97 protein-coding genes and 3 pseudogenes (2 of these 100 cut by a window edge) are annotated in these 115,343 nt (G+C 64.1%); 48 read left to right on the top strand and 52 right to left on the bottom strand.

Annotation, left to right across the window (positions count from 1 at the left end; all coding sequences use genetic code 11):
• The 4 genes from NP825_RS19625 to NP825_RS19610 form a co-directional block, all read right to left on the bottom strand.
• Window positions 1-373: the 5' portion of a DMP19 family protein gene (locus NP825_RS19625; RefSeq protein WP_257546811.1), read on the bottom strand. The gene continues 284 nt to the left of window position 1, outside the view; the window shows 373 of its 657 coding nt (coding positions 1-373); its start codon is at window positions 371-373; the stop codon falls past the left edge of the window.
• Between the two features lie 152 nt (window positions 374-525).
• Window positions 526-909, bottom strand: a complete 384-nt coding sequence (locus tag NP825_RS19620) for a DUF4189 domain-containing protein (RefSeq protein ID WP_257546809.1) — start codon at window positions 907-909, stop codon at window positions 526-528.
• 74 nt (window positions 910-983) lie between these two features.
• Entirely contained in the window at window positions 984-1,334 is a 351-nt protein-coding gene (locus tag NP825_RS19615) for a hypothetical protein (RefSeq protein WP_257546807.1), read from the bottom strand.
• Window positions 1,335-1,432: 98 nt separating this feature from the next.
• A complete protein-coding gene (locus NP825_RS19610) occupies window positions 1,433-1,798 on the bottom strand; it encodes a response regulator transcription factor (RefSeq protein ID WP_257546805.1) in 366 nt (121 codons plus the stop codon).
• A 389-nt stretch (window positions 1,799-2,187) separates the two neighbouring features.
• Here NP825_RS19610 and NP825_RS19605 point away from each other — a divergent pair, with 389 nt between their 5' ends.
• The 3 genes from NP825_RS19605 to NP825_RS19595 all read left to right on the top strand — a co-directional run bounded on the left by NP825_RS19605 (window position 2,188) and on the right by NP825_RS19595 (window position 4,721).
• Window positions 2,188-2,952, top strand: a complete 765-nt coding sequence (locus NP825_RS19605; RefSeq protein WP_257546802.1) for a LytTR family DNA-binding domain-containing protein — start codon at window positions 2,188-2,190, stop codon at window positions 2,950-2,952.
• Between the two features lie 247 nt (window positions 2,953-3,199).
• On the top strand, window positions 3,200-4,117 hold the full coding sequence (locus NP825_RS19600) for an alpha/beta fold hydrolase (protein WP_257546800.1): 918 nt from the start codon (window positions 3,200-3,202) through the stop codon (window positions 4,115-4,117).
• Window positions 4,118-4,364: 247 nt separating this feature from the next.
• Window positions 4,365-4,721 carry a hypothetical protein gene (locus NP825_RS19595; RefSeq protein ID WP_257546798.1) on the top strand — a complete coding sequence of 119 codons (357 nt, stop codon included), beginning with the start codon at window positions 4,365-4,367 and terminating at the stop codon, window positions 4,719-4,721.
• Here the strand turns inward: NP825_RS19595 and NP825_RS19590 are convergent.
• The 3 genes from NP825_RS19590 to NP825_RS19580 all read right to left on the bottom strand — a co-directional run bounded on the left by NP825_RS19590 (window position 4,704) and on the right by NP825_RS19580 (window position 6,349).
• A complete protein-coding gene (locus NP825_RS19590; RefSeq protein WP_257546796.1) occupies window positions 4,704-5,153 on the bottom strand; it encodes a LuxR family transcriptional regulator in 450 nt (149 codons plus the stop codon). The two genes, NP825_RS19595 and NP825_RS19590, sit on opposite strands and share 18 nt — an antisense overlap.
• Before the next feature lie 108 nt (window positions 5,154-5,261).
• On the bottom strand, window positions 5,262-5,933 hold the full coding sequence (locus NP825_RS19585; RefSeq protein ID WP_257546794.1) for a DUF4386 domain-containing protein: 672 nt from the start codon (window positions 5,931-5,933) through the stop codon (window positions 5,262-5,264).
• Window positions 5,930-6,349, bottom strand: coding sequence for a DUF6326 family protein (locus NP825_RS19580; RefSeq protein ID WP_257546792.1), 420 nt, complete (start codon window positions 6,347-6,349; stop codon window positions 5,930-5,932). Before NP825_RS19580 ends, NP825_RS19585 begins: the two co-directional genes overlap by 4 nt.
• Before the next feature lie 18 nt (window positions 6,350-6,367).
• On the opposite strand from NP825_RS19580, the gene NP825_RS19575 reads away from it, so the two are divergent.
• Complete coding sequence (locus NP825_RS19575) at window positions 6,368-7,540, top strand: helix-turn-helix domain-containing protein (protein WP_257546790.1); 1,173 nt, start codon at window positions 6,368-6,370, stop codon at window positions 7,538-7,540.
• A 57-nt stretch (window positions 7,541-7,597) separates the two neighbouring features.
• On the opposite strand, the gene NP825_RS19570 is transcribed toward NP825_RS19575, so the two are convergent.
• On the bottom strand, window positions 7,598-8,725 hold the full coding sequence (locus tag NP825_RS19570; protein WP_257546787.1) for a hypothetical protein: 1,128 nt from the start codon (window positions 8,723-8,725) through the stop codon (window positions 7,598-7,600).
• Window positions 8,726-8,754: 29 nt separating this feature from the next.
• The gene (locus tag NP825_RS19565; protein ID WP_257546785.1) at window positions 8,755-9,216 is read right to left on the bottom strand and encodes a hypothetical protein; all 462 of its coding nucleotides are present in this window, start codon (window positions 9,214-9,216) and stop codon (window positions 8,755-8,757) included.
• A gap of 233 nt (window positions 9,217-9,449) precedes the next feature.
• Between NP825_RS19565 and NP825_RS19560 the strand changes: the two genes are divergently transcribed.
• Entirely contained in the window at window positions 9,450-9,941 is a 492-nt protein-coding gene (locus NP825_RS19560; RefSeq protein WP_257546783.1) for an ankyrin repeat domain-containing protein, read from the top strand.
• 140 nt (window positions 9,942-10,081) lie between these two features.
• Window positions 10,082-10,492, top strand: coding sequence for a hypothetical protein (locus NP825_RS19555; protein ID WP_257546781.1), 411 nt, complete (start codon window positions 10,082-10,084; stop codon window positions 10,490-10,492).
• Window positions 10,493-10,538: 46 nt separating this feature from the next.
• On the opposite strand, the gene NP825_RS19550 is transcribed toward NP825_RS19555, so the two are convergent.
• The 6 genes from NP825_RS19550 to NP825_RS19525 form a co-directional block, all read right to left on the bottom strand.
• Entirely contained in the window at window positions 10,539-10,907 is a 369-nt protein-coding gene (locus NP825_RS19550; protein WP_257546779.1) for a hypothetical protein, read from the bottom strand.
• 140 nt (window positions 10,908-11,047) lie between these two features.
• A complete protein-coding gene (locus tag NP825_RS19545; protein WP_257551555.1) occupies window positions 11,048-12,133 on the bottom strand; it encodes a DUF1176 domain-containing protein in 1,086 nt (361 codons plus the stop codon).
• Window positions 12,134-12,246: 113 nt separating this feature from the next.
• Entirely contained in the window at window positions 12,247-12,849 is a 603-nt protein-coding gene (locus NP825_RS19540; protein ID WP_257546777.1) for a hypothetical protein, read from the bottom strand.
• 14 nt (window positions 12,850-12,863) lie between these two features.
• The gene (locus tag NP825_RS19535) at window positions 12,864-13,991 is read right to left on the bottom strand and encodes a sensor histidine kinase (RefSeq protein WP_257546775.1); all 1,128 of its coding nucleotides are present in this window, start codon (window positions 13,989-13,991) and stop codon (window positions 12,864-12,866) included.
• Between the two features lie 39 nt (window positions 13,992-14,030).
• Window positions 14,031-14,540, bottom strand: a complete 510-nt coding sequence (locus tag NP825_RS19530; RefSeq protein WP_257546772.1) for a DUF4189 domain-containing protein — start codon at window positions 14,538-14,540, stop codon at window positions 14,031-14,033.
• Window positions 14,541-14,657: 117 nt separating this feature from the next.
• Window positions 14,658-15,161, bottom strand: a complete 504-nt coding sequence (locus tag NP825_RS19525; RefSeq protein ID WP_257546770.1) for a DUF4189 domain-containing protein — start codon at window positions 15,159-15,161, stop codon at window positions 14,658-14,660.
• Between the two features lie 203 nt (window positions 15,162-15,364).
• Here NP825_RS19525 and NP825_RS19520 point away from each other — a divergent pair, with 203 nt between their 5' ends.
• Entirely contained in the window at window positions 15,365-15,835 is a 471-nt protein-coding gene (locus tag NP825_RS19520; protein WP_257546768.1) for a DUF4189 domain-containing protein, read from the top strand.
• A 46-nt stretch (window positions 15,836-15,881) separates the two neighbouring features.
• Here NP825_RS19520 and NP825_RS19515 read toward each other — a convergent pair whose 3' ends face one another.
• On the bottom strand, window positions 15,882-16,565 hold the full coding sequence (locus NP825_RS19515; protein WP_257546766.1) for a hypothetical protein: 684 nt from the start codon (window positions 16,563-16,565) through the stop codon (window positions 15,882-15,884).
• A 147-nt stretch (window positions 16,566-16,712) separates the two neighbouring features.
• Between NP825_RS19515 and NP825_RS19510 the strand changes: the two genes are divergently transcribed.
• The 4 genes from NP825_RS19510 (at window position 16,713) to NP825_RS19495 (ending at window position 19,718) form a co-directional block, all read left to right on the top strand.
• The gene (locus NP825_RS19510) at window positions 16,713-17,732 is read left to right on the top strand and encodes an SHOCT domain-containing protein (RefSeq protein WP_257546764.1); all 1,020 of its coding nucleotides are present in this window, start codon (window positions 16,713-16,715) and stop codon (window positions 17,730-17,732) included.
• Window positions 17,726-18,445: a tetratricopeptide repeat protein gene (locus NP825_RS19505; RefSeq protein ID WP_257546762.1), complete on the top strand. Its 720-nt coding sequence runs from the start codon at window positions 17,726-17,728 to the stop codon at window positions 18,443-18,445. The genes NP825_RS19510 and NP825_RS19505 overlap by 7 nt, the downstream gene beginning before the upstream one ends.
• 26 nt (window positions 18,446-18,471) lie before the next feature.
• Complete coding sequence (locus tag NP825_RS19500; protein ID WP_257546760.1) at window positions 18,472-18,807, top strand: hypothetical protein; 336 nt, start codon at window positions 18,472-18,474, stop codon at window positions 18,805-18,807.
• 83 nt (window positions 18,808-18,890) lie between these two features.
• Window positions 18,891-19,718 carry a hypothetical protein gene (locus NP825_RS19495; protein ID WP_257546758.1) on the top strand — a complete coding sequence of 276 codons (828 nt, stop codon included), beginning with the start codon at window positions 18,891-18,893 and terminating at the stop codon, window positions 19,716-19,718.
• Window positions 19,719-19,777: 59 nt separating this feature from the next.
• Here NP825_RS19495 and NP825_RS19490 read toward each other — a convergent pair whose 3' ends face one another.
• Window positions 19,778-20,818 carry a hypothetical protein gene (locus NP825_RS19490; protein WP_257546756.1) on the bottom strand — a complete coding sequence of 347 codons (1,041 nt, stop codon included), beginning with the start codon at window positions 20,816-20,818 and terminating at the stop codon, window positions 19,778-19,780.
• 293 nt (window positions 20,819-21,111) lie between these two features.
• Here NP825_RS19490 and NP825_RS19485 point away from each other — a divergent pair, with 293 nt between their 5' ends.
• The 3 genes from NP825_RS19485 to NP825_RS19475 all read left to right on the top strand — a co-directional run bounded on the left by NP825_RS19485 (window position 21,112) and on the right by NP825_RS19475 (window position 23,610).
• Window positions 21,112-21,615, top strand: a complete 504-nt coding sequence (locus tag NP825_RS19485) for a hypothetical protein (RefSeq protein ID WP_257546754.1) — start codon at window positions 21,112-21,114, stop codon at window positions 21,613-21,615.
• Window positions 21,616-21,702: 87 nt separating this feature from the next.
• Window positions 21,703-22,200, top strand: a complete 498-nt coding sequence (locus tag NP825_RS19480) for a DUF4189 domain-containing protein (RefSeq protein ID WP_257546752.1) — start codon at window positions 21,703-21,705, stop codon at window positions 22,198-22,200.
• A gap of 105 nt (window positions 22,201-22,305) precedes the next feature.
• Complete coding sequence (locus NP825_RS19475) at window positions 22,306-23,610, top strand: hypothetical protein (protein ID WP_257546750.1); 1,305 nt, start codon at window positions 22,306-22,308, stop codon at window positions 23,608-23,610.
• 14 nt (window positions 23,611-23,624) lie between these two features.
• Here the strand turns inward: NP825_RS19475 and NP825_RS19470 are convergent, their stop codons facing one another.
• Window positions 23,625-24,110, bottom strand: a complete 486-nt coding sequence (locus tag NP825_RS19470; RefSeq protein WP_257546748.1) for a hypothetical protein — start codon at window positions 24,108-24,110, stop codon at window positions 23,625-23,627.
• A gap of 214 nt (window positions 24,111-24,324) precedes the next feature.
• Here NP825_RS19470 and NP825_RS19465 point away from each other — a divergent pair, with 214 nt between their 5' ends.
• Window positions 24,325-25,215: a LysR family transcriptional regulator gene (locus NP825_RS19465; RefSeq protein WP_257546746.1), complete on the top strand. Its 891-nt coding sequence runs from the start codon at window positions 24,325-24,327 to the stop codon at window positions 25,213-25,215.
• Here NP825_RS19465 and NP825_RS19460 read toward each other — a convergent pair.
• Both NP825_RS19460 and NP825_RS19455 read right to left on the bottom strand, forming a co-directional pair.
• Window positions 25,203-25,430 carry a DUF2274 domain-containing protein gene (locus NP825_RS19460; protein WP_257546744.1) on the bottom strand — a complete coding sequence of 76 codons (228 nt, stop codon included), beginning with the start codon at window positions 25,428-25,430 and terminating at the stop codon, window positions 25,203-25,205. The two genes, NP825_RS19465 and NP825_RS19460, sit on opposite strands and share 13 nt — an antisense overlap.
• Window positions 25,427-26,626 carry a TrbI/VirB10 family protein gene (locus NP825_RS19455; RefSeq protein WP_257546742.1) on the bottom strand — a complete coding sequence of 400 codons (1,200 nt, stop codon included), beginning with the start codon at window positions 26,624-26,626 and terminating at the stop codon, window positions 25,427-25,429. The genes NP825_RS19460 and NP825_RS19455 overlap by 4 nt, the downstream gene beginning before the upstream one ends.
• A gap of 68 nt (window positions 26,627-26,694) precedes the next feature.
• Here NP825_RS19455 and NP825_RS19450 point away from each other — a divergent pair, with 68 nt between their 5' ends.
• Entirely contained in the window at window positions 26,695-27,258 is a 564-nt protein-coding gene (locus tag NP825_RS19450; RefSeq protein ID WP_374046510.1) for an IS110 family transposase, read from the top strand.
• A 9-nt stretch (window positions 27,259-27,267) separates the two neighbouring features.
• On the opposite strand, the gene NP825_RS19445 is transcribed toward NP825_RS19450, so the two are convergent.
• Together NP825_RS19445 and NP825_RS19440 are read right to left on the bottom strand one after the other, a co-directional pair.
• On the bottom strand, window positions 27,268-28,743 hold the full coding sequence (locus NP825_RS19445) for an MFS transporter (RefSeq protein ID WP_257546740.1): 1,476 nt from the start codon (window positions 28,741-28,743) through the stop codon (window positions 27,268-27,270).
• 122 nt (window positions 28,744-28,865) lie between these two features.
• Window positions 28,866-29,900, bottom strand: a complete 1,035-nt coding sequence (locus tag NP825_RS19440; RefSeq protein WP_257546738.1) for a LacI family DNA-binding transcriptional regulator — start codon at window positions 29,898-29,900, stop codon at window positions 28,866-28,868.
• A 291-nt stretch (window positions 29,901-30,191) separates the two neighbouring features.
• Here NP825_RS19440 and NP825_RS19435 point away from each other — a divergent pair, with 291 nt between their 5' ends.
• From NP825_RS19435 to NP825_RS19400, 8 genes are all read left to right on the top strand, one after another.
• On the top strand, window positions 30,192-33,044 hold the full coding sequence (locus tag NP825_RS19435) for a TonB-dependent receptor (protein ID WP_137869759.1): 2,853 nt from the start codon (window positions 30,192-30,194) through the stop codon (window positions 33,042-33,044).
• An 84-nt stretch (window positions 33,045-33,128) separates the two neighbouring features.
• Window positions 33,129-34,625 carry a tryptophan halogenase family protein gene (locus NP825_RS19430; RefSeq protein WP_257546733.1) on the top strand — a complete coding sequence of 499 codons (1,497 nt, stop codon included), beginning with the start codon at window positions 33,129-33,131 and terminating at the stop codon, window positions 34,623-34,625.
• Window positions 34,622-36,424 carry an alpha-amylase family glycosyl hydrolase gene (locus NP825_RS19425; protein ID WP_249340270.1) on the top strand — a complete coding sequence of 601 codons (1,803 nt, stop codon included), beginning with the start codon at window positions 34,622-34,624 and terminating at the stop codon, window positions 36,422-36,424. Before NP825_RS19430 ends, NP825_RS19425 begins: the two co-directional genes overlap by 4 nt.
• Before the next feature lie 12 nt (window positions 36,425-36,436).
• The gene (locus NP825_RS19420) at window positions 36,437-38,083 is read left to right on the top strand and encodes an alpha-glucosidase (protein WP_137869761.1); all 1,647 of its coding nucleotides are present in this window, start codon (window positions 36,437-36,439) and stop codon (window positions 38,081-38,083) included.
• Entirely contained in the window at window positions 38,083-40,125 is a 2,043-nt protein-coding gene (locus NP825_RS19415) for a glycoside hydrolase family 97 protein (RefSeq protein WP_257546725.1), read from the top strand. The genes NP825_RS19420 and NP825_RS19415 overlap by 1 nt, the downstream gene beginning before the upstream one ends.
• Window positions 40,122-41,039 carry an alpha/beta hydrolase gene (locus tag NP825_RS19410; protein WP_058457390.1) on the top strand — a complete coding sequence of 306 codons (918 nt, stop codon included), beginning with the start codon at window positions 40,122-40,124 and terminating at the stop codon, window positions 41,037-41,039. The genes NP825_RS19415 and NP825_RS19410 overlap by 4 nt, the downstream gene beginning before the upstream one ends.
• Window positions 41,036-42,562 (top strand): tryptophan halogenase family protein, encoded by a 1,527-nt coding sequence (locus NP825_RS19405; protein ID WP_257546721.1) that lies wholly within the window; start codon window positions 41,036-41,038, stop codon window positions 42,560-42,562. The genes NP825_RS19410 and NP825_RS19405 overlap by 4 nt, the downstream gene beginning before the upstream one ends.
• Complete coding sequence (locus NP825_RS19400) at window positions 42,559-43,923, top strand: cation:proton antiporter (RefSeq protein ID WP_257546718.1); 1,365 nt, start codon at window positions 42,559-42,561, stop codon at window positions 43,921-43,923. The genes NP825_RS19405 and NP825_RS19400 overlap by 4 nt, the downstream gene beginning before the upstream one ends.
• Before the next feature lie 728 nt (window positions 43,924-44,651).
• On the opposite strand, the gene NP825_RS19395 is transcribed toward NP825_RS19400, so the two are convergent.
• The 4 genes from NP825_RS19395 to NP825_RS19380 form a co-directional block, all read right to left on the bottom strand.
• The gene (locus tag NP825_RS19395; protein ID WP_257546699.1) at window positions 44,652-45,842 is read right to left on the bottom strand and encodes an IS91 family transposase; all 1,191 of its coding nucleotides are present in this window, start codon (window positions 45,840-45,842) and stop codon (window positions 44,652-44,654) included.
• 5 nt (window positions 45,843-45,847) lie between these two features.
• Window positions 45,848-46,756, bottom strand: a complete 909-nt coding sequence (locus NP825_RS19390) for a site-specific integrase (RefSeq protein WP_257546696.1) — start codon at window positions 46,754-46,756, stop codon at window positions 45,848-45,850.
• A gap of 144 nt (window positions 46,757-46,900) precedes the next feature.
• Complete coding sequence (locus NP825_RS19385) at window positions 46,901-48,220, bottom strand: PAS domain-containing sensor histidine kinase (protein ID WP_257546716.1); 1,320 nt, start codon at window positions 48,218-48,220, stop codon at window positions 46,901-46,903.
• Window positions 48,210-48,749, bottom strand: a complete 540-nt coding sequence (locus NP825_RS19380) for a response regulator transcription factor (RefSeq protein WP_257546714.1) — start codon at window positions 48,747-48,749, stop codon at window positions 48,210-48,212. Before NP825_RS19380 ends, NP825_RS19385 begins: the two co-directional genes overlap by 11 nt.
• 214 nt (window positions 48,750-48,963) lie before the next feature.
• On the opposite strand from NP825_RS19380, the gene NP825_RS19375 reads away from it, so the two are divergent.
• From NP825_RS19375 to NP825_RS19350, 6 genes are all read left to right on the top strand, one after another.
• Complete coding sequence (locus NP825_RS19375; protein WP_257546712.1) at window positions 48,964-50,211, top strand: efflux RND transporter periplasmic adaptor subunit; 1,248 nt, start codon at window positions 48,964-48,966, stop codon at window positions 50,209-50,211.
• 9 nt (window positions 50,212-50,220) lie between these two features.
• Window positions 50,221-50,901 carry an ABC transporter ATP-binding protein gene (locus NP825_RS19370; RefSeq protein ID WP_257546710.1) on the top strand — a complete coding sequence of 227 codons (681 nt, stop codon included), beginning with the start codon at window positions 50,221-50,223 and terminating at the stop codon, window positions 50,899-50,901.
• 2 nt (window positions 50,902-50,903) lie between these two features.
• On the top strand, window positions 50,904-53,324 hold the full coding sequence (locus NP825_RS19365; RefSeq protein ID WP_257546708.1) for an ABC transporter permease: 2,421 nt from the start codon (window positions 50,904-50,906) through the stop codon (window positions 53,322-53,324).
• Between the two features lie 84 nt (window positions 53,325-53,408).
• On the top strand, window positions 53,409-54,446 hold the full coding sequence (locus NP825_RS19360; RefSeq protein ID WP_257546706.1) for a hypothetical protein: 1,038 nt from the start codon (window positions 53,409-53,411) through the stop codon (window positions 54,444-54,446).
• Window positions 54,447-54,475: 29 nt separating this feature from the next.
• Window positions 54,476-55,012 carry a DUF4189 domain-containing protein gene (locus NP825_RS19355; protein WP_257546703.1) on the top strand — a complete coding sequence of 179 codons (537 nt, stop codon included), beginning with the start codon at window positions 54,476-54,478 and terminating at the stop codon, window positions 55,010-55,012.
• Between the two features lie 282 nt (window positions 55,013-55,294).
• Window positions 55,295-55,747, top strand: coding sequence for a hypothetical protein (locus tag NP825_RS19350; RefSeq protein WP_257546701.1), 453 nt, complete (start codon window positions 55,295-55,297; stop codon window positions 55,745-55,747).
• Between the two features lie 440 nt (window positions 55,748-56,187).
• Here NP825_RS19350 and NP825_RS19345 read toward each other — a convergent pair whose 3' ends face one another.
• From NP825_RS19345 to NP825_RS19325, 5 genes are all read right to left on the bottom strand, one after another.
• Window positions 56,188-57,378: an IS91 family transposase gene (locus tag NP825_RS19345; protein WP_257546699.1), complete on the bottom strand. Its 1,191-nt coding sequence runs from the start codon at window positions 57,376-57,378 to the stop codon at window positions 56,188-56,190.
• Window positions 57,379-57,383: 5 nt separating this feature from the next.
• Window positions 57,384-58,292 (bottom strand): site-specific integrase, encoded by a 909-nt coding sequence (locus NP825_RS19340; protein WP_257546696.1) that lies wholly within the window; start codon window positions 58,290-58,292, stop codon window positions 57,384-57,386.
• A gap of 180 nt (window positions 58,293-58,472) precedes the next feature.
• The gene (locus tag NP825_RS19335) at window positions 58,473-59,951 is read right to left on the bottom strand and encodes an AMP-binding protein (protein WP_257546694.1); all 1,479 of its coding nucleotides are present in this window, start codon (window positions 59,949-59,951) and stop codon (window positions 58,473-58,475) included.
• Window positions 59,951-61,366, bottom strand: a complete 1,416-nt coding sequence (locus NP825_RS19330; protein ID WP_257546692.1) for an amidase — start codon at window positions 61,364-61,366, stop codon at window positions 59,951-59,953. Before NP825_RS19330 ends, NP825_RS19335 begins: the two co-directional genes overlap by 1 nt.
• Window positions 61,363-62,988, bottom strand: coding sequence for an MFS transporter (locus NP825_RS19325; protein ID WP_257546690.1), 1,626 nt, complete (start codon window positions 62,986-62,988; stop codon window positions 61,363-61,365). Before NP825_RS19325 ends, NP825_RS19330 begins: the two co-directional genes overlap by 4 nt.
• On the opposite strand from NP825_RS19325, the gene NP825_RS19320 reads away from it, so the two are divergent.
• From NP825_RS19320 to NP825_RS19310, 3 genes are all read left to right on the top strand, one after another.
• On the top strand, window positions 62,941-63,813 hold the full coding sequence (locus NP825_RS19320; protein WP_257546688.1) for an alpha/beta hydrolase: 873 nt from the start codon (window positions 62,941-62,943) through the stop codon (window positions 63,811-63,813). The two genes, NP825_RS19325 and NP825_RS19320, sit on opposite strands and share 48 nt — an antisense overlap.
• Window positions 63,814-63,846: 33 nt before the next feature.
• On the top strand, window positions 63,847-66,156 hold the full coding sequence (locus NP825_RS19315; RefSeq protein ID WP_257546685.1) for a TonB-dependent receptor: 2,310 nt from the start codon (window positions 63,847-63,849) through the stop codon (window positions 66,154-66,156).
• Window positions 66,157-66,270: 114 nt separating this feature from the next.
• Window positions 66,271-66,897, top strand: a complete 627-nt coding sequence (locus NP825_RS19310; RefSeq protein WP_257546683.1) for a TetR/AcrR family transcriptional regulator — start codon at window positions 66,271-66,273, stop codon at window positions 66,895-66,897.
• A gap of 381 nt (window positions 66,898-67,278) precedes the next feature.
• Here NP825_RS19310 and NP825_RS19305 read toward each other — a convergent pair whose 3' ends face one another.
• From NP825_RS19305 to NP825_RS19250, 12 genes are all read right to left on the bottom strand, one after another.
• Window positions 67,279-67,746: a hypothetical protein gene (locus tag NP825_RS19305; protein WP_257546681.1), complete on the bottom strand. Its 468-nt coding sequence runs from the start codon at window positions 67,744-67,746 to the stop codon at window positions 67,279-67,281.
• Complete coding sequence (locus NP825_RS19300; RefSeq protein ID WP_257546679.1) at window positions 67,746-68,975, bottom strand: molybdopterin molybdotransferase MoeA; 1,230 nt, start codon at window positions 68,973-68,975, stop codon at window positions 67,746-67,748. The genes NP825_RS19305 and NP825_RS19300 overlap by 1 nt, the downstream gene beginning before the upstream one ends.
• Window positions 68,968-69,753 (bottom strand): uroporphyrinogen-III C-methyltransferase, encoded by a 786-nt coding sequence (gene cobA, locus NP825_RS19295; RefSeq protein ID WP_257546677.1) that lies wholly within the window; start codon window positions 69,751-69,753, stop codon window positions 68,968-68,970. Before cobA ends, NP825_RS19300 begins: the two co-directional genes overlap by 8 nt.
• Entirely contained in the window at window positions 69,743-72,340 is a 2,598-nt protein-coding gene (locus NP825_RS19290; RefSeq protein ID WP_257546675.1) for a nitrate reductase, read from the bottom strand. The genes cobA and NP825_RS19290 overlap by 11 nt, the downstream gene beginning before the upstream one ends.
• A complete protein-coding gene (nirD, locus tag NP825_RS19285) occupies window positions 72,340-72,681 on the bottom strand; it encodes a nitrite reductase small subunit NirD (protein WP_257546672.1) in 342 nt (113 codons plus the stop codon). Before nirD ends, NP825_RS19290 begins: the two co-directional genes overlap by 1 nt.
• Complete coding sequence (nirB, locus tag NP825_RS19280) at window positions 72,678-75,155, bottom strand: nitrite reductase large subunit NirB (protein WP_257546670.1); 2,478 nt, start codon at window positions 75,153-75,155, stop codon at window positions 72,678-72,680. Before nirB ends, nirD begins: the two co-directional genes overlap by 4 nt.
• On the bottom strand, window positions 75,155-76,369 hold the full coding sequence (locus tag NP825_RS19275; RefSeq protein WP_257546668.1) for an alginate export family protein: 1,215 nt from the start codon (window positions 76,367-76,369) through the stop codon (window positions 75,155-75,157). Before NP825_RS19275 ends, nirB begins: the two co-directional genes overlap by 1 nt.
• A 2-nt stretch (window positions 76,370-76,371) precedes the next feature.
• A complete protein-coding gene (locus NP825_RS19270) occupies window positions 76,372-77,604 on the bottom strand; it encodes a NarK/NasA family nitrate transporter (RefSeq protein WP_257546666.1) in 1,233 nt (410 codons plus the stop codon).
• Between the two features lie 249 nt (window positions 77,605-77,853).
• Window positions 77,854-79,065, bottom strand: coding sequence for a CmpA/NrtA family ABC transporter substrate-binding protein (locus NP825_RS19265; RefSeq protein WP_257546664.1), 1,212 nt, complete (start codon window positions 79,063-79,065; stop codon window positions 77,854-77,856).
• Window positions 79,062-79,643 (bottom strand): ANTAR domain-containing response regulator, encoded by a 582-nt coding sequence (locus tag NP825_RS19260; protein ID WP_058457382.1) that lies wholly within the window; start codon window positions 79,641-79,643, stop codon window positions 79,062-79,064. The genes NP825_RS19265 and NP825_RS19260 overlap by 4 nt, the downstream gene beginning before the upstream one ends.
• Before the next feature lie 123 nt (window positions 79,644-79,766).
• Window positions 79,767-81,398 carry a Na+/H+ antiporter gene (locus NP825_RS19255; protein ID WP_257551553.1) on the bottom strand — a complete coding sequence of 544 codons (1,632 nt, stop codon included), beginning with the start codon at window positions 81,396-81,398 and terminating at the stop codon, window positions 79,767-79,769.
• Window positions 81,399-81,461: 63 nt separating this feature from the next.
• A complete protein-coding gene (locus tag NP825_RS19250) occupies window positions 81,462-81,965 on the bottom strand; it encodes a DUF983 domain-containing protein (protein ID WP_306999039.1) in 504 nt (167 codons plus the stop codon).
• 71 nt (window positions 81,966-82,036) lie between these two features.
• On the opposite strand from NP825_RS19250, the gene NP825_RS19245 reads away from it, so the two are divergent.
• From NP825_RS19245 to NP825_RS19220, 6 genes are all read left to right on the top strand, one after another.
• Complete coding sequence (locus NP825_RS19245; protein ID WP_257546656.1) at window positions 82,037-82,357, top strand: helix-turn-helix domain-containing protein; 321 nt, start codon at window positions 82,037-82,039, stop codon at window positions 82,355-82,357.
• Entirely contained in the window at window positions 82,354-84,015 is a 1,662-nt protein-coding gene (locus NP825_RS19240) for a SulP family inorganic anion transporter (RefSeq protein ID WP_257546654.1), read from the top strand. Before NP825_RS19245 ends, NP825_RS19240 begins: the two co-directional genes overlap by 4 nt.
• 96 nt (window positions 84,016-84,111) lie before the next feature.
• On the top strand, window positions 84,112-84,417 hold the full coding sequence (locus NP825_RS19235; RefSeq protein WP_257546651.1) for an alkylphosphonate utilization protein: 306 nt from the start codon (window positions 84,112-84,114) through the stop codon (window positions 84,415-84,417).
• Between the two features lie 531 nt (window positions 84,418-84,948).
• The gene (locus NP825_RS19230; protein ID WP_257546649.1) at window positions 84,949-85,314 is read left to right on the top strand and encodes a hypothetical protein; all 366 of its coding nucleotides are present in this window, start codon (window positions 84,949-84,951) and stop codon (window positions 85,312-85,314) included.
• A gap of 52 nt (window positions 85,315-85,366) precedes the next feature.
• Window positions 85,367-86,730 (top strand): IS3 family transposase gene (locus NP825_RS19225; RefSeq protein ID WP_257546647.1). Its coding sequence is split into 2 segments (ribosomal slippage): window positions 85,367-85,714 and window positions 85,717-86,730, totalling 1,362 coding nucleotides; the frame shifts between segments, so codons are not numbered across the junction.
• Between the two features lie 80 nt (window positions 86,731-86,810).
• On the top strand, window positions 86,811-87,302 hold the full coding sequence (locus NP825_RS19220; RefSeq protein ID WP_257546645.1) for an Lrp/AsnC family transcriptional regulator: 492 nt from the start codon (window positions 86,811-86,813) through the stop codon (window positions 87,300-87,302).
• A 263-nt stretch (window positions 87,303-87,565) separates the two neighbouring features.
• On the opposite strand, the pseudogene NP825_RS19215 reads toward NP825_RS19220, so the two are convergent.
• Window positions 87,566-88,309: pseudogene (locus tag NP825_RS19215) on the bottom strand (MFS transporter); the annotation flags it as partial.
• 57 nt (window positions 88,310-88,366) lie between these two features.
• On the opposite strand from NP825_RS19215, the gene NP825_RS19210 reads away from it, so the two are divergent.
• Window positions 88,367-89,206 (top strand): LysR family substrate-binding domain-containing protein, encoded by an 840-nt coding sequence (locus NP825_RS19210; protein WP_257546643.1) that lies wholly within the window; start codon window positions 88,367-88,369, stop codon window positions 89,204-89,206.
• Window positions 89,207-89,212: 6 nt separating this feature from the next.
• On the opposite strand, the pseudogene NP825_RS19205 reads toward NP825_RS19210, so the two are convergent.
• From NP825_RS19205 to NP825_RS19200, 3 genes and pseudogenes are all read right to left on the bottom strand, one after another.
• A pseudogene (locus tag NP825_RS19205) lies at window positions 89,213-89,398 on the bottom strand (Fe-Mn family superoxide dismutase); the annotation flags it as partial.
• A gap of 26 nt (window positions 89,399-89,424) precedes the next feature.
• A pseudogene (locus NP825_RS23675) lies at window positions 89,425-89,634 on the bottom strand (glutathione S-transferase N-terminal domain-containing protein); the annotation flags it as partial.
• 306 nt (window positions 89,635-89,940) lie between these two features.
• A complete protein-coding gene (locus NP825_RS19200) occupies window positions 89,941-91,278 on the bottom strand; it encodes a site-specific integrase (protein ID WP_257546640.1) in 1,338 nt (445 codons plus the stop codon).
• 415 nt (window positions 91,279-91,693) lie between these two features.
• On the opposite strand from NP825_RS19200, the gene NP825_RS19195 reads away from it, so the two are divergent.
• Entirely contained in the window at window positions 91,694-91,984 is a 291-nt protein-coding gene (locus NP825_RS19195; protein ID WP_257546638.1) for an SDR family oxidoreductase, read from the top strand.
• Window positions 91,985-91,992: 8 nt separating this feature from the next.
• Here the strand turns inward: NP825_RS19195 and NP825_RS19190 are convergent, their stop codons facing one another.
• The gene (locus NP825_RS19190; RefSeq protein ID WP_257546636.1) at window positions 91,993-92,652 is read right to left on the bottom strand and encodes a TetR/AcrR family transcriptional regulator; all 660 of its coding nucleotides are present in this window, start codon (window positions 92,650-92,652) and stop codon (window positions 91,993-91,995) included.
• A gap of 262 nt (window positions 92,653-92,914) precedes the next feature.
• Between NP825_RS19190 and NP825_RS19185 the strand changes: the two genes are divergently transcribed.
• Window positions 92,915-94,942 (top strand): TonB-dependent receptor domain-containing protein, encoded by a 2,028-nt coding sequence (locus NP825_RS19185; protein WP_257546633.1) that lies wholly within the window; start codon window positions 92,915-92,917, stop codon window positions 94,940-94,942.
• A 2-nt stretch (window positions 94,943-94,944) separates the two neighbouring features.
• Here NP825_RS19185 and NP825_RS19180 read toward each other — a convergent pair whose 3' ends face one another.
• The gene (locus NP825_RS19180; protein WP_257546631.1) at window positions 94,945-96,174 is read right to left on the bottom strand and encodes a histidine-type phosphatase; all 1,230 of its coding nucleotides are present in this window, start codon (window positions 96,172-96,174) and stop codon (window positions 94,945-94,947) included.
• A gap of 152 nt (window positions 96,175-96,326) precedes the next feature.
• Here NP825_RS19180 and NP825_RS19175 point away from each other — a divergent pair, with 152 nt between their 5' ends.
• The 6 genes from NP825_RS19175 to NP825_RS19150 all read left to right on the top strand — a co-directional run bounded on the left by NP825_RS19175 (window position 96,327) and on the right by NP825_RS19150 (window position 107,312).
• Window positions 96,327-96,641 (top strand): PepSY domain-containing protein, encoded by a 315-nt coding sequence (locus NP825_RS19175; protein WP_257546629.1) that lies wholly within the window; start codon window positions 96,327-96,329, stop codon window positions 96,639-96,641.
• Window positions 96,641-97,306: a response regulator transcription factor gene (locus NP825_RS19170; protein WP_257546626.1), complete on the top strand. Its 666-nt coding sequence runs from the start codon at window positions 96,641-96,643 to the stop codon at window positions 97,304-97,306. Before NP825_RS19175 ends, NP825_RS19170 begins: the two co-directional genes overlap by 1 nt.
• Window positions 97,303-98,640: a sensor histidine kinase gene (locus tag NP825_RS19165; protein ID WP_257546624.1), complete on the top strand. Its 1,338-nt coding sequence runs from the start codon at window positions 97,303-97,305 to the stop codon at window positions 98,638-98,640. Before NP825_RS19170 ends, NP825_RS19165 begins: the two co-directional genes overlap by 4 nt.
• 169 nt (window positions 98,641-98,809) lie before the next feature.
• On the top strand, window positions 98,810-101,362 hold the full coding sequence (locus NP825_RS19160) for a TonB-dependent receptor (protein WP_257546622.1): 2,553 nt from the start codon (window positions 98,810-98,812) through the stop codon (window positions 101,360-101,362).
• Between the two features lie 344 nt (window positions 101,363-101,706).
• A complete protein-coding gene (locus NP825_RS19155; protein ID WP_257546620.1) occupies window positions 101,707-104,847 on the top strand; it encodes an autotransporter domain-containing protein in 3,141 nt (1,046 codons plus the stop codon).
• 77 nt (window positions 104,848-104,924) lie between these two features.
• Entirely contained in the window at window positions 104,925-107,312 is a 2,388-nt protein-coding gene (locus NP825_RS19150) for a serine/threonine-protein kinase (protein ID WP_257546618.1), read from the top strand.
• Between the two features lie 10 nt (window positions 107,313-107,322).
• On the opposite strand, the gene NP825_RS19145 is transcribed toward NP825_RS19150, so the two are convergent.
• From NP825_RS19145 to NP825_RS19135, 3 genes are all read right to left on the bottom strand, one after another.
• Window positions 107,323-107,835, bottom strand: a complete 513-nt coding sequence (locus NP825_RS19145; protein ID WP_257546616.1) for an ECF-type sigma factor — start codon at window positions 107,833-107,835, stop codon at window positions 107,323-107,325.
• A 173-nt stretch (window positions 107,836-108,008) separates the two neighbouring features.
• Complete coding sequence (locus NP825_RS19140; protein ID WP_257546614.1) at window positions 108,009-109,859, bottom strand: alpha/beta fold hydrolase; 1,851 nt, start codon at window positions 109,857-109,859, stop codon at window positions 108,009-108,011.
• A 401-nt stretch (window positions 109,860-110,260) separates the two neighbouring features.
• Window positions 110,261-115,343: the 3' portion of an MBG domain-containing protein gene (locus NP825_RS19135; protein WP_257546612.1), read on the bottom strand. It continues 1,937 nt past the right edge of the window; the window shows 5,083 of its 7,020 coding nt (coding positions 1,938-7,020); its start codon lies off the right edge, out of view — the gene reads right to left on this strand; the stop codon is at window positions 110,261-110,263.

Genomic DNA, 115,343 nt, shown 5'->3' with positions numbered 1-115,343 from the left:
TGAAGTCATCATCGAAGAAGCGGTCATCCAGGCGTTTAAGCGCCTCAGGCCAGAGCTCCCATTCCGCCAGCTTGTCGCGTTCCTCTGGATTGGCATCGCTCCAGTCGCGGCATTCCGTCAGCAATCGCCCGAGTTCCGGCATGGCCAGCATCTCGCTGCCGCGCAGCGCGTGATCCACATTGGCGTCCAGCATTCCACCGGAATTGCCTATAAATTGGCAGTGTCCGCCATTGCACACCTGCGAGTAATAATAGTCCAGCGCATAGAGGTCGAAAAAATCACGCGGCAGCGCGCTGCGTGCGATGCCTCCGCGGACGATATCAGTCACATAGATCGCAAAAGCGCCCATGATTCCCGAAATGTCGTCGTTCACATCGCCCGATGCGAGAATGACGGGGAAAGGGTTCACGGATACCTCGCTGCTGGAGCACGCGCCGAACCTAGGTGGGGCGTTCTTCTTCGCTTTTCGCAGCGCTCGGCGCCTTATCGGCTAAACTCATACTGTGCACCGCGTGCCGGCGCAGGTCAGTTGAATGACGATGGGGTGCTGCACGCGGCGTACTGGATCTGGCAGTGCCGTGCCGTCTCGCTGCAACTGCGCAGCGCCAACCTGCTGGCTGCTGCAAGACTCGCCGCATAGGCGATGCCGACCTGTCGATCATCGCCCGTTGCATAGGCGGCGCATTGGTTTCGATAAGTAAGACGGATACGACACTCGCCAGCTCCGCCGCTTTCCTCGCACTGTCGCATCGCGCCTGATACGGCAGCATCTTCGCTCGCCCTGCCGCGTGTGGCGCCGAATCCGTCACCACCAAGTGCGATCGCCCCCCAGCGTGTTTCGTTTTGTTCGGATGCCGCCGCGCCTGACGCCGACATACCTGCAAGCAAGATCAATGGGATCCATTTCATATCGACATTCTAAGGCAGAAAACATGGCGCGGGGGCAACCGGCATCGCGTACCAGTGCATCGGAATGATGCTGATTATTTCGCCTTGGAAGCTTTCATCCTTCGTCTGTGGACGACAAGATAGCTGCCGCTCAAGAGCAGCCAGATCATCCCGAACGCGAATGCGCTCGACTTGCTGCGGCAAGTGATCACCGTCATGGTGGCCGAACCCGCACCATCTTCGGTGTCCGGGAGTTCGTGCGGTGACACGGAACCAGGCAGGCATTCGTTCACGGAAAATGCCGGGCCACCTCTGCCAGTAGGGGCAACGCCCGCCGCGGGATCGGTCAAATCCGACGGCGTCCAGCCCCTGAGGTCAGGGACCAGAAAGGCGAGCCCGGCGAGCACCAAGAGGCAGAATGCCGACCAAGTGACCCACAACTTCATTTCGTTCTCTGGCTCCGCATTCGTCGATGTACCGGTTCTGCGCCCCCTGCTGACAAGCCGGCATAGAAACGCAATTCTGCCCTCCCACGACCTTATTGCTAGACTTGCGCAGTTTCTATGTCGGAAGAGGGTTGATGTTTGAACAGAGCCAGTGCTGCCACCGCTTCCTGACGGTTCGATACGTCAAGCAGGCGCATGATCTGCGAAATGTGGTTGCGAATGGTGAAGTGGGACAAAGCGAGCTTGCGACCGATCTCCTTGTTCGAAAGACCCGTTGCCAACAGATCGAGAATCTCTTGCTGCCTTGGGGTCAGCTCGCGGCACCGTTCGGGCGGACTGCACCAACCGCCGATCTCCGTCATTGCAGCAGAAGCGTCAATGAACGTGACATCAAATCGATGTCCATCGGGCAGCACAGCTCGGATTTCGGGAAGAGCCGAGCGCAGGGCGTCCAGAAAGCTCACATCAGCGCCCTCCACCGTCAATTTCAGGGTGATTTGACCCGATGGTATTTTTGTCCGCGACACAGGTACGGCCTTGAGGCCGCACTGTTGCGGGCCACACCTGCGCAGCCGATGTGGTCGATGCTGGACGTTTCGGAGAGATCTTCTGAAAGTGGATTCCCTTATATTCATGCAGCGAACGTAAATCCCGCGCAGCGCAGTTCGTATGCATGAAATGACGAGCGGCATCACGAAGGTGGCTCAATGGCCAAACAAATCTACGAATGGCTATTTCTGGCAGACGAAAGGCTGACGGGATCTATTGAAAACGGGGAAGTGGCTTTGAGAAATTGCCGAAACACAAGCAGAGTTCGCGGGATCGTCCCGCCCTTGAGCGCCATATGACGGGAATGTCCGTTCTGGTTGTCGATGACGAGCCTCTCGCCCGCCGAAGGCTAGTCCGCCTGCTCGCCAAGATGGACTGGGTGGAGCGAATTGAGGAAGCAGGCAATGTAGAGCAGGCCTGCCAGCAAGCTGAAGAGCAACGGCCCGACATCCTTCTGCTAGACATACAAATGCCAGGAGGCACCGGCTTCGAAGTGCTGGAACGCCTCGCCGAGACTCCACCGGCTGTAGTGTTCGTCACGGCATTTGATCACCATGCCTTGCGCGCATTCGAAACCAATGCCGTCGATTACGTCACCAAGCCAATCGAGCCCGGACGCTTTGCAACGGCGATGGCGCGCGCACGGGATTCCGTGAAGTCGAGTTCGCAGACAGATCGGATCGCGGAGTTGCAGGAAACCGTAGCGTCGCTGAAGCAAGCCCTGAACAGCAACGAAAGACGGTCGCGCGACTTCTGGGTCAAGGCGCATGGCGAGTTTCTCCGGCTCGCGCCAGAAAACATTCTGTGGTTCGAAGCTGAGCGGGATTACGTCCGGCTTCACGTTCAGGATGCCGGCTATCTCTATCAGGCTAATCTGGCCTCGCTTGAACGCCGCCTGGATATCGACGAGTTTATGCGAATCCATCGCAGTGCTATCGTCCGGGTCGCTGCAATAGTTCGCGTGAAACCGGCACCCTTCGGAGCGTTAATCGTCGTGCTTTCCGATGGCACCGAGGTGCGCGTTGGTCGCACATATACTTCGACCGTTCGTGCCCGGCTAATTGGTTGAGAACCGAAGCGTACCAGCCGGAAGTCTGGTCGTTCAGCCATTCCGAATGCCAATCCATCAAAGCGTTCCAGACTCGATCTCGCCCCTCTCCGCCGTGACAGACAGCGATTGACGGGTTCGCCGCGAAAAACATCGCCGATTTCCAAACTGGCAAGACGGAGCAGTCATAGTCGCGCCTCTAGACTGCTGAGTGCACGATGAGCACGCTGACTCGGGAGAATATCGTGGCAGGCTTGAAAGATCCGAGATGCTGAAATGGTTGGCGTCTCGTCTGGACACGATGGGTGCCGACAGGAAAGCGGACAGCGTCCGTAACGCGTGGGCGGCCCGGTCGCGCAGCGACATCCGCTTCGCCAAAGCGAGTGGCGTGACGTTCCGATATCGGGAGGCTGGAGAAGGACGTCCGATCATCTTTGCAGCCGATCCGCCGATCACGCTCGAAGCCTATGATCAACTACTGCGAGTTTATAGTAAGGACTTCCGGATTATCGTATTCGAGCTGCCGGCGATGGGCTTTTCTGTTCCTGGATTCTGGCAGGACTTTCGTTTCCTTCAAGCCAATGACTCGCTTGCGGCGTTCGTTGATCTGATCGCGGGGGAACCGGCCTTGCTCGCTTTCTCTTGCGTGGCGGGCCTTGGCGCGCTCGACATTGCCGCCCGGTATCCCGCGCTCGTATCGCACCTGATCCAGATCCAGACGCCGAGTTGGGCTGAAGAAATACGCTGGAAGAAGGCGCGCGATCCGAAGAATGTGCTGGCGAAGCCATTTCTCGGACAGATCGCGATGAGAAGGCTGGCGCGTTCAAGAGCTCCGCGCTGGCTTGAGCTCGCCGTTGGACGGGAGGACTGTGTGCCGAGGTTCTGCGCTTGCGCAACCGATGCGCTCGACCATGGCGCCGCTTGGGCGATGGCGACCGCGTTTCAGAACTATCTGCCGGACAAGGAACCATCGCTGGCGCGCGTGGCACAGCCGACCTTGGCCATTTGGGGTAACAGCGACGGCTCGCATCGTCATACCGACCGGCAATCAAGTCTTTGGTTATGCGATCATCCAGCCAGCCGAATCGTGGAGCATGACGACCTCGGGCATTTCCCCGAGTTGGAGGATGTCGAGCTGATCCACGCCGAGATTCTGCGGTTCGTTGCCGACAATCCAGCTCAATAGGGCACGTGGCCTCACAAGCTGTGGCAAGAAACATTGCCGATTTCCAAACCGGCAAGACTGACCTGCCACGTTGCGCTTCATAACGCCTATTGCGTGCAGAAGCTTGCGTTAGCGCTGGCAGTACGCGGCTAATTCATCGCGTTTGAAGACATTGAGGACAACCAACATCATGCATAACGAACAAGTCCCTACCTTTCCGCCCATTGCGACATGGCGAATTCATTGCATTCGTCTCGTGTTCCTACTGATGGCCAGTTTCATGGGATACTTCGTGTGGCGCAATCTCCTGTTCGCATCTGCGGACGTGCCGGTTCCCCAAACTCTTTCGCGATCGATGCTGGCCGCTCTGGCGCTCTTGAGCTTGCTTGGGGTCCGCTATCCCGTCCAGATGTTGCCTCTCATGATTTACGAAGTCACCTGGAAGACCATCTGGCTCGTATTGATTGCATTCCGCGCCTGGCTGGCGGGCAAATGGACGTCCGATATCGAGAGTCTTTTCAACGACTGTATCGGGATCGTTTTGGCCTATATCTTCATGCCGTGGCGCTATGTTTGGGCGCGCTATGTGGTGCAGCCCATGGAACCGCTACGCCAAGCAAAGTAGGTGTGCGCGCAGGAACTCGCCGAGTTCCTGCCGGCACGAAAGCCCCAAGATCAACAATACCTGCGACAGGTGATTGCGGACGGTGAAATGGGAAATGCCGAGTTCGCGGCCGATGTCCTTGTTCGAAAGGCCGCGGATGGCGCCTAGTGCAATCTCGAACTGCCGCTGAGTCAGTCGATCCCGCAAGGTGGCGGCCCTTGGGAGGTCGAGCAACCATGGGCCACCCGGGTCTTTCTCGCTGGCGGGACCCTCGATTTCGATGCAGGTGGATGCCAGCTCCTTGATACGCGAAATCGCGTGCTCATCATCCGCTACCAGAACGAAGAGTCTTGATTTCCGTTCGGATCGGCATCTTGACGAGTCCGATCGGTACTGGTCGGATTTTGAGCTTCCTGCCTCCTCGAATTGGCCCGACTTGCCGATGGCGTTCATAAGCCAGACTCGCGAAAGCAAGGCGTGGACGGATGTCCGGTACAATTCAGGTCGGCATGGGAGCGCGCCGACTTTGGTGCTGAAGAGGCAAATTCCAGCATCGGCAATCTACGCCTCGACCTTGCGTATCCCGAAAACCAGCAGCCAGAGCGCCAGGGCAAGTTCACCCAGCAGGGTCGGCATCGTAAAATTTTGCGGAAGGCGTACCGCCCATTCCGGCGCTCCGAGCCACGCTAGGCTATTGATGACGTTGCACGCGCCAGCCGCAGCCACCATGATGCCCACCGCCATTGGGATGACGCGCTCACGCCAGATCAGCCAGCTCAGCAGCAAACAATACGCGCCGAAGAAGACGAGGCTGATCTTGTAGCCATCGCCATGGACACGAAGGAGCAGATACGCCGTTTCAGCGAGTGATGAGGTAGGCTGAGCCAGATCGCGTAGCCGCAAAACCATCGCTAAAAGCAGCGTGTCGCACGCGAGAACCGCGATGCCGATCAGGCTGAAAGCCGCGGCTGTCGCGCGAAGGTATGGCGAGCCTTTGCGGAAAAGGCCGTAAAGGAGAATGGTGACAACGATGTAGCAGGCCAGCATCGCAAGATCCGCAATGAGACCGAAGCGGAACAGCGTCTCGGATGCGAATACGGCCTGCGCGGTCGCGACGGCATCGCCGCGCACAAACAGCGCGCCTCGCACGAACACTTCCGCATAGACCCCGCAGACGATCGTTCCGAGATATGTCAGGCCTGCGAGCCGGGCATGTTTGGCGTCCGTCATCATTTCCCATCTCCTTCGATTGTCGCCCAGGCCCAGGCTACAAGCACGATCGAAGCGGTCAGGAGCATCTCGATGATGGCCAGAGTGATGTAAAACGGCTTCGCGCCAGGCATGCTGATCGCAATGATGGCCGTGTAGAGAACCCCGAATGTGATGTTGCTCCACCGACATACGACTGCGGGGACAAGCAATGTGGCCGCGATGAGCAGGCTGGGAACCGCCATCATCATGGAAACGGCGACGAGTATTCCGGGAGTGGCCGGACCAAGCGGCCCCATGCTTCCCTGCGCTACCGACGCCAGCTTGTTCGGGACGTAAAGCCCGAAATAGTCACCATATACGTAGCAGAACATTGTCGCCGTCCAGAGGGCGGACAACTTGAGCCGTGTCGGGACGGGACTGTCTTGAAATCTCTTCATGTATGGGGGCATATTTCGTTGAGCGGCACCAACCCATGGATCGAACGACACGCCGGCGTGTCGTTCGATCCATGGGTTGGCATTCGCGCTGTTCGGTTTGTCGATTCATCAGGTGCCATCGTCGATGGCAGTATTGACAGGCCCGGTCCGGCCGATTTGGAAATCGGCCATAGTTTTTTCGGAAATTTGCGGGGCAACGTCTTCATGGGATCGATTTTGCAGTTTGGCGTAAGCCCACGGGATCCGAACCCGGCCAATGTCGATCCGTCAGTCGTCTACGGCGCTGCATTCATGTGTGCGTCGCTCGCATTCTGCCTCAAGTCACTCCTTGCCTCCCGACTGGGTGCGACCACCGATTTTTTCGCCATCATCGGAAATGCAACATGCGGATGGTCATGGCTGGCAACCCGGTCGCTCTTCCGGCGCGAGGCCGGGCGCCAGGGTCTTTGGCCGCTTGGAGCCGTGCTGCTCGTCATGACAGCCTCTGCGACGACATCGTTCATTCCAGTGGACGCAATGCCGCTTCGCATTCTGGATAATCTGGCCAGACTTGGCAGCTCGGCCATGTTGTTGCTGGCCGTGGCCGAACCGTTGCTGGATCTGCGGGCCCAGGGCGACCGGGTGGAGCGGAAGTTCCGCATCCTGTATGCGGCAGGTTACGTCGCGATTTTGGGCGTAGCGGTCCTCGCGGTGGACGGAGCCCCGCCAGATTCGTTTGCATCCCAATTCAGCGTCCTCATCAAGGCTATCTGTGCAATCGCAGCGGTTTGCGGGTACGGATTGGCGCTGAACCACCGCAGGCAACATCCGCTCGAAACTGTCCAGACCCGCCCGAACCGCAAGCAGATTACCCCGGACCCCAAGCTGGGCGAGCAACTGATCAAACTCATGGGCGAGAACCATTTGTACGTGGAAGCGGACCTGCGCGTCGCTGATTTGGCGAGGCTGGCAGGAGAACCGGAATACAAGGTCACCCAATGCATCACGGGCACGCTGGGATTTCCGAATTTCAACCAGATGGTGAACAGCTATCGCATTGAGGAGGCAAAGCGGCGCCTGGTTGACCCGGCCCTTTCCCACCTGCCGATCCTGACGATAGCGCTGGACTGCGGATTTGGCTCAATCGGCCCGTTCAACAGAGCCTTCAAGGCCGACACCGGCATGACACCCCAGGAATTTCGTCGCCAGTGACACGCCCATTGCGGGCCGAGGCGGTAGTCGTCCACCCGTTGAAGGATGGTGACCCGTTCAGATTTTATGCGCGTTGCCCTTTGACAGTCGCCCGGGGATCGTCGGTCGGCCCGGTATCGACAGCCTTGCCTGATCGCCATCGATCGACAGGAACAAACAATCATTATCCCGAAAATTCAGACGGCGCTCGACGACGCACAATTTGCCTTCGCGTTGCACCAGCCACTTGATCGGAACCGCCGCGCCCCCGCCCCGTTTGGCCCGGCCCGAACCATCGCGCATGAAGTAGATGATGCTGTCCGTGCTGGCCTGCCGGTCTGCCGCTTTCAGCAACAAGCTGTGGTTTACCAACGCATCGGCGGTCTTGCGTGCGGCCGCTTCGGCCTGGTGCGACAAGTTCCGGGCATCACCCGGCAGCAAACGGGCATTCAGGGGGCCTGCCCGGAGGTGATGAAACGTCACCAGATCGCCGGCGATCGCGATGCCAGCACAAAATTCCTCCTTCCACCCGCCGCCGCTCAGACAGAAGCGATCATCGCTGTCACGGAAAGACCAGCGTTCATCCGGCTGAAGCACCCAGTTATCGAAATCCGGCTGTTCATTATGGGCGCGTCTGGCCGTTCCATCAGCCATGAAATAGTGCGCGCGGTATTCCCGCCCGCCGCCTTCGGGAATGAACACGGCCGTATTGCCGATCAGCCTACGAATGGCCGCCTTGCCGCTGACCGGCGGCGCTGATGGCCTTGCAGGGTCAAGCCGCCAGGGGTCGCCTTCCAGCATCCGACCGGGCCAAGCCGGTCCGCCCGCCGGAGTCAATGTCGCCAGCGAGCCTTCAAGCGCGAGTTTGCCGCAATCGCCATTCCAGGCCTTGCGCCCCGGATCCGTAATGCAGAACTTGCCGTCCGAGAAACTCGCCCAGCGGATGGCGCGAGCCGTGCCAGCATCATCGGGCCTGCGGGTAATCGCCCATCCGGTGCCGTCCAGATCCACGAACACGCCCGTTTCGGCGCCCGGCTGATCGGCCCTGGCATAGACCAGCGTGTTGCCGATCAGGGCGCGAACAGCATCGTGTCCGGCCAGCGCGTGCCAATCTTCCTGGGCGTTCGCGGCATAACTGGCGATTAGCGAAACACCCAACAAAGCCGCACCGACCATGGCGGAAAAGCGAGTGCGAAAAATGGTCACTATCGACTACCTCGAAGGTCGCTGCGATCCTATATAGCCGGGAGTGTTGAGACAGACACCGACTGCGCCTTGCCGCGCCTGAACCAGACATAGATGGTGTAGGACTTGTTCCGACCACACATGACGTCGGTCGATTGCAGGTAGCCTGCGGTCTCATCTTCACTATCGGCCCAGTATCGCGTTGCCAGTCCCGTGCTGGCTAGGACGTTGCGTGCGGCGCTGGCCTGATCTTCATCCCGGTGCAGGCCGAACGGCCCGGCACCGCGCGTGCCGGAGCGGAGATTGACTCGCTTGTCGATAACCATGCCATCCTCGATCAGATACTCCGTCGAGGCACCATTATTGTTCAGCGAAAAGCGGCACTCCCCGCTGAGTGGTGCGCGACGGTTGCATTCAATCGGGTGATAGCCGCGGGGCATCGCCCGCAATTTCGAGCAGATCGGCAAACCGCCGAAATCGCTGGCACGCGTGGCCAGTGCTGGTTCGGCCATCAGGGATATTGCGATGCACATTGCTGCCAATCGTGAAAACTGCATGACGCCGCACCCCGCTACCCGCACCGCGAAACTGAATAGCCTGGCAGGTGATGGTGCACATTCCTGACGATGTACCGGTATGCCGCTGAGGTCGCCGACACGATAGCTGCGATGCTAGACCATGCTGCATGGATAGATTCAGGCCGCGCAAGCGTAGAAGGCGCAAAACGCTTTTCGGCTGCTTCGCCATGGTTCTGCTCATCTCGGCCTGCGCAGGCATTCCTTCGGGTCGCGAAGGAAACCATGACGCGGGTGCAGCGCATCTCCACGCTGTTACCCGCGTCGGCACCCCATCGGCTTTGGCCCGCCTGATGAATCACGGCGCCGATCCCGATGCGCGTGAACCGGAAACTCTGCGCACACTGTTGGAGACAGCAATCCTGGCGGGGCGGGGCGATCAGGTTTCTACTCTGCTCAAGGCCGGTGCCAATCCGGACCTGACCGATAGTGTCGGCAATACCGCCTTGCACATTGCAGCCCAGACCAACCAGCCGTGGATGGCGCTTGCACTGCTGAAAGCCGGCGCCAAACCGGGTATCCGCAACGCGCAGGGCAAGTCATTCCTGACCTACCAGTTCCTGATGCGCGATGATCTGCTGTCTCAGAATGCACGCGAGGGTAAACAGGAAGTGATCAATTGGCTCAGGTTGCATGGCCTTGCGGCAGAACCCTGCTGCTGACATCACTCGTTTGCTCCGTTCACGTTGGAGCAGGCCTTTCCCCAAACGGACACGCATCGACCGGGCTTGCCGCCCAGCCGGCATGGACCGGAGATCTCGGTTATCCGGAAAGAATGCACACAACTGCGGGGAATGAGATCATGAGCACCTGGAGTTATGTAACTATAACATTCAAGGAGCCGCTTCTGAGCCAGGACCGCCCCGAGCACGAAAATCGGGTGCTTCACATCAACCTTGGCGAGCTTGGGTTCGATTCCCACGGCGTTGCCTTGGTCCACCGCTTCGACCTCCCGCTGGTCTCGCAACCATCGGCACTTGCAGACTGGTCACGAGAGATCACCGAAGGGGAGTATATCGATCTTGTCGGACCACCGGACATCGGGGCGCTGCTGGCGAAGCACCAGGGTTTGCGATGGATGATGGACTGGCGCAGCGAACTCGGCCACGAGAACCACTATGGCCAGATCGAGACAGTTTTTCAGCTCGTTTCCGAATTCCAGCGCGGTAATCAGCCCTTACGCTATCAGTTGACAGTTTCCGATATGGGGTGATGGTCATGCGCACATGTCCGGCAATGCCGTGGCTCCATTACCAGTCCTATGGCAACGGCTCGAAGCTCTCGCTGGTGAAGCCTTGCGCAAGCTGCGAAATCAGCATCCGGCCCCGGCATTCATAGGCATGTTCTTCCCAGTTCGCGCGATATTCGATCTGCCCCAGATCGGGCCTGGGCCATCCGTTCACGGTCCAGATCTTCGCCGCATAGCGCGCGCGGTTCCGCCCCAGGCTTTCGACACCCTTGCTGATCGCCTCGAGGGTTATCGTCTGTCGCGCTCCATCCGTACCGATCGTCTCGGGCTTCGGCGTGCTTGCGTCATCGGCCGCAGCCTGGCGCAGAAAATCCAGGCAGGCCTGTTTGCTCGCCAGACGTTCACGCGTCTCGGGCAATGCTGTATAACCGCTCGCCATGGCAAGCGACGGGCACAGGACAAGCGGGAGCGCGAGCAAGCGGCCGTTTACCTTCAATGTTCCATCCTCCAGCACGTTGCGACCGTCGCATCTAGCAGGATGATGAGACATCGCCGCAGCATCGCAGCGTACCGGTACATTCAGCGGTGTTGGTCGCGCACCGCCGTTTCGCGGCGGTAGACCGTGATATAGTCGATGCTGCCCCGGCAATCGCCCATGTCCGCCTCTTCGACGAGAATGAACTGCTCGCCGTCCCAGGCGAAGGCCTGCTCCTGGCCGCAATCACCCAATGCCCGCCCGCGCCCGAAGCTGTGCAGCCGTCGTTCTTTGTGGTCCCAGTATGATGAGACCACTTGTGGAGGGGCGAGCGCGGGATCTCGTGACATCAGGCGGACCGGCGCGGAGCGCACGGCACCGTCGTTGCCAAGGAGGAACACATAGCCCTCGCCGTTGTAGGGAGCACAATTGGCGAAGAGGAGCAGCATGGTGGTGCGGGCGTCCAGCCGTGCGAACATGACGTCAGGAAGCCCGCAGGGACGGTGATCGCAGCGATATTCCTGCTGGAGTTCTTCAAGACTGCGACCAGTCAGCTGGGTCGGCGGCAGGTCCGAGGGCGGCGGCAGGTAAACCGGGGGTTCGGGAATCCAGGGTGGAACCAGATAGGCGGCTGCCGCGCCGCGCGCGATCAGGGCCGTAACGTTGCTGGTCCGGTGCTGCTCTGTATCGATGTACCGCATGGCTGCTGCCAGCCCGCGCAGGGAAATGGTCGCCATAACGCCCCTCTTGCCATCCAGGACTTCCGCCGTTTCGCCTTTGCCCAGGGCTTCGATCAGCCCATCATCGGCCGGGATGGGGAGACCATCGCCGGCCAGCTTCGCGGCATCGCCTTCAGCCCATGTCCGCCGAACGAGGATTGCGCCGCCCTTATCTTTCACCAGCACTTCGCGGGCAGATGCTGGTTCCTGCCCGGCTTCGGGTTCGCACAGATAGCAGTCGATCAGCCGCAGGCGTGGCAGATCATGCATACCGCCGCCGCGCCGCAAGGACAGGTTGAAGGAATTGTCGGCGATGGGTTCGTCACTGGTAGCGACCTCCTCCTCGGTCGGTTCGGGAAGAAGTGTCGTCGCATGGCAGGCGTGCATATTGTCGCAGCCCACGGTCCAGTCCCGGTAGGTTTGCAAGGTGCCGATCGGGCTGGTCAGGGCGGCGGCGGCCAACAAGGACATCAGCACGGTTCATCTCCTGTCAGCACAGGAGGATGGTTTTCCACTCGCTGTTGTTGCCCGCCAGTCGCCATGATGCACTGGTACAGCACAGGGGCAGTGCAGTTCAGGCCCGCTTAGCCTTCCTCCATCCCGCATGCGGCAAGACCGATGCTGTCCTCCCAATCGACCAGTAGAACCCGCTGCCCGGCGGCGGCGATGGCCTTGTCATCGCGCACCCCCCGCCCAGTCAGCAGGTTGACATCGCATCGTCCGGACTGGCCATGATCGATCGTATCGTAGAACGCATAGGTGAAGCCGGCGACGATCAACTCGCCCTTGCGCCAAGCCAGCGTGTAGGTCCGTTCCCAGTGACTGCGGCCGAACCCGGTGTTTTGGGTGTGGACCGTGATCGACCGTTTTTGAAGGATGGCAACTTCGGGCTGCTGGCCGGCACTGCTCGTCCCCCAGAAGCGGGCGGGCAGTTCGATCGTTTTGTTCAGGGCCGGCACCCCGGCATTACGCAGATAGACCACGATCCCTACATCAGACCCTTCGCGACCTTCCGGTAGGGTCAGCGTCACCAGGTCTTTTGAGCCATCGCCATCGATATCGCCCATCGCGGCATCGATGATGACATCGTTCGCGAGCGCCGGCGCGGCATGGCAAAGCAGAGCACCTGCAGCGATGCACAGCGCTGTTGCTATCTGCCGCCGTGCGGCAGGCCGGTTTTCAGGCATGAGGCTCCTTCCTGTCATGCAGTTCGCCATGGCAGTTCCAGCGACACCTTGAACCGGGCTTCGCCCACGGGGCCGGATTGCATGGCGCAATCGTCCTGAAAGCGGGCACGCAAGCGATCGGCAACATTCTTGAGGCCAACGCCAACGCCTGACGGCCTCGCCATCGCCGCCTCGTATCGAGGCATGTCGTTTTCGATCACGATGCACAGGCGGTCATTCTCCCGGCGGGCCTGCAGCGATATCTCGACCTTGCCGCGCGTCATGCCGACGCCGTGCTTGAGGGCATTTTCGATGAGCGGTTGCAGGATCAGGCTTGGCACCAGCGCTTTCGCCGCATTCGGGTCCATGGCGATGGAAAAGCGCATGCGGTCGGAAAATCGCTCGCGCTCGATGCCCAGATATTCCTCCTGAAGCGCGATTTCGTCGGCGAGCGGCACATCGTGAAACGGATCGAGCGCCAGGGTGGTCCGCAAGAAGGTTGAAAGCGACAGCACCATGCGCTCGGCCTTTGTGGCAGCGCCTTCCTCGATCAGCCCGGCAATCGAGTTGAGCGTATTGAACAGGAAGTGCGGGTTCACTTGATAGCGCAGCGCGCGCATCTGGGCGCCCAGAGCTTCTTCCCGGATTGCCGCCAGACGTACCTTACGATCATTCAATTCGAATGCGAAAAGCAGGGCTACGAACTGGCACGACCAGCCGAACAGGAACCCCCAGGAAATCACGACAAGCCCCCCGAAGTTATCAAGCGAGCCCGGCTCGGGCGGAGGTGTTCCCAGAAGGGCCGGGTAATAGGTATGCGTTCCGGCCCAGAGTGCCGCTCCGACCAATGTCAGTGCGAATGAGGCAAGGAGCAAGAACGGCAGGGAATCTTCGGACGTTCTGCCCCTTATCAATCGTTCATGCAGGACGTAGAGCAAATAGGAGATGATCGCGGAAAGAATGATGATGGAGGTGAATTGAACCAACCTGAGCAATATGAAATTTGTCGATATCTCATCTACAGACGACAAAAATGACAAGACTATTATTATAAGGACCAGAAGATAAAATCCACCAAATCGCAACGTCGCGATCCTAAGCCCTCGCGAATTTGTCCGGCCGTTTGTGAATTTTCCATCCGAAATCATGCCGTCCAGATTCATGATCGGTCCCTTGTGATGCGCCGCTTGCGTGACGCCATTCTAGCGCACGCGTTCGGGGTAACTGCAGCCTGTATAGTAGATCTTGCAGTCCCCGGAATATTTCGAGCATGAAGCCATCGCCTGCCGTTCTGCTGTGGCGATGTTCAAGGCCGAGTACGAGATATTGCCATTAGAACCCCAAGCGAGAGCGATGCATTGGTCATGGTAAGCCAGGCTCAATTTGCAGGCCGCGCCGCCCGCGTCCCTACTGCACTGGCTGAGCGCCTCCTTTATGGCCTTGCCCTTCGAAGACCATCCGGTCGAATAACCGAATGCCCCGTTGGTCACGGCCACCGCGCCCCATCGCGTTGTCCAGCGCGGCCCGGAGTCCTCTTCCTCTTCATCCCGGCCGCCACCCATCGGCGCGCAGCCCTGCCAGCCCGCGTTTCCACCACCGATGGGAAAGTAGCCGTCGGGGCAGCCCCCTTCGGCCAAGGCCGAGCCTGGCTGGAGCAGGAAAGCCGCACCGGCAGCAATTCCAAGAGCCAAGAGGCAGAGCTTTGAATTCATGACGGACGGACTCTTGAAATTGGCCTCGCCTTGAGCGGGGTGATCCTGCGGATCGGGTCTGCTTTTTCCGGCAGGCTTGGCCGCGAACGCTGATTTACGCGTTCGAAATTTCGCATCTCAGTCTACCCGGACAGGAAGACTGCAAGCCGAATAGTATAGCTGGCAGTCCGTGGTGTATTTGCTGCAGCTGGCCACGGCCATCCTTTCGGCATCAGCCTGATCTGGCGACCGAAACGCCAATGCTCCGCTATCGCCCCAGGCAAGTGCGACGCATTGATCATGATACGATCCCTTGATCTTGCACTGGGCACCAGGCGTTGATGCCCGGCAGCGCTGCATCGCGATGCGTTCGGCCGTTCCTTTGCTTGTGGCATTTTCAACCGCGCCAAAAGCACCTTTCCCCGTGGCGATTGCGCCCCACCGCGATTTCCACTGCGGACCTGGATCTTCATCCCTGCCGCCACCCATCGGCGCACAGCCCTGCCAGCCGCCATTTCCACCCCCGATGGGGAAGTATCCGTCTGGACACCCTCCTTCAGCGCGCGAAGGCGCGGCAAAGAGCAATGCCATACCGACAAGTGGAGAAGCGACTACCGCACTCCAGAAAAGGCGCTGTTTCATCAGGAGGTGCCTCGCAAAATCGGGAACTCCCTCATTTGACGGGCCGCGCGCGGCTTGGACAGCCTGACCGGTGTACCAGTACCCAGGGGGCGGATGACATGCACGCCCGGCGGCGCCATGCGATGGTCCAGGCAAATGAGGGATATTGGCCAATGCGAGTCTGTCGGATTTCCACGCTATACCGCCCTCTGGCCTTGTGCCTGATGCTCTGCGGTGCCCAATCGGCCCAGGCGCAATGCCGCATCGGCTCGGGGCCTGATTTCGGAGACGGCATACCTTATTGTTCGGAGTTGGAACCGGAAACGCCGTACGAGCCATACCAGCCATACAATCAATCTGGGTATCCAGATGATCTGCCGCCGAACCTGCCATCGCTGTGGGGCGCGATCGCAATCGATCCTGAGGCTGCGCACGGCGGTGTAGGTGTCGCAGCGTACATGACAAGCGAAGCGCTTGCTGAAGCCAGAGCCCTGAAGAACTGCCGGGAAACTGGCGGCAGCGAGACTTGCCGGATTCAGTTCACCTATGCCAATCAATGCGCCGCCATCGCATCAGGCGAATCCTCTCTCTCTGTGGCGAAGGCAACGACGCAGAAGTCCGCTTCGGAACTCGCGCTTGATTCGTGTGGTGAAAGAACGACGAACTGCAAGATTGTCTACGCAAACTGCTCTTAGGCTGAGCGCATCTGGATGATTTCGACAGTGAAATCAGGTCGCAGTGCTATCTGCGCCAGCGTGTATCAGCTTCCAATTGCCAGCAATCCTTGGTCGGCCAGAACAGCAATTGCCCGTCCGCATCGGGATGCGTTCCGGGCGGGAGTGGCTCGCCGTCCGGGCCGATGATGTTGCCGAGATCGTCGCCGCCTTCCGATTTGCCATCGTAATGCACGCGCGCCCATTCGACCGCGAATTGCTCGGACTGGCTCTCGTTGAACTGAAGATCGAGATATTCGTCTTCATCACCGGCCACTTTCGGCTTTGCCGGCTTGTAATAGTAATCGACCTGGCGAACCGGGTAATCGTCATAGGCCGCGCGGGCGACCTTGCGAGTGGACAGGATTTTGCCTTTGCCGCCCAGCACGCTGACCTCGATCATCGGCGCGCTGTATTTTTGCCTTACCACCTTCGACACTGCCATTGCCGTGAACAGCGTTTTGAAATCCCGATTGGCGCAAGCGGTACGCGCCATTTCAAGCGCATTGCGATCGAGTTGGGGAAGCGGGGACGGAGCAGGCGTGGCGACCGGCGGCGCGGCTTGCACCGCGGCGTGGCCTTGCTCCGGCTTACCACTCTCGCCGCCCCGCTCAGGCCCGGCTGCGGCGCTGCTCGCGTCGCCACAGGCGGACAGAGCCAACAGGACAATGCCGCTTAGTGCCATCGCATTTGGCACAAGTCTGATCCGCACGATCGATACTCCCCAGCAAAGGCCGGATCATATCTTGCAAGCCGCAAGGGAAGCGAAGGCCAAAGGCGTACCGGTACGCCGCGCCCTCCTGTCCAGGGCAGGTCTCTCGTCTAGGTTGGCTGCGCGGCTGCGACGAAATGAGGAACTATGCCTGCCGATGACGATCTTGCCCGCCTTGAACGGCTGGTGCGGCTTCGCGAAACCGGAGCGTTGAACGAGGAAGAATTCGAACGCGCAAAGGCCCTGCTGTTTCAGCGCGACGGGGCGCCGGCTCCAATTGCGGATGCGGATGACAATAACGCACAGCCCCCGGCGCTGGATGATGCTGTGCCGCAAAAGGCCGGAAAGCGGCGCTGGCCCTATGGGCTGGCCGCTTGCCTTGCCCTCGCGGGCGCTGGCGGCTGGGCGCTAGCGCAGTGGAGCAAAGTGCAACCGCAGGAGGCCGCTGCGGCGAACGCCGGTCCCGCCGGAATTCGTTCATCGGCGGCATCCGCGCCGGCAGCGGCCCCACAGCCGGCGCCTTCCCTCATTCGCGCCCTGCCTGCGCAGCGCCAGGTCGATCTGGCCTTCGATGCGGTCTTTGGCTTGAAGGAGCGGGAAATTCGTGTGTCCGAGGGGGCTGTCTATAGCTATGCCAAGGGCAAGGTGTTCTGGGCGGACTTCGGACCTGTCCTGATCGTGGAAGGCAGTGGAGAGCCTTATCCGCTCGCGTTGGGAACCCTGGGCCTGTTCTATCTTCGGGAAATGCCCGGACCGAAGTTCGAGGAAGTCCGCCGCTGGCCCGATGACGTGGCGGGTGGCACGATGGGCAATCCGCCCCAATGGAAGATCCGGACCGATCTCGCAGACCGTCCCGTGATCGAGGCGACCGGCGGCGGTGTCTGGCAGGGCTATGGCTGCGACACCACGACGCTGACGGAACTGACGGCCAGCGGCCCCCAGCTGCTCGCCACGTTCGCTTCCAGCTACAGCAGCGAAGGCGCCGAAGGCGATGCCGGCCAGACCTATGACGGCGCCATCGTCAACGTCGTGCGCGGCCGTTCCTTCGATGTCCGCTTCACCGGCACGCGGACCATCACCCAGCGCTTCGTCCGCAAGGGAGGAGAATACGTCCGCGTTCCCGGCAAGGACGAGGAAATGAACGAAAGCGTGATCCCGACATGCTGATCGCGCTGCTCATGGCCCAGGCCCTCACCATTCCGGACGACACGCCGAGCCATCAGCTCATTCAGGAGCAGATCTGCGCCGGGGAACAGGCAAGCGTGCAGGCTCTGGCGCTTGAACTCGCCAAGGCGGGCGATCCGGAGGGCTTCATCGGGCTTGGCTGGCTGGAAGAGACCGCCCGTCCTGCCTCGCCCACGCGGGCCTACGCCTATTATCTGGCGGCAGCCCAGCACGGTTCGATGCGGGCGCAGTGGAAGGTCGGCGTCATGCTCGACACCGGACTAGGCGTGCCTGTCGATTCAAGAGCCGCTGCTTACTGGCTGCGCAAGGCAGCACACCGGAATTTGGGCGCTGCCTGGGCAAGTCTTGGACTATTGCGCCTGCAGGGGCGTGGCGTGGCGAAAGACCGGTTCGGCGCGCGGCGCGCCTATTTCAACGCCATCCGCCATGGCGATCCGCATGGCTTTGCCGGGATCGGCGCGCTCTATTCCAGCCGCTCCGACAAAAAAAGCGATTATCTGCGGGCGATCGCCTGGTACCGCGTTGCCGCAAGCCAGGGCGATGACATCGCGCAGACGAAGCTGGATGCGCTTCCCAGGCTATCGCCTGAAGAAGAGACTTGGGTAAACCGCCGTGCGGAGACAATCCGACGCCGGCATCCCATTACCATCGCTTGGGTTGACGGGCCTTGCGCAAGTCCCCGGGCGCCTCGTTAAGGGCGCCGACGCCGGGGAAGCATCCCATGTTTGAATCCGAAATATTCGGAGTGAACGTCAATGTAGGACACCTTGTGCTCGCCGTTTTCGGCCTTGCCTTCATCACCACCTGGGCTCTTGCCCATGTGACCACCTTGAAGCCGGCCATGCTGGTGATCGTCGCCGTGCTGATCACGCAGGTTCTCGCGGCACTGCTTCTTGCGCTGCTGCGTTCACGAACCGCGCAGCCGGTTCATGATGCGCAAAGCTGGATCGCCCATGCCCTGGCCTACTTCAACGTCATCATGTTCTGGCTGCTGTGTCCGATTTTCTCGGCGCCGGCGTCAATTTTTCTGGCACTGTGGCTGAAACGCTCGAATTAGACGTACTGGTACACTGGAGCCGTATCGCGATGCGTGAACACGTGGCATCCAGTTTGGTGGTTTGATTTGCGTAGAGTTTTTTCATGATGCCCAATCTGGTTGTTTCGTTTGGATCGGTGCCGATATCCCGGCGACAAGGCGCCAGCATTGCCGTTCTTCTGGCAGCTTTGGTGGGCGCGGGAAGCGCAACTCCAGCCTGGGCCTGTTCGGACCTGCCCAACATCTGCGCAAATAACCAGCTTGCGTGGGAGCAAAACATGGAAATGGCCCGGGAATCGGCACAAAGCTATGCTGATCAGCGCGATGCGGATCGCAACGGGGGTGGACCTTCGCGGCCCCCGCCGCGCGACCCGATGGACATCAAAATGGATCTGGCAGCGGGTAACATATTTGCGCTGCACGCCATGGCCACCGACGAAATCGAGAAAATGAAGCGCGATCCGGAAATGGGTCCGATCATTCGCGGGAAGTGGGACTTCTTCCAGGACACCAACGATGCCGCCCCGGGCGAGTATTGCGCCGCGCTCTACATGAACATGGCGGGCATGGTCAGGATGTCTGGCCCCGGCGGCAATTATCGCGGTGCGCTGCTGACCTTCTGGGGGCCGAATATCCCGCAACCCGAGAAGGTCCGCTGGGTCAGAGTGACGCTCAGGCAGGTCGTCAACAACGATCCAAACAATTCAAGCACCCAGACCGTGCGCGCCTACAATTATACCGAAACGCGCGTCAAAGGCGTCGGGGCAATCGCTCTTGCTGTTCCGTCCGCCGATGCGCTGCTTGACAACATCAGTGACCATCTGGACTTCAAGCTCGAAATTGATGGCAAGGAGGTGCAGGCCATCGGCGTTCACAGCGGCCTGTCAGCACGCGACAACCTGAGGCAATGTATCGCCAGGCGGAAGTCATAAAGAGCTGAATCGCTCGCGCACGATCGCGGTCACAGTAGCTGTGTGGCCAACGGCCAGGATCAGTTTCCCAGGCAGCGAGGATCGTCCTTGCTGATGAATTCCAGCCGTTCGACAAATTGGAAGCCGACAGGCGTCTTTTCCGACGCAGGGAAGGCAATTTCCAGACGGCTGTTGCTTTCCCGGCCCAGTTCGACGCTCCAACTGCCGTCTTCGCGCACGCCGGGCTCGGCGTAAGGCGGCCCCACACCTCGGCTCTTGTAATAGATGATCCGCGTTTCATGGAGCAGGCTCATCGGATGCTCCTCACGATCCTTCGGGTCCACCCGGACCATCGGGGTACTCGGGCCGGATATTGTGATCCTGGTCCCGTCGTGCGTGAGATAGGATATTCCATCTCCCAGCGGTTTCCATGGCCGCAGAAGGCTTTCGTCCGGTTCGACGCGAAACCCGATGCCGCCCTGGCAATGATAGCCCGGACCGACGAATGGCTTTGGCGGATATAATGCGATCAACCGCCCGATTCCGTAGCTTTCGAAGCCGGCTTTCTCGGCGGCGGCCGCATCGCCAAACGGCTCGGAAGCGAAGGACAAAGGCCGGACACAGCCTGCCTCACCAGCGGCGGCGAGCCGCAGGCGGGACAGAATTGTCCGGTCGGAAGCCGATCCGTTGAACGCGGATGAACCGACAATCGCGCCTTCGCTCCTCGTGGATTTGGGGTAAACCACATAGCGGACGCGATCCGCGGCAAGAGTGGGCTCGCTCACGTCGGAAGGCAAAATGCCCGCATAGGGGTAGGCGACAAGTCCCTCTCCGAGAGCAAGGGGGTCCCCATGCCGTCCTCGCAAGACAGGATCACGCGCCGGGATCGCTGTGATGACGACGAGATAGTCGTCGTTGATGACGCGCAGAACGGGTCCGAGCACATGGATGCCCTCACCATCTAGAGCGTTGATCGCCAAGCCTGCACTGCACAGGTGAAGCGGCCCGCGGGCACCGAACTCCGGAGTCCGCAGACGGACTATCCCCGGCGGGAGCTGGGGCAGGAGCGGGGGTGTTTCCGCCGCCAGATAGAGCAAGCTCAGCAACATGGCGGATTTCACGGCAGTCGGCTCCCTGAAGGAAAATGAGGAGCCCCCATGCTTCCGCCTCGCACCGGTGCGAACAAGGGTCGGCAATGCACCGGTACGCATTCGGCCCGAAATCGACGTGCTGCGTACCGGTACACCATGCCGCTTCGTTCGCGCCTCAATCCTTGGCACCTTGCCGCAGATCATGACTCGGGGTTTGGAATTTGTGGATGTTTGGGCAAGAGTCCCAATGGATGAGGTGCGATGCCGATAGTACGGCGGAGATGATCGCAGCAGTGCGATCTTCCAGACTGCGAACGGCACTCATGCTGATCGGCACTACCGCATCGGCCATGCTGCTTGGCGGCAACGCCCCAGCACGCACGCGGGCAACGCTTGATGTGCGCGACCGGGTCGGCGAGATCGTGCAGTCGGCCACAGGTACCGACCGCGCGGTTTATGTGCCGATCGAGCCTCACGTTATTCTGCCCCGCTTCCTTGGGACATGGGCAACGCGCGGCGGGAAGTGCATTGGGCAGAACTACACCAATCGTATGGAACTTCGCCCGAACCTGGCGATCATCGCGGGGCATGCTCTCGCGGTTCAGGAGGCCTTTGCCGAAGGCGGCTCGGAACGCGACGAGGGGGACGATCTGGGCGCTGAACGGGCGCAAGACCATGCCGGCACCGGTGATATGGTCGTGGGCCTGCTCCGTTCGGGGGAGACGGAAATGCGCCATATCCACTTCTGGTTCTCATACCGCACCGGACGCCTGATCCTCGAAGAGGTTGGCAAACCGAGGAGGGCCTATGTCCGCTGCACCATCTGATCTTCGCGCGTCTTGCCCCACACGAATCCCGGCCCGTGGCCTCGATTTGGCAAGTCCAGCAACAAGGTCTGTGACGGATCTTGTACCATGACGCGATATTTCCCGATGTTCGTGCTTGCGGCGGCGATTGTCTTCCTTGCAGGCCCGCATTCGGCAAAGGCCCAATATGCGTGCCCGCCAGGCTACGCTTCGATCGGTGGTGGGCAGGACGCGGGCGGATTCTATGGCTGCGCCCCAATCGAGCAGGACGACCAACCGGATCAAGCCCCTCTCTGGGAAGATCGGTGGGGAGCGGTCGCCATCGCAAGTGGAGCCTATGGCACTGCAGGCGGCTGGGCAACTGAAGCAGAGGCAATGTCTACTGCGTTGAAGGAGTGCGCTGCGCGTTTCGGCTCCGATTGCACAGTCAAAATGACCTACACCAATCAATGCGCCGCGCTTGCCTGGGGGGATGGTAACTACACGATAAGCCGCTTCCCTAAAAGATCGGCTGCCAAAGCAGATGCGATGAAAGGGTGCAGCGAGATCACCCGGAACTGCAAGATCCTCTACTCTGATTGCTCTTACCCTGAGCAGGTGCGATAAGGCGGCCCACCCGTGTCGAACACTGTTCGTGATATGGAAATGAGGCAGCGGGCGAAACGTCAAGCGTACCCTGTCCTGACAAGGGTTGCTCTCGGCCTTTGCCTCTTGAGCCTGATTTCTCCTGCCTCGGCATTGGCGTCTCCTGGCCGAACTGAGGCGCCGCGAATTCCTCCCACTCCCGTAGCTGCCGCGCTGCAAGCATGCCGATCCAACGCGTTCGACAGCTTTTTCAGGCTTTACGTCCAGTTTCCCGAAGTCAGAGCGCGCTTCACGGCGAGCCGGATCCATAGCGCATCGCCAGATGCTTCCTCGGGCTTTGTTTCCGGGGCGGAATTCCTCGGCAGGTTTCCGCTTGTGGTGCATGGCTGGAATTATGCGTTCGCCGGTGCCTCTGCGCCGGGTGAAACACGCCAATATGTTCTGGCGCGCACCCGCCATCCGTCCCGAACCGCCTGGCATGTGGACTGGATCGCGGCGAAGTTCGATACGAGTTCTGCGAACGGCAAATGGATCGGGGTGCCCGTGGAACTGACTGGCGTGCCCATGCGCCTCGATTTCGTGGCCACCGATGACGGCTGCTGGCACCTGACCGAGGCGGTGACGGCGCCGAAGGACACGCCGTTTCAACCGGGCATCCAGAGCCTGCATTGCGCCGTCCGCATCGATGATGCCGATCGTTACCGGTGGGAGCTGCGGCGCGTCGAAAGCCGTCTGGACGATCACCCCGACGACATGGGCGTTGGCCGGGATCTGGCGGCCTGCGCGAAACTGCATGGCATGATCGAGGCGGCAATCCGGGATGATCCCGACCTGACCCGCCTGAGCCGTGCCATCACGCACAGGCTGACGGCGCTTGGTGCACGGCAAACCTCTGCCGCGCGCTCAGCCCTGGCGCTTGACCAGCAACGGTTCCAGCGCAGCCTGATGCGTGATCAAAATATCCTGCTGGACGGCTCAACGGAAAATCGTGACCTTCACGACGATCTGGCCGGTCGCCTTGCCTCGCGGCTGGACATACTCGGCCGGATCAAACCCCGGCAAAACGATTTCTCCGGCTCGTGGAGCAATGTCAGCGGGACAATCGATATCCGCCACCAGCAAGACGACACCTATGAAGTCGATGCGAGCCTGGCCGACCCGTATTTCCTTGGGTGGACCTGTGAATTCGATGAGGCCATGCCGCGAAGCGGGAACATGTTGTCACGTACTTACCCGCTCGGCGATTCACTTCGCCTGATCCTGCAGGACGGCATCCTGGTCGTGGAGCAGGAAGATGCGGGCAGCGATTATTGCGGTGCCGGCGGCAGTCTGAGGGGAGCCTATTTCCCCTCGCACCCCAGACCGGAATTGCCACCGCAAAGCCCGATCTTTGAAAATTTCGAAAACAGTGCGGCGAACGGTTCGGCATGAATCGAACGAGACCGCTAATTTCGCATGGCCGTCTGCAATTGCGAGATAAAGTCTTCGAAATGATCCCGGCCTTCGAAGAAGCGCTGTGTTGCCTTCGTCGTTCCGGCGCCATGCTGGATATGAAGAATGCGCGAACGCTTGTCGGCCTGCAGGGCCAGGCCCGTGATGTCGGCAAATGGAATTGCCATCCCCTCGCAGGATAGCAGCGAGGCAGGGATCGAAACATGGTCTGACGCAATGACGATGCATCGATCCGGCATGAGCGAGGCCCGGAGCGCCATGGTCGCCTGGATGACCAGCCAGAACGAGCCGAGCGCCAGCAGGATGAAGAACATCTTCGAGCCGCCTGGGCCGAGATTGATTAGGCTGCTGATGACCACCTCTCGATCTTCATAAACGGTGGCGTAAATCCCCACAAACGCGCATGCGAGGAAGCCGCAAAGCGCGAGCAGGGCCTGATGGAGTTTCGGCTTGTACGAATAGGAATGGATTGCATTCATTGAGCTTGGAACACGCCGTCGAGGAAGATGAGATCGTATCCTGATCTGTTCGACGTTAAGGCGGCAGCCGACAAGTGGCTGCGTTGTACCGGTACGGCCCGGTTGTTGACGCAGAGAGCTAATCTGCTCACCAAATAAGTGTCGCTACAGGTCAATCACCATAGATTTGGCCTTAGAATATAAACTGTTATGCGACATCGAAGGAGGTGAAAATTTGGAACTGCGGCAACTTCGCTATGCCGTGGCAACTGCTGACGCAGGGAGCTTTGCACGAGCAGCCGCATCTCTTAACGTGAAGCAGATTACGCTGAGCCGGAGAGTCCAGCAGCTTGAGGACCGTCTCGGTGTAAAGCTTTTCAAGCGTTCTACGCGTGGTGCCGAGATCACTGAGAATGGCCACCCGTTCATCGAGCAGGCCCGTCGCATCGTGACCGATGTCGATAATCTGCGAACCACCGCCTGCAATGTAAGCTATGGCCTGCAAGGTCGGATTGCGGTCGGCTACTGCGCACCGCTTATGGCGGGGAACCTCCGTTTGGCGATATCAGACTACCTGACCAGGTTTCCCGATGTACAGTTCGATGGCGTCGAAGCTGGTTCAGAGAAGCTGTTCCATGGCTTGCAAGCGCGCACGATCGATGTTGTCGTTGCGCCGATCGGGTTTGGCGAAGAGGGTATTAAATCCCGCGCCATCTGGTCAGAACGGCTATACGCCGTCCTCCCCTCCGATCATCCGCTGTCTGAGCGACAGCCTATTTACTGGCCGGACCTGCGCCGGGAGGTATTCGTCGTACCCGCGGGTGGACTTGGTCCGATATTCGCCAATCTGATCGCAGCTCGGCTGACCGAGCAAGGTAGACGCCCGAACATCATCCTGCAGGACACGAGTCTCGAGAGCGTTCTGAGCATGGTGGCCGCCAAGCGCTACATTTCCGCCGCGACCGAGGCCTCGCAGGGTGTCGCGTGGACGGAACTGCTATTCCGTGAAATCCATGATACCACTGGCCCAGCTCGCCTCGAATACGCGCTCTACTGGCGCGAGGGGAACGAAAATCCTGCGCTTCAACGATTCTTCGAACTGATCGAGGAACGCTACCCTGGCTGAGAGGCTCGCCGCCCCTTGGCATAACTCCGGTCAGTCGCGATGAACCGCTCGATCATCGGCGGGATCAGCCGTTCGGGAGGCGGCGCCCCCTTTGCCTCTCCGCCGTTGAGCGCCGCCCCATAGGCGAGCAACTCGCGGTGCAGTCGCGTCGAGACTTCGATAGTAAGACGCACCGGCTTCTCATCGGCAAGGTCGGAGAGCTTCAACCGAGTCATCGTTCGCCTCCGAGCACAAGATCGCGCGTCACCAGCACCCGCAGAGGGAAACCTGGACGTATGGTCAGCGTCGGCCGGACATTGAGTTCACGGCTGACGATCTGCTCGCCGGCGCGGTTGACGCTGTCTTGGGTGCCGCGTCGGATCGCGCGAGCGAGATCGCCGTCGCCGCCCGAACCTACCTCGGAGCCCACCCCGAGCAATGTCGAGACCAACGCCGCCTTGAGCACGCCGCCCCAATGATAATCGGTGCCATCCTGCAAGCCGGCGAAGCCGCGTGGGTCGGCGGCGGGCTGGCGTTCGAGCACGATCGAGCGGCCGTCGGGCAGGATCAGTCGGTTCCAGGCCAGCAGCACCCGGCTCTGTCCGAATGCCACATCGGCATCATAGTCGCCGATCAGCCGCGAGCCCTGCGGGATGAGCAGGATGCGGCCAGTCGGGCTGTCATAGACATTCTGGGTCACCTGTGCGGTGACCAGTCCCGGCAGGTCCGAACGGATGCCGGTGATGAGCGCCGCCGGGATCACTGACCCCGCCTGCACCACGTTGGGCGAAGCCAAGCCAGACAGCCGCTCGCCCGATACGGTGCGTCGGTCGCTGGCGCGTTCGAGGAACGCTTGCCGCCGGTCAGCCTCGGTCTTCGGCCCTGAAGGCGGGGCAGCCGATTCCGGAGCTTCAACGATCGCTGGTATCCTGGCAAGGTCAGTGCCTCCGCCCGACGTAGCACCGCCGAAGAACAACCGGCTCCCACGCGCGGACTCGCGTTCCTGCTCGGCGCGCTGGCGGGCCGCCTCAGCAGCATTGGCGGCGGGATTGGGAGGGAGCGGCTGCGGCGCGCCGACCGGGGGCAGCGCAGCCACATCGCCGTGCCGCTGGGCATCGAGGATCGGCTTGCCGAGATCGCCGGGCAGCGGCGGTCCGAGCTTGGGCACCTGACCATAGTCCTTGGGCGCACCGGCGAGGTTGTCGGCGACGGCAACGCCTTCGGTGTTGTAGAGTTCCTCGGCGCCTTTGCGGCCCTGGGGCTGGAGCGCGTAAATGAGCGCGCCACCGACCAGCGCAAAGCCGCAGGCCGAAGCAATACCGATTGCCTTCCTCGACAAGCGCATGACGCGCGGCGGATCACCGCGCAACTTGACCGCGCTGGCGGGGTCGGAAAGCGCTTCCTCGCGCGGGACAGGTTCGGCCGCAGTCATGCCCGCCCCCGACGCTGCGAGACGATCCGCACCTTGTCCTGGCCCTTGCGCCCGCCAAGGCACTGCAGATGGCGCGGGAGATCGTCGACGGCGAATCGAAGCTCGATTTGCCTGTCGAGGCTGCCAACGTCGTCGCCATGCTGGCAGGGCAACTGCTCCAGCTACACACCCAGCTGCGGAAGCTCGACCTGCGTCTCGCCGCTCTGCAACGCAGCGACGACCGGGCCCGACGTCTGGCAACGATCCCTGGTATCGGGCCGATCGGCGCGACCGCGCTCGCCGCGTCGGTCACTGATCCAAAGCAGTTCTCGTCAGGGCGCCAGTTTGCCGCCTGGCTGGGCCTGACCCCGCGGCAGAGCTCGAGTGGCGGTAAGGACCGCTTGGGGCGCATTACCAAGATGGGCGACAGATATCTGCGGCAGCTCCTGGTCGTCGGCGCCACCGCGCTGGTCCGGTACGCCAAGGAGAAGCGCGGCACGGTTGATCCGCGCTTTATCGCTTTGCTCGCCAGAAAGCCCGCGCGCGTCGCCTCGGTCGCAATTGCCAACAAGATGGCGCGGATCGCATGGGCCGTCATGGCGCGCGGCGGCGTCTTCGAACGCGGGCATGCGCCGATACTGGCAGCAGCATAGATCGAAAGCTTAGCTGACCCGCGTCATTGCGGCGGCCGCCAGCAGCAAGGTGCTCGACGCGAACGCCATCGTGTAGATCGGGGCGCCGGGAAAGAAGGCGGCCATGATCGACCCCATGATCGTGGCGACAAGCAGCTGCGGAACGACCACGAAGATATTGAAGAGGCCCATGTAGATGCCGAGCTTTCCCTGCGGCAGGCTGGAGGCGAGGATCGCGTAAGGCATCGCGAGAACCGAAGCCCAGAAGATGCCGATGAGGACCTCGCTCGCAACAAGATGCGTGGGGTCGCGCAGCAGGAAAAAGCTGCCATAGCCGAGCGCACCGCAGACAAGGCCGGCGATGTGCGTGCGGGCCTGCCCGATGCGCCTGGATAACCAGGGCAGGAGAGTGAGCGCGGCGACGGCGGCCACACCGTTATAGATGGCGAAGAGCGTGCCGACCCAGTTGGCGGCGGTCTGATAGGCGGCGCTCGCCGCATCGGTCGTCCCGAAATGATATTGGGCGACGATGGGCGTGGTGTTGATCCACATGATGAACAGCGCCGACCAGCTGAAGAACTGGACGAGGGCGAGCCGCTTCATGATTGGCGGCATACCGGAGAAATCGCCGACGATGCTCGACAGCATGTTGGTCTCGTTGCCACGGCGCGCGAGGGCGATGGCGATGAGGCTTGCAAGGCCGTAGGCAATCAGCAGCGCGCCGAGGAGAAGAACCTCGCGGAGCAGCGAAAATTCCTGCCGGATGGCCATTACGCCGAGACCGGCTACGATCCAGGCGGAGCAACCGGCATAGCTTCGCGACGCAAGCGCGCGAACCGCGGGCTGGGTCTCCGCTTCGGCGGGGCCGAATCCCGCCATCTCGACCGGATCATATTCGCGGGTCGTCACCACCGTCCACAAGACCGAGAGGAAGAGGGCAAGGCCGCCGAACCAGAAAGCGTAGCGGACGGTGTCGGGAATCTCGCCGGGCGGCGCGACATTGGCGACCCCCAGCAGGTCCATGAACGACGGAAAGAGCGAGCCGACGACCGCGCCCGCGCCAATAAAGGCCGTCTGGACCGCATAGCCCGCACTATGCTGGTCCTTCCGCAGCATGTCGCCGACAAAGGCGCGAAAGGGCTCCATCGAGATATTGAGCGAGGCGTCGAGGAGCCAGAGCGTCGTCGCCGCGAACCAGATCGCCGGGCTTTGCGGCATCACGAACAGCGCGATCGCGGCGAGAATGGCGCCGGCAAGAAAATAAGGCCGACGGCGGCCGAGCCGCCCCAGCCAGGTCCGGTCGCTCATATGGCCGATCACCGGCTGGATCAGCAGGCCCGTCAGCGGTGCGGCGACCCAGAGGCCGGGCAGTTTCTCGATGTCTTCGCCAAGCGATTGGAAAATCCGGCTCATATTGGCGTTCTGGAGCGCGAAGCCGATCTGGATGCCGAAAAAGCCGAAGCTGATGTTCCACAGTCCGGCGCGACTTTGCCGCGGCTTTTCCATCACGTCTCTCCCCATCGGCCGCATGGCGCGCGGCTCTTTAGCCGCGCGATCTTGCAGCAGCGCCCGGCAAGAGCAAGCGGCGGGCGGGGCGATCGGGTCAAGGTATACGAATACTTAGCCGATCAGGGCGATGTGCTTTGCCTGCGGATCAGCCGCGTCGGCAAGATGCATCGCCCTGCGGGCCGACCGTCGATGCGGCCGAGCAGCGCATCGACGAGCAATTCCCCGGCACCCTTCAAGTCCTGCATCACCGTTGTCAGCGTCGGCGACGTCAGGCTGGCCGCGGGGATGTCGTCGAACCCGATCAACGCGACGTCGCGCGGCAGTGCCAAGCCGGCTTCGACGAGCGCGCGCATGGCCCCGATCGCGATCAGGTCGCTGGCGGCAAACAGGGCGTCGAACGGAATGCCCGTGGCGAGGAGCGCGCGCGCGGCTTCATAGCCCGATTGCTCGGAAGAAACGGCAGGCTGCTGCAGCCGCGGATCTGGCGTCAGGCCCGCGGCCGTCATCGCCCGGCAAAGGCCCGCATAGCGATCCTGAAACTCTGGCGCGTGGTTGGATGCCTCGCCCAAGAAGGCGATGGATTTGCGACCTATCTCGATGAAATGCTCGCCTGCCTGAACGCCGGCACCGATATTGTCCGACCCGACCGTCAATCCGATATTGTCGTCGGCGACCGATCCCCAGCGGACAAACTTCGTGTCCATCTCCACCAGATGCTCGAGCTTGGCGCGATAAAGCTGATAGTCGCCATAGCCGAGCAGGATGATGCCGTCAGACCGGTGGCTGTCCTGATAGTCGACGTGCCAGTCGTTATTCATTTGCTGGAAGCTTATCAGAAGATCATAGCCGCGCAGGGCGCACTGCCGGGTTATCGAGCCGAGCATCGAAAGAAAGAAGGGGTTGATCATCGACTCGTCTGGGGTCGGATCCTCGAAGAAGAGGAGCGCGAGCGTGTGGGCGCGCTGCGAGCGGAGGCTCGATGCATTCTTGTCGACGGTATAGTTGAGCTCGCGCGCAATCCGCTCGATGTTGGCGCGGGTGGCGGCACTCACCGATTTGCTGCCGCGCAGCGCGCGCGAGACGGTCGGCTGCGACACGCCGGCCAGATAAGCGATATCGAAACTCGTAGGCTTGGCCGTTGGCGGTCGCCCCATATCCTTCTCCCGGTTCGGTCGGCTTCAGGCCGGCCCGTCCTTGCGTCGAGACTAGCGAGCGCCGGCCGTACTGCCAATGGGTCGAGCCCATCGCGCTGTGACATTTACGCGACAGCGGCTGACGGGCGACGATATGCGTATACGTATACCCTATGGTCGCGCGGCCGATTTGGTCTCAATTGCTGGACCGACGATGGGAACACCCACGCGATGACGAGGATGCCGTGCGGCGCGATCTGCCGCTCCCGAGCCGTTGCGCGAACGACCCCCCATCGCAGCAGGGGAGCCTTTATGCGTAATTCTATCAGCCTCCGCCGCGGCGCCAGCACCGTAGCGCTCGGCTTTGCCTTGACCGCCATGCTTTCGGGCACCGCGATGGCGCAGGACGGCGCCGCCGCGCCCGCCGACGAGGCCGCGTCCGACAGCGACATCGTCGTCACCGGCTACAGCGCCAGCCTCCAGAGCGCCGTCAACGCGAAGAAGAATCGCGACCAGGTGGTCGAATCCATCTCGGCCGAGGATATCGGCAAGCTACCCGACGCGTCGATCGCCGAATCGATCGCGCGCCTGCCCGGCCTGACCTCGCAGCGTGTCTCGGGCCGTTCGAACTCGATTTCGATCCGCGGCTTTGCGCCGGACTTCTCGACGACCTTGCTCAACGGCCGCGAGCAAACCTCGACCGGCGACAATCGGGCGGTCGAGTATGACCAATATCCGTCCGAGGTCGTGAACCAGGTCCTCGTTTACAAGACGCCGATGGCCTCGATCGTCGGACAGGGGCTTTCGGGCACCGTCGACCTGCGCACCATTCGCCCGCTCGACTATGGCAAGCGGGCGATCTCGGTCGGGGTTCGCGGCACATGGGCCGACCTCGGCAAGCTGAACGCGGGTTCGAAGAAATACGGCTACCGTGTGAACGGCGTCTTCGTCGACCAGTTCGCCAACGACACGCTCGGCGTGGCGCTTTCGGCATCCTATGTCGACGAGCCCTACCAGATTCAGGAATTCAACGCCTGGGGTTATGCCGGCGGAGGCACCGCGGCGAGCCCGGTGGTGATCGGCGGCTCCAAAAGCTATGCGACCTCGACCCAGCTCACGCGCCTTGGCCTCCAAGGAACGGTGCAATGGCGGCCCACCCCCAATTTCACCTCGACGTTCGACGCCTTCTACTCAGACTTCAAGGATGACCAGATCAAGCGCGGCATCGAGCTTCCGCTCGGCTTCGACGTCAACAATGATCCCGCCAGCCCCAACGCCACCAAGCTGACGATCACCGATATCGATTCGAGCGGTCAGTTCGTGTTTGCGCGCGCCGGCCGCTTCTCGAACGTCGAGGGCGTCGTGCGCAACGACGTGTTCGAGCGCAATGCAAAGCTCTACAGCTTCGGTTGGAACAACCGCTGGGAAGGCGACGACGGCTGGAATGTCACGGCCGACATCAGCATGTCGAAAACCGACCGCAACGAGCTGATCTTCGAAAGCAATGCCGGCACCGGGCGCGGCGCCGACGTCGGCGCGACCGACACGATCGGTTTCACCAGCGACCGCAACGGGACCATCTTCAGCCCCACCCTCAACTATGGCGACTATAACCTGATCCAGCTGACCAGCCCCCTGGGTTGGGGCGGGGATCAGACGGGCGTCGATGGCGCGCGGATCCGCGGCGGCCAGGACGGCTATTACAACAACCGCATCATCAAGGACGAGCTCTGGCAGTACCGTGTCGAAGTCGAACGCGAGCTTGAGGGCTTCCTCCGCTCGGTGCAATTCGGCGTGAACTATACAGACCGCTCGAAAAGCCTTGTTCCCGACGAGGCGTTCGTGGGTCTGGTCGCGAATACCGACGGTCTGACGAGCGTGACGATTCCCGAGCAATATCGTCTTGGGACGACGAATCTCGCCTACCTCGGGCTCGGGCCCGTCGTCAGCTACGATCCGCGCGAGTTGCTCGCCGGTGGCCTCTACCAGCTCGTGCCGAACCCTTATGGCGACGTGGTGGTGAAGGCCTATGACGTCAGCGAGAAGGTGATGACGACCTATCTCCAGGCGAACATAGACCAAGAACTGGGTTCGTCGGTGCTTACCGGCAACGTCGGTGTACAGGCGATCTTTACGGATCAGAATTCGAACGGCGCCACCGCATCTTTCGCCGGCACCAATCCCAACGGTTCACCCAATATCGTCGGGATCCCGCGGCGCGAGAGCACCGATTATGTCGATGTGCTGCCCAGCCTCAATCTCTCGCTTCGCACCGCGAGTGACTTCGTGATCCGCGCCAGCGTCGCGCGTGAGATTATTCGCCCGCGCCTGGACGACTTGCGTGCGACGCTCAGCTACGGGACGACGATCGGCGACCCGGGCGGCATGGTCTGCCCAACGGGGCGCACCTGCGCCGTCGTTCGCGGCGGTTCGGGCAACCCCGACCTGCGACCGTGGCGCGCCAACGCGGCCGACCTCACCTTCGAGAAATATTTCGGGTCGAAGGGCTATCTTGCCGTCCAGCTCTTCTACAAGGATCTCAAGAGCTACATCTACAATCAGGACATCGCGTTCGACTTCACCGGCTATCCGATCCAGGCGCCGGGGAACGACGGCAACGGGCTGCCGATCATCGTCAATTACATGGGCACGATCAACGCGCCCATCAACGGCAAGGGCGGCAAACTTTACGGTGTCGAACTTGCCGGCACCTTGCCGTTCGGCGAGATCGTATCGGCGCTCGACGGGTTCGGTGTGACCGGCGGCGCCTCCTACACCAAGACCAAGATCGCGCCCACGCCCGGCGCGCCTGCGGAGGATATCCCGGGCTATTCGAAGTGGGTCGCGAACGGTACGGCCTATTTCGAGAAATGGGGATTCAACTCGCGCGTCAGCGCCCGCTACCGCTCGAGCTTCATCGGCGAGGTGTCGGGCTTCGGTGGCGCTCGCGTGCGGCGCCGCGCCCGGCCCGAGACGATTATCGACGCACAGATCGGCTATGACTTCCAGCCGGGCAGTGCGCTCGAGGGCCTCTCGATCTTCGTCCAGGGCCAGAATCTTACCGACGAGCCGTTCGTCACCGATGATCCGCGCGATAGCCGGGCGGTTATCGACTATCAGACATATGGCCGCCGGTTCCTCGCGGGCGCCTCGTTCAAATTCTGAACCCTCCCTGGGTGGGAGCGGCAGGGTCGCGCCGCTCCCATCATTTTGTTGCGCCGCCGGGGCGGCGCTGGTCAAAGGATCGCCATGCGGTTGATGATCATCGGGGGCGGGACGGCAGGCTGGATGGCGGCCGCCTGCCTGCGGCGGTTCCTGCCGCGCGACTGGTCGGTGCGGCTGGTCGAGTCCGATGAAATCGGAACGGTCGGCGTCGGCGAGGCGACGATCCCCCAAATCCGGCTTTTCAACGATGCGCTCGGCATCGACGAAGATGAATTTCTGGCGGCGACGCAGGGAACGATCAAGCTCGGGATCGAGTTTCGCGACTGGACGCGCGTCGGCCATCGCTACATGCACGCTTTCGGGGCGATAGGCCGCGGTCTGGGGCTGGTCGATTTCCACCATTATTGGCTGCGCGCGCGCGCCGCGGGACTGGCCGAAAGTCTGGACCATTATTCGCTGAACGAGCGGGCGGCGCGCGCGCGCCGGATGCAGCGGGGCGCGCCCCGCACATCGCGCTACCTCCTCGAAATGCCCTATGCCTACCACTTCGATGCAGCGCTGTACGCGGCCTTCCTCAGGCGCCGCGCCGAGGCGGGCGGCGTCGAGCGCATCGAAGGCAGGATCGGCGAGGTGCGCCTTGATCCGCAGCGCGGCGACGTCGCCGGCGTGACGCTGGACGACGGACGGCGGTTCGACGGCGATTTCTTTATCGACTGCTCTGGCTTTCGCGGATTGCTGATCGAGGGCGCGCTGGCGAGCGGGTACGAAGATTGGTCGCGCTGGCTGCTTAACGATCGCGCTGTGGCGGTGCCCTGCGCCCACGGTACGGTGCCGCAGCTTCCGTGGACCGGCGCCACGGCACGCGATGCCGGCTGGCAATGGCGCATTCCGCTCCAGCACCGCATCGGCAACGGCTATGTCTATTGCTCGGCGCATATCGGCGACGATGCTGCCCTGGATACGCTGCTCTCCGATCTCGACGGCGCGGCGCAGGCGGAGCCCAACCAGCTGCGTTTCGTCAGCGGCAAGCGACGGCGGATGTGGAACCGCAATGTCGTGGCGCTCGGCCTTGCGAGCGGTTTCATGGAACCGCTGGAATCGACGAGCATCCACCTTGTTCAGGCTGGAATTTCGCGGCTCGTCAAAATGCTCCCGTCAGGCGCCGCCGACCCTGCGGTCGCCGCGGAATTCAATCGGCAGAGCGACTTCGAATGGGAGCGTATCCGCGATTTCATCATTCTTCATTTCAAGGCGACCGAGCGGCGGGACACGCCCTATTGGCGGGACCGGGCGGAAATGGACGTTCCCGACACCCTTGCAGCCAAAATCGACCTCTTCCGCGCGCAAGGCCTGATCTTCCGCGAACATGAAGAGCTTTTCACCGAATCGGGATGGCTGCAGGTGCTGGTCGGACAAGCGGTCGAGCCCCTGCGCTGGCATCCGCTTGCCGACAGTCTCGAACCGGCCGAGCTAGCGCAATTTATAGCCGGCATCTCGCTGACGATCGAGCGCGAAGTCGCGCAGATGGAAAATTACGACGCCTTCCTTGCCGCGGCGCGTCCCGCAGGAGTTGCTGCATGATCCGTTGGTTCGTTCCGCTCGCGATGCTTGTCGCTTCGCTTCCCGCACCGGCGGCTGCGGAAGATGCGCGCTCGCGTCCCGTCTCCGACGACATCATCTATTTCGTGCTGCCCGACCGTTTCGAAAATGGCGACCGGTCGAACGATCGCGGCGGGCTGAAAGGCGATCGTCTTGCGACCGGTTATGATCCGACCGCGAAGGGATTTTATCATGGCGGCGATCTTGCCGGGCTTACGCGACGGCTCGATTATATCGAGGGTCTCGGCGCCACCGCGATCTGGTTCGCGCCGATTTTCCGCAACAAGCCGGTGCAGGGACCGAAAGGCGACGAAAGCGCTGGTTATCATGGCTATTGGGTCACCGATTTCACGAGCGTAGACCCGCATTTCGGCTCCAATGCCGAGTTCAAAGCCTTCGTCGACGCCGCTCATGCGCGCGGGATGAAGGTCTATATGGACATTATCACCAACCACACGGCCGATGTTATCCAGTATCGCGATGGCGATGCGTCGAGCTATCGTTACCGCAGCCTCGCCGACTATCCCTTTGCGCGGCGTGGAGGGGTCGACGGACCGGCGATTAATCCCGGTTTCGCAGGTGACCGCGATCCGAGCCCCGATAACTGGTCGAAGCTCGTGGACCCCTCTTTCGCCTATCAGCCGTTCGTCCCGAAGGGCGAGGAACACAGCAAGGCCCCCGCGTGGCTCAACGATCCGGTCTATTATCATAATCGTGGCAACAGCGACTGGGTCGGCGAGTCCGCCCTCTACGGTGATTTTGCAGGACTCGACGATCTGGCGACCGAGAATCCCGAAGTCATTAAGGGCTTTATCGAAATATACGGACGGTGGATCGACGAGTTCGGCATCGACGGCTTTCGCATCGATACCGCCAAGCATGTGAACCCGGAATTCTGGCAAGCCTTCGTCCCCGCGATGCAGGCGCGTGCGCGGGCCCGCGGAATTCCCAATTTCCATATCTTCGGGGAAATTTACATCGACGCGCTCGATCCCGGTGCGCTGGCGGCCTATACGCATTCCGCCGGACTTCCCGCGGTGCTCGATTTCGCCTTCGCCCGGGCCGCGATCGACGCGGCGAGCGGAACGAAGGGGACCGACCAATTTGCCCGCCTGTTCGACGGCGACATCCTCTACAAGGGCGGCGCGCGCGCCGCGCTGACATTGCCGACCTTCCTCGGCAATCATGACATGGGCCGTGTCGCGACCTTCGTGAAACAGGCGAACCCCGAAGCGGACGAGGCAGAGCTTCTGGCCCGCGTCAAGCTCGCGCACAGCATGCTACTCACCCTGCGTGGCATCCCCACCATCTACTATGGCGACGAGCAGGGCTTCCTGTCGGACGGCAACGACCAGCTCGCGCGCGAAGACATGTTCGCCTCGAAAGTCGCCGTCTACAACGATAATGATCTCGTCGGCAGCAACGCCACGACCGCGACCGCGAACTTCGACGCCAGCCATCCGCTGTATCGCCATATCGCGACGCTCAGTGCTATTCGCCGGCACACACCGGCGCTCATGCGCGGATCCACGACGGTGCGGGCCTTCTCGGACAAGGGCGGTCTGTTAGCCGTGTCGCGCTTCGATCCCGACACCGGCCGCGAGGTCGTGCTCGCCTTCAATACGTCTACAACGCAATTGTCCGCTAACATCGCGGTGGATATGAAAAGCCGGGCCTTCGAGGCGCTTTCAGGCAATTGTCCGGCAGCCTCCGCCGCGCCCGGCACCCTTGCCATCACCGTCCCGGCCTTCGGCACCTTGATCTGCCAGGCCGGCGAATAAGCGAAAACAACAGTGACGATAAACCAGCCCCTCGCAAAAGACCCGCATAGCTGTACCGAAGCCTCTCCGCCTTGGTGGAAGGGTGCCGTCATATATCAGGTCTATCCGCGTAGCTTCGCCGATTCGAACGGCGACGGGGTTGGGGACCTTGCCGGCATTACTGCCCGGCTCGACTATATCGCGTCCCTCGGTGTCGATGCGATCTGGCTTTCTCCCTTCTACCCTTCGCCGATGGACGACTTCGGATATGATATTTCCGACTATCGCGGCGTCGATCCGATTTTCGGGACTCTCGACGATTTCGATGCACTCATCGCCCGCGCGCACGCGCTTGGTCTGAAGGTAACCACCGACCTGGTTTTTGCCCACACGTCGGATCGCCATGCCTGGTTCGCCGAAAGCCGCACGAGCCGCGAGAATTCGAAGGCCGACTGGTATGTTTGGGCGGACGCGCGGCCCGACGGTACGCCGCCGACCAATTGGCAGTCGGTGTTCGGGGGCCCCGCCTGGACGTGGGACGCGCGCCGCGGCCAATATTATCTCCATAATTTCCTAGGCTCGCAGCCGCAGCTCAACGGGCATAACCCCGACGTGCAACAGGCCCTGCTCGACGTCGTGCAATTCTGGCTCGACCGGGGGGTCGACGGCTTTCGTATCGACGCGATCAATTTCGCGATGCACGATCCCGAACTTCGCGACAATCCGCCGGCGGCGCCCTCGAACAAGGTCCGGACGCGGCCCTTCGATTTCCAGCAAAAAATCTACAACCAGTCGCACCCCGACATCCCGTTGTTTCTCGAACGGATTCGGGCGCTTACCGATCGCTATGCCGACAGGTTCACTGTTGCGGAGGTCGGCGGCGACGACGCGGTGCGCGAGATGCGGCAGTTTACCGCCGGCGGGCACCGGCTCAACAGCGCCTATGGCTTCGATTTCCTCTATGCGGACCAGCTGACCCCGAAGCTCGTTCGCGAGGCGGCGGAGCAATGGCCCGATGCGCCCGGGACCGGCTGGCCAAGCTGGGCCTTCGAAAATCACGATGCGCCGCGAGCTCTCTCCCGCTGGACTCCGCCCGGCGCCGACCGCGCGGCCTATGCACGAATGAAGATGGCGCTGCTTTGTGCGCTGCGCGGCAACATCATCATTTACAACGGCGAGGAATTGGGACTGGACCAGGTCGACATACCTTTCGAACTGATCAAGGATCCCGAGGCTCTCAAGAATTGGCCGCTTACCTTGTCGCGCGACGGCGCGCGCACGCCGCTCCCGTGGGAGGGCGGCACGGCCCATGCGGGCTTTTCCAGCGCTGAGCCTTGGTTGCCGCTGGGCGCGGCACATGCGGCGCTCGCGGTCGACCGGCAAGAGGATGATCCGGCCTCGCTGCTGCATCTGACGCGTCGACTTGTGGCGCTGCGCGCCGGGTACCCGGCCCTCCGCGCGGGCGATAACCGGAACTGGATAACCGAGGGCGATCTGCTCGCCTTTGACCGAATTGCCAGGGACGATCACCTTCGCTGCCTCTTCAATCTTGGAAATGGAACAATCGACATTTCCGGGCACGCGGGTGTCGGCACGCCGGTCGTGGCGCTCAACGGAGCCACCATCGATTGTCTGCCGCCCTGCGGCGCGCTCTGGCTGAACGTCCAAGGAGATATGTGATGCGCCGTCTGGCTCTGGCCGCCTTTGTTTCGTTCGCCCCGGTTCCCCTCCTCGCCCAGCCGGCGCCGGCGACGCAAACCGCCACCTCGCCCGACGGCAGCATCGTTCTGACGGTGTCCACCGACGGCGACCAGCGACCGACATGGTCGCTGTCGCGGCGGGGCAAGCTGCTCATCGCGCCCTCGAAACTCGGGTTCATCCTGACGGACGGCATCGGATTGCAACGCGGCTTCTCGATCGTCGACAGCGAGCGCAAGCGTTCCGATACGCGTTGGGAGCAACCGTGGGGCGAACGCCGCTTCATCCGCGATGTGCACAACGAACTGCTGGTCCGGTTCCGGCAAGACGAGAGCTGGGGCGGCCACGCGATGAACCTTCGCTTCCGGCTTTTCGACGACGGCATCGGCTTCCGCTACGAGTTGCCCGAACAACCCGGCTTCAAGACAGCGCATATCGCCGACGAATTCACCGAGTTCGACATCGTACCCCAAGGGACGGCCTGGTGGATTACCGGCGGCGAATGGAACCGCTATGAGCAGGTCTACCAGAAAACGCCGATCGACGCCGTCGCCACGGCGCACACGCCGTTGACCATGCGCCTCGACGACGGGACGCATCTCGCCTTTCACGAGGCCGCGCTGGTCGACTATGCGGGCATGTGGCTCAAGCGCGCTGAAGGGCAGAAGTTTCGCGCCACCCTGTCGCCGTCGTCGCGCGGACCGCGCGTCACGCGCGATCTGCCCTTCGCGACGCCATGGCGGACGATCAGGATCGCGGATTCGGCGGCGGGTCTCGTCGAAAACGACCTCGAACTCAACCTGAACGAGCCGAACAAGCTCGGGGACGTCAGTTGGGTGAAGCCGATGAAATATGTCGGAATCTGGTGGGGCATGATCCGTGGGGACTGGAGCTGGGCCGAGGGGCCGAAGCATGGTGCGACGACCCAGAGAACCAAGGACTATATCGATTTTGCCGCGAAACACGGGTTCGGCGGGGTTCTGGTGGAAGGCTGGAACAAGGGCTGGGACGGAAACTGGTTCGGCCATGGCGACAAATTCAGCTTTACCCAGCCGACCGCGGATTTCGACCTCGCGGCGGTGACCGATTATGCGAAGCGCAAGGGCGTGACGCTGATCGGTCATCACGAGACGGGCGGAAACATAGCCGTTTATGAGGCGCAGCTCGAAGATGCGATGAGGCTGTATGGAAGGCTTGGCGTCAAAGCCGTCAAGACCGGTTATGTTGCCGACGCGGGCGGGATCATCGCACCCGGCGATGCGCCTGGCGAAACCCGCATGGAGTGGCACGACGGCCAGCGGCAGGTCGAACATCATCTCAAGGTCGTCGAGACGGCGGCCCGGTACAAGATCGCGGTCAACCCTCACGAACCCGTGAAGGACACCGGCCTTCGCCGCACGTACCCGAACTGGGTCGCGCGCGAAGGTGCGCGAGGCATGGAATATAACGCCTGGGGCGCCTTCGCCAACGGCCCCGATCACGAGCCGACGCTGGTGTACACGCGCATGCTATCCGGACCGATGGATTTCACCCCCGGCGTGCTCAGCCTCGAGGGCGCAAACAAGGCGCCGCTGGCCTCGACGCTTGCGAAGCAGCTTGGGCTCTACCTTGCGATATATTCTCCCATCCAGATGGCCGCGGACTTCATCGAAAACCTCGAGGCGCATCCGCGCGAACTCGACTTCATTTCCAAAGTCCCTGCCGATTGGTCCGAGAGCAAATTGATTGCCGGAGAAGTCGGCGACTATGCGATCTTTGCCCGCAAGGACCGCGCAAGCGCCGACTGGTATGTCGGCGGCGTCAACGATGCGACCGAGCGGACGCTGTCGCTGCGGTTCGACTTCCTCGATCCCGGCAAGACCTATACGGCAACCATCTACAAGGATGGCGAAGGCGCAACCTATCTCACCGACGCCCGGCACCGCATCGCCTATGACAATATCCGGGTGAAAAAGGGCGACACGTACCGCCTGTGGCTCGCTCCGGGCGGGGGAGCGGCCATGCGCCTGCATCCCGGACGATGACGATCCGGCGGCACCTGGTGGCGGCGCTGATGGCGCTGTGGGCGCTGCTCGCCCTGCCTGCCGAAGCCGCCGATCGCGGCCGTCTTCTCCAATATGATCATGTCTTCGCTGCCGGATTGCCCGAGCAACGCCTGACGATCTGGCTGCCACCCGGCTACGACAAGGGCGTCCGTCGCTATCCGGTCGTCTATATGCACGATGGCCATAATCTCTTCGATCGGGCGTCGTCGAACTTCGGGAAGATATGGGAGGCGGACCGCGCCATGCTGGCGGCCATGAAGCGAGGAGCCGAGCCGCATATCATCGTCGGTATCTGGGCGCCGGGCGTGGATCGCTATCGCCAGTATCTTCCGGCGAGCGCGTACCGGCTCGCGGCGCCCGATATTGCCGCTTCTATGGCGGCGGCGGCGGGCGGTCCGATTCTGTCGGACGCCTATCTCGACTGGCTTGCGGGGCCTCTGAAATCATGGGTCGACGCGACGCTGCGGACTCGTCCGGGGCGCAACGACACCGTGATCATGGGATCGAGCATGGGCGGCCTCATGAGCTGCTATGCCTTTCTCGAACGTCCGGCGGTCTATGGCCGCGCGGCATGCGTCAGCTCGCATTGGCCGGCGGTCGCGCCCGGCGCCGTGGGCGACGCGGACCCTCGGCTGATCGCGCTCTGGGATGGTTGGTTCGCGGCACGCCTTGGCCCACCCGACGGGCGACGTCTCTGGATGGACCATGGCACGGCCACGCTCGATGCCCACTATGCGCCATATCAGCAAGCGATCGACGCGCGCCTCGCCGCCAGCGGATGGGAGCGGGGACGGGAATGGCAAAGTCGCGTCTATGATGGCGCACCGCATGACGAAAATGCGTGGGCAGCCCGTCTCCCGGAAATTTTCCTCTTTCTCATGGCGCCGCGATGAGCCCATCCGCCGAGGAACTGCTTCATATCGTCATTCTCGGCGGGGGTAGCGCCGGGTGGATGACGGCGGCGCTGTTTGCACATCTCTGGCGTGACAGCCCGATCCGGATTTCGGTCGTCGAGTCCCCCGACATCGGAATCATCGGGGTGGGTGAGGGGTCGACACCGCAGCTCAAGGCCTTTTTCGACGGCCTTGGCATAGCCGAAGCCGAATGGATGCCCGCGTGCGACGCCACCTACAAGCTCGGGATAGCGTTCGAGGGCTGGTCGGCGGGTGGCCAGGAGTCGGGCTATTTCCACCCCTTCCCGGGAACGCTCGACGTGCATACCCAGGCCGAGTTTTTCCGCAACGCCGCGTTACGGCGGACCGGCGTCGACGTCCCGGCAAATCCGGACCGCTTTTACCTTGCCGGGCGGGTCGCCGCTCGCGGAGGGGGACCGCATGGCGGCGAATCCTTCCCGTTCGATCTCGCCTACGGCTATCATTTCGACGCCTATAAGCTCGGCGCGTTTCTCCGCGATCACGCGGTATCGCAGGGCGTGACGCATCTTGCGCGGAAGGTGGTTAGCGTCGACGTCGGGGCCGACGGCAATGTGCGATCGCTGGGGCTGGAGGGCGGCGAGGCACTGGCGGCGGATTTTTTCGTCGACTGCAGTGGTTTCGGGGGGCTGATCGCCGGACAGGCGCTCGGCGCGCGCTTTCTGCCATTTGCGGAAAATCTTTTCAACGACCGGGCCGTCGTCATGCCGACGGCGCATGACGAAAGGGGCCCGGTCGTCACGGCTACGAAGAGCATCGCGATGACGGCCGGGTGGCGCTGGGCCATCCCGCTGACCACGCGGATCGGAAACGGCTATGTCTATTCAAGCCGCTATCTTGACCGCGATCAGGCCGAACGCGAGCTCAGAATTGCGCTTGGGCTAACCGATGCGGATGGTCCGGCGAGACATCTGGAGATGAAGGTCGGACGGCTCGAACATAGTTGGACGGCCAATTGCCTTGCGATGGGTTTGGCGCAGGGTTTCATCGAGCCGCTGGAGGCGACCGCGCTCCACATCGTCATCGCGACCGCACAAGAGTTCATCACGGCCTTCGAAGGCGGAGGCTTCACCCCCAGGCACCGCGACATTTTCAACGCCCGGATCGCGGCGCGCTATGAGGGCGTTCGCGACTATATCGTTGCGCATTACCGGATGAACCAGCGCGACGCCGATCGGGGCTACTGGCGCGATGCCGCCGGACTCGAGACTTTGTCGGACAATCTTAAGGCGATGATCACGGCCTGGTTCACGGGTGCCGATATTGGCGAAGCGATCGAAGATCTCCGCATCGGCGCCTTTTACCCGAATATCAGCTGGCATTGCCTGTTCGCCGGATATGGTGTTTTCCCGTCCAATGCCGCCATGCGATCACCCGTCACGACCGACCGCCCCGCCGATCTTGCCGCAATCGACCGCTTTCTGTCCCGAGCGGAGCTAAATTTCGTCCCGCCCACTTTTCCCGTCGCGGCCCGGCGACCGTGACGCGCGAACTCGTCGAAGATTTCGCGCGCGCGATCGGCGATGCGCTTGGTGCGCACGGCCCTGCTGTGGAGGCAGCACGAAGCTACACGCCGGGGGACTACAGCATCCATTTCTTCCTGCAGATTGCGGTGATCCTGCTCGTCTGCCGGATCACCGGCTGGGCGGCGAAGAAATGGTTCGGCCAGCCGCAGGTCGTCGGCGAGATGATCGCTGGCGTGCTGCTCGGCCCCTCGCTCCTCGGGCTTTTCTTCCCCGATTTTCAGGCCGTGTTGTTCCCGAAAGAGACGCGCAACATCCTCTATGTCGTCGCGCAGTTCGGGGTCGGGTTATATATGTTCATCGTCGGGACGACGCTCCGTCTTGACCATTTTCAGTCGAAGGCGCGAAGCGCCGCGGGCGTGTCGGCCGCGGGGATCATCGTGCCCTTCCTCTTTGCCTTTGCGATCACGCCATATCTTCTGACCATTTCGGGCCTCTTTTTGCCGGGAATAGGTCCGGTGAGCGCAACGCTGTTCATGGGCGCCTGCATCGCACTCACCGCGTTTCCGATGCTCGCGCGGATCATCAACGAGCGCGGACTTGCGAACACATCGCTCGGGACGCTGTCGCTGACGGCCGGCGCGTTCGACGATGCGGTGTCGTGGTGTGTGCTCGCGATCGTGCTCGCGACCTTCGGCGGAGGACCGGGTGTCGCGCTGCTCGCGATCTTCGGGGGCGGCGCTTATGTCGCGTTCATGCTGCTCGCGGGCCGCCGCCTGTTCATGCTGTTGGGCCGCGCGGTCGAGGCGAAGGGCGAGCTGACGCACACGCTCTTTGCAGTCGTGCTGATCCTTTACGCGCTATCGGCCTTCGTCATGGACACCGCAGGCATCCACGCGGTGTTTGGCGGCTTCCTGCTTGGCGTCTGCATGCCGCGCGGGCTATTCGCCGAGGAAATCCGTCGCAAGATCGAGCCGATGACGGTCGTGCTGCTGTTGCCGATGTTTTTCACTTATTCGGGGCTCAATACGCGGCTCGACATGGTAAATGACTGGAAGTTGCTGGCGGTCGCGCTCGGTATTCTCGCGGTGTCCATCGCGGCGAAGTTCGGCGCTTGCTGGCTCGCTGCACGGCTGGCGGGCGAGAACAACCGCACCGCGCTTGGCATCGGCGCGCTGATGAATGCACGAGGGCTGATGGAGCTGATTATCAGCAACATCGGGTTGCAAAAGGGTATCATCGGCCCGACGCTGTTCGCGATGATGGTGCTCATGGCAATCGCGACGACCGTGATGGCGGGGCCGCTCTTCGAACTCGTCTATGGCCGCAAGGCGCGCGAGCGCGGCGAGCTCGCCTCGCTCGGCGGAAGCACGACAGGATAAGCAGGTTGCAATCGGGGAATGCCAGCCGCGCTAGCTCGGCATAGTGCGGATGCGGTGAAACAGCCGTTCCGTGAGAGGCCGATCGCAAACGATTTATGAATTCCTTGCTACCAAATGCGGAGCGCCGCGGCTTGATACCGTGTCGATCGAGCCGCCATTGGTCGTTGCGCTGGCATCGACCGGAATGCTGGCAGCTTTTGAGCTACCTCCCCCCCCACCATCTGATTAACCGACTATAATTGCCGTTGCCGTTGCCGGCCTTGGCTGTTCCAATGTCGGGTAGTTGGGCAATCACTTAAGAGGTTTCCTGGACGGCCATTTTGACCGCTTTGTCGACGTAAATGTAATTCTGGATATCCGCCTCACGAGCTAACGCAACCAAATGTCTGCTTGTTGAGATCTGCGTCCCGGAAGCGGCCTGACAGCAAACGTTGAGAGTTTCGGACGCCGCCAGGCGTCGGAAAGTCTTCGATGCCCGAACCGCGGTGGTCATGGTGTGAGCTATGGGGAAAGCTGTTTTGCGGAGATCGTGGGGTAGCTAGGTGCTGCCGAAAAGCGGACGTGCGCGATAGCGGACCGTCTGCATATGGGTCGCAAAAGCGGACGCCGAAAAGCGGGCGGACCGATTTTGGTGGTGCGACGTCTGCTTTTGGGCAGCCCCGTCGCGAGCGGGTCCGCTTCCAGGCGCGGGTCTGCCCTGGACGAGGAAGGCGACGGGCCGTGCCGGGTCACGGCGCCGGTGTCCCGGGTGCGAGGGATGGCGGTGGCGGCGCGCGGGACTGGTAGCGGCGCTCGAAGACCTCAATGATGATCATGGTACCGCCGCAGCACGGGCAGGTCGGTCGGGGCTCTGCATCGTCGGCGGGCTCGTCGGTCGGTGGGGGTGCGACATCGAGCAGGCGGCGGGCGCGTTCGAGATGATCCTTGCGGTGTGCGCTGGCGAGGAGGCCATAGTGGCGGATGCGGTGGAACCCGCGCGGCAGGGCGTGGAGGAGGAAGCGGCGGATGAACTCGTCGGCGCCGAGCGTCATGACCTGCTGCCGTCCAGCGCCGGCCTTGCGGTAATCCTTGTAGCGGAAGGTGACGCCTTCCTCATCGAACCGGAGGAGCCGACTGTTCGATATGGCGACCCGGTGGGTGTAGCGCGCGAGATAAGCGAGCACGGCCTCGGGACCAGCGAACGGCGGCTTGGCATATACGACCCAGCGCTTCTTCCTGACGGGAGAGAGGTGCCGCAGGAAAGCACGTCGTTCGCCAAGATGAGTGAGGCTGCCAAAGAAGGCGAGCTTGCCGGCATCGTGCAGCGCGCGAAGGCGGGTTAGGAACAAGCGTCGGAACAGGGCACCAAGGACGCGGACCGGGAGCAGGAAGGCTGGGCGTGCGGATATCCAGCGCGTTCCATCGCGGGAGATGCCGCCGCCGGGCACGATCATGTGGATGTGCGGATGATGGGTGAGCGCCGAGCCCCAGGTGTGGAGGACGGCGGTGATGCCGATCCGGGCACCGAGGTGCTTCGGGTCGGCGGCGATGGTCAGCATCGTATCGGCCGCGGCCTTGAACAGCAGGTCATAGAGGGGCGCCTTATTGTGGAAGGCGATCGCGGCAACCTCGGCAGGCAGGGTGAACACGACGTGGAAATAGCCGACTGGGAGCAGATCGGCCTCGCGCGCCTCGAGCCAACTGCGCGCCGCAGCGCCCTGGCACCTGGGGCAGTGCCGGTTGCGGCAGCTGTTATAGGCGATCCGCCAGTGCCCGCAGTCGGTGCAGGCCTCGACATGCCCGCCGAGCGCGGCGGTGCGGCAATGTTCGATCGCCGACATGATCTTGAGCTGGTGCAGGCTCAGATGCCCGGCATGGGCGGCGCGGTAGGTTGGCCCGGCAGCGCGGAAGATGTCGGCGACCTCGAGTGAGGCGCGCATCGACCTCAGCCGTCGGGCGCTTCCTCGCTGGGCGATGCGAGCGCGAGCCTGTCGAGCGGGCTGACGATCGAGCGAACGGTCCTCGTCGCAACCTGGGTGTAGAAGGCGGTGGTGTTTAGCTTGGCATGGCCGAGCAGCGCCTGGATGACGCGGATATCGACACCGTCCTCGAGCAAGTGGGTGGCGAAGCTGTGGCGCAGCGTATGCGGTCCGACGCGCTTGTCGATGTCTGCTGCTTCAGCGGCTTCGACGACGACACGGTAGAGCTGGCGGGTGCTGATCGGCGCCGCTGTGCTCTGTCCGGGAAAGAGCCAGCCGTCGGGGACGAGGATGCCCTGTTGCCGCCCGGCGCGCCACCAGTCGCGCAGTAGCAGGAGCAGCCCTTCGGGCAGCATGGCATTGCGGTATCGCCCGCCTTTACCGTGCTCGATCCGGAGCAGCATCCGCTTGCTGTCGATATCGCTGACCTTGAGCGCCGACACCTCGGCGACGCGCAAGCCCGCGCCGTAAGCGACCGACAGCGCCGCCTGGTGCTTCAAGGAGCGCGTGGCATCGAGCAGGCGCTTCACCTCGGCCATGGTGAGGACGACCGGGATCTTGCGTACCTGCCTGGTGCGGACCAGCTTGCGCGCGAGGTCGGGGCGGTCGAGCGTGTGCGTGAAGAAGAACCTCAGCGCGCCGACGATGCTGTTCATGGTCGGCGCCGGGACGCCGGCTTGTTGCTGCTCGATCTGGAACTGCCGGATATCCTCGGCGCTTGCGGTGTGCGGCGAGCGCCCGAGCCAGGTCGCGAACCTCCCAACGTCGCGCAGATAGTTACGCTGCGTCTCCTTCGAGAAGCGGCGCATGGTCATATCGTCGATCAGGCGCTGGCGCAGCGGGCTGATCGGGCCAATCTGGATAAGTTCATTCATCGTTCGACTCCTCAGGTGAAGGAGCCGAAAGGGTCTGCCTGCGGCAGCCCACGTTCAATCAGGCGATGCGCTCGAAGGGCTGCTTTACATCGAGGCTAGCGCCAATCCGCGCAGCGGTTCGTGCATCGGCCATTTCCGTTCGCATCACATCCGCAGTTGCATCGACAGCTTCGTCCCAGCTGGTAGTGGTTCGGCGGTCAGCGCTCCGCCGTGCGAGATCGCTATTTGGCGCGCGATCGTAAGCCCGATCCCGCCGCCGTCGGCTTTGGTCGTGTAGAAGGGGAGGAAGATGTCTTCGGCGTCGGGGGGAAGGCCGGGGCCGTTATCCTCGACGGTGAAGCACAGCATGTCGCCGGCGATGTTCCAGCCGAGGGTTACTACGGGTTGCGACCGGTCCGCTGCGGCTTCAATGGCGTTCTTGAGTAAGTTGAGCAGCGCCTGTTCGACGAGTTCGCGGTCGATCGCGACGACGGCGCCGGGCGCCGCACCGTCGATGCGCAGCGCGGCGCGCGCGTCGAACGCCTGCGCGAGCGCGAGCATGTCGGCGCCGAACGCGGCGAGATCGACCGGCTCGCGGCGCGGCTGCGGGATCGCGAGGCACTGGCGGTAGCGTTCGACGAAACCCATCAGATGCTGCGCGCGCCGCGCGATCGTGGCGGCTGCCGCGGCGGCTTGGGCGCGATCGGCGGGGGTGGCGGGATCGAGCGCGGCAAGGCTTTCGGCGAGCGAGATCACGGGGCTCAGCGAATTCATCATCTCGTGCGCGAGAACACGGCTCAGCCGGTGCCACGCGTCGGTTTCGATCGCCCCCAGCCTTTCGGCGACGGGCTGCACAGCGATCAGCCGCCGCCGCGATCCGTCAGCCAGCTCGAACAGCCCGACCGAGGCGTGCGCGCTGCGCCCGTCGGTCAGGCGCAACAGGCGGCCCGATTCGGGGCTGCCGACGAGCAGCGCGTCGGCGTCGGCGGCGGCAAAGGCCGGATGATCGGCGAAGCGCGCGGGCGCCGCGCGCGCTAGAGCGCGCGCGGAGCGGTTGGTGCGCAGCAGGCTTCCCGCAGCATCGGTCAGGAACAGTGCGGCGGGGACGGTGTCGAGCAGGGCTTCGTCGCCGTGCGCCTGCGCGCGGTGCCGCGCCTCGCGCTGCCGCATCGCGTCGACCGCGCGGACGATCGCGGCGTCGAGATCGGCGAACGCGGAGGGCAAGGCCGATGGGCGGTCGTCGGCCGCGATCGCGAGCTGGTCGGCGAGCTCGCGCATCGTCCGCTCGGCCCGACGCGCGGCGTGCACGAGCGCGAGGAAGGCGAGCGCTGCGATGGCGCCGGCGATCAGCGCGAGCGCGGGGCGGCCCGAGAGGAAAAGCGCGACGCCGCCCGCCGCGGAGCACCCGGCGGCGAGCCCGCGCGCGGCGAGCCCGACGGCGAACGACCAATGGCGCCGGCCGCCGCGCGCGTCGCTAGAGCCCATGTTTCTCGATGCGCCGGTAGAGCGTTGGGCGCGTGATGCCGAGCGCCGCGGCGGCGCGGCTGATATTGCCGTCGGCGCGCTCGATCGCGCGTTCGATCGCGTGGCGCTCGATCATCTCGAGGCTCATCGCCGCGCCGGCGCGCTGGCGTGCGGTGAGCTCGATCGCCGCGCCGACGGCGGCGACGAGCCGGTCATTGCGCCACGGCTTGAGCAGGAAATCGCACGCGCCGCGCTTGAGGGCCTCGACCGCGATCGTGACGCCGCCGAACACGGTGAGCACGACGATCGCCAGCGTCGGATCGGCGATGCGCAGCTGGTCGATCGCGCCCAGTCCGGCGCGGCCGTCGCGCTGTTCGGGGCGGAAGTTCATGTCGAGGAGGATCGCGGCATATTCGTCGAACGATCCCGGGTCGGGAAGCGCTTCGGGGCCGGTCAGATGCTCGACCTCCGCGACGCCGCGGAGCGCGAGGCCGATCGCCTGCGCGATAGCCTGATCGTCTTCGACCAGCAGGATTTGGGGGCTGTCCATTTCGCGATCTTACCGGAGCCCGCGCCCGCAGGGAACCTGAGCAAAAGCAGGCGCTTGCGCGGGCCGGGCGGCGAATCGCGCTATGGCGCTGTCCGATCCCGGACACTGGCTCGGTCGAAAGACGTGGAGTGTTCTAATCAAGTTCTTGATAATATTGAATTTCCTGTTTTTGCCGCGCCAAGCGATACTCGCGGCATGAGGAGCTTGTGACCCCATGGACGAACCCTTGCGGCAAAACTGGCTGCGGCGTCATCGCCGCGGAGCCGCGCTGGCGTCGGGACTGATGGTCGCCGCGCTGGCCCTTGTGATCGGCGTGCGCCAGTTCGCGACGCCGTCGCTGTCGGTGCCGGCGAGCGAGGTCACCGTCGCGCGCGCCGAGCGCGGCCTGTTTCGCGACATGACGAGCCTGCAGGGGCAGATCGAACCGCGCGATATCATCTATCTCGACGCCGCGGAGGGCGGGCGGGTACGCCGCCTGTTCGTCCGGTCGGGCGATCATGTCGCTGAAGGCCAGCCGCTGGTCGAGTTCACGAATACGACGCTTGAGCTCGATATTCTGTCGCAGGAAGCGCGACTGATCGAATCGATCACCCAGCTTCAGGCGTATCAGCAACAACTCGAGCAGGACCGCAGCGACAATGCGCAGGCGCTGGCGCTGACCCGCTACGACCGCACACGCGTCGATCGCGACCTCCGCCGCAGCCTGCCGCTCGCGGCCAAGGGTTTCGTTCCGGCAAAGACAATCGACAGCCTGAAAGACGAGCAGCGCGCTGTCGCCGACCGGCAGGCGATCCAGGAAGCGCGCGGACGGCGGCAGGGCCGGCTGAGCGCGCTGCAGGCGCCGCAGATCGAAACGCAGCTTGCAACGCTGGGCAGGAGCCTTGCGGTGACGCGCGCGAAACTGGGCGATCTGACGGTACGGGCGCCCGCGGCGGGCCGTCTGTCGGCGTTCGACGTCAAGCTCGGCGAGAATCGCAACCGCGGCGACCGGCTGGGCGAGCTGGCGCTCGACACCGGATTTCGCGTGTCCGCGCGCGTCGACGAATATTATCTGGGGCGCGTGCGCGTCGGGCAGCGCGCCGAGGTCGACGGGCGCCGCGCTGAACTGGCGGTGTCGCGTATCTATCCGCGGGTGACGGGCGGATCGTTCCGCGTCGACCTCGATTTCGTGCGCGGCGAACCGTCGGGCCTTGTCGCGGGCGAGGCCGTGCGCGGCCGGTTGTCGCTCGGCGCCGATCGCCCGGCGCTGCTGCTTCCGGCCGGCGCCTTTCTAGAGGCGTCGGGCGGCCGGTGGGTCTTTGTGCTGGCACCCGGGGGCGATCGTGCCGAACGCCGGTCGATCCGGATCGGGCGGCGCAATGCCGGTGAGGTCGAAATTCTGGCCGGGCTCGTGCCCGGCGACCGCGTGATCACGTCCAGCTATGACGGCTGGAACGCATATCGGCGCATCAACCTTCGATAGGAGACAATCATGTTGCGCGTGGAGACCATCTCGAAAAATTACGAGACCAGCGAGGTGCGCACGCATGCGCTGAGCGATGTGTCGCTGACCGTCGGCGAAGGCGAGTTCGTCGCCATCATGGGGCCTTCGGGTTGCGGAAAGTCGACGTTGCTCAACATCCTTGGGCTGCTCGACCGTCCCGACGGCGGGCGCATCGAATTGCTCGGCGAGGATGTGAGCCGCGCGAGCGAGCACGAGCTGACCCGCCTGCGCCGCGCCTCGATCGGTTTCGTGTTCCAGAGCTTCAATCTGGTAGACGAACTGACGGTGGCGCAGAATGTTGAGCTGGGGCTGCTCTACCGCGGGACGAGCGCGCGCGAACGGCGCGAACGTGTCGAGCGGACGCTCGACCGGGTCGGCATGCCGCATCGGGCCCGCCACCTGCCCAAACAGCTGTCGGGCGGTCAGCAGCAGCGCGTGGCGGTCGCGCGCGCGCTCGTGTCCGACCCGCGCCTGATCCTCGCCGACGAGCCGACCGGCAATCTCGACACCGCGAACGGCGAGGCGGTGATGGACCTGCTCCAGCAGGCGGTCGGACAGGGAACGAGCGTCGTGATGGTGACGCACTCGCTTTCGCAGGCCGACCGCGCCGATCGCAAGATCCAGCTGCTCGACGGCCGGGTCGTCAGCCAGACGCAGCTGGGTGCCTGACCGTGCTGCGCAGCATTCTTTCCTCTACCCGCGGCCAGCTTGCGCGCGGCGGACTCTATGCGGTCGTGACGCTTGCGGGGCTGGCGCTGGCGCTTGCCGCCGCGATCGTCACCGGGCTGTTCGTGCGGCAGCAGCACGCCTATGAAAACTTCATTCCGGGATATGAACGCATTTTCCGGATGACGGGCACCGTCGCCCAGCCGGGACAGCCCGAGCGCGTATCGGCGGTGACGCCGTCGATCCTTGCGAGGGCGCTTGCGGCGCGAAGCGACCGGATCGAGACGATTGCCCGCATCTATCAGGACGATCCGGTCGTCCGCGCACGCGCCGATGCCCCGCCGATCCGCGCGCAGGGGTTCGTGTGGGCCGATCCCGCGATTTTCGAGGTCCTGCCGCTTGCGTCCGTCAGCGGGCAGCTGGCCAGCGCGCTCGCCGAGCCGGACACGGTGGCGGTGTCGCAAGACAGCGCGCGCAAGCTGTTCGGCGGGGCCCCGCCGCGCGGCGCGGCGATCGAGATCGTGGGCGCCGACGGCGCGGTCCGGCGTTTGCGGGTGACGGCGGTGTTCGCCGACCTGCCCGCGCGGACGCACCTCGATCTGCAATTCGTCGCTTCGGGTCGGGGCGCAGCGTCGCCGCTCGCGCGCGCCGATGCCAGCCCGGTGCCGACGATCAACCTGCCCATTCTGACCTATGTTCGCGGCAAACCGGGGACGCGCGCCGCCGACCTTCAGCCCGCGCTCGACGATGTCATTCGCCCGTTTCAGGCGATGGCGGCGGCCAGCGGCACGAAGGTCGGCGGCTATGCGCTGCCGATTGCCGACATCCACTTCGGGCCGCCCGACGACAGTCCGCACGGCAAGCCGAGCGTCGATCCGGCCGTTGTCATGGCGATCGGCGCGGTCGGGGCGCTGATCCTCCTTATGGCGTCGACAAGCTATGTCGCGTTGATGACCGCGCGCGCCGGCCGGCGCGGCGTCGAGGTCGCGGTGCGCAAGGCGTGCGGGGCGGCGCAGGGGCAGCTGATCGCCCAGTTCCTCGGCGAAAGCCTGCTCGTCACGCTTGTCGCGCTGATCCTTGGCATGGGAATCGTCGAGCTGGCGCTGCCTGCGGTGAATGGACTGCTCGGCCTGTCGCTCGCCTTCGACCTGACGCGCGAGCCGGGGTTGCTTCTGCCGCTGCTGGCCGTGTGGCTCGTGATCGGCGTGGCGTCGGGACTCTACCCGGCCTTCATCCTGTCGTCGCTCCGGCCGACGGCGGCGCTCGGCGGCGGAGCGACCGGCCTGTCGGCACCCGCGTGGATCGGCCGGACGATGGTGATTATCCAGTTCGCGACGCTGACGGGCCTGCTCGTCGCTGCGATCACGGTATACCGGCAGACCGATTTCGCGATCGATCGTGCGCTAGGCACCGGACGCGGGGCGGTGCTGACGATCGCGACGCAATGCCGGTCGGGGCTGGCGCAGGCGGTACGCGAGTTGCCCGGCGTGCGCCGTGCAAGCTGTTCGGCCGCGGGCGCCTTCAACCTTGCGCCGCACGGCGGGGTCACCGCGATCAACCGCGAAGGCCAGCGTTTCACCCCGGGCTTCGTCGAGGTTGATCCGTATTTCTTTGCGCTCGCCGGACTCGATCCGCTCGCTGGCCGGACCTTCGCACCCGCGCGCGATGGCAGCGCCAGCCGGAGCGAGGTCGTCATCAACCAGACCGCCGCGCGCCATTTCGGATTCGCATCGCCGCAGGCGGCGATCGGCCAGCCGCTAGGCATCTCGCTGCAGGTCGGACCCAATCCGCCGACGACGCCCTACACTGTCATCGGGGTGGTTCGCGATGCGTCGGCGAGCGTGCTCGAACCCGCGGGCGAACTCATATACAGCGCCAGGTCGCCCGAATGGGGCGTGCTCGCGGTCGAAACGAGCCCCGCGGCGCTCCCCGACGTGCGCGCGCGGCTGGGGTGGATTTGGCAGGCGATGGGCGATAGCGGGCCGCTCGAGGCGCGGCTGCTGTCGCAGATCGAGGCGGACCGGTACCGTACGACGATCGTGCAGGGGCGCGTGATCGGGGCCTGCGCGCTCGTCGCGCTCGTGATCGCCGCCATGGGGCTGTTCGCGCTGTCGGCCTTTTCCGCCGACCGCCGCCGCAAGGAGATCGGCATTCGCCGCGCGATGGGAGCCTCGCCGGGCGAGATCGTCCGTCTGCTGCTCTGGCAGTTCCTGCTTCCCGTGCTCGTCGCGTGCGCCGTGGGTCTCGGCGCCGGTTACGCGGTTATGCGCCACTGGCTCGAACAATTCGCGGCGCGGACCGAGCTGCCGGTCTGGCTGCTGGCCGGGGTGGCGGGCGCGACGGTCCTCGTCGCGATCCTTGTCAGTTCGGCGCAGATCATGGCGGCGGCGCGCGGGCGCATCGTCGATGCGCTCCGCTACGAATGACGCCGGCCTGCCGATGTCGAAAATACCGGTCAAATGGGGAGTTTCGAAATGAGGATATTCGGTGTGGCGCTGGCATGCGCCTCCATGGCGGCCGCATCGCCGGCGGTGGCGAGCGAATGGTGGCTCGTGTTTCTCGGCGGCGAAAAGCCCGGACGGCTCGTCGTCACGGTCGACGAGGATTTTCTCGATCCGGTGCCCTTCGCTGACAACACGTACAAGCTCGAGACCTTCGCGCTGATGGAGCATCCGAAATCGCCCGAATGGGTGACGTCGAACGTGATCGTCGATTGCACGCGCGGCACCCTCGAGGAAAAGCTGATCCAGGTGTCGCCGCGCGACGATTTCGTCCAGCGGATGCCCGACCAGCCGGCACGCGCGCCGAAGGACGCGGTCGAAAGCAAACTCGTCGAATTCGGCTGCGAGATGGGCCCCAAGACCCCGGCCGAACGGGCCGCGATGCGCGAGCTCAATCTGACCGAACGCGGGCTGTTCTTCATGGGTCCGATGACGCTCGGCGGCATCACCGACTTCACCTGGAAGAATTTCTGGGAAGACGGCACGCGCCCCGTCGTCGCGAGCAAACGGTCGCAAGAAGAGGCCGACGCCAAGATGGCCGAACTCGCGGCCCGTCGGAAAAAGGCGCTCGACGAAGCCAATGCGATCGCCGGCACGGTTATCGCCGCTGACAAACGTGACGCCGAACGCACGCGCGAGCTGATGAATCTGACCGAGGCGAATGGCGCGATCGCCAATGCGCGGAAAAAGCGCGAGGTGGTGGAAGTCCGTGACAGCCTTGAACCATGGATCGGACATCGCGAGGCCGAACTGGTGCGAAGCTGGGGCACGCCCACCAGCTTCGAGGACAAGGCAGGCCGGCGGATCCTTCACTATTACAAAACAGGCGTCGTTCTGGGACCCGATCCGTCGCAGGGATGCGGCGCGGGCAACATGTCTGTGCCCGATCCCAATTCGAGGAGCGGGGGGATGATGTGCGTGGGGGGCGGGCCGGCGCGATCCGAGACGGCCGTTGAGTGTACCGCCAGCTTCGAAGTCCGCGACGATATGATCATCGACTATGTCACGCGCGGGAATTGTGCGGCGGTGCTGGGAAAACCGGATTGAAGGCAGACACCTGCCAAGGAGGAGGAATCATGAAGATGTTTGCAACGTCCAGAATGCGATCCATTGCGGCCGCCGTCGTTGCCGGGGTTCTATACCTCGTGCCGGGGACAGCTTCTGCCTGTCCGCCGGGTTTCGAGCCCAATGCCGCCGGCACGCCCGGGCAGGAGTGTATTCCGTCAACCGGGCAGCGGGGAGGCGATGGCGGCGATTACTCCCAATCCGGGCCCGTCTGGGAAACCCGCTGGGGCGCCTTCGCCTATGACTTTGCGACCGCCATCGTCGGGCAGGGCAGCAAGATGCCGAGCAAGGGAAAGGCGAAGAAGGCGGCGATCGCCGCGTGCCAGTCGAACGGCGGGAAGGACTGCAAGGTCGAGTTTACCTATTACAATCACTGCGCGGCGATGACGGAAGGGAAGACCGCGACGGGGCTGTACACCCGCTATTACAGGTCGGAGAACCGGCTGGACGATGCGATCGCGGGCGCGCTGAAGGGGTGCGCCGATCAGGGCGGGTCGGAGTGCCAAGTGATCCATACCGATTGCAGCAGGCCGCAGCGAGTTCGGTAAGATAGAGGCTGAGCGGCGGTTCGCAGGCAGCGTTAAGGTTCCGATCCAAAAATAGCGGGCTTTCGACTAGCGCCTGGGCCAGCTGCAGGCTTCCGCTTCTTGATTTCCGAAACCATGAGCGACTGGCCGCAATCGGCCATGCCGGATGCGATGTGATGACGGTCACTGAACCTGCGGTCGAGACCGTTCATTGCCGCGGGGAAAGCAAATCTGTGGCATGGCTTGCTGGCATTCCACAGGAATCTGCATCCCGTCGCCGGTCGAGGCAAAGGAGTTGTCCCGATGATCTGGAATTTCGCGTCCCTGGTTGCCATCGCTCTTTCAGGCCTTGCCGATCCGCAAGACCCGGCTACTTCTGCCGAAACACCGGACCGGATTTCCTATGCGGGGACTGGCAATGGCTGGACCGGCGAGCGCACCGAATGGTGGATCGATCGTTCAGGGCGTGGTTCCTACCGCACGACCGTCGACCACAAGGCGAGCGGCAAGTTCGACGCGGGGCCGCAGGGCTTCGAACGCATCCGGGCGATATTGCAGCCGCTTGAGGGCGTGCGTGAATTGCCTTGCGATGGGGCGGTCACCGACCAGGGGGCGGGTGTGCTCAACTGGCGACGAGCCGGAGGAGAAACAGCTTTACGCTTCGATTTCGGCTGCAATTTCAGGCAGCCCGACGCCGCTCGCGAGCGACTTGGCGAGGCGAGCGAACAGGTGCAGCTATGGGCACGATCGAAATGACCGGCGGTTCATTGTACTAGCGGTTTTGACGGGCACAATCTGGCTTTCTCTTCCGGGCATCGTCGCAGTTTGGCTTTCCACTGCCTCGCAAAACAATGTCCGCTTATCTCGACGCGAAGCCGAAAGCTGTCAGGCCGAAATCGTTGAGAGTTTCGGACGCCGCCAGGCGTCGGAAAGTCTTCGATGCCCGAACCGCGGTGGTCATGGTGTGAGCTATGGGGAAAGCTGTTTTGCGGAGATCGTGGGGTAGCTAGGTGCTGCCGAAAAGCGGACGTGCGCGATAGCGGACCGTCTGCATATGGGTCGCAAAAGCGGACGCCGAAAAGCGGGCGGACCGATTTTGGTGGTGCGACGTCTGCTTTTGGGCAGCCCCGTCGCGAGCGGGTCCGCTTCCAGGCGCGGGTCTGCCCTGGACGAGGAAGGCGACGGGCCGTGCCGGGTCACGGCGCCGGTGTCCCGGGTGCGAGGGATGGCGGTGGCGGCGCGCGGGACTGGTAGCGGCGCTCGAAGACCTCAATGATGATCATGGTACCGCCGCAGCACGGGCAGGTCGGTCGGGGCTCTGCATCGTCGGCGGGCTCGTCGGTCGGTGGGGGTGCGACATCGAGCAGGCGGCGGGCGCGTTCGAGATGATCCTTGCGGTGTGCGCTGGCGAGGAGGCCATAGTGGCGGATGCGGTGGAACCCGCGCGGCAGGGCGTGGAGGAGGAAGCGGCGGATGAACTCGTCGGCGCCGAGCGTCATGACCTGCTGCCGTCCAGCGCCGGCCTTGCGGTAATCCTTGTAGCGGAAGGTGACGCCTTCCTCATCGAACCGGAGGAGCCGACTGTTCGATATGGCGACCCGGTGGGTGTAGCGCGCGAGATAAGCGAGCACGGCCTCGGGACCAGCGAACGGCGGCTTGGCATATACGACCCAGCGCTTCTTCCTGACGGGAGAGAGGTGCCGCAGGAAAGCACGTCGTTCGCCAAGATGAGTGAGGCTGCCAAAGAAGGCGAGCTTGCCGGCATCGTGCAGCGCGCGAAGGCGGGTTAGGAACAAGCGTCGGAACAGGGCACCAAGGACGCGGACCGGGAGCAGGAAGGCTGGGCGTGCGGATATCCAGCGCGTTCCATCGCGGGAGATGCCGCCGCCGGGCACGATCATGTGGATGTGCGGATGATGGGTGAGCGCCGAGCCCCAGGTGTGGAGGACGGCGGTGATGCCGATCCGGGCACCGAGGTGCTTCGGGTCGGCGGCGATGGTCAGCATCGTATCGGCCGCGGCCTTGAACAGCAGGTCATAGAGGGGCGCCTTATTGTGGAAGGCGATCGCGGCAACCTCGGCAGGCAGGGTGAACACGACGTGGAAATAGCCGACTGGGAGCAGATCGGCCTCGCGCGCCTCGAGCCAACTGCGCGCCGCAGCGCCCTGGCACCTGGGGCAGTGCCGGTTGCGGCAGCTGTTATAGGCGATCCGCCAGTGCCCGCAGTCGGTGCAGGCCTCGACATGCCCGCCGAGCGCGGCGGTGCGGCAATGTTCGATCGCCGACATGATCTTGAGCTGGTGCAGGCTCAGATGCCCGGCATGGGCGGCGCGGTAGGTTGGCCCGGCAGCGCGGAAGATGTCGGCGACCTCGAGTGAGGCGCGCATCGACCTCAGCCGTCGGGCGCTTCCTCGCTGGGCGATGCGAGCGCGAGCCTGTCGAGCGGGCTGACGATCGAGCGAACGGTCCTCGTCGCAACCTGGGTGTAGAAGGCGGTGGTGTTTAGCTTGGCATGGCCGAGCAGCGCCTGGATGACGCGGATATCGACACCGTCCTCGAGCAAGTGGGTGGCGAAGCTGTGGCGCAGCGTATGCGGTCCGACGCGCTTGTCGATGTCTGCTGCTTCAGCGGCTTCGACGACGACACGGTAGAGCTGGCGGGTGCTGATCGGCGCCGCTGTGCTCTGTCCGGGAAAGAGCCAGCCGTCGGGGACGAGGATGCCCTGTTGCCGCCCGGCGCGCCACCAGTCGCGCAGTAGCAGGAGCAGCCCTTCGGGCAGCATGGCATTGCGGTATCGCCCGCCTTTACCGTGCTCGATCCGGAGCAGCATCCGCTTGCTGTCGATATCGCTGACCTTGAGCGCCGACACCTCGGCGACGCGCAAGCCCGCGCCGTAAGCGACCGACAGCGCCGCCTGGTGCTTCAAGGAGCGCGTGGCATCGAGCAGGCGCTTCACCTCGGCCATGGTGAGGACGACCGGGATCTTGCGTACCTGCCTGGTGCGGACCAGCTTGCGCGCGAGGTCGGGGCGGTCGAGCGTGTGCGTGAAGAAGAACCTCAGCGCGCCGACGATGCTGTTCATGGTCGGCGCCGGGACGCCGGCTTGTTGCTGCTCGATCTGGAACTGCCGGATATCCTCGGCGCTTGCGGTGTGCGGCGAGCGCCCGAGCCAGGTCGCGAACCTCCCAACGTCGCGCAGATAGTTACGCTGCGTCTCCTTCGAGAAGCGGCGCATGGTCATATCGTCGATCAGGCGCTGGCGCAGCGGGCTGATCGGGCCAATCTGGATAAGTTCATTCATCGTTCGACTCCTCAGGTGAAGGAGCCGAAAGGGTCTGCCTGCGGCAGCCCACGTTCAATCAGGCGATGCGCTCGAAGGGCTGCTTTACATCGAGGCTAGCGCCAATCCGCGCAGCGGTTCGTGCATCGGCCATACTGCGCCGCTTATCGACGCCCAATGTGCGGCTTCGTTGGTCTTTGATTATTGCTGGAACGGCTTTCGAGCTGTTATCCAGGCAAGCCTTTCATCACGCAAAGCACTGCGTCGCACCTTGCCGGCATCGTCGCGCAGCGGGGTCTCCACCACTTCATAGCTTTCGGGCCGCTTATAGGGCGCGAGCCGCTCCGCGACAAAGGCAGACACATCCGCGATTTCGAGTGTCACGCCGGGCCGGGCTTCGAGAATTGCGTGGACGCGGTGACCAAATTCTTCGCACGGCAGGCCGATGACGACGGCGCTCACAACCGCGGGATGTTCGTCGAGCGCCGCCTCGACCTCGGCGGGGTAGATGTTGGCGCCGCCGCGGATGATCATGTCGGTGCGCCGATCGGCGAGAAACAAATAATCATCGACGTCGACATAGCCCATATCGCCAAGCGACATCCGCCCCGCATCGTCGAGGCGGGGTGCGGCGCCAATATAGTGAAAGCCTTCGGCGGATGCGGCGGGAAAGAAAATCTCGCCGATCTTGCCGGGCGGGCAAAGTTCGCCGTCAGCGTTCCGGATGGTGATCGTGTCGGGCGCAACACGGCCGACCGACCCCGGCTTGCGCAGCCATTCGGTTCCCGTAATCATGGTGCCTGGAGTTTCGGTCCCGGCATAACCTTCGAGGATGCGCTCGCCGCCGAGCCAGTCGATCCAGGCATGCTTGAGCCAAACCGGACAGGCGGCTGCCATATGAACGACGCACGTCAGCGACGACAGATCATAGGCCTTTCGGATCTCCGGCGCGAGCGACCAGATGCGGTGCATCATCGTTGGGACCAAAAAGCACCATTCAACCCGCTCGCGTTCGACGATCTGCAGCCATTTTTCGGGATCGAACCGCGCCATCCCGACCACCTGGCTTCCCGCGACGAGCGCGAGGTTCGAGAAGAGAAAGGGCGCGTTGTGATAGAGGGGACCCGGATTGAGGAGCGTGCCGCCGCGCGGCATGCTGACGAAATCGATCAGCTGGTCGATCTTGGCCGAGAGGCTGGGTGGTCCATGATCGACGATCAGCTTCGGCCGCCCGGTCGAGCCCCCACTGGCGACGGCCTTCCAGCTGGATGCGGGGGCACGCAAAATCGAGGCCGTTTCCGGCGGTAGGGGAGAATCGGCGGCAATTATTCTGCGCTCGATCCGGGGAAGTCGCGGCGATCCGATGATGACGCGCGGCGCGGCCAGTTCGACGATTGCGGAAAGCTCATGCGCAGGTAACCGAGAGGGAAGGATACAGGGCGTTGCGCCAGCCTTCCATGCGCCGAACGTCCATTCGTGATGCGCGGTACCGTTGGCAAGGACGATCGCGACCATATCGTCGCGGACGACGCCCGCTTCCAGCAATTGCGCGGCTCGACCGTCCGAGCGCGCGTCAAGTTCACGCCATGTCAGGCTGTCCTCGTCATACCGTACGGCGACCGCATCCGACGTCGCCGCGGCATGGCGTTTCAAGACGGCGCCGAAGCTCTCGCCTGTCATCACTGACCGACCCAGACCGGCGGGGTATGTCGCCACCATGCGACGGCATTCTCGAGTTGATACGCGAGCGCGAGCAGAAGCGCTTCGCCGCCGGGCCGGATTGCGAACTGGACGCCGACCGGCAAGCCGTTGTCGCTGAAACCCATCGGCAGGCTGATCGACGGCGAGCCGGCGAAATTGTCGATCCAGCAATAGCCGGCATAGTCGAGCAGATGATCGCGCTGGTCGAGCCACGCCGTGTGGGGCCCGAAGACGCCGACGCGGACGGTTTCAGTGCTGAAGGTGGGTGTCATCCAGATATCGATGTCGTCCAGCAGCGCTAGATAGGATGCGGCATTCTGCTCCATCAGGGCCCATGCCGCATCATATTGCTTGTCTGAAATCCGGTTTCCCTGTTCCACGATCGTCCTTGAGCGATATTCGAGATCGTCGGGCGTGATGGCAACGCCGAGCTGTTCGGCGATCGGCTCCAGTCGCCGCGCAAATCTGCCTTCGGCCAAATCGCGTAGCGCGGAGATGGCGGCGGGGGCGTCGAACGGCAACCGGCCATCGCTGACGCCATGGCCAAGCCGTCCGAGCAAATCGATCGTGTCCGAAAAGACCCGGGCGACGCTCGCGTCCGGCTCCGCGGCGGTGCGCATTACCTCGCTATAGGCGTGAATGCGAAGCTTGCTATCGACCGGCGCGGTTACGAGCGGCACCGGCGCGAAGGCCGCGTCGGGCGCGCGCGTCTGGGTTGCCTCGAGCCAAGCCGCGGTGTCGCGCACGGTGCGGCTGACGCAGCCATCGACGTTCAGATCGGCGATCGAGCGCATCGCCTCGTCGCCGATATTGCGTCCGCGCGACGGCTTGAGACCGACGAGGCCGCACGGCGCGGCGCCATGGCGGATCGACCCCAGCCCGTCGCTGGCATGCGCGATGGGAACCACTCCAGCTGCCACGGCCGCCGATCCGCCGCCCGAAGAACCGCCGGGTGTATGATCCAGGTTCCAGGGATTGCGGGTCACGCCCACCAACGGCGATTCGGTTACCACGTTGAGTCCGAGTTCGGGCATCGCCGAACGGGCGATCGAAATTAGACCCGCGTCATTTATCGCGCGGGCATAGGGTCCGTCTTCGGCGGGAACGAAATCGCGGAGCACGGCGGCACCGAAGCTCGATGGTACGCCTTTTTCCAGAATGGAATCCTTGATCAGGGTCGGGAGACCGGCAAGCGGTCCCGGGCGCGGCGCGGCCGCCTGCGTACGCGCGCGGTCGAAACAGGGCCATGCGATGAAATTGAGCTGCGGATTGACGGCCTCGGCGCGTTCGATCGCGCGTTCGATCAGCGCGGCCGGCGTCGTACGCCCGGCCTCGATCGCTTCGCGCATGCTGGTCATATCGTCCGGACGGTCGAGTGTGGCGGGGATTGTCATGCTTTCTCTCCTGGAAACTGGGAATGCACGGCGCGGACCGTGGCGGCATAGGGGCGGTGGGCGAGCGACATCAGGACGGCGGCAGCGATCAGTGAGGGTATGCTGGCGATCGAAATCGAATAAAGCATGCCTCGCGGGCCGGACATCAGACCCGAAATCATGCCGACTGCAAGCGGTGAAACCGCGAGTGCCAACGCATTCACGATGCCGAGCAGGGTCAGGACGCGCGCCCGCAGGGAAGCGGGCGCGAGGTCTTGAAATATGCCCGGCATAAGCGCCGAGCCCGCGACGCCCATCGCGCCCTGCAGCGCGGCGACCGTATAGGCCTGGAAGGTCGAGGTGACGAAGGGCAGACACATGGCCGGCAACGGCGTCAGCCAGAGAAAGAAGCTGGTCGCCCTGATCGGCGTGAGCCCGCCGCCGCGCTGCCCGAATTTGAGCGTGATGCCCGGAAGGAACACGCCGATCAGCGTCGCGGCGGTTATCGCTATACCAAGCCCGACGCCGACGGTCGCCGGATTGATACCGAAGGCGCGCGGCAATGCGATGGGAAACCAGATGAGGGCCGAGGTCATCGCCACGGCCATGGCAAATATCGATCCGCAGACGCAGGCAAGCGTGCACCAGTGCGTTTGCGCATAAGACAGAAAGTCCTGCGCCTTGTCCGCGTCGCCGGTTTCCGCCGCACGGACGGCGGCCGCGCGTCTGGCAAGCGGCATCGTTGCAACGAGTAAGAAGAAGAGCGGACTGGGCAGGGCGATTACCACCATAGCGATGCGCCATGAGTCGACTCCCGCAAGCCAGTGAGGCAAACTGCCGGCCGACGCGGCCAGCCATTCGAGCAGCGCCCCGCCAAGCGCCATGCCGATCCCGGCGCCGAACAGCGACCCGCCGTAAAAGATCAGATTGGCCGTGTTGCGCCTCTGTTCAGGGAACAGGTCGGGGATCATCGCATAGATGATCGGCACCAGCCCGGCTTCGCCGATCGCGATGCCGATCGTTCCCGCGAACAGGCCGCCGAAGCTGTCCTGAAATGCGAACAGGAAGGTCGCGAGCGACCAGATGGCCACTCCGATCGCGAGCAGCAGGCGGCGTCCGTACCGATCGGCGAGCCAGCCCATCGGATAGCTCGCGATACATGCGAAGACCGCCATGCCAAGTCCCTGCAGCATTCCGATCTGCAGGTCGGAGAAGCCGAGCGAGGCCTGGAGCGCGGGCGCGATCAGGCTGAGCATCTGCCGGACGACAAAGCCGAAGAAACTCGTCATCAGGAGAACGACCAGCCCATACCAGGTCAGGGCGCTGGCTTTGCTCGCGCCATGCTTGGCAATGCACCCGCTTGCCGCGAACGCAATCGAGGGTGGAGAAGGCCTTTCTAAGGTCAAGGCTGTCCGCCCGTCATGTCCATTCTCCCAAGGCTTGTCCCGAACGGCGTATACCGACTTCCGATCGCATACAACAAATAAGTTGACTTTAATGTAAGTGAGTAGGATGAGTCGTGCGTCAAAAGTTGGCCGTCTCGGGAAGGGTCGGCGCGCAGGTCCATAGAGGCCGTTTGGGATGGAGTAACTCGAATGCAATTTTCCGTTCGCGCCTCGCTCGAGCAATTCACCCTTGCGCATCCTATCCGCGAGGGACTGCTCCAGATCAGCGTCGCGGCCCCGGCGGTCGAAGCGCTCGACGCCGCCGTTCCAGTGCTTTACGTTGTCGATGGCGATATCCTGTTCGGCTTGGCAGCAGAGATCGCGCGGGCGGTTTCGACGGTCGAGGGCTTTCCCGCTTACTATGTCGTCGGCGTCGGCTATGACGCGGCGTTCGCTGATGTGATGAGGCTGCGGACCGCGGATCTCGCGCCACCGATCAGCGCCGAGTCGCTCGAAGGCCTTGGTATGTTCGGCACGGCGATCGGCGGCGAAAACAGCGGCGGTGCGGACGCGTTCCTGGCCTTTCTGGTGGAGACGCTGCGGCCCGAAATCGCAGCGCGCTATCCGCAGACGGCCGGCGGCGCGCCGATCCTCTTCGGTCATTCACTCGGCGGGCTTTTTGCCGCCAACGCACTGTTGACCCGTCCCGAAAGCTTCGCGTCGTTCATCGTCAGCAGCCCGTCGCTCTGGTGGGACGATTTTTCGATCCTTCAAAAGCTCCCAGCGTTCAAGGAGCGGCTCGCGGCGCTGCCGCAGCAGCCGCGCGTATTCGTCGATGTCGGGGCCAAGGAGCAGGACATGCCGACGAGCGTACCCGAAGGGAGGGGTCTGACGTTGGAGGAGGCGCAGGCGCAGGTGAGTGCCGCGCGTATGGTCGATGGCGCCAGGGATTTCGCCAACGCGCTGCGCGGCGCGGGGCTCCTCAATCTCCGCCATGTCGCCTTTGCTGAGGATGATCATGTCTCGGCCGCGCCGACCGCCATTCTCCACGGCATGCGCTTCGCGCTGGGCCGCGCTGGCTGAGCGTCCGCAAATCAGAAAGATTGGGAGGGATTTATGCGAAATCTGCACAAAGGGCTGACCGGAACCGCTCTGGCCATAGTCCTGACATCCCCCGCTGCGGGCTGGGCGCAATCGGCGGAAGGCGGCGCGCCGCAGGACACCGCACAGGCAGCGCCTGACGAAATCGTCGTGACCGCGCAGAAGCGGGAGCAGCGGTTAATCGACGTTCCGTCCGCGGTCACGGCCGTCGGCGGTGAAAACTTGACGCAGCGCAATCTGACGCGAATCGAGCAGTTCGCCGCGTTCACGCCGGGGATATCCTTCAGCGACGGGGCGGCTGGCCCGCAACTGACCGTTCGCGGACTCAACGCCAGCGGCCAGGGCGCAACGACCGCGATTCTCGTGGACGATGTGCCGCTCACCTCTTCATCCTCCTATCAGCAAAGCACGACGCCCAATTTCGACACCTATGATCTCGAACGGATCGAGGTACTGCGCGGACCCCAGGGAACGCTATATGGCGCCTCGGCCCTCGGCGGGCTGGTGAAATATGTGACGAAGGCGCCGAACCTTTCCCGCGTCGAGGGCTCGGCGCAGCTGGAACTCAACCATGTCGACGAAGGTGAAACGGCAGGTAGCGTCCGCGCGGCGCTGAACGTGCCGATTCTCCCGGACCGCGTCGCGATCCGCGTCTCGGGTCTCTACGAACGTCTGCCGGGCTATATCGACAATCCCCTGGGCGATGAGCGGAACGTGAACAGCGGCGAACGCTACGGCGTCCGCGGCGCGTTGCTGTGGCAGGCCACCCCCGATTTCAGCGTCCGGCTCGGCGGTATCTGGCAGCGCGACGATCGCGATGCGCCCGCCAGTATCGACGTGGTCGGTGCCGCGCTCACGCCGGCCGATCCGCCGGCGAACGCCGCGTCGATTGCCCATGGGGGCGAGCTTCAGCGCAATCTGCGTCTGGGCGAACCAATCAAGCGCAAATCGCAGGTGTATAGCGCGACCCTGAACTACGATGCCGGGTTCGCGACGATCACCAGCATTACCAGCTTGGCGAAGATGAACTTCGAGCGCCGAAAGGTCTTCACTTACTATAATGCGGCGCCGGGCGTGACCTTTGGGGACGTTCTGGCCGGGGCGTACGGGCAGCCGGTCGACGTCCGGAGCGACGATTTCACCACGGTACGCCGTATCAACCAGGAAATCCGCATAGCATCCGCGCCCGGCTCGGGGGCGATCGATTATCTCGCCGGCCTTTTCTATACGGATGAAAAAAGTTCGCTTACGCAGCTCTTCGACGTGACCAGCGTTGCGACGCCGCCGGAGATTCTGACCCTCCCGGTTCCGGGCGGCGGCCTATATGTTCCCGCCCGCTATCGCGAGATGGCCGGTTTCGCGCAGCTGACCTGGCATCCGCTTTCCAATGTCGATGTCACAGGCGGCGCCCGCTACGCCCGTAACCGGCAAAGGTCGCAGACCACGCGTTTGGCCGGGTTCATTTCGAACTCCTTCGTCGACGTCATCGACCCGCCGTCGAAAACCAAAGAGGAAAAGGTTACCTGGTCGGGTGCGATCAGCTGGCATCCGGCCGAGCGTGTGACGCTCTATGCGCGTGTAGCGACGGGCTATCGGCCGGGCGGTCCCAATCTCGTGCCGACGACGACCCCACCCCCTGGTTACCGGACCAGCTACGGCCCCGACACGACGGTGAACTACGAATTGGGCGCGAAGGGCGAATTGTTCGATCGCCGCCTGAGTTTTGACATCTCGGCGTTCACCGTCGACTGGACCGATATACAGATACCGACATCGGTGGTCGACCCCGACACGGGCGTTCCCAACAATTTCACCGATAATGGCGGCAAGGCCCGCAGCCGCGGCGTCGAATACGCGCTTCGGCTGGCAGCTTCACCGCAATTCTCCCTCTTCGCCAACGGCGCCTATACCGACGCCGAGCTGCGGGCGGCCGTCCCGGGGATCGGTGGCGCCAAGGGCGACCGCTTGCCTTATGTGCCGACATTCACCAACACGCTCGGCTTCGACTATCGTGCGCCGGTCGGCGGCGACGCGACGATGTTCCTCGGGGCGGACTGGACCTATGTCGGATCGCGCAATTCGGATTTCGTCGTCGGAGGCTTGGCTGCCCCCCAGAGCGGCCATCAAAGGCTTCCGAGCTACAACACCGTGAACCTGCGGGGCGGCGTCGACTTTGGCCAGCATCGACTCGACCTGTATGTGACCAATGTAGGGAACGCGCGCGGGCTCTATTATTACCTCAGCGGAGACGGCGCCGGGGCGACAGGCAACGGCATCGTTCAGCAGCCGCGCACCTTCGGCATTCGCTTCAGTTCGAACTTCTGATGGAATTAGGGTCGCGGGCTGCTCGCGGTCCGTGCCTTCATCCGGACCCAAATTTTGAACAGGTGCGAAATCTCGCTTATGAACGAGGCCAATGTCGTTACAGATAATTCCCGCATGACCAGCGTCGCCCAAAAACCGCGCCGAAGCCAAGCCGATCGCAGCGCGGCGACCCGTGCGAAGGTTATCGCGGCGGCGCGCGACGTCTTGTGCGCGCAGGGTTATTCAGGGGCCACGATGCATACGATCCGCGACGCGGCCGGAATGAGCCTCGGCGCGATCCAGCATCAATTCCCGACCAAGGCGAAGCTCATGGCGGCCGTCGCGGGCGAATTCTCGGCGTATCGGGTTCGCGTCTATCGCGAAGCCATTCGGCGCGGACGCACGCCGCGCGAGTCGATGGAAAATCTGATCGATGCGAACTTCGAGATGATCAGCCGGCCCGAGATGGCGGCGGTTCTCGAAATTCATCTCGCGCGCCGCAATGATCCGGACCTCGACCGCGAGGTTGGACCCAGCACCCGCCGCTTCGATCGTCGCGTCCGTTTGTGGGCCTATTCCATCCTGCACGCAGCGGGGATTGCCGAAAATGAAATAAATCTGAGCGTACAACTGCTCAACAATGCTGTCACCCGCGGGCTGACGGTGGAATACATCCGGAACCCGGACGCTGCGTCCATCGAGCGCGCAGTGCGGATTTGGAAGAATCAAATGCTCGATCTGATTTTTGGTGCCGGAGAATGACTTCGGCGGACGTCCTGCTGACGTCGTGCGGTCCATGCCAGGGACGGTTAGCGGCCGCGTGGGACATCATGATCACCTATCGACTGTCACCGCCATCGGTCGCGCCCCGTTCACCGGCACGCATATTGCCTCAAACGTCTGATTCCTGAGGCTTACGCCCCAAAGCGATCAGGCAGCTACCGGCCAGGCGCAGTCGCTCTCCGCCGCGCAACATTATGAATAGCTGGCGTTTTGGCGCTTTCATACAATCGAGAATCGCGGCGTCGCGCTAATTGCGCCGGGCGACCCAGAAGAACTCTTCCTCGAAAGGGGACGGAAATCTTCATCTTGCGCCCGCCGGTTTCATCCGGCGGGCGCTTTTTTTTGGCCGGAAGCGCGAACCTAGCGAGCGGTTCGCTCAATCAGCCTTCGTAGCAATTCCCAGAGGTCGTGCTGCTGCTCAATCGCTGAAAACTGCTGCTTCAGCTTGGCAAGCCTGACGAGAGAGTCGGTTTCGCCACGGCGGTCGCGAGGATCGATTTCGGTTCGAAAAGCGAGCTCGGTCACCAAGGATGTCACGAATGTCGCAGCGTCCGGCAAACCCATATCTTCGAAACCGGCGCGGGCGGCTGCCCAGCTGAGAACCTTGGCATTTGCGGGTGCATGATCTCTGGACGCGGGCGCCATGTAGGAGATCACCGCTGCGGTGTTCCAGATCTTGCTCTCCACCGTAGACAGAGTCTCTCCGCTGCCGTTTTCGATCTTTTGCCCAATTGCCGCGAGCGTCGATTTGAGGCTGGCAGGTTTCGCTAGCCTTGCCGGACGGTCCGGGGTTTCCCGTGTACGCAATCGGCCGAGCAGGAGGCCCATCAGCACAGCGGCAACACCGGTACGATTTCTCCTACATCCGCTGCGGGCGCATTGGCGGGGCGGCGGACGAGGCAATCGGCGACACCGAGCATCGCCTGTCCCGACGCATCCTGACGATCGCAGATCGCAGCGCCTTCGCAGGAAAATGACGCGCAGAGAAACGCCTCGCGCGGCCCATTTGGCGGGATCGGCCTCGTCGCGTGCCTGAGCTGCCAGGGCAGCGCGTCCGATACTGCTCCTCCGGACAGACCCGCGATCAGCGGGGCAAGGAACAGCGAGGCGACCGTAAAGGCCGCCGTCGGGTTTCCCGGGAGCCCGAGAACATGGGTCTGCCCCAATCGGCCATACCAGACAGGTTTGCCGGGTTTGATGGCGACATCGGCAAAAGCGACTTCCAGTCCGAGCGATGCCAAGGCCGACCGCCCGAAATCGCGGTCGCCGCGTGAGGCACCGCCAATGACGACGACCACGTCGGCGGCGGCTCTTTCCAGCGCGTCGGCAATCGCCCTCTCATCGTCGGGGAGCCTGAAGGCGGTGACGACGTCCGCACCCGCGGACACACACAAGTGCTCGATTGCGATGCTGAGACTGTCCGGGATCGCGTTCAGCATCCGCAATGCACATCCCGGCGCGAGGATTTCGTCGCCGGTCGCGACCAGCAGGATGCGCGGAGCACACCATACTTCGACCTCGGAGCGGTCTGCGGCAGCCGCCACGACCAGCCGGGCCGCCGTCATCCTCGTGCCCACCACGAGGAGTTCGTCGCCCGCGGAAAAATCGGAGCCGGCCTTCCGGACGTGCGGCTTGCCGAGCGGCGGAGCGTCCAGCACCACGAGATCGCCGCGATGCCGACAATGCTCGATCATTACAACGCGGTCGCTGCCGTGGGGCAGAGGCCCGCCCGTCATTACACGCCAGGTTTCTCCCGCCGAGATTGCGCCCGGCTCGGCGCCGCCCGCGTAGCTCGTGCCGCTCGACCGCAAGACTATGGTGCCGTTCTTCAGGTCGGCGTCGCGGACCGCATAGCCGTCCATGGCCGCGCAGTCGCGCCGCGGCGCGTCGATCCGGGCAAGCACCGGTGCAGCGAGATAGCGCCCGCCCGCGTCGTGCAAGGGGACGCTTTCCTTGCCGAGGGGGCGGGCATGCGCTGCCAGGATCGCCAGCGCGTTGTCGAAATCGATCGAGGCAGCGCAGGCGCCGGATGCCGGGATGGTTGCATGCTTACCCATGCATCTGTCGCGCGTGCGCTTCCGAAATCATGAGTGCGGGGGCACCTTGGTCGACAGCCTCGCCAACGAGGATCAGCGTCGGTGCGTCTGTTGCGAACGACCGGGTCGCGAGATCGAGCAGGTCGAGCCGCGTTGCCAGTCGGCGCTCGTCCGGGCCGCTGACGTGGCAAGCGATCATCACCGGGATGTCGCCGCGCATGCCGGCGCACATGAGCCCGCGCATGATTTCGCCCGCGGCGCCGCGCCCCATATAGAAGGCGAGGGTCGACCCGCCTTCGGCAAGCGATGACCAGTCGATGTCGAGTGCTGCGCCGCGCTTGCTATGTGCAGTGACGAACCGGACATCGCGGGCGACGCCGCGGAGCGTGAGAGAGATGCCGGCGGACGCCGCGGCGGCGCACGCGGTGGTGATGCCCGGGCAGATGCGGGCAATATGCCCGGCTTCGCGCAGGGCAGCGAGTTCCTCGGTCGAGCGGCCGAAGATCGAGGGGTCGCCGCCTTTCAGGCGCACAACGCGCTTGCCGGCTGCAGCAGCGTCGACCAGCATCGCGTCGATCGTGCGCTGGTCTTTCGAATGGCGGCCCGACCGTTTGCCGACGCTGACCATCTCGGTCTTGGCCGGGATCAGCGCGAGCACGCCATCGCCAACGAGCGCGTCGTAAAAGACGATGTCGGCGCGCTCGATCAACCGCACCGCCTTCATCGTGAGCAGGTCGGGATCGCCGGGGCCTGCACCGACGAGCCAGACGGTGCCGGGCGCGAAATCGTCAGGCTGCATTGCTGGTCTCCTCGGTCAGGATGCGCGCGAGCGCGGGGCGGCACGAGCCGCAGTTTGTGCCCGCGCCGAGCGCACCGCCGATGGCCGCGACATCGGCGAGCTTCTGGTCCCGGATCGCCGCGACGATGGTCTTGAGCCCGATGTCGAAGCAGACGCAGATGATCGGGCCGCGGTCGGCCTGCACCCCCGGCGCGCGCCCCGCGAGCAGGGTGGGGGCGACGTCGGGCGCCGCGAGCTGCGCGATCAGCCAGTCGCGCGGGGGCAGTTCGCCGGTCTCGGTGATGAACAGCGCGCCGGTGAGGCGGCCGTTCGCGACGATCGCGATGCGCTTGGTGCCGCGCGCGGCGTCCTGCGCCTCGATCCGCTCGCCCTTGGGGAGCAATGCCTCGATGCTCTTGAGGTCGCCATTGCCCGCGACTTCCCACATCACGCCCGACGGCACCGCGACGCGGGTCGCCCACAGGCAGCGCGGCGTTTCGGCGAGTTCGCGCGCGAGGAGCAGGAAGCCCCGCCACTTCGGCGTCACCGCTGCGATCGACGCTGGCGTACGCTTGAATCCCGGCTGGCCGGACACGGGGTCGACGAGCGGGCGCGGGAGCAGCCCGGTGCGCCCGCCGCTCGCGGTGCGGTCGGTCCAGTGGATCGGGACGAACAGCTCGCCGGGGCGCTGGCCGCTGTGGAAGGCGACGCGGTAGAGGCTGTTGCCCTGCGGCGTCGCGACGCGCGCGAGGCCGCCGTCGCGGAGGCCGAGGCGCGCGGCGTCGTCGGGGTGGACCTCGACCAGCGGCTCCTCGCGGTGGCGCGCGAGCTTGGGGGCGAGGCCGGTGCGCGTCATCGTGTGCCACTGGTCGCGATAGCGGCCCGTATTGAGCGTGAGCGGCCATTTGCCGAGCGGTTCGGGCAGCGGCTTTTGCGCGACGGGGACGAAGCGCGCGCGGCCATCTTCGGTGGAGAAGCGGCCGTCGGCGAAGGGGTGGTCGCCGCCCCAGCGGAACGGCTCCATCGCATCATAGGCGGCGGTTCCGCCCTGCGCGGCGCCGGGTAAGGCGAACAGGCGCACGCCGTCATTGTCGTAGGTCGACAGACGGCAGTGCTCGCGCCAGATGTCGGCGGGGCGGTCGTAGGCGAAAGCGGTCTTCCAGCCCATGCGCCGGCCGACCTCCTTGACGATCCACCAGTCGGGCATCGCTTCGCCGGGCAGCGCGAAGAGCGCGCGCTGGCGGCTGATCGTGCGGTCGCTGTTGGTGACGGTGCCGTCCTTTTCGCCCCACGCCGCGGCAGGCAGGCGGACATGCGCGAAGGCGCCGGTGTCGGTCTTTTCGATCATGTCGCTGACGACGACGAAGGGGCAGGCGGCGAGTGCTTCGCGCACCGCATTGCCGTCGGGCATCGACACGGCGGGGTTGGTCGCCATCACCCACAGCGCCTTGATCCTGCCTTCGCCGATGCCGCGGAAGAGGTCGACGGCTTTCAGGCCCGGCTTCTCCGCCATCTTTGGCGACGCCCAGAAACGCTGGACGCGGGCGCGGTTTTCGGGCGCGAAATCCATATGCGCCGCGAGCGTCGAGGCGAGCCCGCCGACCTCGCGGCCGCCCATCGCGTTGGGCTGGCCGGTGATCGAGAAGGGCGCTGCGCCGGGCTTGCCGATCCGTGCCGTCGCGAGATGGAGGTTGGTGATCGCGTTGACCTGGTCGGTGCCTGCGGTCGCCTGATTGATCCCTTGGCTGAAGAGGGTGACGGTGCGGGGGTTCGCCGCGAACAGCTCATAGAAATGCCTGAGGTCGGCGGCGGGGACGTCGCACAGGCGCGCCACCGACCACAGGTCATTCCCCTCTCCAAGCTGGCCCCAGAAATCCTGAGGTACCGCGACATGTGCGGCCAGATACTCCTCATCGACGACGCCCGCCTCGCGGCAATGCTGGAGCAGGCCGTTCATCAGCGCGACGTCGCTGCCTGGGCGGATCGGCAGATGCAGGTCGGCTTCTTCGGCGGTTTCGGTGCGGCGCGGGTCGATGACGACGAGCTTCGCTCCGGCCTCGCAGCGCGCGCGGATGCGCTGGTAGACGATCGGGTGGCACCAGGCGGTGTTCGACCCGACGAGGACGAACAGGTCGGCGGCGTCGAGATCGTCATAGGTGGCGGGGACGATGTCCTCGCCGAAGGCGCGGGTGTGGCCCGCGACCGCGCTCGACATGCAGAGGCGCGAATTGGTGTCGATGTTCGCGGTGCCGATGAAGCCCTTCATCAGCTTGTTCGCGACATAATAGTCCTCGGTGAGGAGTTGCCCCGACACATAGAAGGCGACACTACCAGGGCCATGGCGCGCGATCGTCTCCTTGAAGCGCTTGGCGACGAGGTCGAGCGCCTTGTCCCAGCTCGCGCGCTTGCTGCCGATCATCGGATGGAGCAGGCGGCCTTCGAGCCCGACGGTCTCGCCGAGATGCGTACCCTTCGAGCAGAGGCGGCCGCGGTTGGCGGGATGGTCGGGATCGCCGGCGATCTCGACGCTCCGCTCGCCCGTCACCGTCGCGCGGATGCCGCAGCCGACGCCGCAATAGGCGCAGGTGGTGCGGATCGCCTCTGTCATCAGGCGGCGGCCTTCAGCGTGCCCGCGCGGCAGATGAGGACGCGGCCGCCATCGATCTTGACCGGCACCGTGGGTGTGCAGCCCTTGTCCTCGCCCAGCGCCTCGCCGGTCGACAGGCTGATCCGCCAATTGTGGAGGGGGCAGGCGACGGCGCCGCCATGGACTATGCCCTGACTTAACCGTCCGTGTTTGTGCGGGCAGCGGTCGAGCAGCGCGAAGACCTTGCCCTCGGCGGTGCGGAAGAGTGCGATGTCGTCGCCGCCCTCGACCTGCACGGTGCGGCTGCCGCGCACGGGGATCTGGTCGACCCAGCCGATGTCGAGCCATTCAGCGGTGGTCATGCATATTCTCCCTGCGGGATGAAGCGCGCCATCGGCGCATGATGTTCGGCCTCGGCGCCCTCGGCGCGCTGCGCCCAGGGGTCGTCCTGCGAAAAGCTTTGCGAATAGAGGAAGCGCGCGCGCAGCGCCTCGCGGCCGGGTTCGTCGTCGACGATGCGCGCGACGATATGCGCGAGCCCGACGCGCTCGATCCATGGCGCGGTGCGTTCGAGGTAGCGCGCTTCCTCGCGGTAGAGCTGGATGAAGGCGGCGCAATAATCCATCGCCTCCTGCTCGGTCGCGACCTTGCAGAGGAGATCGGTGGCGCGGACGTGGATGCCGCCATTGCCGCCGACATGAAGTTCGTAGCCGCTGTCGACGCAGACGACACCGAAGTCCTTGATCGTCGCCTCGGCGCAGTTGCGCGGGCAGCCCGACACGGCGATCTTGAACTTGTGCGGCATCCAGCTGCCCCAGCTCATCCGCTCAAGCTTGACGCCGAGCCCGGTCGAATCCTGCGTGCCGAAGCGGCACCATTCGGACCCGACGCAGGTCTTCACCGTGCGCAGCGCCTTGCCATAGGCGTGGCCCGAAACCATGCCGGCGGCGCCCAAGTCGGCCCAGACCGCGGGCAGATCCTCCTTCTTGATGCCGAAGATGTCGAGCCGCTGGCCGCCGGTGACCTTGACCATCGGGGCGTTGTATTTTTCGACGACGTCGGCGATCGCGCGCAGCTCGGTCGGGTTGGTGAGGCCGCCCCACATGCGCGGGACGACCGAATAAGTGCCATCCTTCTGGATGTTCGCGTGGAGGCGCTCGTTGACGAAGCGGCTCTGCTGGTCGTCGACATAGTCGCCGGGCAGCGCGCAGAGCAGATAATAGTTGAGCGCAGGGCGGCACGAGGAGCAGCCGTCGGGGGTCGACCAGTGGAGCTTCTGCATCACTTCGGGGATCGAGCGCATCGCCTGCGCGACGATCTCGCGGCGGACGTCGTCGTGGCCGAAGCTGGTGCATTTGCACATCGTCTTGGGTCCCGACTGGACATCGTCGCCGAGCGTCAGCGCGAGCAGATTTTCGACGAGGCCCGTGCAGCTGCCGCAACTCGCCGACGCCTTGCAGGTGCCGCGCACCGCATCGAGGCTGTGCGCGCCCTTGGCGATGCACGAGACGACCTGGCCCTTGGTAACGCCGTTGCAGCCGCAGATTTCCGCATCGTCGGAAAGCGCCGCAACGGCCGCCTTAGGGTCCGCCGCGCCGCCTCCCGCGGCGAAGGCCTGGCCGAAGATCAGCAGGTCGCGAAGATCGGAGACGTCCTCCTGTTTCTTGAGCAGGTCGAAATACCAGCTGCCGTCGGCGGTATCGCCATAGAGCACCGCGCCGACGATGCGGTCGTCCTTGACGATGACGCGCTTGTAAACGCCGCGGCTGGCGTCGCGGAGGACAATGTCCTCGCAGCCGTCGCCGCCCGAGAAATCGCCCGCCGAGAACACATCGATCCCCGACACCTTGAGCTTGGTCGAGGTGACCGATCCGCGATAGCCGGTCGGCTGTTCGACGAGGCCGTCGGCGAGGCTGCGGCACATGTCCCACAGCGGCGCGACGAGGCCATAAACCTGTCCATCATGCTCGACGCATTCGCCTACCGCGAGCACCGCGGGGTCGCTGGTCACCATATGGTCATCGACCTGAATGCCGCGCCCCACGGCAAGGCCCGCGTCGCGGGCGAGAGCCACCGAGGGGCGGATGCCGACCGCCATGACCACGAGGCGGGCGGGGATCAGCGTGCCGTCCTTGAGCCTCACACCTTCGACCTTGCCGTCGCCGACGATCTCGGCGGTGTCGGCGCCGGTGAGGATCGTCTGCCCGCGCGCTTCGAGCGCATTTTTGAGCAGCCAGCCAGCGGCTTCGTCGAGCTGGCGCTCCATCAGGGTCGGCATCAAGTGGATGACGGTGACCTTCATCCCGCGCAAGGTGAGGCCGTGCGCGGCTTCCAGGCCGAGGAGGCCGCCGCCGATCACCACCGCATCGCCGCCCGTTTCAGCCGCGGCCAGCATCGTGTCGACATCGTCCATGTCGCGGAAGGCGATGACGCCGGGCAGATCCTTGCCCGGCACCGGGATGATGAAGGGGTCGGAACCCGTCGCGATCAGCAGCCGGTCATAGCTTTCGGACAGGCCGCCGCGCGTCGTCACGCTCTTCGCGTCGCGGTCGATCGCGACCACCGGATCGCCCGCGAGCAGCGCGATGCCGTTGTCGGCATACCAGCCGGCATCGTTGATGACGATATCGTCGAAGCGTTTCTCGCCCGCCAGCACGGGCGACAGCATGATGCGGTTGTAATTGACCCGCGGCTCGGCGCCGAAGATCGTGACGCGGTAGCGGCTCGGATCGCGCGCGAGCAGTTCCTCGACCGCGCGGCAGCCGGCCATGCCGTTGCCGATCACGACGAGATGCTCGCGCGTGTCGGCGTCTGGTTTGAGGGGGCGGTGTTCCATCAGAGCATCCAGTCCAGTTGCAGCCAGAATTTGTCGGTATCGGTGGCGAAACCGTCGGTTTCGTAATGGGCGTAGCGCGCCGAGGCGGTGACCTTGCCGAGCTTGGCGCTGGCGAGCAGGTCGATCTCGTCGCCATAGGAGCGCGAGGCGCGGTCGCTGCGATAGTCGTGGTACGCCGCCTGCAGCGTCACGGCCTTGAGCGGCCCCACCGCTTTCCAGCTCCAGCCCGCGCTCGCATAGAGATCGCGCACGCCGTCGGGCGGGGTGGTGAGGAATTTGTCGGCCCAGCCCTGGAATTTGAATCCGGTAGCGAGCGGGGTCTGGAAGCTGGTGAGGGCGGTTTCCCCATTTCTTCCTGACCCGGCGCCGAGTATCTCGTACCCGGCGCCGACCCGGGGGCCGCCAAGATCGACCGCGACATCGGCGAGCCAATAGTCGGCGGCATAGTCATTGGGGTTGCGGTGCCAGTCGGACTGGCGCGCATAGCTCAGCTGGTACGCGATCTTCGCCTTGCCGAGCGGCTGGCTGCCGTCGAGCCGCACGCCATAGCTTTGGTTCGACATACGAAAGCCCTGCATCGCGGCTTCGTCTTGGTCGATCAGATAGGCAAAGGCGGCCGCCTTGCCGATCGGCGTCGCGACGCCGACGTTGGCGAAGACATTGTCGCCCGACACCGCTTGTTGCCGTGCGCCGGCGCCGTCGATGCCCCAGATGGTGCGCACGTTCCACGCATAGGCGAGGTCGGCCTTCAGGCCCTTGATCGGCGTGATCTCGGCGCGAACCGCGTCGAAGCTCTGGCCGTTCTGGCGGAAGGGCACCGCGCCGACGAAGCGCTCGTCGTCGAGCGCGATCCGCTGGCGCCCCGCGGTGATCGCGAAGCTTGGCGCGGCATAGCGGAGCTGCACGCGGGCGAGGGCGATATTCTGGGGATCGGCGACGAGGGGCCGCGTCGCGGCGCCGTGGAGGCCGTCGAAATACCCATCGACGACCGCCAGATTGCCCTGGCCTTCGACGAGCGCCGACCAGCGCCCGGCCTTCGCCTCGACCCCGGCGCGGAGGCGCAGGGTCACGGCGTCGGCGTCGGCGGCGATGCCGTCCTGATCGACCTGTTCGTAGCGAAGCCGGGCTTCGCCGAGCGGCTTGAGGGTGACATGCTGGGCGTGCGCCACCCCGGCCGGCGCGAGCGCCAGCAAGATCACAAGGGTGCGGGTCATGGTTAGATCCGCACGCCTTCGGCTGCGCCCCAGGTCGCGCGCCACTGGCCTTTCACGAACATCAGCGCCACCAGCGCCAGCACCGCGAGCCCGGCAAAGATATAGAAGCCCGGTGCAAAGCTGCCGCTCCACTGCTTCGCAAAGCCGAGCGAGGAGGCGAGGTAGAAGCCCCCGACGCCGCCCGCCATGCCGACGAGCCCGGTCATCACGCCGATCTCGGCCGAGAAACGCTGCGGGACGAGCTGGAACACCGATCCATTGCCGGTGCCGAGCGCGAGCATCGCGATCACGAACAGGCCGAGCGCGGCGGGCAACGTATCGGCTTGCGGTACGCCTGCAAGAGCAAGGGCCGCGACGACGAACACCGCCATCAGCGCCTTGACGCCGCCGACCCTGTCCGCGAGCGCACCGCCCATCGGCCGCACCAGCGATCCGGCGAAGACGCACGCCGCGGTGCAATAGCCCGCGATGACGGGGGTGAGGTGGAACTGGTCGGTGAAATAGATCGGGAGCGAGGCGGCAAGCCCGACGAAACCGCCGAAGGTTACCGAGTAGAAGCCCATCAGCCACCAGGCGTCGGCGGTCTTGAGCGGCTGGAAATAGTCGACCAGCTTTTTCGGCGCGGGGGCGTTCGGGGCGTCCTTCGCCATCGCGAGATAGATGAAGAAGACGATCGTCAGCGGGATGCAGGCGAGGCCGAGCACGGCGTTCCAGCCGAACAGCTTGGCGAGGCCGGGGGCGAAGAGTGCGGCGAGCACCGTGCCCGAATTGCCCATGCCGGCAAGGCCCATCGCCTTGCCCTGATGCTCGGGCGGATACCAGCGGCTCGCGAGCGGCAGCGCGATCGCGAAGCTGGCGCCCGCGAAGCCGAGGATCACGCCGAGCGCGAGCGTGCCCGCGAAACTGTGGACGCCGAAGAACCAGGCGGCGAACAGCCCGGCGATGACGATGATCTGGCTGATCGCGCCCGAGCGCTTTGGCCCGATGCGATCGACGAGCAGTCCGTTGACGACGCGCAGTACCGCGCCGGCGAGCGTCGGGACCGCGACCATCAGCCCCTTTTGCGCGGGGCTCAGACCAAGATCCTCCGAAATCGAGGGGGCGAGCGGGCCAAGGATGACCCAGACCATGAAGGCGAGATCGAAATAGAGAAAGGCGGCGATCAACGTCGGCCAGTGCCCGCTCGCCCAGAAGCTCGATTTGGGCGCCGTGGCCCCCGTGGTTGCAGTCGTCATCGTCCGTCCCCTTCGTGTGACGGGCAATAAAAAAGCCGCCAGGACGGCGGCCATGCGGGCGCATCCTGACGGCTTCATTGCCTGTTGGGATTGCGGGGAATGGCTCCCCGTCCGCCTGCGGTTCGATCCCCTCGTTGGAACCGTCGCCGCCTTATCCTGCCCCGGCAGCCTTGCCGAGTGCGCTTAAGCTGCCCGATTCGCGGGTTTGCTGCAAGGGATTATTTCGCAGGTGCAGCATAAATCGGAAAGCTAGGGGAGTTCAGAGAGATAGGCCTCGATATCGTCGGGATCGAAGGCGCGGCCGTCGAAAAAGCGGTCGCTGCCGAGCGTCAGGCGCCCCTGCGTGGACCCCGCGCCGATGGGCTCGTCGAGCCCGCCTTCGAGCTTCGAGCTGGCGCCGGGCAGGGGGGCGCCGGAGCCGGCAAGCGCGGCGCGGTAAACGTCGGGACGGAAGACGTTGCTGGCTGCTGCCGCCTCGCCGCCGCTGAACGCCATATAGTCCCAGCGCACCATCTGCGAATAAAGCCACGCGGCTTGGCTACGCCACGGGAAGTTTGCGGCCTCGCGGTACTGGAACATGAAATCGGGATAGTGGACCGGATCACCACCGGGTATGAGCCGGATGCGGTCGGTGATCGCACGCAGCACGGCATCGCGCGGCGCGTCGAGATATTCGGCCCGCGCCAATATATCGGCGCTTTCCGCGGCTGCGTCGGGTTCGATGAAATGTGCCGCCGCCGCGTGCAGCGCGCGCACCAAGGCTTCTACTTCCCCGCGACGTTCGTCGAGAACCGTCTCGCGCATCGCCAGTACCTTCTCGACGCCGCGGCGCCAGATTTGGGCCGTCGCGAGCGCGATGTGGCCGACGCCGCGGTCAACCGCAATCGAGTTCCACGGCTCGCCGACACATATACCGTCGACCTCGCCCGCGGCGAGCGCGTCGGCGGCGAATGGCGGGCTGGTGACGACGATCTCGATATCCTGATCGGGACGAATGCCGACGCCCGCGAGCCAGTAACGCAACATGTAGTTGTGGCTCGAATAGCGGTGCACGACGCCGAAGCGCAGCGGTTTGCCCGCTGCGACCCTTGCATCTGCTGCTTTCTTCAACGCCGTGCCGATCCGGGTCGGGTCGCCCAGCTCGCCGGTCAAACCCGTCTCCGCTGCCAACCGGGTCGAAAATGTCACGGCGTTGCCGTTGAGGCCGAGGACGAAGGGCACCGCGAGCGGTACGGCGGGGCGATCCTTCCCGAGCGTCGTTGCGATGGCTAGCGGCGCGATCATGTGGGCTGCGTCGGTATGGCCGTAGAGCAGGCGGTCACGCACGGTCGCCCAAGTCATGTCGCGGATGAGGTCGATGGTGAGGCCTTCGGCAGCAGCGAAGCCGAGTTCGTGTGCGAGAACCGGAAGCGCCGCGTCGACGAGCGGAAGAAAGCCGATACGGAAGCGCTCGCCGGTCATTCCATGTCTCCCATCAGCGCTTCGCTCGTCACGATCGCTTCGGCAATTTCCGAAATCCGGCGGTTGGTGCGCATCGCCTGTCCGCGGAGCAGGGCATAAGCCTCCGGCTCATCGATCTGGCGGCGCTTCATCAATATTGCCTTCGCCTTGTCGATGACGGCGCGTTCGGCAAGCGCGTTCTTGGCGTCGTCGAGTTCGCGCTGGAGGCGCGAAAAAGCCTGGAAGCGCCGGATGGCGAGGTCGACGACCGGCTTGATGCGCTGCTTGGACAATCCGTCGACGACGTATGCAGATACGCCAGCATCGATCGCCGCGCCGGTCGCCTCGGCGTCGCTTTGATCGACGAACATCGCGATCGGGCGCGCGAGGGCGCGCGACATGGCGAAGAAGTCCTCGAGCAGGTCGCGGCTGGGGTTTTCGAGGTTGATTAGGACAACTTCGGGGGCGGCCGCTTCGATCTGCGCAACAAGTGGTTTGGAAGTATCCACCAGTACGAGGTCGTCGAGGCCAGCTTCGCGCAAACCGTCGGATATGACGGCCGCACGCCCTGCGCTGGTGTCGATGATCGCGATCCTCATGGTCGCGCCTTTACGCTGCAGCGCACAAATCTGCCAGAGACTTTGTTGGTGGCGACATAATCCGCGCGTCAAGTGTCCGCTTAGCGAAATAGGCTACCACAGCGGACAGTCTCCAGTCGGCCATCAGCCGCGATAGCGTGCCTCAGATAAATCGAGTTCGCGGCTCAGTTTCTGTGCAACACCGCTGCCGATGGCACGTGAACGGCCGAGACCGAGGAGCGCCTCGCGTTCGGCCTTGATACCGACAAGCTGGAACTCGCGCACAAGCTGTTCTTCCGCCTTGCGGGCGTCGGAAAGGCCGTTGGTCCGGCTTTCGATGCGCTCGCGGTAAAAATCCATGACGCGCGCGCCGGCAGCCACATAGAGATCGGCTTCGCCGTGCTGCTCTGCCAGCGTATGCTGTCGTTGTTCGATCGCATGGATCGCGGCCTCCGCCGTGGCGATGCGCGCCGCATCCTCCTCTTCCTGCTTCGACTGATCCGGCGGCATGACCAGCCCCCTGAGCAAAAGGGGCAATGCGACGGTGGCAAGGACCAGCGAGACGATGATGACGCCCGCAGCCAGGAAGATCGCAAGATCGCGCGCCGGGAAGGGGGTGCCGTCGTCAAGGGCCAGCGGCAGTGTCAGGACGCCCGCAAGCGTGATCGCCCCGCGCACGCCGGCAAACGACATCGCGGCGACCAGTCGCCAGTTGGGGCTCTGGAATTCGATATTCTTGTCGCGCTTGCGAAGGATCGTGAGCCTGAACGATATCCACACCCAAAGGAAGCGAAGCGCCGCGAGGCCTGCGACGATCGCGACGATATAGACGGCAAGCCACCAGGGAGCGCCATGACCGGTGAGCGCGACCGTTTCTTTCGCGCCGGCGAGGATGGCGGGCAGTTGCTCGCCGAGCAGCACGAAGATGATGCCGTTGAGCGCGAACTGGATCGTGTCCCACACCGAATTGCGCCGCATCCGGGTGACCGCCATCGCCTGCCGCGATATTTCGGCGAAGGTCATGGTCACGCCGGCACTCACCGCGGCAAGAATGCCCGAGGCATGGACATGCTCGGCGAGCAGGTACGAACCGAACGGGATCAGCAGGCTGACGAGGATTTGCGAGCCGGTATCCTCGCCCCAGCGCTTCGTCACCCACGCCTTGGCGCACGTGACCGACAGCGTCACCGCAAAGCCGATCGCCAAACCGGCCCCTGCGACCCACAGGAAGTTGAGCGCCGCCGCGCCGGCGGAGAAGGTGCCGGTCAGCGCCGCGGCGATCGCGAAGCGCAGGCAAACGAGGCCCGAGGCATCGTTCAGGAGCGACTCCCCCTCCAAAATATGCATCATCCGCTTGGGGATCGGCACGCGCGCGGCGATGGCGGACACCGCGATCGGATCGGTCGGCGACACGACGGCGGCGAGCGCGAAGGCGACCGCCATCGGCATCGCGGGGATCATCCAGTGAATGAGCAGGCCCATGCCGATGACGGTCATGAGGACGAGACCGAGGGCAAGCTCGACGACGGTCGAGAGATCCTTCAGCAGCTCGTCCTTGGGAATGCGCCAGCCGTCGAGGAACAGCAGCGGCGGCAGGAAAAGCAGCAGGAACAACTCGGGATCGAGCTCGACGCGGTAGGAGGTCGACAGGCCGATCCCCGCGCCAAGCAGGATCTGCACCAGCGGCGTCGGCAGCGACACCGGCAGCATGCGCGATATCGCGCCGCTCACGACGACGGCGAGCAACAGGAAGAGGATGATCGATACCGTATCCAGCTATTCGTTCCTTTGGACGGGATTGCCGCTCATCTAGAGGGCGGTTGCCGCTCCGGGCAAGCCTCACCCTTCGCGATCGGATATCTCCGGCGGGCGCCGTTCCTTCATGAACCCGTGCATGCCGAACCACCATTGCAGCGTGATGATGCCGCCCTTGGCGGGCTGGAGAAACAGGATCATCAAGCCTAGCATGAGTGACACGATAATCGCGGCGAGGGCGGGCAGGGACAGCTTCGTGTTCTGGACAAGGGCGATGATCACCGGCGCCATGATATGTCCGGTCAGGAAAATCGATACATAGGCGGGAAAGTCGTCGGCCTGCTGATGCGTCCAGTCCTGCCTGCATGCGGAACAATGGTCCACGGGCTTGAGGAAGGCGCGAAACAGCTTCGCATCGCCGCAGCGAGGGCAGCGTCCACGAACGCCGCGATAGATCGCGCCCCATCCCGATCCCGGTAGCACGGCATTGGCCGGTATCGCATGCAGGTCGCCCGCGCCATCGCGGAGGGGTGAAGGCTTTCCCGTATCGACTTTCCATTCTCGGCGATCTGACTGATGATATTGCATCATCGATATATACAGCATAAGATGATGGTGTTAAGACTGGTAAATGATGTATGAAACATCAAGGGGCTGATATGATCACTTCGCAGCAGATGCGCGCGGCGCGCGCGCTCCTCGGGATCGACCAGCGCGAACTGGCCGAGCTTGCCGGTCTTTCGCTGCCGACGATCCAGCGCATGGAGGCGTCCAATGGCCAGGTCCGCGGCGTCGTCGATACGCTGGTCAAGGTGATTGGCGCGCTCGAAGGTGCCGGCATCGAACTGCTCGGCGAATATTCATCGAGCGTCGGGACCGGGCGGGGGGTGCGCGTCCGTGACGTGGCCGACACCGATCCCAAGGCGCCCGGTCGTGCGCTTCTGTCCGCCAAATTTCCGAGCCGGCCCGAAATTCGGTGAAGACCGAGGCCTATACGCCGAAGCTCTTTACGGTCTTTCGCGAGGGTTATTCCGTCGCCACATTTCGGGCCGATGCGATCGCGGGGCTGACGGTTGCCATCGTTGCGCTGCCGCTCGCGATGGCGCTCGGCATCGCGAGCGGCGCCTCGCCCGACAAGGGGCTGATCACCGCGGTCGTCGCGGGCTTCCTGATCTCGGCGCTGGGCGGATCGCGCGTGCAGGTGGGCGGTCCGACCGGCGCCTTCGTCGTCGTGATCTTCAACGTCATCGCGAGCCATGGCTATGACGGCCTCCTGATCGCGACCTTGCTCGCCGGGCTCATCCTCGTTGCGGCGGGGTTGCTTCGCTTCGGTCAGATCATCAAATATATTCCGCATCCGGTGGTGACCGGCTTTACGGCGGGGATTGCGGTGATCATCGCCTCGAGCCAGGTCAAGGATTTCCTCGGCCTTTCGATCGATACGGTTCCCGCCGATTTCCTTCCCAAATGGCAGGCCTATCTCGGCGCGCTGCCCAGCGCGAACTGGGCTGCGATCGGCGTTGGTGCGGGTGCGCTGGCAATCATCATCACGTTTCGCAAATTCGCGCCGCGCTTGCCGGGTTTCCTGATCGCGGTGGTGGCAAGTTCCCTCGCGGTGGCGCTTTTGAACCTGCCGGTCGACACGATTGGTTCGCGCTTTCCCGACATTCCAGCCGGCCTTCCGGTCCCGTCGTTTCCCGAGATATCGCTCGCGAAGATCAATGCCGTCCTGCCGTCGGCCTTCACCATCGCCTTCCTCGCCGGGATCGAGGCGCTGCTCTCGGCGGTCGTCGCCGACGGGATGGTCGGGACGCGGCATCGCTCGAACCAGGAGCTGATCGGGCAGGGCGTTGCCAATCTCGGCTCGGCTCTGTTCGGCGGCCTCCCGGCCACCGGAGCGATCGCGCGCACAGCGACCAATATCCGATCGGGTGCGAAGACGCCGGTCGCGGGCATGATGCATGCGGCTTTCCTGCTCGTCTTCATCCTCTTCGGCACCGACCTGATGGCCTATGTGCCGATGGCTGCGCTCGCCGCGATCCTGTTCATGGTCGCCTGGGGCATGAGCGAGTATCAGCGCTTCCTCGCACTGCTGCGGATGCCGAACAGCGACCGGGCGGTGCTGCTCATCACCTTCGGACTGACGGTGCTCGTTGACCTGACGGTGGCGATCGCAGTCGGGGTCACGCTCGCGTCGCTGCTGTTCATGGCGCGCATGGCCGAAGCGGTCGAGGTCGACCGGAGCGGCCGCCGCGACGCTGAACTCGATGCCGAAGACCTCGACCAGCGCGACGATCTGCCGCCCGGGGTCGAGGTGTTCCGGATTGCCGGTCCCTTCTTTTTCGGCGTCGCGGGCGAGCTGCTCGACACGCTGCGCCGCGTCGGGCAGTCGCCGCGCGTCATCATCTTGCGGATGCGGCTCGTGCCGCTCCTCGATGCGAGCGGAGCGCAGGCGCTCCAAGAATTTGTCGAACAGGCCCGGCTGGCGGGCGCGCGGGTGATTGTCTCGGGCGTGCAGCCCCAGCCGCGGGCGATGCTCGGGCGGATCGGCCTCGGCGAAGCGGCGGGTCGCATCGCCTATGCGGCCGATTATGCGGACGCGCAGGCGCTCGCGGTCGATCTGGCGGAGGCGAAATGACGGCGACCCCTGTGAGCGGCAGGCTATTCGCACGCGCCGTTTTTCGATCGGTCGGCCGCCGGGAAAGCCGAATTCTGACCAAGTCTGGAGAATGAAATGAGTGACAACGACGACTATGTCTATGACGAGGAAAGCGGCGAGTGGATGCCGGCGTCGGAACTTGCGGAACGCAAGGCCGCAGCCTCGCAGGTCGAGGTTCGCGACGCGGTCGGGAACCTGCTCCAGGATGGCGACAGCGTTGCACTGATCAAGGATCTCGAGGTCAAGGGGGCCAGCAAGACGCTGAAGGTGGGGACGGTCATCAAGTCGATCCGCCTGACGGGCGATCCGCAGGAGATCGATTGCCGTCACGACAGCATCAAGGGCCTCGTCCTGCGCGCCGAGTTCGTACGCAAGCGCTAGGCTTTCCGCTTGCGAAGCCTTGTCGCGGCGGCGGCAGCGCGTGGCTCGTCGCCGGGCCGACCGGTGGAGCCGCAAAGTTCCGCGGCCTTGCCGGGGCGGGATCGACCGGGCCTCGCGATGACGTTCCATCACAATCCCGAGAAACGGAACTTGCGACATGATTCCCCAAAGCCCCAAACCAACCTCACGGAACAGCCGCTTCTATCTGGCTCGCATGCAGGCGTGTCAGGCGGAAGCGAAGGAGGCGTCGCTTCCCAACGTACGGGACCGGGCCCTTCGTGCGGCCGTTGCATGGCGCGAGATGTACCAGAAGGCACTGCAGTTCGAGCAGCGGCTAAACCAATGATCCCGGCCGGGGCGATCATGACCCGGACGGGGTTTGTCTGGCGTTAGGAGGCGACCGGCAGCCTGCCCTTCGGACAATCGACACGTTCTTGCGGGAGGTGCGCATGACGATATTCCTGATCATTCTCGTCTCCGTCTTGCTTCTCGCCCTGTTTATCGGCGTCACCATTGCGGGAGGACGATCGCATGATCGGCAGAACGAGCGCCGCGACCATGACAGATAGGTCCGCAGGAGATTTCGAGGTCGAGAGCGAAATCGCTTGCGAACTCGAAACAGGGGCGGATTGCCGGAGCATCGATCGAGCGGAAACGGAGCTTGATCGCTTTCTCGACCATCTCGACGATATCGACCGCGAACAGCGTTATTTCGAACGATATGGGACCGAACATCACCACGCGTCTCCGATGGAGCCGGGGGACCTGGCCGCCCCGCTCGTCTTCGAGCTGGGCAATATACGGAGCCTCCTCGCAAACTGGGCTTTCGTGCAAAGCGCGATGAGTATCGACGATCCGGACATGTGTCCGCCGTCAGCACCAATGGCGCATATTTGAGGTTGTGATTTAAGGAGGATTTGGGCTTCGTCGTAGTGACGAAGGAACGAAGATGAAGCCCAAATCCTCCTTGAAAAAATCGGCGCCGAAGGCCCCAGCTGAGCGGGTGGTGAAGGACATACGGCGTGCGACGCGCCGGCACTTCTCTGCAGAGGACAAAATCAGGATCGTGCTGGAGGGGCTGCGCGGCGAAGACAGCATCGCCGAGCTGTGCCGCAAGGAAGGCATCGCCCAGAGCCTGTATTACACCTGGTCGAAGGAGTTCATGGAAGCGGGCAAGCGTCGTCTGGCCGGCGATACCGCCCGAGCTGCGACCACCGGCGAGGTGCACGACCTGCGCCGCGAAGCCCGTGCCCTGAAGGAATGCGTGGCCGACCTGACGCTGGAAAACCGTCTGCTCAAAAAAAGCATGATCGCGGATGGGGGCGACGAAGAATGAGGTATCCCGCATCTGAGAAGCTCGAGATCATCAGGATCGTCGAGCAGTCGCATCTGCCCGCCAAGCGGACGCTGGACCAGCTCGGCATCCCCCGCCGGACCTTCTATCGATGGTATGACCGCTACCTCGAAGGCGGGCCGGAGGCGCTGGAGGATCGGCCATCGGCGCCGAGCCGGGTGTGGAATCGCATCGGCAACGATATCCGGGACCAGATCGTCGAGATGGCGCTGGAGACGACCGAGCTATCCCCTCGCGAACTGGCGGTGCGGTTCACCGACGAGAGGCGCTACTTCGTGTCGGAAGCCACGGTTTACCGCCTGCTCAAGGCCCATGATCTGATCACCAGTCCGGCCTATGTCGTGGTCAAGGCCGCCGATGCGTTCCACACCAAGACCACCCGACCGAACGAGATGTGGCAGACCGATTTTACCTACTTCAAGATCATCGGGTGGGGCTGGCTGTACCTGTCAACCGTGCTCGACGACTTCTCACGCTACATCATTGCCTGGAAGCTGTGCACCACCATGCGGGCCGAGGACGTCACCGACACGCTGGACCTCGCCCTGGCGGCTTCCGGATGTGACAGCGCCACGGTGCTGCACAAACCCCGACTGCTCAGCGACAACGGCCCGAGCTACATCGCTGGGGAACTGGCCGAATATATCGAGGCCAACAAGATGACCCATGTCCGCGGTGCCCCGATGCATCCGCAGACCCAGGGCAAGATCGAGCGCTGGCACCAGACCCTCAAAAACCGCATCCTGCTCGAAAACTACTTCCTGCCTGGCGAACTTGAAGCCCAGATCGAGGCCTTCATCGACCATTATAATCACCGCCGATACCACGAGAGCCTCGGCAACGTGACGCCTGCTGACGCCTACTTCGGCAGGGCACCCGCCATCATCAAACAGCGCGAAAGGATCAAACGACAGACTATCGAATATCGGCGCTTGCAGCACCGAAAGCTCGCCGCCTAATATCAATCCCAAGACGAGGCCCGCTCTCCGCTAATTTACGCCACGAGTTGCGCCAAATGTTCTGACGACGGACACCAACTATGCCCCTCGATCAAATGGATTCGCGCATTCTGGCCGAGTTGCAAAATGACGGCCGCATGACCAACCAACAGCTGTCCGACCGGATTGGCCTGTCGCCAAGCCCTTGCCTGCGCCGCGTCAAGCAACTGGAGGCCGACGGCGTCATCACGCGATATGTCGCGCTGATCGAGCCGACGCGCGTCAATCTCGGCGTTACCGCCTTTGTCCGCGTGCGGCTCGACCAGCAGGACGATCTCAGGCTGTCCATCTTCGAGGAGGCCGTCGCCGCCTTTCCCGAGGTCATGGAGTGCTATCTCATGACCGGCGACGCCGATTATCAGCTTCGGGTCATCGTGAAGGATCTGCATGCCTTCGAGGAATTTCTCCGGCGCAAGCTCACCAAGATTCCAGGCGTATCGCAGCTCACCACGAGTTTCGCACTCCGCCCGGTCATCTACAAGACGGCGCTGCCAATCGGAGACAGGGTCGCCGATCGCGGTGCAGCGAGCTAGACCGACCCCATTTAGTTTTATATAGATATTATTCCGATGCACGCTGCATGCGTGCCCAGCGCGCGAAGCGGCTGTGCCTTCGAAGAGCGGCCGCGGTCGGACGAGCCGCCGAACAGGATGAAAGCAAAGGCCGAACCATTGAACAAAGCCACACCGTCTCCAGAGGAAAGCGTCGCCTTTCAGGTCCGCCGCATGCATCTGGGCTTTTCGCGATATCTTGAGTCCAAGCTTGCGGACCATGAGGTGAAGGTCAGCTGGTGGTATTATCTGCGGGCCTTGGAGCAGAAAGACAATGTCACCCAAAAAGATCTAAGCAAGGCGACAAATGTCACGGCCACGACGACGGTCGCCGTGCTGAAGGGCATGAGCCCGAGCACCACTTCGGGATCCGCCGCGGGCTGGCCGGCCTGGGACTGCATGTCATGGGTGCGGGGGAGGCGCAGCCGGAGGCCTATGAGCGCGGAGGCGACAAGAAGACCGCCCGCCGCGAGGATCGCGGTGGCGAGACCCGAGGTCGCCGCGATCGTTCCCCACATCCAGCTTCCGGCGGCGATGCCGCCCGCGGTGGCGGCCTGAAACGCTGCGAGCGTGCGGCCGCCGACCCAGCGCGGCGCCATCACCTGGATCGCGACATTGAGGATTGTCATCACGATCATGAGGCCGCCGCCGGCGAGGAAGAGGAGCGGCAGTGCGGCCCACAGCGAAGGCGCGAAAGCAATGCCGATCGCGGCGAGGCCCATCGCGGCCGAACTCGCTGCGACAATGGTCTCGTCCCCGGTGATGCGCCGGAAGCGCGCGATGTTCATCGCGCCGGCGACCGCTCCGACACCATAGGCTCCGAGCAGCAGGCCATATATCCGGGCATCTCCGCCGAGCTGGTCGCGCGCGATCAGCGGCATCATCGAGGACAGGATCGATCCCAGAACCCCCATGACGAGCGCGCGCAACAGCACGATGCGCAGCGCAGGCGAATTGCCGAGATAACGAAGTCCCGAAATAATCGCGCGGTATAGCTGCTCGGGTGGGAAGCGCGCAGGCTCACCGCACCAACGAGGGGCGCCTTCATGACGAAAGCGATCTCGGCCTCGATCCGCGGCTGGATGAAGCGGCGGCGCGCGATCTTCGCGCTGTTGGCGAAGACCATGCTTTCGAGAAGGACAGGTGCCAGTCTTGCAAAGGACGCGTCGCGCATCGCGGCATTGCTTCTGGAAGCCCGGGAGCGGACGCAGAAGGTTGCGCACGGTCTTCGCGGCACGCTCACGCTTGGATTTGGCGGGTCGACCGTCTATTCCTTCTGGCCGGCGCTGATCCGGGGCTTCAAGGCGGTGGCTCCCGACGTGGAGCTATCGTTTCGCGCAATGTCGGTTCTCGAACAGATCGAGGCGCTTCGCGAATCCCGGATCGACATCGGTCTCATTCGGCTGCCGGTGCTCGATGAACTGGTGGAGACCGGACCAGTCTATCAGGAACCTCTGTCCGTCGCGCTTCCGGCAGAGCATCATTTGCTCGCCGCGTCGGGGCCGGTGCCGATCCGTCGCCTCGCGGGGTCGCCGTTCGTAACCTACGAAGCCCGGCGGGGCTTCAATTTCCAGGCCGATCTGCACGCGCTTTGCCGCTTTGCGCGCTTCGAGCCCCAGATCGTCCACCAGGCGCCCTCGACCGAGGCTGTCGTCGGGATCGTCGCTTGCGGTGAGGGCGTGGCGATCGTGCCCGCCTCTGCCGAGCGGCTCCGCATGCGCGGCGTCGCGTTCCGTCCGCTCGATACCAAAGGACTTCCGGCGCAGCTTGCGTCGGTGTCCTTCGGTATCGGCTGGCGGCGCGATTTTGTCTCCGCGGTCACACAAGAGTTCATCGCCTTCGTGCGCTCACTGCCCCCAACCGACGCAGTGAGTTCTCCGCCGTGAACGTCCTCAGGCGGGTTGGTCGGCACGGCTTGCACCCTGGCCGTCGAGATTGGTGGCCACGAAGTCCCAGTTGATCGCCTTTTCGAAGATGGCGTCGAGATAGGAGGGACGGGCATTGCGATAGTCGATATAATAGGCATGCTCCCAGACATCGACGATGAGCAGCGGCACCGCGCCGTGCGCGATTGGCGTATGGGGAACGAGGCCTCGCCCTCCCTATCAACGAGGACTGGCACTTTCTGGTTCGCGTTGAGCGCTCGAAACTCCGGCTTCAGATGATCGCCGCCGAAAATATCATACGGGATGATGTCATAGGCCACATCAAGCTCTTCGAGCATGATGGCGATCTTGAGGCCGTTCGGCGTGGGCGTATAATGTAACTCAAGCAATGATCGTCTCCCTCGATTGTCTGCACGAGCGGGGCGCACGGACTATGTCGACTATAATTTGCATTTATATAGAAGTAAATTGAAGCGTGCTCCACGCCGCGCAGCGGTCCGCTTGAGAAGAGGCAAGGGCAGCCGGTCAGAGTCGATCGATGCGCATTTCAAAATGGCGGAAGACTGCGATTCCTGCAATCAGTGGTAAACAACGAAACAGCCAAAAACGCAGACCGCTTGTCTCCATATTGTCTCCAGCTGAGGGCGAAGAATCGGAAAGCGTGGCGGGTGTTGGTTCCGGCGCTACTGCTGGCAGAATTGGCATCCGGACCCGCTTCCTCGAGCGCGCATGCGCTAGGCCGCAATTTTCTTGGGTGCCTGCTGACGCGACAGGAATTCATCCAATGCCGTCTTTCGCGATTTGCGATCGAGCGCATAGGCGCGTTGCTTGAAAACGGTGCCTTCGAGCAGCGCAGAGATATATCCTGCAAGCGTGTCGGCCGCCACAATCAGAGTAGCATCCAGAACATGGATGTATTTGCTCGTGACCGAGCCCTTCGCATGACCCAGCAGGGCGGCTATCGTGACTTCGGTAAAGCCGAGATCATTCCCGATGCTCGCGAAGCTGTGGCGCAGGATGTGCGGCGTAATCCCTTCGAGTGGTGAACCGATAAAAATCTCGTTCCATTGATTGGGAAGTCCGCCGAACGCCGTGTCTTCGCCGCGCGGACCCTGAAAGACATAGGTGCCATTGTCCTCACTCTCCCGCGACTCCAGAAATTCGACAACGGGGAGGCCGATCGGGCGAACCGACCGGCCTTCCTTGCTATCTGAGAGGCGCAGGCAGCTTCCGTCGATATCGACGTCGCACCATTTCAGATTGATGATCTCCCCGCGGCGGCAACCCGTCATCGCGATCTGGCGGATGATGTCGACCGTCTCGCCGTACCGCTCATTCTCGGAAGCGGCTTTGAGCATTCGGCCGAGGATTCGATACTCGCCGTCGGTTAGACGCCGCGTGCGGACGTTGTCCTTCGGTCGTTTGATGCCATGGGCGGGATTACTGTCGATGACTCCCAGATCGACGGCGTAGGTCAGTATCCCACCAATCAAGCCGAGCGTGCGTGCCGCCGTACCGGGGCCGCCTCGCACATTAGCGCGACCGCGGAGCTTGTTCGTCTTGATGAACGCCCTTGTCTTTCCTGCCATGATATCGCGCATGACCTTAGTGAGGATCGCCTTGGTAAGGTCCTTAACCCGCCGAGATCCAAGCAAGGGAATGACGTGTCGTTCGATACGCCCGAGATCGATATCGACGGTGGATTGCTTCTTGGGGCGACCACCTTTGCCAAGGATGAGGCCGTTCCTGAGATCGTCCATGTAGAGCTCGCAGAGCTCCTTCATCGACATGGCCTTATTGAGTTCGGCCCTCTCTTCCGCTGGATCATCACCTTGAGCCACGCGGCCGAGCTGGGCCTTGGCCTCGCGCCGGGCCGTCTCCGGCGTCCATATTCCATGCAGGCCGATGGTATAACGGCGCGAACGGCCGTCGGCTCGGTACTGGATCAGATAGCTTCGCTTTCCGGTCGGGAAAATCCGAAGCCCGAAGCCAGGAAGTTCATCGTCCCAGAGGACATAGTCTTTCGATTCTGCTATGGCGGTTTCGACAACGCGCTTGGTCAGTTTGGCCACAGGCCATCTCCATGTTGACCCTCATTTCGCGTAAGCACCACGTAAGCACGCGGGAGAAAATCGGGGCGTAATCAAGGTTACGTCAGCGAAAACGGCCAAAGCAAGAAAATGACAGCAGGGTAGTGACTTAGGTAAGAAAAACTTGCTACAGTGTTCTCTGGCGTAACGAAGTAAGTACCCCCTCCGAAGGCAGAGGCCAGGGGTTCGAATCCCTTCGGGTGCGCCATTTCTTCCTTTTGCTCTTTCGAGCCGACTTGGCGGCCGCCGCGAAGGCGGGGGTCTTGATGCGCGACCATCGCGCGCGGCTTTTGCGTGGATGGCGCAGAAAGCATGCCGGCCGCTCCCATTTTTGCTGATGTCTCGGCTCGGAGGATCGCGTTACTCTTTCTCGCAAAATGCGGATGAGGAGGATGCGATGGATCTGGGTCTGGCCGGCAAGAAGGTGATCATCAACGGCGGGGCGCAGGGGCTCGGGCTCGCGTCGCTCAGGATTTTCGCGGCCGAGGGTGCCGATGTCGCTTTCCTTTCGCGCGATGCCGGGAAGGTGGAGGCGGCGGTCGCGGGAATGGTGCCGAGGAAGCGGATGGCGCAGCTGGACGAAGTGAGCGCGCTCGTCGCTTTTCTGGCCTCGGACGAGGCCGCTTTCATATCGGGCAGCGACTATGCCATCGACGGCGCGATCACCGCCGGCATGATGGGGGTATAGGCAGCCGGTCAGCGTTCCGACAGCGCGTCGATCTGTTCGTCGAGCGCGGCGATGACTTGCACGACATGGTCGCCGTCGCCCGCAGTGCGCGCGATGATGCGCTGGCCCGATCGGAAACCGGTGAGACTGGCGATCATCATCACCGCGCGCACCTTGCTGTCGGGGCTGGAGAGGCGTCCCGCCGCCGCCTGTTCGAGCAGCGCGGCGGCGAGCTCGATCCCCGGGCGCCAAAGCTCCGAATAGAGAATCTCGAAGGCGGGGCCGGGGCTCGCCATTTCGCGTTGGACAAACAGCGCGCGATCCTCGGCGCCTTCTTCGGACAGGAGGAAATGGGCGAGCGCCGCGAACAGGCGCTTGAGCCAGATCGCCGCGTCGGCGCTGGCAAGCGGCGCCGACAAGGCGGCGTCCGCGACCGCGGCGACCGACCCCACGCCCTGCCGGAAGGAGGCCACGATGTCGTGGGCGCAGGCCAGATACAACCCTTCCTTGTTCCCGAAATAATAGGTGAGACCCGGCAGGTTGGTGTCCGCGGCGTCGGCGATCTGCCGGGTCGTCACCGCGGCGAACCCCTTGCGGCCGAACGCCGCGAGGGCGGCGCCCAATATCCGCTTCCGTGTCTCCTCGCCCTTGCGATAGCCGCCGTCGGCGGACCGCTGGGGTCCGGACATAGAGGGTTTTCGTGGATGAGAAGACGACATGGCGAACCTGCTTAATTTATATCAATTGATATATGGCGCGTGGGCTCGCGTGTGTCGATGATCGCCGAAAGCGCGCGGGATTTTGCCCAGAAGGCGGGCGCCTGACCCCATCCCCCTCGATCCTGCGAAGCTGACAGAAGGCTGACAGCGATCGCGGCGCAATTGTCAGCCCGCCTGTCCGATAGCGCTGCGGAGAGCGGGACGGCACCCCGCTCGCCGAAGGGGGTCGCGCGTGACATATGGCGTTCGCATCGCATTGCTGTTGTCGCTCAGCGCGTCGGCCTCACTGCCCGCGGCCGCGCAGGATGACGTCGGCGCACGAATCCCGACTTATGACAAGCATTTCTTCGACCGGACGCAGCCGTCCAACGCCTATGAAATGGTGGCGCTGCTTCCGGGCTTTACGCTCGTCGAAGGCGACGGCGACGTGCGCGGCTATTCGGGCGCGGCGGGCAATGTCCTGATCGACGGCCAGCGCCCGGCGGGAAAGACCGATACGCTGAGCGCGATTCTGAAACGCATTCCGGCGGCGCGCGTCGAGCGGATCGAGCTGATCCGCGCCGGATCGGCCAGCTATGACATGCAGGGCTATGCGCTGCTCGCCAATATCGTCCTGGCAAAGGCCGGCACGATCAGCGGCCGGGTAGAGGCCGAGCAGGCCCTCTATCGCCACGGGCGCCGGGCCCCGCGCGTTTCGGCGCAGGCGACGTTCGACGGACGCGAGCGGGTGATCGACCTGTTCGGCACCGTTTATCGCGAGATCGACGACGAGCATGGTTTCGGCGTTCGCAACCGCTTCGAGCGCGACGGTACGCCCCTGCGCCTGGTCGATTACGCGCAGCCCGAGGGCGCCGACATCGCGCAGGCGACGCTCGCCTATCGCCAGCCACTGCTTGGCGGGACGCTGCACCTCAATGGGCTGGTCCAGGACAAAAGGAAGTTCGCCGACATCGCCTATGCCATCACCTTCCCCGCGCCCGCCGCGATCACCGGCAGCGAGCGCGAGCATGCGTGCACCTGGGAAGGGGGGCTGCGCTACGAACGCGCGCTCGGCGCGGCGAACGATCTCGAACTCGTGGGAAGCTACCGGTCGGTGGCGACCGTCGGCATCGACCGCGAGACGGCGGTGTCGGACAGCAGCGTCTCCGACGAACGCGCGCACGCCAGCGAAGCGATCCTGCGCGCGGCGCTCCGCCACCATCGCGGCGATTGGGCGCTCGAGGTCGGCGCCGAGGGCGCGATCAATATCCTCGACAGCCGCAATGCGCTGATCGAGGATGGCGAACCCGTCCCGCTGCCCCAGGCCGATGTCCGCGTCGCCGAGCATCGCGCCGAAATCTTCGCGACCGCGAGCCGGCCGCTGGGCGCGCGGACCACCGCGGAATTCGGCCTGCGCTATGAAATGTCGCGCCTGTCGCAGACGGGCGACATCGACCTCGTCAAATCGCTGGCATTCTGGAAGCCGCGCGCACGGCTCATCTGGACGCCGACGCCGAACCAGACGCTGCGGCTGCTGGCCGAACGCGAGGTCGGCCAGCTCGATTTCGGCGATTTCGTCGGCGCTGCTTCGCTGACCAGCGGAACGATCAGCGCCGGCAATGCCGATCTGGAGCCCGACAGCCTCTGGCGCATCGAGGCGACGTACGAGCGTCGTTTCGGCGCCGGGTCTTTCACGATCGCCGCGCGCCGCGAATGGATATCCGACCTGGTCGACCAGCTCCCGGTCGTCGTCGACGGGACCGTCTACGACGCGGTCGGCAATATCGGCGCGGCGCGGCGCGACAGCGTCGAGGCGTCGCTCAAATGGCCGCTCGACGGGATCGGTGCCAAGGGTGTCGTCGTCACGGCCGACCTTGCCGCGCGGCGCGGCCGGGCGACCGATCCCTCGACCGGCGCGCGGCGCCATATTTCGGGCGATCTTCCGGTCGAGGCGAAGATCGCGCTGACCCACGACATTCCGGCGTGGAAGCTGCGCTGGGGCGGCAGCTATGCCTTCGCGCGCACCGAAACGGCGTTCAAGGTCGAGGAGATCGAGGCCGACCGTCTGGCCGGGCGGCTCGACCTGTTCGTCGAATATCGCCCCGACACGCGCTGGACCTTGCGCCTGTTCGGCAAGAATCTGACCGACAGTCCCGCGACGCGGACGCGCGACATTTATGCCGGCGTCCGCGGCGACAGCGCGCTGCGCTATCGCGAATTGCGGGTGCTGCGCAGCGGCCGCTATGTCGGACTGACCGTGCAGCGCAGCTTCGGCGGGTGAACCTACCCGCGCGGCGCGGCGAGCCGGGCGAAATCACTCCAGCTGCACGCGGTTGCCTCGACCGAATGGCCGCACCCCGGAATGGGAAGATAGCGGCGGTACAGCGCGTCCCCCGATCCCAGCGGCTCGAGGTTGCGGAGCTGGTCCATCGTCTGCGCGCGATAGAAGGCGCGGACATAGCGGTCGCCCTTTGCGTTGCTGAGCAGCTCGAACCCTAGCGCGCTGCCGGGAGGAACCTCGTCGGCGGGATAACTCGGCACCTGCCAGTGCAGGTCGAAGAAGCCGCCGAGGTCGGCGACGTTGGTGTCGTGCCCGGCGAGCAAGGTCAGCCGCGCCGGGCTCCGGTCGCCGAGCGCTGTGACGATTTCGCGCACGATCGGCGCGGCGGCGGCGGCGGCGATATAGCCGGGGCGATTCGAATAGCGGAATTTGAGCGGATGAAAGCGCAGCAACTGCTCGATCTCGGCGCGGCTCACGCGGCCCCAGCCGACCTCGGCCATCGGCTTGCCTTCCAGATATTCCAGCACCAGCGTCTGGCTCGCGGTCGATCCGACGTCGAGCGGGCCTTCGATCTCGGGGCGATCGTGCGGCTGCGCGACCAGCCGGCTCGGCTCGGCGATCAGCGGGCAGGCGGGTAGCGCACAATTCAGCACTTTCGCGAGCAAGGTCAGTTCGCCGCGATGGCGTGCGGTTTCGGCGGTCAGCCCGCCCTCGGGCGCCTGGGCGAGCGCGGCATCGAATGCCCGCTTGCCGTCGAACGAGGCGGGGCCGCCGTCGAGCCCATGAAAGATCGCGTCATCGTCCGGACCGGCGGGATGCGCGACATCCGCCGTGCAGCCGGGCATGAACCCCGCGGCCCAGTTCTGCGCGGTGGCGATCGTGCGCTCCTTGTAGCTCGCCTTGAGGACGATCGTGCCCGCGGCGGGACAACCGTCCGGGAATAGGCCGCGACCGCCGAAAGTGAGGCGGTCGCTTTCGCCGAGCAGCTTGACCCCCGCCGCGCCGTGCGGCGTCAGCAGGCCGAAATCGACCGGCCAGTCGGGCCATGTTTCGGCCGAATAACCGGGCGGCACCACTGCCGCCTTGGTTGGCGGGCGAACGCCGTGGCGCATCAGCATCACGACCTTTTCGAGCTTTAGCGACCCCGGCGCGGCAGGCGATGCGTCGGCGCCGGGCGCGGACGCGGCGCATCCCGCCAGCAGCGCGGCGGACAAAAGCAGGCTATGCTTCACGGACTCTCTCCCTTGTGGAATAAATTTATCGATCATGTATAAATCAGAAAAAATATTTCATCAATGCCCGGCATCGAGAAAATGGGATCCCCGGACAATATGTCCGATGATGCTATCAGCTTGATGTCAGCCTGAGTGTGGCAAGGAAGGCCATGAGGAAAATCTATCTGCTTGCGGCCGCGATGGTCGCTCTCGCCACCCCCGCCCTGACGCTTGCGAGCGACAAGGACGATGAAGCCGATCAGCGCGCCGCCAGCGCGGCGCTGGCGCGCGGGGAGATCCTGCCGATCGTGCGCGTGCTCGCAATCGCGACCGAACGCGTCCCCGGCGACGTGCTCAAGGTCAAGCTGGAGCGCGAATCCTTCGGGTTCAAATATGAGGTGAAAATCCTGACCCGAAGCGGCAGGGTGCGCGAGGTCGAGGTCGATGCCCGCACCGGCCGGATACTCAAGATCGAGGATGATTGATGCGCGCCCTGGTGGTCGAAGACGATCCCGTCGTCGCTTCCGAACTGGTTCGCGGATTGGCTGCCGCCGGGTTCGTCGTCGATCTGGCCGGCGATGGCCAGCAGGCCTGGTTCAACGGCGATGTCGAGGATTATGACGTGGCGATCGTCGATCTCGGCCTGCCGCGACTCGACGGTCTCTCGGTGATCAAGCGCTGGCGCGACGCGGGGCGCGGCTTTCCGGTCCTCATCCTGTCGGCGCGTGGCGACTGGACCGACAAGGTCGCCGGGATCGAGGCCGGCGCCGACGACTATATGGCGAAGCCGTGGGCGATGGAGGAACTGGTCGCGCGCGTTCGCGGGCTTCTCCGCCGCGCGGCGGGGCGGTCCAGCCCGACGCTCGAGGCGGGGCCGCTCCGGATCGACACGCACCGGATGACCGCGACCCTCGATGGCGCCTTCGTCAAGCTCTCGCCGCTCGAATATCGGTTGCTCGACTATCTGGCCCATCACGCCGGCCGCGCGGTGCCCGCGACCGAGCTTTCCGATCATCTCTATGGCGATGCCGACGCCGAAAACGCCAATGCGATCGAGGCGCTGGTCGCGCGGCTGCGGCGCAAGCTCGGCGCCGACACGATCCAGACGCGGCGCGGCTTCGGCTATATTCTGCCGGCGACCGCTGCGTGACGGGCGGCTCGCTCCGGCTTCGGTTGCTCGCGGGGGCCGGGGTCGCGATCGCGCTGGCGCTGCTTGTTGCCTGGTTCGCGATGACGTGGCTGTTCGACGGCCATGTCGAGCGGCGCGTCGAGGACGAACTGCTCGTTCAGGTGCGGCCGCTTCTTGCCGATCTGCAATTGGCGCGCGGGGTGCCGGTCGCGGGGGCAGAGCCCGCCGATCCGCGCTTCGCGGTTCCCGCCGGCGGACTCTATTGGCAGGCGTCGACCGGAGCCGGCGCGATCCGCTCGGTTTCGCTCTGGGACAGCCATTTGCCGCCCGCGGCGGCGGCCCCCGGCGACCGCTGGCGGATTCGCCGCGCCGCCGGCCCCTTCGGCCAGCATCTGCTGCTGATGGAACGCGCGATTCGCCTGCAACCGCAGGAGCCGCCGGTGATCGTCCAACTCGGCTACGACCTCGCCAAGCTGGCGCCGGCGCAGCGCGAGTTCGGGCGCGAGATGGGGCTGTTTCTCGTGCTGCTGTGGGCGGTGCTCGCGCTCGCGGCCTGGGCACAGGTGGGGCTCGGCCTCCGTCCGTTGCGCCGCGTCGGGCAGGAGGTCGAGCGGCTGCGCCGCGACGCGTCGGCGCGCCTTGGCGGCACCTATCCCCGCGAACTCGCGCCGCTCATCGAATCGATCGACGCGCTGGCCGACGCGCGCGAAGCCGATCTGGTGCGCGCACGGCGTCGCGCCGCCGATCTGGCGCACGGCCTCAAGACTCCGCTCGCCGCGCTCGCCGCGCAGAGCGCGCGCGTGCGCGAAGACGGTGCGGCACCGATGGCCGACGGGCTCGATTCGTCGATCGCCGCGATGCGCGCGGCGATCGACGGTGAATTGGCGCGAACGCGGATCAGCCTTGTTCCCGAGGGGCGCAGCACGGTGGCGCTGCCGCTGATCGAACGGCTCGTCGCGGTGATCGAACAGACCGGGGCGGGCGAGCGCGTCGCTTTCTCGCTGGCATGCGATGAAAGCGTGACGCTGCCGCTCGCCAGCGACGATGCCGCCGAACTGCTCGGGCCGCTGCTCGAAAATGCCGCGCGCCATGCCCGCCGCCTCGTCCATGTCGCGGTCGAGACGGTGGGCGACCGGCGGATGCTGGTCGTCGGCGACGATGGACCCGGGCTCGACAGCGCCCAGCGCGACGAGGCGATCCTGCGCGGCGCGCGGCTCGATTCGGGGGGCGAGGGCCATGGGCTCGGCCTTGCCATCGCGCGCGAACTTGCCGAAGCGTCGCGCGGCGACCTCGTCCTTGCGCGCTCGCCGCTCGGGGGGCTTGAAGTCCGCGTCGGCTGGACGCTATCCGCCTGAACTTCCTGTCAGCCTGGTGTCAGATCGCGCGCCGTGCGCGTCCCATCGCTGCGTCTCGCCAAGCCATTGTGCAAGATATATTCTATTTCACTTGCAATATGGAATAATTGTGCCATTATGATGCCCGAACGAGCGCGGCAGGGAGCCGTGCCGGGGAGGAGAGGCAATAATGACACGGCGGTTCGGACGGGCGCTTTTGCTCACGACATGTCTGGCGATCCCGATGACGGGCGCCTGGGCGCAGGAAGCGTCGACGGAGGGGGCATCTGCGGCCGATCAGGGCGATGCGATTATCGTCAGCGGCCGCCGCGCCGCCGACCGCGCGGCGCTCGAGACGAAGCGCAACACCGATACCCAGGTCGACGAGGTTCGCGCCGACGACGTCGGCCGTCTGCCCGACCAGAATGTCGCCGAAACATTGCGCCGTCTGCCGGGCCTCAGCGTCTCGAACGACATGGGCGAAGGGCGCTATCTGACCGTCCGCGGCGTGTCGCCCGACCTGCTCAACGTGACGCTGAACGGTCAGACCGCCGCCGCTCCCGAACCCGATTCGCGCCAGGTAAAGCTCGACGATATCCCCTCGGCACTGATCGGAGCGGTGACGGTGTCGAAGACGCTGACCCCCGACATGGACGCCAACGCGATCGCGGGCGCCGCCAATATCGAGACCGTGTCGGCCTTCGACCGGCCGGGCACGTTCGGCAGCTTGCGCGCCGCCTATGGCAAATATGACCTCAACGGCAAGCATCCCTATGAATTCGATGCGTCGATCGGGTCGCGCTTCGGCCCCGACCGCCAGTTCGGTTTCGTCTTCGCGCTCAACTATTCGAACCGCGAGTTCGAGGCGCAGAACATCCAGTCGGGCGGCAAGTGGGAAGAGGTGAACGGCGAATTCGTGCCGCTGCGCCAGACGCTCCGCGACTATCACACCCGCCGTCAGCGCTATGGCGCGGTCGCCAATTTCGACTGGCGCCCGACCGACGACGTGAAGGTCTTCGCGCGCTTCCTCTATTCCAAATATAAGGACAAGGAATCGCGTCCGGGCTTCCAGGTCGACCTCGACGACGAGGAGATCACGAACCAGACCGCGACCAGCGGCGATTTCTCCGCCGCCAAGGCGAAGCGCGCGCTGCGCTCGCGGGAGGAGGATTCGGACACCTTCACCTCGTCGTTCGGCGGCGAGTTCGATCTCGGCCCGAGCTGGCTGCGCGTTGAGGGCAGCTATACCCAGGCCAACAAGCGCGACCCGCATCGCGACGAGATCATCTTCGGGGCCAAGAATATCACGGGATCTTACGACCTGACGGGAACGATTCCGCTCTACCAATCGGACGCGACGGCGTTCGATCCGACCAAGTATAAATTCGACGAAACCAGTTACGAGCATCGCCGCGCGCGCGAGGATCTCTATCAGGCGCGCGCCGATTTCCGCACCCCGGTCGGCATCGGCGACGACAGCACGATCCAGGTCGGCGCCAAATATACGAGTCGGCGCAAGACCAACGATGCCGAATCGGTGATCTATGGCGGCTATGATGACGATTTCACGCTCGATCAGGTCCAGGACGGCTCGATCGACAGCATCTTCAAGGGCCGCTACCCGTTCGGCGCGACGATCAGCCGCCCGAGCGCCGACAGCTTCTTCCAGTCGAACCTCGCCGGTTTCGAGCTCGATGAGGAGGGCACCGTCGGCGACAGCCTCGCCGCCGACTATCTGATCCGTGAGAAGATCTTCGCCGCCTATGCGATGGCGACGCTGAAATTCGGCAGCTTCACCGCGATTCCCGGCGTCCGCATGGAAAAGACGAAGAGCAATTATGCGGCGAAGGACATTCTCGAAACGACGACCGTCGCCGACCTCGGCAAGGATTACGACAGCTTCGGGTCGCAGAGCTACACCGACTTCTTCCCGGGTCTCAACCTGCGCTGGAATGCGACGCCGTCGCTTGTCCTGCGCGCCGCGGTGACGCGCGCGATCGGGCGCGCGAACTATGAACAGCTCGCACCGACGACGGTCGTCAACACCAGCGATAACGAGGTGACGAGGGGCAATCCCGACCTCAAGCCGCTGACATCGACCAACTATGACCTCGCTGGCGAATATTATATCGGGCGCAAGGGCATCATCAGCATCGCCGGCTTTTACAAGACGATCGAGAATCCGATCTACACGGCCACCGTCGTGCAGAGCGGTACCTTCGCCGGCCAGGCGCTCGTCGATGCGCAGGTGACGATGCCGGTCAACGCCGACAGCGCCTTCGTCAAGGGCATCGAGATCAACGCCCAGACCGAATTGAGCTTCCTGCCCGCGCCGCTCGACGGCTTCAGCATCGGCGGCAGCATCACCTTCGTGAAATCGCGCGCCAAGGGCATCCCGGGCCGCGGCGACGAGCGGCTGCCGCTCGCCAGCCAGTCGAACCGGGTGGCATCGGCCTTCCTCTCCTATGAGAAGGGCGGACTGTCGGCGCGCATCGCCTACACCTACCGCTCGGCCTATCTGCTCGAACCCGGCGGGGATACCGACACCGACCTTTATGTCGGCGCCTTCAACCAGTGGGACGCGCGCATCGGCTACGACATCGTCAAGAATGTGACGATCTTCCTCGAAGGATCGAACCTCAACGACGAGCCCTACCGCGTCTTCCAGGGAATTTCGTCGCGGACCGACGAGGTCGAGCGCTACGGCTATTCGGTCAAGACGGGTCTCCAGTTCAAATTCTGATCCTCTGCAGGGGGGCACTGGACCTGGGGCCGGGGAAACCCGGCCCCTTTCTTTTTGGAGGCAATCGTTTCCCAACTTTCGTCATTCCCGCGAAAGCAGGAACCCAGAGCGTGCGTCGGCTGATCCCGCACTGGTTTCCCGCTTCCCCGGGGACACCTTTGTTATAACCCGTTGGAACTTGCCATTTGAAACTCTTCGGAAGGCAAAGAGCGATAGCTTAGCGCCTGATTCTGGCCGTTCGCTGCTTCTCACGACACCCGTCTAAAATGATTTCACCGAAGGTGACCCCTTTTCCGCACCGATGTCGCCTTGGTGTCTGGATAGGCGGAATGGGGGGAACGACGATGGCGCGGATTTCAAGGCTTCGGCTGGGCGTGGCGGCGTGGGCGCTGATGGTGCCGACCGCCGCATGGGCGGAGTGTGCGACGACGACGGCGGGCGACGGCATGGTGACGATCAACTGCGGCGACACCATCACCAACTCCGCTGTCAACCGGAACGGCAATAATCCGTCGACTTCGGCAAATTATCAGGCGGTCGAGGCCCCGCTCAATCTGACCGTGAACAGCGGCGTGACGATCAATGGGTGGGGATTGTACCTGTACAGTGGCAGCCAGCCCGCAGCCACGACGCCGCGGCCGATCAATGTCGTCAACAACGGCACGATCAGCCATACGGTTGGCTGGGATGATCCTTCCGAAAGCGACGGCCTCAACATCGGTACCAACAGCGGCTCGATCCACTATTCGGGTAACGGCAGCGTCACCACCAACGGCACGGCGAACGCCACGGGAAATTTCGTCGGGTCCACGGCCCTCGTCATCCATGCGTCGGGCCTGGGTAACAGCGTCACCGTCGGATCGCAGACCGACCCGCTCGGCGGAACGTTCACCGGCGAGGGCGGCTTAAGGCTGGTCGCGGAGAATAGCAGCCTCGATGCATGGTTTGCGGGTGGCACGATCACCGCGACACGGCGGGACAATGGTGTCGGCGCGCTCGACATCCAGGCTTCCGACAGCATCAACCTGACCATGGCCGGCGGAACGGTCGTGAACGGCGGCATTTCCGTGTCCCTGACGGCCGGGCCCGGACATGGCGCGGCGTCGGCGCTCACCATCATCACCGATGCGCGGGTGACCAACAGCTATTCGGCTGGCGCGGGCCTGACCGCCTTCAGTCGCGAAGCCGGCGCCAATGTGACGCTGACCAGCGGCGCAGCGATCAGCGTCGCGAATGTCGGCGTCATCCTCAACGCCATTACCGGCCAGAGCCGCTTCACCACGGCAGCCGGCACGACGATCGACCAGACCGGAACGACCGGAGCCGTCCGGGCCGGCCTCTGGTTCGCACCGACGGGTACCGGTTCGCTGGTGGCCGACCTGTCCGGCGCCATCGCCGCTACAGGCACCGGCATCCTGCTGCAGCCGGTCAATGGCAATGCCAGCGTCGCCATCCGTGCGGGCGGCAGCGTCGGAGGCGATCAGACGGGCATTCAGGTCCTTCAAAGCGCGGGGGCAACCGGCGCGGTCGATATCCGGAACTTTGGCACGCTCAGCGGTGCGGTGGCCGTCGCCGGGACGCCCGCCGGAACCGCCTTCACGCTGATCAACAGCGGCACGATGACCGGCCGCGTCGATGTGACGGGTTCGGCGGTCGTCGGATCCTTGTTCACCAACAGCGGGACGTGGAACAGTGGCGGCGGCAATTCGACCTTTGCCGGATCGCTGACCAGCAGCGGCACGATGAACGCCCATGACGGCATGATCGACACGCTGACGATCGACGGCAATCTGGTGCTGGCCGCGGGCAGCGTCTATCGCGTTGATGTCGGCAATAATGCCGCCGACCGGATCAATGTGACGGGCACGGCGAGTCTCGCAGGCAGCCTGGCGACCTTTGCCACCGGCGGCACCTTCACCGCCGGAACCTACACGCTGCTCACGGCGGCGGGGGGGCGGTCGGGGACGTTCAGCCCGCTGACGACGACACCCGAAAATGCATCGATCAGCCTGCGGTACGATGCCAACAATGTGTTTCTCGACATAATTGCCGCGAACCCTGGCCAGACCTTCAGTTTTTCATCGCGCGAAAGTCTGGTGTTCAACCCGGCAACGGTGATCACCAACCGCACGGCAGCCTATTCGACCCAGATCATCGGGCGGCTTCTGGGCGGCACGTCGCTCTATGATCAGACTTTTGCTGCTGCCTTTGCCGATCCGTTGGTACAGGGAGGCGTGACGGCGGCGCGCGCGGCGATCACGGCTGCGGGAGGGCCGGGAGTGATTGTCGGCGACCCGGTTCGCATCGCTTCCACGACGACCAGCACGACAATCACGGGTGCCTCGACCTACTCGCTTGCCGGGCCGGGTGTCGTGACGACGACGGGGGTGACGACTTTCGGTCCCGACACCATCCTGACCGGCGCGTTGTCGACGTGCAATATATCGTCGCTGCCGTCCACCACGCGGCCGACTTGCACGACCGGCGGCACATCGGTCGACCTGGTCGACGCAGACGAAAACTTCAACACCATCACCGATACCGTCTATGCCATCAACGAAACCCGCACCGACACGATCACCGACACGCTGCGCGAAGTGTACGAACTCAACGGTCAGGTCGTCGCGGTCGGCACCATCCATGCCGAGGTTCAATCGGGCCTGTTCGATCTGGGCGGACGGCTGCTCGGGCGGCTTGCCGGGCCAATGGCGCACAATGCGGGCTGGGGCGAAGTGTATGGCTTTCGCGTTCGGCAGGGCGGTCGGCGCGATGCGACCGGCTTTGCCGCCGGGTTCAACCTCGCGCTCGCACCGCAATGGTCGCTGGCGGCCGGTGTCGATCACGGCAATCTCGATATCGACGTTCCCGGCGCGACCGAGACTGGCGATGTGACGCTGACCGAGGGCGGGGCAGCGCTGCGTTTCGACGGCGGCGCCTTCACCGCCGCACTGTCGGCCAGCTATGGCACGGGCAAGGCCGAAACGCTGCGGACGATCATCGGCAACTCGGCCGCCAACTATGACGTGCGCGTCGCGGGGGTCGCCCTCGATCTTGGCTATGCCTTCAAGGCTGGCGAATGGACGTTGCGTCCGGTGGCGGGGATCGATCTTGTCTCGGTCCGCACCGACGACTTTACCGAAAGCGACATGCTTGGCCTGCGCGTCGCCAGGCAGCACGCCAACCGCACCCGCGCGTCGGTCGGGCTGGAAGTTTCGCGGCACTGGGGCGGGATCGACCTCTCCGCCTCGGCGCGCTATCTCGCGGTCCTCGACGGCCGCGAAAGGAGCACTCCGGTCGCTTTCGCGGTCGCGCCGACCCGCTTGCTCGTTATGACCGCCGCCAGCGAACCCGACACCGCCCTGCTCGGCGCGCGAGCGCGGATTCCGGTGTCAAGCAAAGCCAGCTTCTTCCTCGGCTATGACGGCCGCTTTGGCGGAGGCTATACGTCGCACGCGGGCACCATCGGCTTCGCCCTGTCCTGGTGACGGTCGAACGATGCGGGCGGCGGATCGGCGCAATCAACAGGGTTCGCTTTTCGGGGCGATGAGGATAGCAAACAGCGATGGCCGATGACACGCGCGCCCTGTTGATCGTCGAGGAAGCGCTCGGTCTCGACGCCCCCGATTTGCGGACGGCCCTGATCGCCGAACGGTGTGGCGCCGATGCCGGTCTGCGTGCCCGCGTCGAGCAATTGTTGGCGCTGGACGATGCGGTGTTTCGGCTGACGCCAACCGAGAGTTTCGTCCAGCCGCTATCGGTGGTGGACGCGATTCCGGGCCGCATCGGCCCCTATCGGGTCACAGGCGAGATCGCGCGCGGCGGCATGGGCGCGGTGGTGAAGGCCGAGCGCGACGACGGCGTGTTCCAGCAGACGGTGGCGATCAAGCTGATCCGCGGTGATCTGGCTAGCGAGCGCGCGAAAGCGCGCTTTGCCGAGGAGCGGCGTATCCTCGCCCGGCTGCGCCATCCCGGAATCGTGCGCATATTGGATGGCGGACAGGTCGACAATCGCCCCTGGCTGGCGATGGATTATATCGACGGGGAACCGGTCACGCGCGCGCTCGACCGGATGCAGGCTTCGCAGGGCGCGCGGCTCGATGCGTTCGAGGCAGTGGGCGAGGCGCTCGCGCACGCCCACCGCAACCTCGTCATCCATGCCGACCTCAAGCCGTCGAACGTCCTGATGACCGCGGACGGCCGCGTCCACCTGCTCGATTTCGGGATCGCGCGACTGATCGTGGCGCTCGATGTCGAGGAAGAGGGCGATCCCTATCCGCTGACCAAGGGCTATGCCGCGCCCGAACGCGGGGTCGGGCTCGCGCCGACGATTGCCAGCGACATCTTCAGCCTGGGGGTGCTGATGCTCGGCATGCTCGACCGCGCGATCCCATCACCCGACATGGCCTATGTGCCCGGCACGCGGCTTCCGGTTGGTCAACTGGACGGCGATCTCGCCGCGATCGCGGGCCGCGCGCTCGCCGAAGACCCCGCGGACCGCTACGCCGACGTGACCGAATTGCTCGCCGATGTCCGCCGCCATCGCAGCTGGGTGCCGGTCAAGGCGCGCGGCGATGCCGCGTGGCGTTACCTTGCGGGTCGTTTCATCCGGCGCCATCGCAAGGGACTGGCGCTGGCCGGCATAGCCGGGCTGCTGCTGCTGGGCGTCGCGACCTTTTCGACCATCCAATATGTCCGCGCCGAGCGCGCACGGGCCGAGGCCGACGCGCGTTTCGACGATGTGCGCGGTATCGCCAAATTCATGCTCACCGAACTCAGCGACAGTCTCGACGACGCGCCGGGCACGGTCGCAGCGCGCGCACGCCTGGCCGAGGAGGCCGCACATTATCTTGCGCGGCTGTCGGCGGTACCCGATGCGCCTGAAGACCTGCGGTTCGATACGGCGCAAGGCTATCGGCGCCTTGCCAGCCTGCAGGGCCTGTCGGGCACCTCGAGCCTTGGTCGCCCCGACGCGGCCCGGCGCTCGCTTACCAGAGCCGCGGCGCTGCTCGCCCAGCTCGATCGCGAGCGTCCGGGAAATGCAGCGATTCTGGAAGAGCGCGGCCGGGTCGCGCTGGCACTCTGGACCATGGCGGCCGACAGCGCCAGCAGCGCGCAGACGACGCAGGCAGAACGCTTTTTCGCAGCGGCTCTCGCGGCGGAACCGGGACGGCCGGGCGCGCTGCTCGGCGCGGTAACGGCACAGCGCAATCATGGCGTCGATCTGATCAACGCAGATCAGGCAGCGGCGGCGGTGCCGATCCTGCGCAGCGCGCTCGTCAAGCTGCGCGCGATGAAAATCGGGCCGGAACTGCAACGCGAAGCGGCGCTCCTAGAAGTCACTTTGCTGGCGCGGATGGGTGACGCAATATATTATGCGGGCGACAAGCCCGGCGCCTTGGCACCCTATCGCGAAGCAAAGGCGATCATAGGCGCCGAACTGGTGCGCCGTCCGTCGCTGCTGTGGACCGACAAGCTTGGCGAAGCAGCTTTCAATCTGTCCTCGACGATCGCCGAAACCGGTGGTTCCTCTGCCGAGGCCCTCGCCGAAGCCCGCAAGGGCAGCGAAGCGATGCGGCGCACCCTTGCCTTCGGCCCCGACGCCGCGATCGAGATGCGGCTGATCATCCTCTATGGCGAGGAATCGCTTTTGTTGTCGCAGCTGGGTCGGCGCGAAGAAGCGGCGGCCACCTCGTCACGCGGGCTGGCGATGCGCGATGCGCGGCTCGCCGTGGCACCGAATGATCCGACGCGCCAGCGCGACGTCGCGGTGGCATTGGCCAACCATGCCGACCTGCTACGCGCCGCCGGGCATACACCGGGCGCCTGCGCCGCCGCCCGCCGCGGACAGGCCCTGTTGCGCGGGATGCAACAAGGCGGAGAATTGGCCGAGCGCGACGCCAGGGTTGAAATTCCCCGTCTGGATGCGGCCGCCGACGCTGCCTGCAATTGACTCTGGGCTTCTAGTCCATCGCGTCGTCGCCGCGTAGTTCGGAGGCCAGCCATAGCCGTGCGGTTTTCCAGCGCCGCTTGATGGTCGATTCCGACGCGCCGGTGACCTGTGCGATCTCGGCAGGCGTGAGTCCGACGAAGAAACGCATCTCGACGAGATGGGCAAGATCGGGCGAAACCTCTTCGAGCTTCGTCAGCGCCGCGTCGAGCAGTTCGGCATCGATCCCGCCGGCGTTGTCGTTATCGATCAGGAAAACGGCCGGAGCCTGACGCTTGGCGCGCTTGCGGCTGCGGACAGCATCGATCATCGCCTGGCGCAGAACTCGCGCGCCGGTTGCAAAGAAATGCTGGCGGTCATTCCAGCTCATCTCGTCCAGTCGCACGATACGCAGCGCGGCTTCGTTGACCAGATCGGTTGGTTGCAGGGTCAGCGACGGCGCGTCGCGCCGCAGCAGCCGGGCGGCAGCGACACGTAGTTCGTCATAGACGTCGCTCAAAAGGCGGTCGCGGTCATTGCTCTGCATATTTGGTTTCCAACCGACCTACCCGGATACGAAGCTTTGCGAAGGAAATGCGATGATGCAAGGCGAATGACGGATCAGCGTCTGAAATCGGACATTGGACCGGGCGAGGGGACCGGCGAAAGCGGGCGCTGAACGTCTCTCAAGGGAGTGGCGATGCCGCTCGGCGCGATGCGCTACGCCGTTAATCGTCCAACGATCAGCTCCGGGTCGGCATAGGCCAGGAGGCGCCCGTGTTCCGGCAAGGTTTCAAATTCGGCTTGTGGCAGAATCTCTTTCCAATAGGATCGGACAGAGGCGGGATCGGACAATGTGTCATGGGCGCCGATCAACACCGACCAGCCGGCGCCGCTCACCGGATAATCGACGGTTTTGCCCCGCGCGAAATACATCTGCTCGCGTACATAGCCTTCGAGCCTGCCCGTCGCGAGCATCCGGACAGCGCGATAATAATCGTCGATCACCTGCTCGTCTTTGAGCGCGGCCTCGTCGGGCGGGCTCCCCCGCATGGCCTTTTGCAGCGCCTTGCCGAGATAATCGCGCGTCATCGCGCGCGCTATCAAACGCGCCGCGGGGAGGATCAATCCGGGCCTCTGCCGATAGGCTTCCTTGAACGAGCCGAGCACTCCCCAGCGGCGTTCGTCGCGGGCGGAGATCGGATCGGGATTGACGAGGACGACCTTGCCGCACCGTTCGGGGTAAAGGCCGGCGAACGCGACTGCTGCCTGCGCGCCGCCGCGACCGATGATATCCGCTCGCGCGATCCGCAACCTGTCAAACACCGTCGCCATATCCTGAGCCGCTGCCGCGAAGGGGTCGGCATCGCTGCCTCCCGCAGGGGCGGGTGATGGATCGGTCAACCCGAAGCCCGGCCGGTCGATCGCAAGAACGCGAAAGCCTTCGTCGACGAGCTTCGCCACCAAATGCCGCGGCGGGTGGCGTGTCGTCATGCTGCTGTGAAGGATCACCAGCGGGTGTCCTTTCGGGGGGCCATATTCCGAGATGGCGATACGCCGGCCATCTTCGGAATGAAGGATGCGAAGCGGCTCGGCGTTGCTGTCGAGCCAGCTCATGCGCCCGTGGCTGGCGCTTACGAGAGCCTGGGCCACGGTGGCGATACTGATCGAGCGGGCCATTTCCGCCGCGCTCGACACGCCAAGGGTCTGAAAGACGATGTCGGTCTGCTTCTTGACCGAGGCTTCGGAGAGGCTGAGGGCCCGTGCTGTCTCGGCCCGGGTCATTCCCTGTGCCAGCAGCATGGCGATTTGCGCCTGTCTGGGTTTCAGGCCCCAACGGTCGACAAGAATTGCCGGCGCCGTATCGCCCGCCGGAAAGACGCCGAAGGCGAGGAGCGACAATCGATACAGCAATCCGGGGATTCGCCGTGCGCCGCTCTTTGCGAGCGCTGACGAGATGGCCGCGCGCGCCGTCGTATAGCTGATCCCGATCGCCGTGGCGGCCCTTCGGATATTCCCCTCGCGCAAGCTTGCCTCGATGATGCGCGTCTCGAGGCCGCTCATTCCGAATGAGCGGCAGGCTCTTCGCAAGGGCCGCTCGGGGATGGCCGGCGCGGCGATGACCAAGGCTCTCTCGGCGGGGTTCTCGTTCAGGGCCTGGGCGATGGCTCCGGGCAGTTCCCAATAGGACGCTTCATGCGCCGCGACATAGACGATGACGGACGAGTCGCCGCTGTCGACTTCTCCTTCGACGAGCTTCATGCCACCTTGCCGTTGGACCACTCGCACCGCGTCCCAGTCGATCTCATATGCGACGTCGGACGCTTCGACTCCCGGGGGATCCAGAAGTCTGCATGAGCCGGTGTCGGCGATCGCCAGGGTCAGCGCATCGCCGTCGAAGAGCGAGGTGGTGCGGAAGTCGTTCGACGCATCGAGCGCATGGAAATAGGCTTCGAGGGCATCGGGTTCGGCGCGCGCCTTCGCGAGCAGGCGTTCGGGATCGCTCAGCCAATCGAGGGCATAGTCGGCCGTTGCCGGAACCTCCTGGTCTGTCGACTCACGCTGCGTCATCTTCCTGGCGTTAGCCTTCCGGCGAACACCCTACAAATGGGGATATGCGGCGCGCCGGGAGACCGTCGTTTTGCCCGGAATTTGAAGGATTGCAGGGGGTATGGCGAAGGTCCGGACAATAGGTGCGGGCGCACTTGTTTTGCTGACGGGCGCAGTCGCAGCGGGTGGGAGGTGGCGAATGCGGGGAGGGGACGGCAATATTCCATTGGTGCAATGCGCTTCCGCCCGGACCCGTCATGATCGTGTGCCCGTCGCGCCTCTTTCGCGCGCGCTTGGCGCGCGACGAGGTGTCCGATGCCGGGGAAACCCGCGATGCGTTTCGACGCAACCTGGATCGCAGCGGCGTCCCCGCTTTCGCGGGAACACCTTTGTTATAGCTCGCCCGGAATAATCATCTGAGGTCATCGGGGTGCGATTATCTCCGCCGGACAAGGTCGTTTACGCAAGCAGTCGATTGCCACCGGCACTTGCGAGCCCGCTGCGCTCCCGGCTTGCTCGCCGAGGCCATCGTCCGGCAGGGGTAACAGGCCGGCGACGGATGATATGCTGTCGATGCCCGTCAGCGGATTCACGATCGCCGCGAAGGCATCGCGCGCTTGGGTGCTGGCGATTGTCATCGACGACACGGGTCCGACATCCAGGACCGTCAGGACGCCCGGCACGAATTGGAACGAGTAATTCGTCGATACGGTTAGCGTTCCCTGCTTGATCACATAAGGACCAGGGATGCTGGATCGGTCGGCATCGGTCGCCAGCGCTCCGGTCAGCGTATCGCCATTGACCAGTCCTCGCCCGCCGATACTGTATGTCAGCGCTGGGTTGGCATCGCCAAAGAGGCGGCTCAGTGCATCCGCCGTCACCGTCAGCGCGCGCGAGGTGATGGTGAGCGCCGCCACATTGGCCGCGTCCTGAAGGAAGGTGACGTCGTAATTGCCGCTGTTGCCGGAAAGTCCGCTGCCGGTCACCGCATAGGTGCCGATATCGGAAGTCGCATCGCCGGTGCTGCTCCATATCGCCGTGCCCTTGGTCACCGAGTCCAGCGTATCGCCATTCTTCAGCCCTTCGCTGCTCACCGTGCCGGTCAGCGACGGCGTATCGCCATAGATGCTCGATACCGGATTCGCCCGATAGGTCACGGTCAAATCGGCGGGAGTGATCGTAAGGTCCGCCCCGGCATAGGTGAGCGCATAATTGGACGTTGCCGCAAGACTGCCTTGCGTGATCGCATAGGCATCCACATTGCTGGCGCGCGTCGCATCGGTCGCCAGCGCGCCCGTTAGCGTATCGCCATTGACCAGCCCCAACCCGCCGATGCTGTAGGTCAATGCCGGGTTCACTTCGCCATAGATGCGGCTCAGCGCATCGGCGGTCACCGTCAGCACGCGCGGGGTAATGGTGAGCGCGGTCGCGTTGGCCGCACCCTGCGCGAAGGTGAAGCGGTAATTGTCGCTGCCGCCGGAAAGCCCGTTGCCGGTCACCGCATAGGTGCCGATGTCGGAGGTCGCATCGCCGGTGCTGCTCCATATCGCCGTGCCGCTGGTCACCGAGTCCAGCGCATCGCCGTTCTTCAACCCTAGGGCGCTCACCGTGCCGGTCAGCAACGGCGTGTTGCCATAGATGCTCGTCGCAGGCGTCGCTCCATAAGTCACGATCAGATCGGCGGGTGTGACGGTCAGGTCCGCACCCCGATAGTCGAGCAGATAATTGCCGGAAGCCGCCAGACTGCCCTGCTCGATCGCATAGGTACCCACGTTGCTGCCGACCGCCGCATCGGTCGTCAGTGCGCCGGTCAGCGTGTCGCCGTTGACCAATCCCGACCCGCCGATGCTGTAGGTCAGCGCCGAGTTCGCATCGCCATAGATGCGGCTGAGCGCATCGGCGGTCACCGTCAACGCGCGCGGGGTGATAGTGAGCGCGGCCGCATTGATCGCGTCCTGCGCGAAGGTGACGTCGTAATTGCTGCTGTTGCCGGAAAGCCCGCTGCCGGTCACCGCATAGGTGCCGATATCGGAAGTCGCATCGCCGGTGCTGCTCCATACCGCCGTGCCCTTGGTCACCGAGTCCAGCGTATCGCCATTCTTCAGCCCTTCGCTGCTCACCGTGCCGGTCAGCAGCGGCGTATCGCCATAGATGCTCGACACCGGCGCCGCAGCATAGGTCACGATCAGGTCGGCAGGCGTGACGGTCAGCTTTGCGCCCACATAGTGGACGTCATAATTGTCCGAGGCCTTCAGACTGCCCTGCGCGATCACATAGTCCCCGGCGTTGCTGGTGAGCGTCGCCTCGGTAGCCAGCGCGCCGGTCAGCGTATCACCGTTGACCAGCCCCAGGCCGCCGACGCTGTATGTCAGCGCGGGATTGGCGTCGCCATAGATGCGGCTCAGCGCATTCGCCGTCACCGTCAACGCACGCGGGTCGATAGTGAGCGCGGTCGCATTGATCGCGTCCTGCGCGAAGGTGACGTTGTAATTGCCGCTGTTGCCGGAAAGTCCGCTGCCGGTCACCGCATAGCTGCCGATATAGGAGGTCGCATCGCCGGTGCTGCTCCATATCGCCGTGCCGCTGGTCACCGAGTCCAGAGCATCGCCGTTCTTCAACCCTAGGGCGCTCACCGTGCCGGTCAGCAACGGGGTCTCGCCATAGATGCTCGTCGCAGGCGTGGCTCTATAGGTCACGATCAGGTCGGCGGGCGTGACGGTCAGCGTCGCCGGCTGATAGACGAAGCGATAGGCGGGATCGCTGGCCCGCGCGCCGCTCGCGGTCAGCGGATAGTCGTCGGCATCGCCGGCCGCCGAGGCGCCGGCGATGGTCGCGGGCGCGGTCAGAAAATCGCCCTCGCGCAGCCCGTAATATTGCGCGATCGGGGTTTGCGCGGGCGTGCCATAGACGATGCTGGCGCCGTTGGGCGCGACCGCGACGACGCGGCTCAGCGCGTAAAGCTCGGGATAATAGGCCGTCGCCGAACCGCCATTCTGCCCGACCTGATTGGGCGGCGACCAGACCGAGGTGAAATTCCAGTCGGCATAGGTGTCGGCGAAATTCGACAGATCCTGCATCTCGGCGGTGGTGAGGCCCTTCGCGCCCGAGAGGTCGCCGCCGGCCCGGCCGTGCTCTTGCCCTGTGGCTGTCATGTCCCAATAGCTGTTAGTGACGCTGCCGAGGACCTGAGTCCCCACAAACCCGCCGACAGACGAGTTACCGCTGACGCTGCCGGCGGCATAGCTCTGGGTGATGCTACCGCCTTGCTGCATCCCTACCAGCCCGCCGATGCGTATGTCGCCACTGACGCTGCCGGTGGCATAGCTCTGGGCGATGTCGCCACCGCCGTACGCTCCCACCAGTCCGCCGACAGAGAAGCTACCCTTGACGTTACCGGCTGCGTAGCTTTGAACAATGCCGAAGCCCGTGTACTGCCCCGCGAGCCCGCCAACATAGTAATCGCCGCTAACGTCGCCGATGACATAGCTGTGGACAATTTTGCCCTGCTCAAGCCCCACCAGTCCGCCGACATTATCGCTACCGCGCACGCTGGCGCCCACCAAGCCGATCCGACTGATCGCGCCGCCGCCATGACGGCCGAACAAACCGACGTCGTTGGCTGTGGGCCGATCGATGGCCAACCTGGTGATGACATGCCCCTGACCATCAAAATTTCCGGCGAACCCGTTGCTGCCGTTGAGCGCAGTGTTGTTCCCATCGGTCCCGAGCGGCACGAAGCCCGCCTCCGACCACATACCCGGATATTTGCTGTTCACCGCGGCGAGGTCGGCGGTCAGGTCGATGTCGTTCGCCAGCACATAGTTGCCGTTCAGGTCGCCGGCATTGATCAGTTGCAACTGGTGGGCGTTGCGGATCACCGCCGGCCCGCCGCCGACGGGTGCGGTGGGCACTTCCCAGGCGAGGAACGGCCGCGTGCCGGCCCCCACCCACACCCAGCCGTCCGCTCCCGCAGTCGTCACCGGCCCCGTCGCGAAGGTGAAATTGGCATAGGCGCCCTTGGCAAAGGCGTAATTGGCGGCGCCGCTCTGCGCCGGATCGCTGGTCACCACCGACACATTGGTCACGGTGCCGTGTTGAGTTCCGAACCCAGCCGATTGCCCGGTCGTGTAGCTGTCCCAATAGCTGCTGGCGATGCTGCCGGCGACCTGATGCCCCACCAGCCCGCCGACGCCACTGTTGCCGCTGACCATGCCGGTTGCATAGCTCTGGGCGATGCTGCCGCCGTCGTCCTGATACCCCACCAGCCCACCGACATTGCTATCGCCACTGACGCTGCCGGTCGCATGGCTCTGGGCGATGCCGCTGTCACCGCGCTGATACCCCACCAGCCCACCGACATAGGTAACGCCGTTGACGCTGCCGGTCGTATAGTTTTGGGCGACGCTGCCGCCAACCTGCGCGCCCACCAGCCCACCGACGGCGATGTAGCCGCTGACGCTGCCGTCGACCAGGCCGACGCGGTTGATCGAGCCGCCGCTCTGATAGCCGAACAGGCCAACATAATAGGCCCGGGGCCGGTTGACCAAGAGCCCGGCGATCACATGCCCCTGACCGTCGAAATTGCCTGTGAACCCGTTGCCGCCATTGAGCAGGTTGCCATTCCCGTCAGCCCCCAGCGGCACGAAGCCCGCCTCCGACCACATACCCGGATATTTGCCGCCCACCGCGGCGAGGTCGGCGGTCAGGTCGATGTCGTTCGCCAGCACATAGTTGCCGTTCAGGTCGCCGGCATTGATCAGTTGCAACTGGTGGGCGTTGCGGATCACCGCCGGTCCTCCGCCGGCGGGCGCGGTCGGCACTTCCCAGGCGAGGAACGGCCGCGTGCCGGAACCCGCCCACACCCAGCCATCCGCGCCCGCGCTCGTCACCGGCCCCGCCGCGAAGGTGAAATTGGCATAGGCGTCCTTGTTGAAGGCGTAGTTGGGGGCACCGCTTTGCGCCGGATCGCTGGTCACCGCCGACACATTGGTCACGGTGCCGCCTTGAGTGCCGAACCCAGCCGATTGCCCGGTGGTATAGCTATCCCAATAGCTGTCGCTGATGGCCCCGTCATACGTCCACCCCACCAGTCCGCCGACATTGTTGGCGCCCGTGATAGCGCCGCTGGCGTAGCTCTGGTCGATGTCGCCCGCCACCTGATAGCCCACCAGTCCGCCGACGTTGGCGGAGCCGCTGACGGCGCCGGTGGCATAGCTCTGGCTGATGTTGCCGCCGGCCAGATATCCTATCAGCCCGCCGACGCTGTTGTAGCCGCTGGCCGTGCCGGTGGCGTAGCTCTGGGTGAGGCTGCCACCGTCCTTCCACCCCACCAGCCCGCCAATATAGCCGTCACCGGTTACGCTGCCGGTGGCATAGCTCTGGCTGATGCTTCCGTCGTCGGTCTGCTTGCCGACCAGCCCGCCGATATTGCTTCCGCCAGCGACGCTGCCGGTGACGTAGCTCTGGCTGACGCTGCCGCTGTCTTGATACCCCAACAATCCGCCG

It is taken from the genome of Sphingopyxis sp. DBS4, from assembly GCF_024628865.1.
Classification (GTDB): Bacteria; Pseudomonadota; Alphaproteobacteria; order Sphingomonadales; family Sphingomonadaceae; genus Sphingopyxis.
This window is presented reverse-complemented; position numbering and strand designations above follow the sequence as displayed.

Bases quoted from the DNA above. Each gene is read 5' to 3' on its own strand.
- NP825_RS19555 (WP_257546781.1), top strand. From the start codon at position 10,082: ATGAGCACCTGGAGTTATGTAACTATAACATTCAAGGAGCCGCTTCTG.
- NP825_RS19235 (WP_257546651.1), top strand. From the start codon at position 84,112: ATGAGTGACAACGACGACTATGTCTATGACGAGGAAAGCGGCGAGTGG.
- NP825_RS19145 (WP_257546616.1), bottom strand. From the start codon at position 107,835: ATGCAGAGCAATGACCGCGACCGCCTTTTGAGCGACGTCTATGACGAA.
- NP825_RS19250 (WP_306999039.1), bottom strand. From the start codon at position 81,965: ATGCAATATCATCAGTCAGATCGCCGAGAATGGAAAGTCGATACGGGA.
- NP825_RS19140 (WP_257546614.1), bottom strand. From the start codon at position 109,859: ATGACGCAGCGTGAGTCGACAGACCAGGAGGTTCCGGCAACGGCCGAC.
- NP825_RS19265 (WP_257546664.1), bottom strand. From the start codon at position 79,065: ATGACCGGCGAGCGCTTCCGTATCGGCTTTCTTCCGCTCGTCGACGCG.
- NP825_RS19495 (WP_257546758.1), top strand. From the start codon at position 18,891: ATGATGCCCAATCTGGTTGTTTCGTTTGGATCGGTGCCGATATCCCGG.
- NP825_RS19605 (WP_257546802.1), top strand. From the start codon at position 2,188: ATGTCCGTTCTGGTTGTCGATGACGAGCCTCTCGCCCGCCGAAGGCTA.
- NP825_RS19355 (WP_257546703.1), top strand. From the start codon at position 54,476: ATGAAGATGTTTGCAACGTCCAGAATGCGATCCATTGCGGCCGCCGTC.
- NP825_RS19455 (WP_257546742.1), bottom strand. From the start codon at position 26,626: ATGACTGCGGCCGAACCTGTCCCGCGCGAGGAAGCGCTTTCCGACCCC.
- nirB (WP_257546670.1), bottom strand. From the start codon at position 75,155: ATGGAACACCGCCCCCTCAAACCAGACGCCGACACGCGCGAGCATCTC.
- NP825_RS19155 (WP_257546620.1), top strand. From the start codon at position 101,707: ATGGCGCGGATTTCAAGGCTTCGGCTGGGCGTGGCGGCGTGGGCGCTG.
- NP825_RS19545 (WP_257551555.1), bottom strand. From the start codon at position 12,133: ATGTCCTTGTTGGCCGCCGCCGCCCTGACCAGCCCGATCGGCACCTTG.
- NP825_RS19320 (WP_257546688.1), top strand. From the start codon at position 62,941: ATGCAATTTTCCGTTCGCGCCTCGCTCGAGCAATTCACCCTTGCGCAT.
- NP825_RS19170 (WP_257546626.1), top strand. From the start codon at position 96,641: ATGCGCGCCCTGGTGGTCGAAGACGATCCCGTCGTCGCTTCCGAACTG.
- NP825_RS19585 (WP_257546794.1), bottom strand. From the start codon at position 5,933: ATGATGACGGACGCCAAACATGCCCGGCTCGCAGGCCTGACATATCTC.
- NP825_RS19190 (WP_257546636.1), bottom strand. From the start codon at position 92,652: ATGTCCGGACCCCAGCGGTCCGCCGACGGCGGCTATCGCAAGGGCGAG.
- NP825_RS19425 (WP_249340270.1), top strand. From the start codon at position 34,622: ATGATCCGTTGGTTCGTTCCGCTCGCGATGCTTGTCGCTTCGCTTCCC.
- NP825_RS19500 (WP_257546760.1), top strand. From the start codon at position 18,472: ATGTTTGAATCCGAAATATTCGGAGTGAACGTCAATGTAGGACACCTT.
- NP825_RS19375 (WP_257546712.1), top strand. From the start codon at position 48,964: ATGGACGAACCCTTGCGGCAAAACTGGCTGCGGCGTCATCGCCGCGGA.
- NP825_RS19510 (WP_257546764.1), top strand. From the start codon at position 16,713: ATGCCTGCCGATGACGATCTTGCCCGCCTTGAACGGCTGGTGCGGCTT.
- NP825_RS19160 (WP_257546622.1), top strand. From the start codon at position 98,810: ATGACACGGCGGTTCGGACGGGCGCTTTTGCTCACGACATGTCTGGCG.
- NP825_RS19560 (WP_257546783.1), top strand. From the start codon at position 9,450: ATGGTTCTGCTCATCTCGGCCTGCGCAGGCATTCCTTCGGGTCGCGAA.
- NP825_RS19505 (WP_257546762.1), top strand. From the start codon at position 17,726: ATGCTGATCGCGCTGCTCATGGCCCAGGCCCTCACCATTCCGGACGAC.
- NP825_RS19525 (WP_257546770.1), bottom strand. From the start codon at position 15,161: ATGAAACAGCGCCTTTTCTGGAGTGCGGTAGTCGCTTCTCCACTTGTC.
- NP825_RS19485 (WP_257546754.1), top strand. From the start codon at position 21,112: ATGCTGATCGGCACTACCGCATCGGCCATGCTGCTTGGCGGCAACGCC.
- NP825_RS19565 (WP_257546785.1), bottom strand. From the start codon at position 9,216: ATGGCCGAACCAGCACTGGCCACGCGTGCCAGCGATTTCGGCGGTTTG.
- NP825_RS19385 (WP_257546716.1), bottom strand. From the start codon at position 48,220: ATGGGCTCTAGCGACGCGCGCGGCGGCCGGCGCCATTGGTCGTTCGCC.
- NP825_RS19345 (WP_257546699.1), bottom strand. From the start codon at position 57,378: ATGCGCGCCTCACTCGAGGTCGCCGACATCTTCCGCGCTGCCGGGCCA.
- NP825_RS19315 (WP_257546685.1), top strand. From the start codon at position 63,847: ATGCGAAATCTGCACAAAGGGCTGACCGGAACCGCTCTGGCCATAGTC.
- NP825_RS19615 (WP_257546807.1), bottom strand. From the start codon at position 1,334: ATGAAGTTGTGGGTCACTTGGTCGGCATTCTGCCTCTTGGTGCTCGCC.
- NP825_RS19335 (WP_257546694.1), bottom strand. From the start codon at position 59,951: ATGACAGGCGAGAGCTTCGGCGCCGTCTTGAAACGCCATGCCGCGGCG.
- NP825_RS19580 (WP_257546792.1), bottom strand. From the start codon at position 6,349: ATGAAGAGATTTCAAGACAGTCCCGTCCCGACACGGCTCAAGTTGTCC.
- NP825_RS19590 (WP_257546796.1), bottom strand. From the start codon at position 5,153: ATGAACGCCATCGGCAAGTCGGGCCAATTCGAGGAGGCAGGAAGCTCA.
- NP825_RS19270 (WP_257546666.1), bottom strand. From the start codon at position 77,604: ATGACGACTGCAACCACGGGGGCCACGGCGCCCAAATCGAGCTTCTGG.
- NP825_RS19620 (WP_257546809.1), bottom strand. From the start codon at position 909: ATGAAATGGATCCCATTGATCTTGCTTGCAGGTATGTCGGCGTCAGGC.
- NP825_RS19220 (WP_257546645.1), top strand. From the start codon at position 86,811: ATGCCCCTCGATCAAATGGATTCGCGCATTCTGGCCGAGTTGCAAAAT.
- NP825_RS19210 (WP_257546643.1), top strand. From the start codon at position 88,367: ATGACGAAAGCGATCTCGGCCTCGATCCGCGGCTGGATGAAGCGGCGG.
- NP825_RS19305 (WP_257546681.1), bottom strand. From the start codon at position 67,746: ATGGGCCTCCTGCTCGGCCGATTGCGTACACGGGAAACCCCGGACCGT.
- NP825_RS19310 (WP_257546683.1), top strand. From the start codon at position 66,271: ATGACCAGCGTCGCCCAAAAACCGCGCCGAAGCCAAGCCGATCGCAGC.
- NP825_RS19360 (WP_257546706.1), top strand. From the start codon at position 53,409: ATGGCGGCCGCATCGCCGGCGGTGGCGAGCGAATGGTGGCTCGTGTTT.
- NP825_RS19175 (WP_257546629.1), top strand. From the start codon at position 96,327: ATGAGGAAAATCTATCTGCTTGCGGCCGCGATGGTCGCTCTCGCCACC.
- NP825_RS19350 (WP_257546701.1), top strand. From the start codon at position 55,295: ATGATCTGGAATTTCGCGTCCCTGGTTGCCATCGCTCTTTCAGGCCTT.
- NP825_RS19230 (WP_257546649.1), top strand. From the start codon at position 84,949: ATGATCGGCAGAACGAGCGCCGCGACCATGACAGATAGGTCCGCAGGA.
- NP825_RS19330 (WP_257546692.1), bottom strand. From the start codon at position 61,366: ATGACAATCCCCGCCACACTCGACCGTCCGGACGATATGACCAGCATG.
- NP825_RS19260 (WP_058457382.1), bottom strand. From the start codon at position 79,643: ATGAGGATCGCGATCATCGACACCAGCGCAGGGCGTGCGGCCGTCATA.
- NP825_RS19300 (WP_257546679.1), bottom strand. From the start codon at position 68,975: ATGGGTAAGCATGCAACCATCCCGGCATCCGGCGCCTGCGCTGCCTCG.
- nirD (WP_257546672.1), bottom strand. From the start codon at position 72,681: ATGACCACCGCTGAATGGCTCGACATCGGCTGGGTCGACCAGATCCCC.
- NP825_RS19450 (WP_374046510.1), top strand. From the start codon at position 26,695: ATGGCGCGGGAGATCGTCGACGGCGAATCGAAGCTCGATTTGCCTGTC.
- NP825_RS19445 (WP_257546740.1), bottom strand. From the start codon at position 28,743: ATGGAAAAGCCGCGGCAAAGTCGCGCCGGACTGTGGAACATCAGCTTC.
- NP825_RS19430 (WP_257546733.1), top strand. From the start codon at position 33,129: ATGCGGTTGATGATCATCGGGGGCGGGACGGCAGGCTGGATGGCGGCC.
- NP825_RS19290 (WP_257546675.1), bottom strand. From the start codon at position 72,340: ATGACAGAGGCGATCCGCACCACCTGCGCCTATTGCGGCGTCGGCTGC.
- NP825_RS19370 (WP_257546710.1), top strand. From the start codon at position 50,221: ATGTTGCGCGTGGAGACCATCTCGAAAAATTACGAGACCAGCGAGGTG.
- cobA (WP_257546677.1), bottom strand. From the start codon at position 69,753: ATGCAGCCTGACGATTTCGCGCCCGGCACCGTCTGGCTCGTCGGTGCA.
- NP825_RS19410 (WP_058457390.1), top strand. From the start codon at position 40,122: ATGACGATCCGGCGGCACCTGGTGGCGGCGCTGATGGCGCTGTGGGCG.
- NP825_RS19390 (WP_257546696.1), bottom strand. From the start codon at position 46,756: ATGAATGAACTTATCCAGATTGGCCCGATCAGCCCGCTGCGCCAGCGC.
- NP825_RS19440 (WP_257546738.1), bottom strand. From the start codon at position 29,900: ATGGGGCGACCGCCAACGGCCAAGCCTACGAGTTTCGATATCGCTTAT.
- NP825_RS19460 (WP_257546744.1), bottom strand. From the start codon at position 25,430: ATGACTCGGTTGAAGCTCTCCGACCTTGCCGATGAGAAGCCGGTGCGT.
- NP825_RS19245 (WP_257546656.1), top strand. From the start codon at position 82,037: ATGATCACTTCGCAGCAGATGCGCGCGGCGCGCGCGCTCCTCGGGATC.
- NP825_RS19435 (WP_137869759.1), top strand. From the start codon at position 30,192: ATGCGTAATTCTATCAGCCTCCGCCGCGGCGCCAGCACCGTAGCGCTC.
- NP825_RS19395 (WP_257546699.1), bottom strand. From the start codon at position 45,842: ATGCGCGCCTCACTCGAGGTCGCCGACATCTTCCGCGCTGCCGGGCCA.
- NP825_RS19600 (WP_257546800.1), top strand. From the start codon at position 3,200: ATGCTGAAATGGTTGGCGTCTCGTCTGGACACGATGGGTGCCGACAGG.
- NP825_RS19470 (WP_257546748.1), bottom strand. From the start codon at position 24,110: ATGAATGCAATCCATTCCTATTCGTACAAGCCGAAACTCCATCAGGCC.
- NP825_RS19405 (WP_257546721.1), top strand. From the start codon at position 41,036: ATGAGCCCATCCGCCGAGGAACTGCTTCATATCGTCATTCTCGGCGGG.
- NP825_RS19595 (WP_257546798.1), top strand. From the start codon at position 4,365: ATGGCCAGTTTCATGGGATACTTCGTGTGGCGCAATCTCCTGTTCGCA.
- NP825_RS19535 (WP_257546775.1), bottom strand. From the start codon at position 13,991: ATGAATCTGGACGGCATGATTTCGGATGGAAAATTCACAAACGGCCGG.
- NP825_RS19150 (WP_257546618.1), top strand. From the start codon at position 104,925: ATGGCCGATGACACGCGCGCCCTGTTGATCGTCGAGGAAGCGCTCGGT.
- NP825_RS19380 (WP_257546714.1), bottom strand. From the start codon at position 48,749: ATGGACAGCCCCCAAATCCTGCTGGTCGAAGACGATCAGGCTATCGCG.
- NP825_RS19550 (WP_257546779.1), bottom strand. From the start codon at position 10,907: ATGGCGAGCGGTTATACAGCATTGCCCGAGACGCGTGAACGTCTGGCG.
- NP825_RS19275 (WP_257546668.1), bottom strand. From the start codon at position 76,369: ATGACCCGCACCCTTGTGATCTTGCTGGCGCTCGCGCCGGCCGGGGTG.
- NP825_RS19520 (WP_257546768.1), top strand. From the start codon at position 15,365: ATGCTCTGCGGTGCCCAATCGGCCCAGGCGCAATGCCGCATCGGCTCG.
- NP825_RS19540 (WP_257546777.1), bottom strand. From the start codon at position 12,849: ATGCCTGAAAACCGGCCTGCCGCACGGCGGCAGATAGCAACAGCGCTG.
- NP825_RS19480 (WP_257546752.1), top strand. From the start codon at position 21,703: ATGACGCGATATTTCCCGATGTTCGTGCTTGCGGCGGCGATTGTCTTC.
- NP825_RS19325 (WP_257546690.1), bottom strand. From the start codon at position 62,988: ATGCGCAAGGGTGAATTGCTCGAGCGAGGCGCGAACGGAAAATTGCAT.
- NP825_RS19530 (WP_257546772.1), bottom strand. From the start codon at position 14,540: ATGAATTCAAAGCTCTGCCTCTTGGCTCTTGGAATTGCTGCCGGTGCG.
- NP825_RS19195 (WP_257546638.1), top strand. From the start codon at position 91,694: ATGGATCTGGGTCTGGCCGGCAAGAAGGTGATCATCAACGGCGGGGCG.
- NP825_RS19340 (WP_257546696.1), bottom strand. From the start codon at position 58,292: ATGAATGAACTTATCCAGATTGGCCCGATCAGCCCGCTGCGCCAGCGC.
- NP825_RS19415 (WP_257546725.1), top strand. From the start codon at position 38,083: ATGCGCCGTCTGGCTCTGGCCGCCTTTGTTTCGTTCGCCCCGGTTCCC.